This window comes from Marivirga aurantiaca (assembly GCF_016679925.1).
GTDB lineage: Bacteria > Bacteroidota > Bacteroidia > Cytophagales > Cyclobacteriaceae > Marivirga > Marivirga aurantiaca.
Genome location: NZ_JAEQBW010000001.1, coordinates 57,672 through 173,014 on the forward strand (window position 1 = coordinate 57,672; position 115,343 = coordinate 173,014).

At 37.2% G+C, this 115,343-nt stretch carries 91 protein-coding genes (2 of these 91 cut by a window edge); 54 read left to right on the forward strand and 37 right to left on the reverse strand.

Translation table 11 applies throughout. The features are described from left to right. Window positions 1–265, forward strand: partial view of a hypothetical protein gene (locus tag JKA74_RS00245; RefSeq protein ID WP_201429134.1) — the final stretch only. It extends 2,105 nt beyond the left edge of the window; only the last 265 of its 2,370 coding nucleotides appear in the window; its start codon lies beyond the left edge, outside the window; it ends in the stop codon at window positions 263–265. Between the two features lie 4 nt (window positions 266–269). On the opposite strand, the gene dtd is transcribed toward JKA74_RS00245, so the two are convergent. Genes dtd through JKA74_RS00270 form a run of 5 tightly spaced genes read right to left on the reverse strand, consistent with a single transcriptional unit; the run spans window position 270 to window position 2,612 of the window. After that, entirely contained in the window at window positions 270–722 is a 453-nt protein-coding gene (dtd, locus tag JKA74_RS00250) for a D-aminoacyl-tRNA deacylase (RefSeq protein WP_201429135.1), read from the reverse strand. Continuing rightward, a complete protein-coding gene (locus JKA74_RS00255) occupies window positions 719–1,378 on the reverse strand; it encodes an NAD-dependent epimerase/dehydratase family protein (protein WP_201429136.1) in 660 nt (219 codons plus the stop codon). The genes dtd and JKA74_RS00255 overlap by 4 nt, the downstream gene beginning before the upstream one ends. Then, on the reverse strand, window positions 1,371–1,988 hold the full coding sequence (locus JKA74_RS00260; RefSeq protein ID WP_201429138.1) for a thioredoxin family protein: 618 nt from the start codon (window positions 1,986–1,988) through the stop codon (window positions 1,371–1,373). The genes JKA74_RS00255 and JKA74_RS00260 overlap by 8 nt, the downstream gene beginning before the upstream one ends. Window positions 1,989–1,996: 8 nt before the next feature. After that, window positions 1,997–2,398: a YkvA family protein gene (locus tag JKA74_RS00265; RefSeq protein WP_201429139.1), complete on the reverse strand. Its 402-nt coding sequence runs from the start codon at window positions 2,396–2,398 to the stop codon at window positions 1,997–1,999. Then, a complete protein-coding gene (locus JKA74_RS00270; protein WP_201429140.1) occupies window positions 2,391–2,612 on the reverse strand; it encodes a hypothetical protein in 222 nt (73 codons plus the stop codon). Before JKA74_RS00270 ends, JKA74_RS00265 begins: the two co-directional genes overlap by 8 nt. Window positions 2,613–2,689: 77 nt before the next feature. On the opposite strand from JKA74_RS00270, the gene JKA74_RS00275 reads away from it, so the two are divergent. The 3 genes from JKA74_RS00275 to JKA74_RS00285 all read left to right on the forward strand — a co-directional run bounded on the left by JKA74_RS00275 (window position 2,690) and on the right by JKA74_RS00285 (window position 6,390). Beyond that, complete coding sequence (locus JKA74_RS00275; RefSeq protein ID WP_201429141.1) at window positions 2,690–3,592, forward strand: hypothetical protein; 903 nt, start codon at window positions 2,690–2,692, stop codon at window positions 3,590–3,592. A gap of 87 nt (window positions 3,593–3,679) precedes the next feature. After that, window positions 3,680–5,920 carry a TonB-dependent receptor gene (locus JKA74_RS00280; protein WP_201429142.1) on the forward strand — a complete coding sequence of 747 codons (2,241 nt, stop codon included), beginning with the start codon at window positions 3,680–3,682 and terminating at the stop codon, window positions 5,918–5,920. Window positions 5,921–5,931: 11 nt separating this feature from the next. Continuing rightward, a complete protein-coding gene (locus JKA74_RS00285; RefSeq protein ID WP_201429143.1) occupies window positions 5,932–6,390 on the forward strand; it encodes a nuclear transport factor 2 family protein in 459 nt (152 codons plus the stop codon). A gap of 48 nt (window positions 6,391–6,438) precedes the next feature. Here the strand turns inward: JKA74_RS00285 and JKA74_RS00290 are convergent, their stop codons facing one another. Beyond that, window positions 6,439–6,960, reverse strand: a complete 522-nt coding sequence (locus tag JKA74_RS00290) for a DUF7935 family protein (protein WP_201429144.1) — start codon at window positions 6,958–6,960, stop codon at window positions 6,439–6,441. A 125-nt stretch (window positions 6,961–7,085) separates the two neighbouring features. Between JKA74_RS00290 and JKA74_RS00295 the strand changes: the two genes are divergently transcribed. The 13 genes from JKA74_RS00295 (at window position 7,086) to JKA74_RS00355 (ending at window position 30,696) form a co-directional block, all read left to right on the forward strand. Then, window positions 7,086–7,409 (forward strand): HesB/IscA family protein, encoded by a 324-nt coding sequence (locus JKA74_RS00295; protein ID WP_201429146.1) that lies wholly within the window; start codon window positions 7,086–7,088, stop codon window positions 7,407–7,409. A 445-nt stretch (window positions 7,410–7,854) separates the two neighbouring features. Then, a complete protein-coding gene (locus tag JKA74_RS00300) occupies window positions 7,855–10,674 on the forward strand; it encodes a TonB-dependent receptor domain-containing protein (protein ID WP_201429148.1) in 2,820 nt (939 codons plus the stop codon). Window positions 10,675–10,692: 18 nt separating this feature from the next. Beyond that, window positions 10,693–12,144: a hypothetical protein gene (locus tag JKA74_RS00305; RefSeq protein ID WP_201429150.1), complete on the forward strand. Its 1,452-nt coding sequence runs from the start codon at window positions 10,693–10,695 to the stop codon at window positions 12,142–12,144. Window positions 12,145–12,782: 638 nt separating this feature from the next. Further along, on the forward strand, window positions 12,783–15,923 hold the full coding sequence (locus JKA74_RS00310; protein WP_201429152.1) for a SusC/RagA family TonB-linked outer membrane protein: 3,141 nt from the start codon (window positions 12,783–12,785) through the stop codon (window positions 15,921–15,923). A gap of 25 nt (window positions 15,924–15,948) precedes the next feature. Further along, window positions 15,949–17,418 (forward strand): SusD/RagB family nutrient-binding outer membrane lipoprotein, encoded by a 1,470-nt coding sequence (locus tag JKA74_RS00315; RefSeq protein WP_201429154.1) that lies wholly within the window; start codon window positions 15,949–15,951, stop codon window positions 17,416–17,418. 8 nt (window positions 17,419–17,426) lie between these two features. Further along, complete coding sequence (locus JKA74_RS00320) at window positions 17,427–18,518, forward strand: Calx-beta domain-containing protein (RefSeq protein WP_201429155.1); 1,092 nt, start codon at window positions 17,427–17,429, stop codon at window positions 18,516–18,518. Between the two features lie 581 nt (window positions 18,519–19,099). Then, complete coding sequence (locus tag JKA74_RS00325; RefSeq protein ID WP_201429156.1) at window positions 19,100–22,231, forward strand: SusC/RagA family TonB-linked outer membrane protein; 3,132 nt, start codon at window positions 19,100–19,102, stop codon at window positions 22,229–22,231. A gap of 21 nt (window positions 22,232–22,252) precedes the next feature. Continuing rightward, window positions 22,253–23,704, forward strand: coding sequence for a SusD/RagB family nutrient-binding outer membrane lipoprotein (locus JKA74_RS00330; protein ID WP_201429157.1), 1,452 nt, complete (start codon window positions 22,253–22,255; stop codon window positions 23,702–23,704). Window positions 23,705–23,720: 16 nt separating this feature from the next. Beyond that, window positions 23,721–24,557, forward strand: coding sequence for a hypothetical protein (locus tag JKA74_RS00335; RefSeq protein WP_201429158.1), 837 nt, complete (start codon window positions 23,721–23,723; stop codon window positions 24,555–24,557). A 24-nt stretch (window positions 24,558–24,581) separates the two neighbouring features. Next, the gene (locus JKA74_RS00340) at window positions 24,582–25,382 is read left to right on the forward strand and encodes a hypothetical protein (protein ID WP_201429159.1); all 801 of its coding nucleotides are present in this window, start codon (window positions 24,582–24,584) and stop codon (window positions 25,380–25,382) included. Between the two features lie 477 nt (window positions 25,383–25,859). Beyond that, complete coding sequence (locus tag JKA74_RS00345; RefSeq protein WP_201429160.1) at window positions 25,860–26,567, forward strand: hypothetical protein; 708 nt, start codon at window positions 25,860–25,862, stop codon at window positions 26,565–26,567. Between the two features lie 5 nt (window positions 26,568–26,572). Then, the gene (locus JKA74_RS00350; protein WP_201429161.1) at window positions 26,573–30,280 is read left to right on the forward strand and encodes a T9SS type A sorting domain-containing protein; all 3,708 of its coding nucleotides are present in this window, start codon (window positions 26,573–26,575) and stop codon (window positions 30,278–30,280) included. After that, entirely contained in the window at window positions 30,280–30,696 is a 417-nt protein-coding gene (locus JKA74_RS00355; protein ID WP_201429162.1) for a hypothetical protein, read from the forward strand. The genes JKA74_RS00350 and JKA74_RS00355 overlap by 1 nt, the downstream gene beginning before the upstream one ends. Here the strand turns inward: JKA74_RS00355 and rfaD are convergent. Next, window positions 30,693–31,643, reverse strand: a complete 951-nt coding sequence (gene rfaD / locus JKA74_RS00360; RefSeq protein WP_201429163.1) for an ADP-glyceromanno-heptose 6-epimerase — start codon at window positions 31,641–31,643, stop codon at window positions 30,693–30,695. The two genes, JKA74_RS00355 and rfaD, sit on opposite strands and share 4 nt — an antisense overlap. A 90-nt stretch (window positions 31,644–31,733) precedes the next feature. On the opposite strand from rfaD, the gene JKA74_RS00365 reads away from it, so the two are divergent. From JKA74_RS00365 to JKA74_RS00375, 3 genes are all read left to right on the forward strand, one after another. Then, the gene (locus JKA74_RS00365; protein ID WP_201429164.1) at window positions 31,734–32,162 is read left to right on the forward strand and encodes a 6-pyruvoyl trahydropterin synthase family protein; all 429 of its coding nucleotides are present in this window, start codon (window positions 31,734–31,736) and stop codon (window positions 32,160–32,162) included. Window positions 32,163–32,209: 47 nt separating this feature from the next. Beyond that, the gene (gene dnaX, locus JKA74_RS00370; RefSeq protein ID WP_201429165.1) at window positions 32,210–33,319 is read left to right on the forward strand and encodes a DNA polymerase III subunit gamma/tau; all 1,110 of its coding nucleotides are present in this window, start codon (window positions 32,210–32,212) and stop codon (window positions 33,317–33,319) included. A gap of 245 nt (window positions 33,320–33,564) precedes the next feature. Continuing rightward, window positions 33,565–33,927 (forward strand): hypothetical protein, encoded by a 363-nt coding sequence (locus tag JKA74_RS00375; RefSeq protein WP_201429166.1) that lies wholly within the window; start codon window positions 33,565–33,567, stop codon window positions 33,925–33,927. Window positions 33,928–33,929: 2 nt separating this feature from the next. Here JKA74_RS00375 and JKA74_RS00380 read toward each other — a convergent pair whose 3' ends face one another. The 5 genes from JKA74_RS00380 to JKA74_RS00400 form a co-directional block, all read right to left on the reverse strand. Further along, a complete protein-coding gene (locus JKA74_RS00380; protein ID WP_201429167.1) occupies window positions 33,930–34,868 on the reverse strand; it encodes a DUF3078 domain-containing protein in 939 nt (312 codons plus the stop codon). A gap of 50 nt (window positions 34,869–34,918) precedes the next feature. Then, window positions 34,919–35,335: a response regulator gene (locus JKA74_RS00385; protein ID WP_201429168.1), complete on the reverse strand. Its 417-nt coding sequence runs from the start codon at window positions 35,333–35,335 to the stop codon at window positions 34,919–34,921. Window positions 35,336–35,503: 168 nt separating this feature from the next. Beyond that, window positions 35,504–37,474, reverse strand: a complete 1,971-nt coding sequence (locus tag JKA74_RS00390) for a LysM peptidoglycan-binding domain-containing protein (RefSeq protein ID WP_201429169.1) — start codon at window positions 37,472–37,474, stop codon at window positions 35,504–35,506. Further along, window positions 37,471–38,115: an O-methyltransferase gene (locus JKA74_RS00395; protein WP_201429170.1), complete on the reverse strand. Its 645-nt coding sequence runs from the start codon at window positions 38,113–38,115 to the stop codon at window positions 37,471–37,473. Before JKA74_RS00395 ends, JKA74_RS00390 begins: the two co-directional genes overlap by 4 nt. Before the next feature lie 59 nt (window positions 38,116–38,174). Next, the gene (locus JKA74_RS00400; RefSeq protein WP_201429171.1) at window positions 38,175–39,404 is read right to left on the reverse strand and encodes a M16 family metallopeptidase; all 1,230 of its coding nucleotides are present in this window, start codon (window positions 39,402–39,404) and stop codon (window positions 38,175–38,177) included. Between the two features lie 105 nt (window positions 39,405–39,509). Here JKA74_RS00400 and JKA74_RS00405 point away from each other — a divergent pair, with 105 nt between their 5' ends. Continuing rightward, entirely contained in the window at window positions 39,510–40,646 is a 1,137-nt protein-coding gene (locus tag JKA74_RS00405; RefSeq protein WP_201429172.1) for a glycosyltransferase family 4 protein, read from the forward strand. A 25-nt stretch (window positions 40,647–40,671) separates the two neighbouring features. On the opposite strand, the gene JKA74_RS00410 is transcribed toward JKA74_RS00405, so the two are convergent. Further along, window positions 40,672–42,078, reverse strand: coding sequence for a S8 family serine peptidase (locus tag JKA74_RS00410; protein WP_201429173.1), 1,407 nt, complete (start codon window positions 42,076–42,078; stop codon window positions 40,672–40,674). 165 nt (window positions 42,079–42,243) lie between these two features. Between JKA74_RS00410 and JKA74_RS00415 the strand changes: the two genes are divergently transcribed. The 4 genes from JKA74_RS00415 to JKA74_RS00430 all read left to right on the forward strand — a co-directional run bounded on the left by JKA74_RS00415 (window position 42,244) and on the right by JKA74_RS00430 (window position 47,182). Next, window positions 42,244–43,533 carry an aminopeptidase P family protein gene (locus JKA74_RS00415; protein ID WP_201429174.1) on the forward strand — a complete coding sequence of 430 codons (1,290 nt, stop codon included), beginning with the start codon at window positions 42,244–42,246 and terminating at the stop codon, window positions 43,531–43,533. A 151-nt stretch (window positions 43,534–43,684) separates the two neighbouring features. Next, window positions 43,685–44,245, forward strand: coding sequence for a DinB family protein (locus JKA74_RS00420; protein ID WP_201429175.1), 561 nt, complete (start codon window positions 43,685–43,687; stop codon window positions 44,243–44,245). A 1-nt stretch (window position 44,246) separates the two neighbouring features. Further along, complete coding sequence (locus tag JKA74_RS00425) at window positions 44,247–44,672, forward strand: RidA family protein (RefSeq protein WP_201429176.1); 426 nt, start codon at window positions 44,247–44,249, stop codon at window positions 44,670–44,672. Between the two features lie 74 nt (window positions 44,673–44,746). Continuing rightward, on the forward strand, window positions 44,747–47,182 hold the full coding sequence (locus JKA74_RS00430) for a TonB-dependent receptor domain-containing protein (RefSeq protein WP_317193533.1): 2,436 nt from the start codon (window positions 44,747–44,749) through the stop codon (window positions 47,180–47,182). A 3-nt stretch (window positions 47,183–47,185) separates the two neighbouring features. Here JKA74_RS00430 and JKA74_RS00435 read toward each other — a convergent pair whose 3' ends face one another. The 6 genes from JKA74_RS00435 to JKA74_RS00460 form a co-directional block, all read right to left on the reverse strand. Further along, window positions 47,186–47,563: a hypothetical protein gene (locus JKA74_RS00435; RefSeq protein WP_201429177.1), complete on the reverse strand. Its 378-nt coding sequence runs from the start codon at window positions 47,561–47,563 to the stop codon at window positions 47,186–47,188. A 208-nt stretch (window positions 47,564–47,771) separates the two neighbouring features. Next, window positions 47,772–52,898 carry a T9SS type A sorting domain-containing protein gene (locus tag JKA74_RS00440; RefSeq protein WP_201429178.1) on the reverse strand — a complete coding sequence of 1,709 codons (5,127 nt, stop codon included), beginning with the start codon at window positions 52,896–52,898 and terminating at the stop codon, window positions 47,772–47,774. 371 nt (window positions 52,899–53,269) lie between these two features. Then, window positions 53,270–54,184: a ribosome small subunit-dependent GTPase A gene (rsgA, locus tag JKA74_RS00445; RefSeq protein WP_201429179.1), complete on the reverse strand. Its 915-nt coding sequence runs from the start codon at window positions 54,182–54,184 to the stop codon at window positions 53,270–53,272. Then, window positions 54,181–55,437: a 3-deoxy-D-manno-octulosonic acid transferase gene (locus JKA74_RS00450; protein ID WP_201429180.1), complete on the reverse strand. Its 1,257-nt coding sequence runs from the start codon at window positions 55,435–55,437 to the stop codon at window positions 54,181–54,183. Before JKA74_RS00450 ends, rsgA begins: the two co-directional genes overlap by 4 nt. A gap of 125 nt (window positions 55,438–55,562) precedes the next feature. Next, a complete protein-coding gene (locus JKA74_RS00455; protein WP_201429181.1) occupies window positions 55,563–56,198 on the reverse strand; it encodes a peroxiredoxin in 636 nt (211 codons plus the stop codon). Window positions 56,199–56,225: 27 nt separating this feature from the next. After that, on the reverse strand, window positions 56,226–56,669 hold the full coding sequence (locus JKA74_RS00460) for a Fur family transcriptional regulator (RefSeq protein ID WP_201429182.1): 444 nt from the start codon (window positions 56,667–56,669) through the stop codon (window positions 56,226–56,228). A gap of 409 nt (window positions 56,670–57,078) precedes the next feature. On the opposite strand from JKA74_RS00460, the gene JKA74_RS00465 reads away from it, so the two are divergent. From JKA74_RS00465 to JKA74_RS00485, 5 genes are all read left to right on the forward strand, one after another. Continuing rightward, the gene (locus tag JKA74_RS00465) at window positions 57,079–58,059 is read left to right on the forward strand and encodes a polyprenyl synthetase family protein (protein WP_201429183.1); all 981 of its coding nucleotides are present in this window, start codon (window positions 57,079–57,081) and stop codon (window positions 58,057–58,059) included. A 1-nt stretch (window position 58,060) separates the two neighbouring features. After that, window positions 58,061–58,678, forward strand: a complete 618-nt coding sequence (locus JKA74_RS00470) for a rhomboid family intramembrane serine protease (RefSeq protein WP_201429184.1) — start codon at window positions 58,061–58,063, stop codon at window positions 58,676–58,678. Between the two features lie 165 nt (window positions 58,679–58,843). Then, on the forward strand, window positions 58,844–59,425 hold the full coding sequence (locus JKA74_RS00475) for a Crp/Fnr family transcriptional regulator (RefSeq protein WP_201429185.1): 582 nt from the start codon (window positions 58,844–58,846) through the stop codon (window positions 59,423–59,425). A gap of 60 nt (window positions 59,426–59,485) precedes the next feature. Continuing rightward, window positions 59,486–60,343 carry an SDR family oxidoreductase gene (locus JKA74_RS00480; RefSeq protein WP_236587467.1) on the forward strand — a complete coding sequence of 286 codons (858 nt, stop codon included), beginning with the start codon at window positions 59,486–59,488 and terminating at the stop codon, window positions 60,341–60,343. Between the two features lie 237 nt (window positions 60,344–60,580). Then, window positions 60,581–62,794 (forward strand): S9 family peptidase, encoded by a 2,214-nt coding sequence (locus tag JKA74_RS00485; RefSeq protein WP_201429187.1) that lies wholly within the window; start codon window positions 60,581–60,583, stop codon window positions 62,792–62,794. A gap of 96 nt (window positions 62,795–62,890) precedes the next feature. On the opposite strand, the gene JKA74_RS00490 is transcribed toward JKA74_RS00485, so the two are convergent. The 3 genes from JKA74_RS00490 to rplU form a co-directional block, all read right to left on the reverse strand. Beyond that, entirely contained in the window at window positions 62,891–63,148 is a 258-nt protein-coding gene (locus tag JKA74_RS00490; protein ID WP_201429188.1) for a hypothetical protein, read from the reverse strand. A 209-nt stretch (window positions 63,149–63,357) separates the two neighbouring features. Further along, entirely contained in the window at window positions 63,358–63,615 is a 258-nt protein-coding gene (gene rpmA / locus JKA74_RS00495; protein WP_201429189.1) for a 50S ribosomal protein L27, read from the reverse strand. 8 nt (window positions 63,616–63,623) lie between these two features. Next, window positions 63,624–63,935, reverse strand: coding sequence for a 50S ribosomal protein L21 (gene rplU / locus JKA74_RS00500; RefSeq protein ID WP_201429190.1), 312 nt, complete (start codon window positions 63,933–63,935; stop codon window positions 63,624–63,626). Between the two features lie 288 nt (window positions 63,936–64,223). Between rplU and JKA74_RS00505 the strand changes: the two genes are divergently transcribed. From JKA74_RS00505 to JKA74_RS00520, 4 genes are all read left to right on the forward strand, one after another. After that, entirely contained in the window at window positions 64,224–64,730 is a 507-nt protein-coding gene (locus tag JKA74_RS00505) for a hypothetical protein (RefSeq protein ID WP_201429191.1), read from the forward strand. Between the two features lie 367 nt (window positions 64,731–65,097). After that, window positions 65,098–66,090, forward strand: coding sequence for a ribonucleoside-diphosphate reductase small subunit (locus JKA74_RS00510; protein ID WP_201429192.1), 993 nt, complete (start codon window positions 65,098–65,100; stop codon window positions 66,088–66,090). 129 nt (window positions 66,091–66,219) lie between these two features. Next, window positions 66,220–68,682 carry a ribonucleoside-diphosphate reductase subunit alpha gene (locus JKA74_RS00515; protein ID WP_201429193.1) on the forward strand — a complete coding sequence of 821 codons (2,463 nt, stop codon included), beginning with the start codon at window positions 66,220–66,222 and terminating at the stop codon, window positions 68,680–68,682. A gap of 508 nt (window positions 68,683–69,190) precedes the next feature. Next, window positions 69,191–69,925, forward strand: a complete 735-nt coding sequence (locus JKA74_RS00520) for a hypothetical protein (protein WP_201429194.1) — start codon at window positions 69,191–69,193, stop codon at window positions 69,923–69,925. A 61-nt stretch (window positions 69,926–69,986) separates the two neighbouring features. Here the strand turns inward: JKA74_RS00520 and JKA74_RS00525 are convergent, their stop codons facing one another. The 3 genes from JKA74_RS00525 to JKA74_RS00535 form a co-directional block, all read right to left on the reverse strand. Next, window positions 69,987–73,166: a CheR family methyltransferase gene (locus JKA74_RS00525; RefSeq protein WP_201429195.1), complete on the reverse strand. Its 3,180-nt coding sequence runs from the start codon at window positions 73,164–73,166 to the stop codon at window positions 69,987–69,989. A 695-nt stretch (window positions 73,167–73,861) separates the two neighbouring features. After that, window positions 73,862–74,338 (reverse strand): DUF4199 domain-containing protein, encoded by a 477-nt coding sequence (locus JKA74_RS00530; RefSeq protein WP_201429196.1) that lies wholly within the window; start codon window positions 74,336–74,338, stop codon window positions 73,862–73,864. Beyond that, complete coding sequence (locus tag JKA74_RS00535; RefSeq protein WP_201429197.1) at window positions 74,335–75,222, reverse strand: DMT family transporter; 888 nt, start codon at window positions 75,220–75,222, stop codon at window positions 74,335–74,337. The genes JKA74_RS00530 and JKA74_RS00535 overlap by 4 nt, the downstream gene beginning before the upstream one ends. 59 nt (window positions 75,223–75,281) lie before the next feature. Here JKA74_RS00535 and JKA74_RS00540 point away from each other — a divergent pair, with 59 nt between their 5' ends. Together JKA74_RS00540 and JKA74_RS00545 are read left to right on the forward strand one after the other, a co-directional pair. Continuing rightward, a complete protein-coding gene (locus tag JKA74_RS00540; protein ID WP_201429198.1) occupies window positions 75,282–76,556 on the forward strand; it encodes a replication-associated recombination protein A in 1,275 nt (424 codons plus the stop codon). A gap of 73 nt (window positions 76,557–76,629) precedes the next feature. Beyond that, on the forward strand, window positions 76,630–77,166 hold the full coding sequence (locus tag JKA74_RS00545; RefSeq protein ID WP_201429199.1) for an HNH endonuclease: 537 nt from the start codon (window positions 76,630–76,632) through the stop codon (window positions 77,164–77,166). 726 nt (window positions 77,167–77,892) lie between these two features. On the opposite strand, the gene JKA74_RS00550 is transcribed toward JKA74_RS00545, so the two are convergent. Next, window positions 77,893–83,049 carry a PKD domain-containing protein gene (locus JKA74_RS00550; protein ID WP_201429200.1) on the reverse strand — a complete coding sequence of 1,719 codons (5,157 nt, stop codon included), beginning with the start codon at window positions 83,047–83,049 and terminating at the stop codon, window positions 77,893–77,895. A gap of 246 nt (window positions 83,050–83,295) precedes the next feature. Between JKA74_RS00550 and JKA74_RS00555 the strand changes: the two genes are divergently transcribed. From JKA74_RS00555 to JKA74_RS00570, 4 genes are all read left to right on the forward strand, one after another. After that, entirely contained in the window at window positions 83,296–84,348 is a 1,053-nt protein-coding gene (locus JKA74_RS00555; protein WP_201429201.1) for a PorP/SprF family type IX secretion system membrane protein, read from the forward strand. Between the two features lie 5 nt (window positions 84,349–84,353). Next, entirely contained in the window at window positions 84,354–85,598 is a 1,245-nt protein-coding gene (locus JKA74_RS00560; RefSeq protein WP_201429202.1) for a M48 family metallopeptidase, read from the forward strand. Window positions 85,599–85,795: 197 nt separating this feature from the next. Beyond that, complete coding sequence (locus tag JKA74_RS00565) at window positions 85,796–88,108, forward strand: OmpA family protein (RefSeq protein ID WP_201429203.1); 2,313 nt, start codon at window positions 85,796–85,798, stop codon at window positions 88,106–88,108. 298 nt (window positions 88,109–88,406) lie between these two features. Continuing rightward, window positions 88,407–89,942 carry an FAD-dependent oxidoreductase gene (locus JKA74_RS00570; protein WP_201429204.1) on the forward strand — a complete coding sequence of 512 codons (1,536 nt, stop codon included), beginning with the start codon at window positions 88,407–88,409 and terminating at the stop codon, window positions 89,940–89,942. A gap of 19 nt (window positions 89,943–89,961) precedes the next feature. Here JKA74_RS00570 and JKA74_RS00575 read toward each other — a convergent pair whose 3' ends face one another. Continuing rightward, window positions 89,962–90,456 (reverse strand): hypothetical protein, encoded by a 495-nt coding sequence (locus JKA74_RS00575; RefSeq protein WP_201429205.1) that lies wholly within the window; start codon window positions 90,454–90,456, stop codon window positions 89,962–89,964. A 181-nt stretch (window positions 90,457–90,637) separates the two neighbouring features. On the opposite strand from JKA74_RS00575, the gene JKA74_RS00580 reads away from it, so the two are divergent. Both JKA74_RS00580 and JKA74_RS00585 read left to right on the forward strand, forming a co-directional pair. Next, the gene (locus JKA74_RS00580; protein ID WP_201429206.1) at window positions 90,638–91,750 is read left to right on the forward strand and encodes a ferredoxin--NADP reductase; all 1,113 of its coding nucleotides are present in this window, start codon (window positions 90,638–90,640) and stop codon (window positions 91,748–91,750) included. Window positions 91,751–91,834: 84 nt separating this feature from the next. Continuing rightward, complete coding sequence (locus tag JKA74_RS00585; protein WP_201429207.1) at window positions 91,835–93,544, forward strand: M3 family oligoendopeptidase; 1,710 nt, start codon at window positions 91,835–91,837, stop codon at window positions 93,542–93,544. A gap of 451 nt (window positions 93,545–93,995) precedes the next feature. Here JKA74_RS00585 and JKA74_RS00590 read toward each other — a convergent pair whose 3' ends face one another. Together JKA74_RS00590 and JKA74_RS00595 are read right to left on the reverse strand one after the other, a co-directional pair. Then, window positions 93,996–96,014: a tetratricopeptide repeat-containing sensor histidine kinase gene (locus JKA74_RS00590; RefSeq protein WP_201429208.1), complete on the reverse strand. Its 2,019-nt coding sequence runs from the start codon at window positions 96,012–96,014 to the stop codon at window positions 93,996–93,998. 279 nt (window positions 96,015–96,293) lie between these two features. Beyond that, window positions 96,294–98,381, reverse strand: coding sequence for an alpha-ketoacid dehydrogenase subunit alpha/beta (locus JKA74_RS00595; RefSeq protein WP_201429209.1), 2,088 nt, complete (start codon window positions 98,379–98,381; stop codon window positions 96,294–96,296). Window positions 98,382–98,487: 106 nt separating this feature from the next. Here JKA74_RS00595 and hemF point away from each other — a divergent pair, with 106 nt between their 5' ends. Both hemF and JKA74_RS00605 read left to right on the forward strand, forming a co-directional pair. Further along, window positions 98,488–99,402, forward strand: a complete 915-nt coding sequence (gene hemF, locus JKA74_RS00600; RefSeq protein WP_201429210.1) for an oxygen-dependent coproporphyrinogen oxidase — start codon at window positions 98,488–98,490, stop codon at window positions 99,400–99,402. Between the two features lie 5 nt (window positions 99,403–99,407). Beyond that, window positions 99,408–99,983 carry a phosphatase PAP2 family protein gene (locus JKA74_RS00605; protein WP_201429211.1) on the forward strand — a complete coding sequence of 192 codons (576 nt, stop codon included), beginning with the start codon at window positions 99,408–99,410 and terminating at the stop codon, window positions 99,981–99,983. Here the strand turns inward: JKA74_RS00605 and JKA74_RS00610 are convergent. The 4 genes from JKA74_RS00610 to JKA74_RS00625 all read right to left on the reverse strand — a co-directional run bounded on the left by JKA74_RS00610 (window position 99,957) and on the right by JKA74_RS00625 (window position 103,094). After that, window positions 99,957–100,655, reverse strand: coding sequence for a LytR/AlgR family response regulator transcription factor (locus tag JKA74_RS00610; protein WP_201429212.1), 699 nt, complete (start codon window positions 100,653–100,655; stop codon window positions 99,957–99,959). The genes JKA74_RS00605 and JKA74_RS00610 overlap by 27 nt on opposite strands. A 15-nt stretch (window positions 100,656–100,670) precedes the next feature. Beyond that, window positions 100,671–101,255 carry a riboflavin synthase gene (locus JKA74_RS00615; protein WP_201429213.1) on the reverse strand — a complete coding sequence of 195 codons (585 nt, stop codon included), beginning with the start codon at window positions 101,253–101,255 and terminating at the stop codon, window positions 100,671–100,673. Between the two features lie 165 nt (window positions 101,256–101,420). Beyond that, window positions 101,421–102,227 carry a sulfite exporter TauE/SafE family protein gene (locus JKA74_RS00620; protein WP_201429214.1) on the reverse strand — a complete coding sequence of 269 codons (807 nt, stop codon included), beginning with the start codon at window positions 102,225–102,227 and terminating at the stop codon, window positions 101,421–101,423. A 78-nt stretch (window positions 102,228–102,305) separates the two neighbouring features. Continuing rightward, on the reverse strand, window positions 102,306–103,094 hold the full coding sequence (locus tag JKA74_RS00625; protein ID WP_201429215.1) for a S24 family peptidase: 789 nt from the start codon (window positions 103,092–103,094) through the stop codon (window positions 102,306–102,308). 179 nt (window positions 103,095–103,273) lie between these two features. Between JKA74_RS00625 and JKA74_RS00630 the strand changes: the two genes are divergently transcribed. Next, complete coding sequence (locus tag JKA74_RS00630; protein ID WP_201429216.1) at window positions 103,274–103,483, forward strand: hypothetical protein; 210 nt, start codon at window positions 103,274–103,276, stop codon at window positions 103,481–103,483. A 79-nt stretch (window positions 103,484–103,562) separates the two neighbouring features. Here the strand turns inward: JKA74_RS00630 and yjjX are convergent, their stop codons facing one another. The 3 genes from yjjX to JKA74_RS00645 form a co-directional block, all read right to left on the reverse strand. Next, a complete protein-coding gene (yjjX, locus tag JKA74_RS00635; RefSeq protein ID WP_201429217.1) occupies window positions 103,563–104,108 on the reverse strand; it encodes an inosine/xanthosine triphosphatase in 546 nt (181 codons plus the stop codon). Window positions 104,109–104,119: 11 nt separating this feature from the next. Further along, complete coding sequence (locus JKA74_RS00640) at window positions 104,120–104,476, reverse strand: MmcQ/YjbR family DNA-binding protein (protein ID WP_201429218.1); 357 nt, start codon at window positions 104,474–104,476, stop codon at window positions 104,120–104,122. A gap of 63 nt (window positions 104,477–104,539) precedes the next feature. Beyond that, a complete protein-coding gene (locus JKA74_RS00645) occupies window positions 104,540–104,935 on the reverse strand; it encodes a VOC family protein (RefSeq protein ID WP_201429219.1) in 396 nt (131 codons plus the stop codon). 569 nt (window positions 104,936–105,504) lie between these two features. Between JKA74_RS00645 and JKA74_RS00650 the strand changes: the two genes are divergently transcribed. The 7 genes from JKA74_RS00650 (at window position 105,505) to JKA74_RS00680 (ending at window position 110,503) form a co-directional block, all read left to right on the forward strand. Then, a complete protein-coding gene (locus JKA74_RS00650; RefSeq protein WP_201429220.1) occupies window positions 105,505–105,891 on the forward strand; it encodes a VOC family protein in 387 nt (128 codons plus the stop codon). A gap of 65 nt (window positions 105,892–105,956) precedes the next feature. Then, window positions 105,957–106,121, forward strand: a complete 165-nt coding sequence (locus JKA74_RS00655) for a hypothetical protein (RefSeq protein WP_201429221.1) — start codon at window positions 105,957–105,959, stop codon at window positions 106,119–106,121. Between the two features lie 170 nt (window positions 106,122–106,291). Then, window positions 106,292–106,897, forward strand: coding sequence for a hypothetical protein (locus JKA74_RS00660; RefSeq protein WP_201429222.1), 606 nt, complete (start codon window positions 106,292–106,294; stop codon window positions 106,895–106,897). Window positions 106,898–107,009: 112 nt separating this feature from the next. Further along, entirely contained in the window at window positions 107,010–107,771 is a 762-nt protein-coding gene (locus JKA74_RS00665; protein ID WP_201429223.1) for an NADase-type glycan-binding domain-containing protein, read from the forward strand. 152 nt (window positions 107,772–107,923) lie between these two features. Further along, window positions 107,924–108,214, forward strand: a complete 291-nt coding sequence (locus tag JKA74_RS00670; protein ID WP_201429224.1) for a helix-turn-helix domain-containing protein — start codon at window positions 107,924–107,926, stop codon at window positions 108,212–108,214. Window positions 108,215–108,696: 482 nt separating this feature from the next. Next, window positions 108,697–109,470 carry a hypothetical protein gene (locus JKA74_RS00675; RefSeq protein ID WP_201429225.1) on the forward strand — a complete coding sequence of 258 codons (774 nt, stop codon included), beginning with the start codon at window positions 108,697–108,699 and terminating at the stop codon, window positions 109,468–109,470. 184 nt (window positions 109,471–109,654) lie between these two features. Continuing rightward, window positions 109,655–110,503 (forward strand): hypothetical protein, encoded by an 849-nt coding sequence (locus JKA74_RS00680; RefSeq protein ID WP_201429226.1) that lies wholly within the window; start codon window positions 109,655–109,657, stop codon window positions 110,501–110,503. A 64-nt stretch (window positions 110,504–110,567) separates the two neighbouring features. Here JKA74_RS00680 and JKA74_RS00685 read toward each other — a convergent pair whose 3' ends face one another. Then, window positions 110,568–112,055 carry a helix-turn-helix domain-containing protein gene (locus tag JKA74_RS00685; RefSeq protein ID WP_201429227.1) on the reverse strand — a complete coding sequence of 496 codons (1,488 nt, stop codon included), beginning with the start codon at window positions 112,053–112,055 and terminating at the stop codon, window positions 110,568–110,570. 361 nt (window positions 112,056–112,416) lie between these two features. On the opposite strand from JKA74_RS00685, the gene aceB reads away from it, so the two are divergent. Together aceB and aceA are read left to right on the forward strand one after the other, a co-directional pair. Beyond that, window positions 112,417–114,006, forward strand: a complete 1,590-nt coding sequence (gene aceB / locus JKA74_RS00690; RefSeq protein ID WP_201429228.1) for a malate synthase A — start codon at window positions 112,417–112,419, stop codon at window positions 114,004–114,006. 134 nt (window positions 114,007–114,140) lie between these two features. Then, on the forward strand, window positions 114,141–115,343 hold the 5' portion of the coding sequence (gene aceA, locus JKA74_RS00695; protein ID WP_201429229.1) for an isocitrate lyase. The gene runs 72 nt beyond the window's last position; 1,203 of the gene's 1,275 nt are visible here — the first part of the coding sequence; the start codon lies at window positions 114,141–114,143; the stop codon falls past the right edge of the window.

Sequence of the window (115,343 nt, forward strand, 5' to 3'; positions counted from 1 at the left end):
TTTTGAAAATTATCAGGTGCCAGTATTTAATCAAAACACATTTAATTTTTCAAATGAGGTAACTGAAAACAAGAGAGTTCCTAGTTTCAATCCTCTGATGTATTGGAACCCTACATTTATCCTTTCCAATAAAACCAAATATATTAAATTAAATTCAGGAGATGATATTGGTGATTTTCTTATTGAAATAAATGGTGTTGATAAGAAGGGAAATACGGTTTCATTTTTAGGCGAAATTCAAATTACCCAAAAATCAACTCAATAAGCTTTTACTTCTTATCCTTCGAATCAATAATAATGGTAACAGGCCCGTCATTTATCAGGCTTACCTGCATATCGCCACCAAACTGACCACTTTGAATTTCAGTAGGAATTACGGCATTTAGGGATTGGAGCATTTTTTCATAAAGTGGCATAGCTACTTCCGGCTTGGCTGCTTTAATATAAGAGGGTCTGTTGCCTTTTTTAGTACTGGCGTGAAGCGTAAATTGGCTAATGAGTAAGATTTCCCCATGAATCTCTATAAGGCTTTTGTTCATCACTCCATCTTCATCATTGAAAATCCTTAAATTGCTGATCTTACGGGTGAGCCATTCAATATCTTCATCAGTATCTGCTTCTTCTATTCCTAACAGAATCATCAAACCATACCCAATTTTCCCTTTAACTGCATTGTTTATTGTAACTGAGGCTTCAGTTACGCGTTGAATGACTACAATCATGCTATCTTTTGAATTTCGTCAGATTCCAATATTTTGAGAGAGGCGGATTCGTTTTTAGCAGTTTCAAGAATGGCTTTTGCTATCTGACGGGCATGTATCTTTTCATATTTTTTTAAAGGCCCTTTAAAAATAAAGTCTAATTTATCCACAGCCCACAAAGCAACTTTCTCTCCTTTTCTCTGGTCATTTCTTTCTCCTTCAATAATGGAAGGCCTGAAAATGAATGTTTTTTTCAATTTCATTGCCTGAATAGCATTTTCTGTTTCTCCTTTCACTTTGTTATAAAAAACAAATGATTTGGCATTTGCCCCCATGGCAGAGATTAAACTAAATGAATTGGCTTCATTTTCCCTGGCAATGGCTGCCAAAGTGGTAGGGTACTGGAAATCTACTTTTTTGAATGCTTCTTTTGAACCAGCTTTTTTCATCGTTGTTCCTAAACAGCAGAAATAGTCATCCGCTTTAAGTTCCTTTACGTATGATTCCAGATTATCAAAATCCTCAATAATTATTTCTTTTAGTTTGCCATCATTACCTCCAATGTTTCTACGGGTGAGTACTTTTATGTGAGAGTAATAAGGATCTTCCATTAATAAGTCCAGCAAATGACCACCTACTAATCCGGTAGCCCCTGCAATAAGTGCTGTTTTAGCCATCAGTGTTTAGTTTTTTAAGTAAGCTGGAAAATTCATTTTGCAAAGTTTGCATTTTATCATCTGCATACCATTTATGGATGCTTTCTATAAAAGCTAAATTATCCAATGTAGGAATTGTTTTAGAGGCCATTACCATTTTTTGAACGGGTTCGGGACGTGGTCCCCATTTGGCCTGTTCATTAAGACTTTCGTCCATCATTATCAGGATAGGAATAGAACGGGACCCATTGGTTAAATAGGCATCCATTACTTCCGGATGTTCATCCCTTAGAATTAGCCTTAAATTTATATTTTCATTTAGATCAGCTAATTTTGCAATAAAAGGGATGTTTTGAGCAGCATCGCCACACCACGCTTCTGTAATAATCAGCCATTGCATTAGTGGCAAAGCTTTTACCAGGTTGGTTACTTCTTCATTGATTTGAAGTGTTTTATCCCAGCGGTTCATCCTTTGATCATTCATTTTAGTGTAAGCCACCATCTCATCTGAATGATTATTGCCAGTGGTTTTTCTTTCTTGCAGGAGTAGTTTTATCATATTTCGGTAGGCTGCATAATCCAATGCTCCATTCATTAAATCCTGGGTAACCACTTTCTTTACTTTCTTCATTGTATATTTTAATCTATCTGCTTATGCTTACTCTCCCATTCAAGGAATTGTTGCATTTCATCACCCAAATATTGGTAAAGCCAAAGGATCAATGAAGCATCATCCAGAAAGCCTCCAACAGGGATAAAGTCAGGAATAATATCCATAGGCGTAACAAAATAGAGAAGCACTGCTACTGTATAAAGCATGCTTTTGAATGAGACGTTTCTGTAATAGCCTTTAATATAGGCTTTTACCAGCCGGATGAAAGCATACAATTGACCTTTTACAGCCTGGATTTTCTCAGAAGCTTTGGCCCTGCTGCCCAAAGTCTCTTTTGCATCTTTTACTAAATTTAAAGCTAAATTTTTATCCTTCAATATTCTTGAGGCACGCTTAATCGCATTTTTGTAGGATAATTTTTTACCCATTTTGTTCGTCTTTAAGTTTCTTATTCTTTCTTATGGGTACCAAAATGTATACAAATAAGGTGTATAAAGAAAATGATACAATCAGTATAAGGTATAAATCTGTCAATAAGTTCTTATAAATGAATAACGACCAGGCCAGAATTAAGCTAACGGCACCTACCCAGATTCTGATATTATTTGCTTTTATTTGACTACTCTTGTAAGGATTTTCCATAATTGATTTAAATTTGAACAACTCTAGTGTAAATTTAACAATTTTGTGCCAATTTTATTTCGTAATTGTTCTAATGAATGAAAAAGCTCCTTGTCATTTTATGTTTTTTATTGAGTTGCCCGGTATTGATTTTTGCCCAAATTGAAAATCCTAAATTGGAGGAAAGGCCATCTGAAAATTTAAGGTCTATGGTCACTGTCTATTTAAAAACCGGAGAAATTTATAAAGGCTACTTTATCAGCCAAAACAAAGAATTTCTGGAGATAGAATCTGAGACACTTGGTAGAATTACCATTCAAACAGCACGTATAAAAAAAATTGATGCCGGGAAATCTAACAAGCCGATTGTAGTAGATGCTGAAAAAAATCAGTTGGAAGACTTAAATGCAATGAGATATTTTTTTGGGACAAGTGGCTTCAATTTTAAGAAAGGTGAATCATACATAAGAAACAATCCAATGACCTATCATAAAGGGATTACGGATAACTTTTCTATTGGAGTAGGTACCAGCTTCTTTTTTGGAATATTGGGAGTGCCGATATTGTTTGTCAATCCTCATTATACCAAATCAATTAATAAAAATTTACATTTTAAAGCCGGACTAGGTGCGGCAATAGGTGTAAGTATAGGAGACGCAGAAGGCGGGGCCGGGGCTCTATTGAATACTGGCTTAACTTTAGGGAATCCTGATATAAACCTTACAGGTACTTTTTATTATGGGGTAGTTTCTGATTTCGGTTCTTCCAGTTTTGTATCCCTTGCAGGAAAGGCAAGGATAGGTAGAAAACTGGCAATAATCTCAGAGAATGCATTTTTTTATAATGAATTCAATGGTAATAGTGGTAATATTATGTTGAGCTATGGGTTAAGATATATAACTGAAAGTGGAAGCTTTGATCTTGGTTTCATTAACAATAGAGACTTTGGCGAGTTCTATTATATTGGCATCCCCTTTATTGCCCTGACTCTGGGGCTTTAATTTCCGCTCATATAATTAATGATATAAAATCCTGCAAATTGAAAACCGTTCTGTTATTTTTGGTTTTCACGTGACCTTTTTACCCAAATGAGAATAACATTCTTTATCCTTTTATGTTTGGTTTTTAACCTCCGGGCTTTTTCACACCTCAATATCAAAGGAAAAATTATAAGTAATCAAACGAATCAGGCTTTGGTGGGTGCCACAATTACTTATGGTACATCCGGTAAAGGCACAGTGACGGATCAATTTGGGAATTTTCAATTGGAAGTGGATGCGGATAGTGTCGGGTTGCTTATTCAGTACGTAGGTTTTGAGAGTCAAATTATTTCTGTTACCTCGCCTGAAAATGAACTTATTATCAAAATGAAATCCGGGGTGGTCATGCTAAAAGAAGTAGCCGCCACTTCCAATACTGCTGGAAGACTTAACCAATTAGCTAAGATAGATGTGCAACTCAAACCGGTTAATTCTTCGCAGGAAATATTAAGATACGTACCTGGTTTGTTCATTGCGCAACATGCCGGGGGAGGAAAAGCAGAACAGATTTTTCTGCGGGGTTTTGATATTGACCATGGAACTGATATTGCTATAAATGTAGATGGCAGGCCGGTAAATATGGTTTCGCATGCTCATGGCCAGGGTTATGCTGATCTGCATTTTGTTATCCCTGAGCTCATCGAGTCGATTGATTTTGACAAAGGCCCCTATTATGCCGATCAAGGTAATTTTAATACGGCAGGTTACGTGGATTTCAGAACTAAGAACAAGTTGGATAAAAGTCTGGTGAAAATTGAAGGAGGACAATTTAACACCATCAGGTCTTTAGTGGCCATGGACGTGTTGGAAAAAAAAGGTGAGGATAAAAATCAAAATGCTTACGTTGCAGGTGATTTTATGTTAACAGATGGGCCTTTTGAGAGCCCTCAAAATTTTTACAGATACAACCTTTTTGGTAAGTTCAATCAAATGATCAATTCACAAAAAATGCTTACCCTGCAAGCCTCTAGTTTTAGAAGTGAATGGGATCATTCCGGGCAAATCCCTTTGAGGGCAGTTGAACAAGGTTTGATTACGCGCTTTGGAGCCATTGATGATACGGAAGGCGGAAATACAGGAAGAACAGATATTAGTGCCAGGTTAGATGAAAAAATTGGAGAGAATAGCTATCTCGAGAATATGCTCTATTTTACTAAATACGATTTTGAACTTTATTCTAATTTTACCTTCTTTTTGGAAGATCCTGTGAATGGTGATCAGATTAGGCAGAAGGAGGAAAGAAATATCTTTGGTTACCAATCCATTTATACAAATGAAGCTAGATTAGGAAGCCGCCAACTCGCCAGTAGAGCAGGCGTAGGCTTCCGTCATGATAAAATTACAGGTAATGAACTGTCCCATTCTTTAAATCGTCAAACTACCTTGAACAGACTCGCATTGGGCGATGTAACGGAATCAAATGTGTATGCTTTTGTGGATGAGTCTACAACTATTGGCAAATTGACGATTAACGCAGGCTTAAGGCTGGACTACTTTAAGTTTAATTATATAGACCAGCTCCTAGCTACTTTTGCCAGACAGACAGAAGATGAAATGGTACTTAGTCCTAAATTGAATTTTAATTACCAGTTAAATCGGGAAGTAAATATTTTCCTTAAATCAGGAGTTGGTTTTCATTCCAATGATACCCGGGTAGTAGTGGTACAAGGTGGGGAATCAACTTTGCCTAAGGCTTATGGGTTTGATTTTGGATCAAAATTCAAACCCTTGCCCAACCTTTATATGGATGTAGCTCTCTGGTATTTGTTTCTGGAACAAGAATTTGTATACGTGGGTGATGCAGGTATTGTGGAACCTGGTGGCAAAACTGAACGCAAAGGAGTTGATGTGTCCGCACGATATCAAATATTGCCGTGGCTTTACATGGATGTAGATTTCAACTGGACAGATCCGAAAAGTATAGACGAGGCTGAAGGTGAGAATTATATTCCTTTGGCACCTGTTTACTCTGCTGTAGGAGGGTTCACTTTTAAGCATGCCTCAGGAATAAATGGTGGGTTTAGGTTCAGGTATTTGGGTGACAGACCTGCAAATGAAGATTATTCCGAAACGGCTGTCGGCTATACAGTGGCAGATGCTAACATCAATTACACACAGCAAAAATGGGAGATAGGACTAATGGTGGATAATATTTTCGATGCTGATTGGAGAGAAGCACAATTTGACACAGAGTCCAGATTATACAACGAAGCTCAGCCAGTAAGTGAAGTACACTTTACTCCCGGCATGCCCTTTTTTCTAAGAGCTAAATTTTCACTTTTCTTTTAAATAACACAATTATGAAACATGTATTGATATTGGTCATCACTTTACTATTAGCTACTTATTCCTTTGCTCAAAATGATAAGGATAAAATCGATATTGTGATGGATGCCTGGCACAAGGCGGCAGCTACAGCCAATGAAGAAGTTTTTTTCGGTTCTATGACAGCTGATGGAATATATCTGGGGACTGATAAAACGGAAAAATGGACACGTGATGAAATGAAAGAGTGGTCAAAAAAATATTTCGAGAGGGAAAGTGCATGGGCATTTACAGCCATCAGCAGGGATGTTTACTTTTCAGAAAATGGCAACACTGCATGGTTCAATGAAAAACTGGATACGTGGATGGGTATTTGCAAAGGTACAGGTATTTTAGTCAATCAGAATGGCGAATGGAAAATTGCACTCTATGATTTATCAGTAACAGTTGATAATGATAAAATCCAGGAGTTTATCGAATTAACTAAAGAATAAGTGGGTAGCTTTTTCAGGGGTTAAACTTTGGAAAATTCTAACTATCTATTAAAATTCCTGTTGAATCTCATTTTTCAGAAAAGTAAGGCCATATTCTATGCTGTCTATCCTTTTGTCTAATGATTGGGAATAAATAATTTTCACCAGTTCAATGCTTTTGGCTTCAGGATCTAATTCTTTAGCAGATTGGTTGATGAGCATTATCAATTCTTCCTTGGCATTTTTTATGATTTTCCAGGACTCATCACTCATATATACCTGCTGTGATAGGTTATGATTAAATTCCTCACGGATATCGTTTAGAAGTACAAACTGTAGTTCTGCCACATTCATTTCGCCTTTACTGACACGTTTAATGATTTGATCCGGGGAAATGCGTTCAAGGAAAAGTGTCATTCTTTCATACGCCTGGAGTCTAATCGGTAAAACGATTTCTTTGTTTTTGGATTTCATCTCTATGATTTTAGCTTCATTTTGCTTTTGCATCATGGTTTTTACTACTAAAAACATTGCGTAAAGGACTATTCCTGCCGGAATAATTATTTTTGATAAATCCCAAATTGGTTCCATATAGATAAAGTGTTAATTAATGATTTTCAAAATTAGTTAATTTCCCTCCAAATAAAAGTAGTAGTTTTCCTTAAACTTTTGGAATTTCACAAACGTTACCTTTTCAAATCAAAAAAAACATATTTATGATTCCTGTTACTATTACTGAAAATGCTATCAAAGAGATCAAGAATATTATGGACAATAAAAGCATTCCTGCGGAATACGGGCTACGCATAGGAGTACGTGGAGGTGGGGGATGTAGTGCTGCCGGAATGAATTATATGTTGGGTTTTGACAAACAGAAAAGCACTGACAAAACTTTTGAAATTGAAGGAATTCCTGTTTACATAGAAAAAAGCCATGTGATGTACATTATCGGAATGGAAATCCACTTCCATGACAGCAATGAAGCAAGAGGGTTCATGTTTGTAAATCCGGAGACTAAAGAAGAGAAGGCGGTTGGTTAAAAAGGGCTATGTATCGATTAGTTTTCTTATTCTTTTAATTGGTAAATACAAATCAATATTAATTATAAAATCACATTGTAATTTTGCAATTAAAATCTAAAATCATGTTAATGTAATGGAGCTTTTTTTCTATGGTTCCTTTCTTCCTCTTAAGGATTTCTTTTCATTGGATGAAATGGAATTTTAGCAAAAAAATACATTTATTTAATTTTAGAGCATATTTTAATTGAATTCTTTTCTCTTTTGCTGATAATTTTCTTAGTTTATATAAGGGTTTTAAAGATCGGATCTGCGGACGTTCTAAATTATCTCTGATGCTAAAAGTTTTATTTTTCAATAAAATTAGTTAAAACTTACATGAAAATATTGTATTAAATCCTTTCGTATATATTTATTCTTCTCTAAATTTGTTAGGAACTCATTTTTTAACCTAAAAGAATAATATATGAAGAAGATTCTATTAACTTTTTTAATGTGGGTATTCGTGCTTTGTGTATGGGCTCAGGATCGCATTGTAAGGGGCACTGTGACTGATGCTAGTACAGGTGAAAATTTACCGGGCGTGAATGTATTGTTGAAGGGATCCAATACAGGAGTGAATACCGATTTGGATGGTAACTATCAGATTTCAGTCCCATCTGATGGAGGTACTTTAATTTTCTCTTTCATTGGAATGGAAAGAAGAGAAATTTCGGTTGGAGCCAGATCTGTAATAGATGTGGAAATGGTTACTGATGTTCAGCAGTTAAGCGAAGTAGTTGTAACTGGGCAAGGTTCTGGTATTGAAAAACGAAGACTTTCAACTACAGTGGATAGAATTTCTACAGAGCAACTTGAGTCTACACCAATAGTGCAGTTGGATCAGGTTTTAAGGTCACAACTCCCAAATGCTCAGATAAGGCTTGCTTCAGGACAGCCTGGAACGGCTTCTTTCATCCGGTCAAGAGGGCCTGTCTCTGCGGCTGTGGGTACCACGCCTATAATTTATATAGACGGTGTGAGAGTTGATAATTTAAATAGCCAGGCTGAATTAGGGCTTGCCACCGGTGGAGCTGTAAGTAGTGCTATTGCGGATATTCCTATTGAGAATATTGAGAGTATTGAATTTGTAAAAGGTGGTGCGGCTACTACTTTATTTGGAGCAGACGCGGCCAACGGTGTGTTGCAAATATTTACTAAAAAAGGGACTGCAGGGAAAGCCAGAGTTACTTTTGAGACTCAATTGGGTGCTCAGGTAGGCACCGAGGATTATCTGTTTTTTGAAGAAACAGCGGATATCATATTTAGGCCTGGCTTACAGCAAAGCTATCGCATAGGTGTTGATGGTGGATCGAATGATGTTACTTATAGCTTTTCGGGCAATTTGTATGGTGATGATGGCTTTAGGTATGGTAATAGTCAGATCAGGAGAAATTTTAGGGCAGGCTTGAAAGCTAAAGTAAATGATGTAGTTACTTATACGACTTCAGCAGGTTTCTCCAGTAATGAATTTACCAGGGACTATAATGCCAACTCATCCTTTGGAGAATTCGGTAATTTAGAAACCGTTGCCCGGTGGGGGGATTTAACTGAAAAAACAGATGAAGAATTGGAAGACATCAAAGAGCAAGTTCGTAACATTATAGAGCTCACTGATATAACTGAAAGGGTAAGAAGGTTCCAAAATTCCCATCAGTTTGATTTTAATTTTACGGAAGCTTTTTCTGTCAGGGCTTTAATGGGACTTGACTTTAGGTCCAGTGAACAAAAGAATATTACTACAAATGAACAACTGATTGTAAGGGGTAGTGCGCCAGAGGGTAGTACGGACAGAGGTACAATAGATGTTGCAAAAAGGGATTTTTTCACTGTAACAGGCGAAATTAATGCTGCCTATAGAAAAGATTTTGACAATATGTCTACAGTGACCATTGTAGGAGGTCAGTTTTTTAGAAATCAGGATGAGCAAATCCAGATAAATGCATCAGAAGTAACTGAAGGCTCTATTTCTATTAATAACGCTGGTGAGACAACTGCGGAGGATTTTTTAAGTGCAGTTACTAATTATGGGTTTTTTGCAAAAGAAAATCTAGGGTTTAAAGACAGGTATTTTATTGAAGCAGGAATAAGATTCGATGGGAACACAGCCTTTGGTGAGGATATTGGCCTTGTTGCTTTTCCAAGTGTAGGAGTTTCTTACATGTTGTCAGATGAGCCTTTTCTTCGTGATAATATATCAATTGAAACTTTGTCAAGCATAAAGATAAGAGCCAATTATGGAGTAGCAGGTAATTTCCCCAGGCCTTTTGCAAATGACAAACTTATAGCGGTTAATAATTACCTAGGTGAGCCTAGTTATACGTTTGGAAACCCCGGTGATCCTACTTTAAAGCCGGAAAGAACTGCTACAACCGAACTGGGTTTAGATGTAGGTTTGTTTACTAATAGAGTTAATTTTCAATTCACCTATTATAATGCCACAACGAGAGATGCTCTTTTTAATGCCCCTTTTGCTTCCTCTGTCGGACAGATTAATCAATTAAGGAATATAGGAGAAATAAACAATGAGGGTATAGAGTTAGGGCTTAACCTAATTCTTGTAGATAATGCGGATTTCACTTTGACAATTGGTGGTTCATTTAATACTGTGGAAAATATTGTGGTAAGTTCTGGCGGTGCGCCTGAATTTGTGGTAGGCGGGTTTACTTTCTTAGGTTCTTTTGTGAAAGAAGGGGAACCTTTGGGTTATCTAAGGGGGAACAAGCCAATATATGATGAGGAGAATAATCTAGTGGAGGTTGAGCCTAACGCCTATCTGGGCAATCCAATAGCGCCTATATTTGGCTCTGTAAATCTTAGTGCCAGGTACAAAAACCTGAGTCTGTACATAACGTCCGATTATCAGTCTGGGGGTAGTACAGTTGCGGTAGATGATGTGCTAAGGTACTTTGCCGGTGCCTCCACATTAGTACCTGAATATGCGGATGAGTCTGCTGCAAGCTTTTTTGATCTTACGCCTTTCTGGGTCCAGGAATCAGATTTTTATAAGGTTAGAAATATTTCGTTAATGTACAGCTTCGCGGATGGTTTCTTTAATAATACGATTAAAAATCTCACAATCGGTGCTAATGTCCTAAACCCTTTAAATTTCTATAAAGCTGATGTTGATCCTGAAGTAAGTGGTTCTGGTTTTGGCACGCAAAACAGTTTTGCCGGTGGAGGATTCGGTTATGGTACTGAATCAGCACCACGGGTTTATTTAGGAACTGTAAGGTTTAGTTTTTAATCTTTAAAATTAGCTAATATGAAATTCATAAATATAAAATACTTACTATTTGGGATACTGGCAATTTCAGCTTTTGGCTGTGATCTTTTAGACCCTACTGAGGTTGTAAATCCTAATTTAACAGAAGAAACAGTTTTAAATACACCTAATCCAACTTCGCCATTAGTTAATGGGGTAAGGAGGCAGGCTGCTATTTTAACTAATGCACATGTGCCAATTTCTGAGATTGCATCAGATAATTATGACAATACGCAAACTTTTTATAATCAGAATATGGATGACCTTGTCATAAGGCCAACTGATGCGGATATGAACACGCTTAATCAGCAGGTGGCAAGGTTAAGGGAATTGGCAATGTATGGCTTGCAAACTGTTGTTCCGCAAGATCCGGATGCGACTGCTGAGCAAATTGCTGAACTGCACTTTTGGAAAGGTTATGCATTTATGTTGTCATCTGAATTGTTCTCTTCTTTACCTATTGAGCCAGAAGGAGAGGCTGTGTCTTCGTCTGTAATTGCTGATTCAGCTTTAAAAGAAATGAATATAGTAATATCGCAAGGAGGAAGTCAAACTGATTTAATGGCCAGTGCTCAATTGGCTTCAGCAAGAATTCATAGGGCGCAAGGTAATAAGATGGAAGCTGTTGATTTTGCTCAAAGTGCAATAAATACTTCGCCTGATTTAATCCTTTATATAGAGTTTGATCAGCAAAATGGCCCTTTAAATACAATGCAAACCGCTTTGGTTGACAGGGGTACTTTTGATGATTTTCAGGTTTTGCCAAGAATGGATTTTTTGGATCCGAAATATTATTTTAGGGGAGCTAATCAGGCAAGTCCTGTGGCTGTACTAAAAATAGAAGAAGCGCATCTCATAATCGCAGAAGCCCTACTTTCGGATCAGGATTTAACAGCAGGAATAAGTAAATTAAGAGACGTGATTAATGTAGTTGACTCAAGACCTGTGGAAAGTTTTTCTAATCAACAACAAGACCGGACTCAGCGCTCCCCGGGTTCACGGCCGGATAGTACAGATATAGAAGTAGCAGCTTCTCCGACTGATTCATTAAGAAGTGGGCTGGTTTTATACAGAAAAGGTGATCCCATCAGTGTGCCAACAGTTTCCGGCACTTCAGTTGATAATGATTATTTGGATAATGTTACAACTTTGGATGGAGCACTTGAAACACTTTACTTAATACGACAGGAGGTATTTATTGGAGAAGGAAGACGAATTATGGATATGGGGGTTAAGTTTGTAATAGGTGAAATCGAATATTTATCAAACCCAAATATTGATCCTTCTGATCCCGGAGTTTCTCCCGTTATCCCTTCATTTATTGATAATGTCCGGACAGAACTAGATGATTTTACTTATGATCCTGAGGCAAGAGAAGCGGTAATCTTGCATGATCTTAATCGGATTTTAGTTGAGAATAAAACAAGTCCCTATGTTTTGCCCTTTGAATAATTAATTTTTAAAGTTGAAAGGTTAAAATAAAGCTTATTTTATTTATTAAAAGAGTCCAAAATTACTGTTTTGGGCTCTTTTTATTTGTCAGAAATGCAAAAACCTGAGTTCATTTGCTATAGAATGCCGCCCTTGTAACTGATCAATTCCTGTATGTGTAGCCTATACGCCCAAACTTCAATTCTGAAGAAAACTGGCTTTTCTGGTTGAATTTATGTATTTGTATTATTTAAATAATTGGAATAAAAAAATTACTTATTATTTATTTATTACTCCAATATTTTATAAAAAATAATTGTAATTCTGTAAATATATACCAGATGTATTTCTTATTTCTCCCCCGTGCTTTATGGTGGTGTTTGGGGGATGGTGATGTTTATTGATTTAGTATTTTGTGTCTAAAAACGCATTTTTACACCTTTTTAAGGTGGTTATTCCTTTTTCAGAATTGGTGTGATTAATCCTTTTATGGAAAAGAATTGATACTTTGTGTTCTAATTGTACTATAGTAATAGTTTTTATTATTGTTAAAATTAATGATAAAACTTACATCAATATATTGTATTAAATCCTTTTGTATGTGTTATTTCTTCTTTAAATTTGCTTTGAACTCAATTTTTTAACCTTAAAAAGCGAATATGAAGAAGATTCTATTAACATTTTTTGTGTTGGTGCTCGTGCTGGATGCATGGGCACAGGATCGCACCGTAAGAGGTACTGTCACCGATGCCGAGACTGGCGAAGGACTACCAGGTGTGAATGTGGTATTAGAGGGGACAAACACCGGGGTAAATACAGACCTGGAAGGAAACTACCAAATTTCGGTTCCTTCTGATGGAGGTGTATTGGTGTTTAGTTTTATTGGTATGGCAAATCAGGAAATTTCCATTGGCCAGAGATCAGTTGTGGATGTAGAGATGGCTGCGGACATAAAACAGCTTTCGGAAGTGGTGGTAACTGCCTTGGGTATAGAACGTGAGCAAAGATCACTGGGATATTCTGTTCAGGAAATCAGTGGTGACGATATGGTAAATGCCGGTGAAACTAATATGATTAATTCCATGCAAGGGAAAGTAGCCGGAGTCCAAATTAGTGGAAATGGTGCAATGGGCGGCTCTTCCAATATCTTAATAAGAGGAGCTAATTCTATTGCAGGAAACAACCAGCCACTATTTGTAGTGGATGGGGTGCCTATTGACAATTCCAATTTTAATGATCCTAATCAACAAAGAGGAGCAAGTGGTTATGATTATGGTAATGCAGCTCAGGATATTAATCCGGATGACATTCAAAGCATGTCAGTACTGAAAGGTGCCAGTGCTGCAGCACTTTATGGTAACAGAGCTTCTAATGGGGTTATAATTATTACCACCAAAAAAGGTAGAAGAAATCAGGCACTAGGTTTAACAGTTAATTCAAGCGTTACTTTTTCAGATCCTTTAGTATTGCCGGAATACCAGAATGAATTTGGTGGTGGATTTGGGCCTTTTACCGTTGAAAATGGACAGCATGTTGCGGCCTTTGCAGTGGACCAAAGCTGGGGCCCGCGCTTAGATGGCAGGCCAGTAAGGCAATGGTATAGCTATTATGAGGATCATCCCAGTTACGGGGAAGAAACTCCATGGGTGGCGCATCCTGATAACATCAGAAATTTTTATGAAACAGGAGTAATGTTCAATAATAACATTTCATTATCGGGTGGAAATGACCAAGGCTCTTTCAGGTTATCATATACTAATATGGACCAAAGCCATGTGGTTCCTAATGCTGATATGCAAAGAAATACAATAAACTTTAACAGTTCTTATTCTCTATCTGAGAAATTGACAGCTAGTGCTGGTGTAAATTATGTTCATTCGGACTTTAATGGAAGGCCTTCCCAAGGTTATGGGGATATTATTGTTCAGTTTAATCATTTTGGCCAAAGGCAGCTGGATATGGAGCAACTGGAAAACTACTATATTGTTGAAGCAACTGGCGAGCAAAGGTCATGGAACAGAATAAGTTCTGGGAATCCAACCCCTTTGTATGCAGATAACCCTTACTGGATCAGAAATAAAAACCTACAAAATGATAGCAGGTCGAGGGTGTTTGGTAATGCTACTTTATCCTATGATTTTACTGAAAACCTATCATTGACCGGAAGAGCTTTGATAGATTTTTATACTGATAGGCGTCAAGAAAGAGTGGCAGAAGGTTCAGTTGCTCAATCAAGCTACATGGAATCAGTTCTACAGCAATCAGAATTAAATACAGATTTAATTCTGAAATATGATGGCAATATCAATGAGGATTTCTCCCTAACCGCACTTTTAGGAGGGAACATCAGAATTGACGATTTCAGGGAAAACACCGGGACAACAGTAGGAGGATTAAGCGTTGGTGGATTCTATAGTTTAGAAAATTCCAACGATCGACCGAATTTACTTGACAGAACAAGGGAAAGAGAGATATACAGCTGGTTTGCATCCGCTACTGTTGGATTTAGGGATTTATTGTACATTGATGCAACTCTCAGGAACGATGTTTCTTCCACCTTGCCTGAAGGTGATAATTCCTATTTCTACCCATCTCTAAGCGGAACCTTTATTTTCACCGAATTAGATCCCTTAAATGATAATGACATACTTTCTTTCGGGAAATTAAGGGCCAGTGTTGCGCAGGTAGGAAACGATACAGATCCATATAGAATCAGTTCTGTTTATGCACCTCTTGTTAATTTTGGGGATAATCCTGCTTATTCATTGCCTAATGCACTGAATAACCAAAACCTGAGACCGGAACAAACAGTGTCATATGAGGTGGGTGCTGAATTAAGGTTTCTTTCTGATAGAATATATTTAGATGGTACTTACTACCATAACACATCTACTGATCAAATTTTCGAAGTTGATGTGTCAGGATCATCAGGATACAGATCACAAATTATTAATGCAGGAGAGATAATTAATAGAGGTATTGAATTTTCGTTAGGGGCAGCAATTATTAATACTACTGACTTTAACTGGAATTTGGATATTAATTGGGCCAGGAACAGAAATGAGGTAGTTGAATTGGCTCCTGGTATAGACAATTACAGAATTGCCAACGGGGTTTTTGAGGCAACTCTTGATGCCCGTATAGGACAACCTTATGGGTCTATTTATGGGGCCAATTTTGTCTTGGATGAGGATGGTAATAGAGTAATTGGTGAAGGAGGTAATTACTTGCAAACCAGTGGCACACAGCCTTTAGGTACTTATCTCGCTGATTGGACCGGTGGAGTTAGAAATAGCTTTTCCTATAGAGGGCTCAATTTCAGCTTTTTAATTGATACCCAGATGGGAGGATCATTGCACTCTGTAACAAATCTCTTCGCCAAATATTCCGGAATGGTAGAAGAAACGGTTGATGGAAATATCAGACAGGTAGGAATTGTTGCCGAAGGTGTAGTGCAGAATGAAGATGGTGAAACAGTAGGGCCTAACACAACTGCAATTGATGCAGCTTCCTATTTCTCAGGTCATTTTGGACTGGCAGCGGCTCATGTGTATGATGCCACTTATGTAAAGTTGAGGGAAATGACCTTAGGTTACTCTTTGCCACAATCTATTATTGAAAACACACCGTTTACTTCAGTGAATTTCGGACTTCAAGGAAGAAACCTGGCTATTCTGTTTAAAAAGGTGCCACATATAGATCCGGAAGCTTCCGCTAATTCAGGTAATGTTCAAGGACTTGAAGGTGGTGCTTTACCTACTTTAAGATCTTATGGTTTTAAAGTGAATTTTGGATTTTAATATCAACTTCTAAAATAAAATAATTATGAAATATATAATAAAAACATCTTTACTCCTGACCATGATATTTGTAATGGTCACAGGATGCGAGGATTTAACTGATATAAATGAGGATCCTAACAGACCGGCAGAGGTATCCGTTGATTACCTGCTTACAGCTGCCCAGAGGCAGTTAGGACTCAGGTATTATGGAGTATTTGACAACATTGCGTTTGGTATGACAATCGCTCAATATTGGGCACAAAATGAATATTCAGATGAAGTGAGGTATCAGTATCGACCAGCAACCAATAATACTTTTTGGTTGCAATTTTATACTGCTATCAACGATTTGGAGGAAATCATCAGGATCAATGATGAGCTGGATTTAGAAGATCCAACAGTGAATGCAGCTCAGGTAAACAACCAAAATGCCATAGCTACCATTATGAAAGCCTGGGCTTATCATAATATGGTAGATATTTATGGTAATATACCTTACTCAGAAGCACTTCGGGGTTCAGAAATTCCCAATCCTGCCTATGATGATCAGGAAGAGATTTATAACAGCTTAATCACTAACGTGCAAAACGCAGTAGCTGATATAGATGAAGATGAACCGGGCTTTGCTGGTGGAGACGTGGTATATGGAGGTGACATGAGTAAATGGGCTAAGTTTGGAAATTCTTTACTCTTAAGAATGGGAATACGTATTTCAGATGTTAACTCAACACTTGCTCAGGACGTAATTTCCGGAGCGGCTGACAATGCTATTTCAAGCAATGCAGATAATGCTGCTTTCCAATTCATAACAGAACAACCGAGTGTCAATCCATTATATGTTTCGTACATAGTAGATGGAAGGCAGGATTATGCAGCTACTGCAAACTTTATCAATTTATTAAATAGCCTTAATGATCCCAGGGTAGCGGAGTATTTTTCTCCTGCGGATGAATCGGGCGAGTTTGTAGGACTTACTTATGGGTTGGAAAGTGCTGAAGCGGCAGCTATACCAAGAAGCGAAGTATCTCAATTGAACCCTCAACTTCTGGAACCGGATTTTGAAGGTATGATGATGGATTATGCTGAAACAAGTTTTATTTTGGCAGAAGCTGCATCCAAAGGATGGGTTAGCGGATCTCCTGAGCAATTCTATAACCAAGGTATTGCAGCGAGTATGGAATATTGGGAAGCGGCCAGCTCTGCTCAGATATCCAATTACATTGCCTCCAATCCATATAGTGAGGATAATTTAGCTATACAAAAATATATAGCATTTTATATGCAAGGCTGGCAAGCATGGGCGGAAATCAGAAGATTGGATTTAGAAAATATTCCTGAAGCTAACCTGGTGGTTTATGAGCCGAGTGAAAATTTCATTGACATTCAGGGGATACCAAAAAGAAGGATTTATCCATTGGATGAACAATCATTGAACAGTAGCAATTATGCAGAAGCCGCAAATGATATAGGTGGTGATGAATATGATACGAATTTATTTTGGGACGTTGACTAAATATAACTATGAAGAATTATAAATCATTTTTTAAAATAACTTTTAGCCTGCTAGCGGCAATAATATTTGTGGCTTGTGAGGGTGAAGAAGAGTCTATAAGTTTAACTCCCGGTTCGGGTCTAATGATTTCCGGGCCAGATGATATTTTAACTTATAGTAGTAACAGATACTTTGTGCGAGGGCATGATATTAATGAAGAATATACATGGTCTATTTCCGGGGATGGAGTAGCAACAGTTACAGAAGAAGAAGGTAGATCCGGGGAATATGTCAGGGTTTTTGTAGAAGACGAAGGTTCCTATACACTTACTGTTGAAAATAATGAAGGGCTTGTTGGGTCGTATGAAATTAATGTGAGAGATGTTGATGAATTCATAGGAGTGGGACAGGACACTTTATATATTTCGGAGGAAGAATACCAGGCCGGCTCAGACACCTTACTGGTTCCTGTAACTATTTCTGAGAGAAATATTGATTCAACCGCAATAGAATTCGAAATCATTGATGGTACAGCTGTTCAGGGAATCGATTACGAGGTATTAAATACTGACAATGTATTAAGGTTCTCTCCCGGGCAAACCGAAGCTTATGTTAGAATTTTAACAAATGACAATATGACTATAGATGGGGTGCGGGATTTTCGAATTGTTTTGGGAGAAATATTGACTACGGGTGAGAAATCATCAGCTGTTGAACATGCTCCTGATTCATTGGAAATAGGGCAGTCAGTTATATATATTCAGGATGATACTAAAACAGTAAATCTTTCTGTTGAATTTGAAGAAGTTGAAGTGAACGAAGCTGGAAACTATTTTATTGAGGTTGCCCTTAACAGAGCTGTTTCTGAAGATGTAACAATAGAATACACTATTGATGGCTTGCCACTTTTATCTGATGCAGATAAAACAGATGGTTCAGTTACTATTTATGCTGGTAACACCTCTGAGGAAATCGTACTGGATATTGATCCTGATTGGTTAGAGGAAGGAGAAGAGCCGACCGTGTTGGAAATCCAACTAGAAGAGGTAATTTCCAATGATGAGGAAGTGACACTGGGATCGGTAACTGAATTTACTATTGTTGCAGGACCAGCAGAGTAGGAAATAAAAAAATCATTTAATGATCAGGTTTATTTTTTGATCACAAATAGGGCGGTCATAATAATCGATTTTTAACACCAGTCATAAATTCAATGGCTGGTGTTATTTTTTTGTTATTTGTTAGTTATTTATAATAAAAGGCTTGTTAGCTGTAAGAGTGATAATTATTAATGATAAGTTGAAAGCACTTTCTATAGAAATAAATGTATTATTCTTCATTATCCATATAAGTCAAAATAAATACTTGATATTTTGCTTTTGAGAAACTTTTACCTTATTCACTTTTTGTTCATTATAAGTGCTTTTAGGGGAATGAGACGGTATTTGAGAGGATAATTATTAGATCTCACATTAACCCCATGAAGAAGCTGTTCCACATGAGTGAAATACTCCCAGTCTCTATTAAATTAATGAATATAATTAAACAGTTAATTAATTAAACAATAGTAATATTTTGCTGTAAAAGCATGAAATAGCTATCTAAATCAACTCGAAATTAATTTTATATAAATGTTTTGTTACGGTGAATTCTTTGTTAAGTTTGTCAATAGATAATTAATTTTAAACCTAAACAAATAAAAATGAAGAAGATTCTACTAACATGTCTCATGTTGGTGTTCGTGCTACATGCATGGGCACAGGATCGCACCGTAAGTGGTAAAGTGACCGATGCTGATACAGGCGAAGGCTTACCGGGTGTGAATGTGTTATTGAAAGGAACAAGTACAGGGGTTAATACTGACTTAGATGGAAATTACAAGATTTCCGTTCCTTCCGATGGTGGTACTTTGGTTTTTACCTTCATAGGAATGGCGAAAAGCGAAGTTTCAGTTGGCTCCAGATCTGTAATTGATGTACAGATGGAAACAGATGTTCAGCAATTGAGCGAAGTTGTTGTAACTGCTTTTGGATTAGAAAGGGAGAAGAAATCATTAGGGTATGCTGTTCAGGATGTGTCTGGAAGTGAAATTACTACTGCTCGAGAGACCAATGTGGTTAATTCCTTATCTGGAAAAATTGCAGGTGTGCAAATTACCAATGGATCAGGTGCTCCTGGATCATCATCAAGGGTTGTACTTAGAGGAGCTACGTCTTTGACAGGTAACAACCAACCATTATTTGTGGTGGATGGTATTCCAATCAACAATACTAATTATGGAAATGCAGGGCCATTTGGCGGTGCAGATGCACCAAATGGAGCGGCTGATATTAATCCGGATGATATTGAAACTATTTCAGTATTGAAAGGAGCTAACGCTGCTGCTTTGTATGGCTCAAGAGCTGCTAATGGTGTTATTTTAATCACTACTAAATCTGGAAAAAACACAAAAGGAATTGGTGTTGAAATCAATTCGAACATTACTTTCCAAAATCCATTAAGGTTACCTTCATACCAGAATTCTTATGGTGGAGGTTATGATAACACATATTATGAGTGGATTGATGGAACCAATGGAAGTGGTGGAGAAGATGAAAGTTGGGGGCCTGCATTGGATGCTGGTTTGAAGTTCAGACAATTCCAGGATTATCAAGGTGATGGCCAGTTTGGTGAACCAAGTGATTGGGTTTCAAGACCAAATAATGTTAGAGACTTTTTTGAAACAGGTGTAACTGCAACAAATAACGTTTCTTTAACAGGCGGAAATGAAACATCTAATTTTAGACTTTCAATGACCAACTTGAATCAAGATGGTATGGTTTATAACACGGATTTAGTAAGAAATACTATTGCAGGTAATGCGGGCGTTCAGTTAACTGATAAATTTAGAGCTGACTTCTCTGTGAATTACATTAAATCAGGAAGTGATAACCTTTCTGGTGGAGGATATGATAATAATAACCCAATGCAACAATTCACTTGGTTTCAAAGACAGGTTGATATTTCTGCACTGAAAGATTACAAAAATCTTCCAACGAATTCAGCAGCAACTTCTGCAAGATTTACTCCATTAAACTGGAATACAAACTTTAACAATAACCCGTACTGGGTATTGGATAATAATACGCAAAGCTTTGAGAAAAACAGATTGATTGGTAACATAAAATTACAATATGATTTTACTGATTGGTTGAGCTTGACAGCTAGAACAGGTACAGATTTCTTTACTGATTTACAGGAATCAAAAAGAGCTGTAAATTCAAATGATTTCCCGAATGGTTTTTATCAAGAGGTTGATAGAACCTGGTCTGAAACAAATTCTGACATAGTGTTGACATTTGACAAAAATATCATCGAGGATTTTGGCGTTTCGGTTAGTGTAGGAGGTAATTTACGTCAGGAGCAATATGATAGGAATACCCTAGAGGCTGGAGAATTGGAGATTCCTGAAGTGTATACAATTAGTAACTCTGCAATACCTGTTGTTGGAAATAATTATGAAGAGCAAAGGGAAATGCAAAGTGTTTACGGAACAGCTCAATTTCGTTTCAGAAACTACCTTTTCTTGGATTTAACAGCAAGAAATGACTGGTCAAGTACATTACCTGAAGGAAATAACTCTTACTTCTATCCCTCTGCTTCTTTAAGTGCAGTGATTTCTGATATGATAGAAATAGACAGAAATATATTAACTTTTGCTAAGGTAAGAGGTAGTTGGGCACAAGTAGGTTCCGATACTGACCCTTACAGATTGCAAGATGTTTTTGCCTTTAGAGATAGATGGGATGGTAGTATTAATCAAGCAACAGTAAGCAATACTCTATTAAATCCAAACTTACGTCCGGAATTAACTACTTCAATTGAGTTTGGAACTGATGTTAGATTCTTTAACGATAGATTAGGTTTGGATTTCACTTATTACGATACTAAAAGTGAAGATTTAATTGTTCAGGTTGATGTTTCAGGTGCTTCTGGTTGGACTTCTCAATTTGCCAATGTAGGTGAAATGACAACGAAAGGTATAGAGATTCAGTTGAATGCTACGCCTGTTCAAATTGGAGATTTCAGATGGGATATGAACCTTAATTATTCTACTTATGAAAATAAAGTAGTGAGCTTAGGTGGAGTTGATAATTTAAGATTAGGTGGACAATGGAACGTAGATGTTATGGCTATACCAGGTCAGCCATATCCAGCCTTATTTGGCCCTGATTACCAAAGAGACCCTAATGGAAATATTATTCACGGAGAGAATGGCTTACCTCAAAAAGATCAGACTAACAAAGTACTCGGTGATGCTGTTCCTGATTGGACAGGAGGATGGAATAACTCTTTTACCTACAAAGGAATCAACTTAAATGTTTTAGTTGACGCTAAAATTGGAGGAGAAATATATTCTATGACTAATGCATGGGGTAGATACGCAGGTATTTTAGAGGAAACTTTAAAAGGTAGAGAAAACGGAATTGTTGGTGAGGGTGTAATTGAAGTTTCAGAAGGTGTTTATGAAGAAAATAATGTTGTAGTACCTGCTTTGAATTATAATCATGCCGCCTTTGGTAACAATATTGCTGCAGGATCTGTTTTTGATGCTAGTTATGTGAAATTGCGTCAGATTACATTAGGTTATTCTTTACCTAAAGCATGGATACAAAATACGCCATTCAGAGGTGTGCAAGTTTCTGCTGTAGGTAGAAATCTTGCATTATTATATGCTAAAGCTCCACATATTGATCCTGAAACAGCATTTAATAATGGAAATGCCCAAGGGATTGAACATGCACAATTGCCTTCAGCAAGAAGTATAGGATTTAACGTAAATCTTAAATTTTAATTTACTCTAAAGATTTTAAAGATGAAGACAAATAAATATTTAAACATCGGTTTAAGCTTGGTGGCTTTAGTTTTTACAGCCACCTCTTGTACAGATGATTTTGAGGAAATAAACACAAATCCAAATGGTCCTATTTCAGTCCCATCTGATTTGTTGTTGACAAGTATACAGGAATCTACTGCAGATATACTTTATAACGCCCAAATTGGAGGCGATATGGGAGCATGCATCATACAACACTGGGGTAAGGTACAATATAATGATGAAGAGAGGTATGCTTTCAGGTCAGGTGTTATTAATAACATTTGGAATGGTTTTTATGCCGGAGGAATCAATGATGCTAAAGCTATGATTAGGTTGGCGGAAGAAGAAGAGAATGAAGTAAATCAAGGGGTTGGTAAAATTATGCAAGCCTATATCTATTCTTTATTAGTAGAAATGTACGGGCCAATCCCATTCTCTGAAGCACTTTTAGCAGATGAGGGAAATACAACCCCTGCTTATGATGATGAAGCTACAGTTTATAGTGGAATCATTGATTTGTATGATGAAGGTATAGCACTTTTAGACGGTTCAGGGTCAATTAATGAGACTCAGGATTTGATGTATGATGGAGATGTTGACCAATGGAAAAAGGCTGCTAATTCTTTGAAATTCAGAACGTTAATGAGAATTTCTGATGCATCTGTTGCAGGTGTTGATGTGGCTGCGGGTTTACAAAGTATTGTAAATAGTGGTGTTCATTTCACAAGCAATGCGGACAATGCTATATTGCCTTATACTGGTGTTAACCCTAATGCCAATCCTATTTGGAATACAATTGTATTTACAACTAGAAGTGAATATAAAATCAATCAAACAACTGTTCAATTATTAGAGGGATTGAATGATCCTAGATTAGCTGTTTATGCCCAACCTAATGATGGAGGTATTATCAGAGGTGTTGCTCCTGGTATTTTGAATCCTGTTCAAAATGGTTTTAGCTATGCGAATGTAAGTGCGTTAGGAACACAATTTCTTGCGGCTGACTTTCCTGCTACTTTTATGTCTTATTCTGAATTAAATTTTCTTTTAGCTGAGGCAGCAAAAAGAGGATTGATTAATGGAGGAGATGCAGCAGCTGAACAATTTTATAATGCAGGAATAACAGCTTCATTTGATACTTATGGTGTAGCTGGGGCTTCAAATTATATTAGCAATGAGGTAGCTTATGAAGCAGCCAATGCCTTAGAGCAAATTGGAACGCAAAACTATATCGCATTATATAGTCAGGGTGTAGAAGCTTGGACAGAATGGAGAAGAACAAAATTCCCTGCTTTATCTCCTGCAATTGATCCAATTGTAGGCACACAAATTCCTTCTCGATACACATATCCAACTGATGAGCAATCATTGAATTCAACTAATTATTCAGCTGGATCAAGTATGTTGGGAGGAGATGATTTGAGTACTAAGCTTATTTTTGTTAAATAATACTAAATAAATTATTATGAAAAATATATTATATGTTTTTTTACTTTCTGCAATTGTTTTTGCAGGATGTACCGAACCTGAGAATTTAGTTACAGGAACTGCTCAAGAAGGAGCATTCCTTAGCTTGAGTGGTTCTGGCTCATTAGCTGGTGCTCCGGCACCTGGTGTGGAACTGGAGGATGCTACTATTAGTTTTCAAGCAACTATACTTGATTACAATGTAAAAGTTTCTAGCGATGCTAGTGTAGTTGATGAATTAGTGGCTTATAAGTCCTTTGGGGGAGAGGTTGTAGAAATTTCTAGAACTTCTGCATCATCTGATGAAGGACTAAGTGTTAATTATGAAACTATAGGAGATTTTCTTTCTGGATTCAGTGGTGTGGCATCTAGTGACCTTCGTGTAGGTGATCAAATCAGTTTTTATACAGAAATAGTGATGAAAGATGGTAGAGTTTTGGTTGATAAAGAGGCAACTTTAAATATAAATGTTTCTTGTTTAGCTGATTTAACAGGTACCTATTTGGTAACCAATACTTGGTGTGCTCCTTCCTTTACGGTAGAAATTACCCAAAATGCAGATGGTTCTTATTATTTACCTGTTGCTGATGGTGGTGGGCTTTCAAAATGTACTGCTAATACAACGCTTCCTAATTACGGTTCAATAATTGAGCAATGTGGTGAAATCTTGCCAACTGATGAACTTCAATATGGTACTGGTGGATCTGGTAACGCAATTGGTGATATCACCGGTGGATCTTGGGATGCAGAGAATGGTATTATTACCTTGCAACATACTCAAGGCTTTACTGCTAACTGGCCATCAGAATGGGAATCTACCTACACCAGACAATAATCTTTAATTTTTAATTAAATGAACATGAAGTTAATAAATAAATTTAAATATGCATTATCAATATTAGGGGCAAGTTCCCTGATATTGATGTCTTGCGAACAGGATGAATTAACTGGTCTTTCTCCACTTAAAGCGACTAATCCAGGAGTATCAATATCTCCTGATCCGGGAAGTTTTTCGATGATTGAACAGGATACAACTATTGAAGTAACAATTACTTTAAGTGAAGCTCAAATAGTAGATGTTCCTTTTTACTTTACTCATACTTCAGAAGAAGGTGTTGACGGTGAGGATTTTGAAGTTCAAAGCGTTGTTGTTGAAAAGGGATCAACTGAAGGAGTAGGCTATATTACACTTATTGGTAGCGCAACCCCTCAAGGTAAGCGATCAATTTCTATAGCAATTGGAGATAATCAAGTTGCAAATACTAATTATACCCCCCAAACCTTTACCTGGGATGTGATTGATTATGATGCAAGTATCACTTGGGCTGATTGCGATACTGATATTGATTTATATTTAGTAACTTCGGGCACTGCAATTGATGGTTCTTTTACAGTTGATTGTGTTGAACCGGTTAATCTTGAAGGTTTACCAAATGGAGAATATGAATTATATGCGGAATATTGGGCTGGAGATGATTCAAAAGTTCATCCGGTAACAGTTGAGTTCTCTAATAATAATGGAGAAAATTACCTATATACTCAATCTGAGGATGATGCAATAAGTGTTGATAATCCATTTGCACTAATTGGAAGCGTTGTTGTAAATAATGGTTCTTATACAGCTTTTGATGGTGATGGTAATTCTTTAGGAGCAATGTAATTTAGTAATACAATAATATACATAATGTGATAAAAGGTGCAACCATTGGTTGCACCTTTTATTTGTTTAACCAACAATTACTTAATCAGCTGTAAGCTTTTTTATTGGATATAATTCCTCAGAATTAATTTTTTTAATTCCTCTCACGGTAATGAATCTGAGAGTAAAATCTACTACTTCTTATGAGCTTTTTCTTTTAATGATTAGAATATAAATTAATTAAAAACGCTTTTCGATTCACTACTTTTTAAGTCTGAATAATTTATTAATTTAGAAGAGGTTGTATGTGTTGGTTTTTATTAGTCTAAATAGTAGCTTAAGGGCTTATTATTTAATGACAACTTTTCAATTAGTTGGCATTATGTAAGTAGTTATTAAGTTTATATCTGTTCCCCTATATTGGGAAATTGTATTTATTTATGTACATTCGGAGCGTGCAATTGTTGTTTTAATTATTATTAAATTGTTAAACATTTTATGAAGAACTTATTGGTAGTTTTATTGATACTTATAATAGTAGTATCAAAATCCTATGCTCAATCTACAGTAGGCGGTATAGCTGGTAAAGGAATGGACATGCAAACGGTACCTGCGGGTTTCGTTTCTCAAATTGATTTGGCTGATTATTCTACTGAAGGCTCAGTTTATTTATTTGATGATTGGAAATATGGAGTGCTATATTTCACTAATAATCAAGAGTTTAAGTGTAACTTAAATGTGAATTTAGAAACAAGTAGTGTTGAAGTGCTTGTTGATAAATCGATTAAAGTTGCCTCTCCTAAATATTTAACTAAGATAGTTGTGTTTAATCATTTAGATACTTCAGATTATGTGTATGAAACACTGATGATTGATGAAAAAAAGATTGAAACTTATATATCCCCCCTTTTTGAGGGAGAGAATTTTTCAGTCTATAAGCAATTTGGTGTTCAACTTAAAGAATCAAATTATGTACCAGCTTTAGATATGGGAAGTAAGAAGGATAAATATATCTCAGACAACCATTTATTAATTAAAGGTGGTGACAACTTCTTTTATGTAAGAGGAGGTAAAAGAAAGTTTGCTTCTAATTTTCAACATTCAGATAAAATATTGAGTTTTATTAAGGAAACTGCCTTAAACCATAAAAACGAAAAAGATCTTGTGAAAATAGTAGAATATATAGATAATATTACCAATCAATAATAATTATGAAAATAAATTTTATCAAATCTTTAATAATAGCTTGCCTGGTTATTACAACAGGCACCTATTTATATACTAATTACTCTACTTCTACAGATGAAAGCATAAGAGTAGAAAAAGTATGGTCGTCAAAAAAGACCAAAGTGAAATCCGGAGAAGAGGCATTCATGAAACCCGATGGTTTTATTGAGTACTTTAATTCAATTTCAAAGGAAATTAACCAAACTGAGTCTGGCTATCAAAAGGGGTATCGTTTTAATGAGCTTTCAAAGTCATTAAAGAAGCAAGCGCAAGCAAGGACTAATGCTAATGTTCCAGCCGAATTTATTTCCCGTGGACCGGGGAACGTAGGTGGTAGAACAAGGGCAATAGCCGTTGATCCTGATGATAATACAAGCTGCACCTGGCTGGCCGGTGCTTCAAGTGGTGGGATCTGGAAAACTACTGATTGTGGTGAAACCTGGATCAATATTTCACCTGATTTACCAAACCTTTCTACTAATTCAATTGCACAGGCCTCTTCTAATCCTGATGTAATCTATGTGGGTACAGGAGAAGTGTTTGCAGGAAATACAACATTTGTAAGAGGTGATGGTATTTATAAAAGTACGGACAGAGGAGCTACATGGAGTTTGCTTTCTTCAACAGTAGATAATGCTGATTATATTTCTGTAAACAGAATTGCTGTTGATCCTACAGATGAAAATACTGTAGTGATTGCTACTAACAGTGGTATTTATAAGTCAACAGATGGAGGTGCAACATGGTCAGAAACTTATAGTGCTTCTTCAATTGGTTCAGTTCAGGATTTGCAAGTAGACCCATCGGATTACAATATTCAATATGCAGGTGTAAATAGCAATGGTATTTATAAATCTATCGATGCAGGTGACACCTGGACAAGATCTTCTGACGGAATTGCTGAAGGTGTAAGATTTGAAATTGCAGTGGCTCCAAGTGATCCTAATATTGTTTACACTTCAACTTTTTCAGGTGAAGAAACTGTTTTATACTATTCAGAGGATAAAGGAGAAAGTTGGATACTCGTTGGAGACCCTGATTATGATACTAATTTCTTAGGGGCACAAGGTTGGTATGACAATACTATTGCAGTAAACCCTTATAACCCTTATGAGGCATATGTGGGTGGTGTAAGCATCGGCAAGTATTTAGTTGACCCTAATAATATTGGTGAAACGGAAAGACAATTTATTGGAGTAGATATTGAAGGAACTAACTTTATAGAGTTTGTGAATTTTGGTGCAACTTACAACGCAGGTTCACTTAATATATCAGATGGAAGTAATAATCCTTCGGAAAATCCTGTTACAGTTGAAATTCGTTTTGGGGCAGATAATGTACAAAAAGCTCATAGGTTTACTGTACCCGAAGGTGCTACTTCCGGAGTGGCCATTGCAGATTATACTTATCAGGATTACATTGATGTGCCTTTTGAAGTGTGGGACATTGAAAATGATCGCCAATTAATGGTTTCTTTTCGTGACCAGGAAAATGATGGAGAGTTTAATCTTAATTCACGTAGTTCAACGGATGAAGATTTATCCGCAGCAAGAGAATACTTTTATGTTCATGATGTGGATTATGATGCATCAACTCCTAATAGTGATATTGCAATAGATGGTGGTGTTGAATTCGCAAATATGTATTACTTCTGGCCTGTATTGGCTGAAGAGGCTACATGGGATCCTGCTTCATTTGAAAATGCCATAATGAGAATTAATTATGGCTCGCAATTTCTGGCTCAAGCTACAGCAGTTGCTATTTATGATGCCTACGGTAATTATGAGGGACAAAATCAAAATACTGTTCACCCGGATCATCATCATTTGACTTTTGTTAAAATTGATGATGACAATGAAACTTTTATGATTATCAATGGTAATGATGGTGGTTTTAGTCTTTCAATGAATAACGGAGAAACAATGGATCAAATCACTGATGGTTATGTAACTTCTCAATTTTATGGTGCTGATAAAAAGCCGGGAGAAGACAAATATATTGGTGGTACACAGGATAATGGAACCTGGGTTTCCACCGGCACATCGGTTGATGAAACCAATGCTTATAATTTCGTGATAGGTGGAGATGGTTTTGAAGTGCTTTGGCATGCTACTGACACTGAGAAAGTGTTGGGAAGTATTTATAATAACAGAATCCAAAAGTCAACCAATGGAGGACAATCATTTTCAGCATCTGCAAATGGTATAACTTCCGGTGATGGTCCTTTTATTACAAGGCTTGCTGGTTCTGTTAGTTCTCCTGATGTGGTTTATGCTATTGGTGAAACTGGTGTTTATAAAAGTACCAATTTTGGAGGTAGCTGGACAATGAAGACCATTGATAATGAAACCTGGGGCGGAAATGCAAGTGCAAGCGATGTAGAGGTTTCTTTAGCTAATGACCAGATAGTGTGGGCAGGTGCCGGGATGGCAAGTAGCTTAAACTTTTTCGTTTCAACTGATGCAGGAGAGACCTATGAAGCGGTTAATAATTATACTTCAGATCCTAATGCTTATTCCACTGGGATATATACCCATCCAACGGAAGAAAATACAGCTTATGCATTGTTTTCCAGAGCTAACTTTCCTAAAATCTTAAAAACTACTGATTTAGGACAAACGTGGACGGACATCTCAGGCTTTGCTGAAGGAGGGAATGAAAGTACCAAAGGATTTCCTGATGTATTCGTTCATAGCCTTTTGGTAATGCCATTTGATACAGATATTATATGGGTAGGTACGGAAATTGGTTTGTACGAATCTTTAGATGGTGGTGAATCATGGAATATTAGAAATGATCTCCCTGCTGTGTCTATTTGGTCAATGAAAATTGTAGATGATCAGGTGGTACTGGGAACACATGGTAGAGGTATCTGGACAGCAACAATTGGAGAGTTAGCCATTGCTGGTTTAAAGGCTCAAACTTTCAACTATGTGGGTTATGGAGAGGCAGAATTGACGCTTGATTTACCAGTGGATTATTCTCAGGTAAAAGTATTGGTGAATGATGTTGAAGTTGAAACAATTGATAATCCGGTTGCAGGCAATTCTACTGTTATGTTAGAGAATTTTATTGAATTTGAGGGTGCTGACATCAAAATAGTAGGTACTTATGAAGGTGTGGATTATCAATCTAGTGTATTGAAAACAGAAGCTATAGATGCTACTCCTGAAATATTGGATTTCTCAGCAGCTAATGAAGGTGATAATTTCCCTGTGTCAATAGAATTGGAAAACAATGAGCCATTTGAAAAAGTTGAAGTGATTTTTGGTGATGAAGTTGTTTATACTGATACGCAATCACTTACCAAGTCTGATGTGTCAAGAGTAATTAATTTTGATTATGCTGAAGCAAACAGTAATAACGTACAGCTGAAAGCATATATTAATGATTTCGTATTCACGACTAATACAGTAAATATTGTTACTTCCAACAAACAGAAAAAATTGAATGCAGGCTTAAAGTTATACCCCAATCCTGCTGTTGATTTTGTGAACGTAACTGTTGAAGGAATGAATATTGTTGAACTCTCTGTTTACACTGCTAATGGACAGTTTGTGAAAAACCAAAGAGTGAAGCAGACAGAAAAACAAGCGCAGTTGAACATTGCAGACCTGAAACAAGGAATGTACCTGCTTCAGGTAAAAGATGCTAAAGGTGCTTTAAGAACAAAAAGGTTTATTAAGCAATAATGAGAAATATTATTTTAATTTTTTCATTGATAGTTGTTATCGGATGCAATAAAAAAGTTGCATCCGGCAATAGCTCCTCCGGTTATAGAGAGGTTGCTTATGAAGCCCTGGATATTCCGCAAATGCAGTTTACTGAGAATATTAGTAAGGATTATGTGCTAGGAACATTCCAAAATAGAGCGGATGTCCCAGGTTCTGAGCCATTAAAGTATATAGTAATTAAAATTGCTGATAACTCAGTAATTAAAAAAGGCTCTATACCCAATGGCTCGGTGAAATGGGCGGATGATTACCAGTTGGAGATTGTTGCTCCACCAGGTATGCCTGAAGGTAATGACAAAACCATTGCTGATTATACTTACAGGTTCGATGTAAAAAGTGGTAAGAAAATTCAACAAGCCACAATTTCAAATTAGAGTTTAATCTTTTTAATATAATCCTTAACCCCTTCCTCTAATGGAGTGAAGGGGTTTTTATATCCAATCCCTTTCAATTTCCTCATATCAGCTTCAGTAAAATATTGATATTTATCCCTAATATCGGCTGGGGTATCAATAAAGGAGATTTTTTCAGGCATATCCATTGATTTGAATACAGCTTTTACTAAATCAACGAAAGTACGCGCTGTACCACTTCCTAAATTATATATTCCTGAATTCTTTCTGTGGTGCATTAACCAAATCATCACATCCACTACGTCTTTTACATACACGAAATCTCGCATTTGCTCTCCATCCTTAAAATTCGGGTTGTGGGAACGGAAAAGTTTCATGGCTCCTGTTTCCTTAATTTGTTTATAAGCATGCATGATTACGCTTGCCATTCTACCTTTATGATATTCCCCAGGGCCGTATACATTAAAGAATTTTAAGCCAGCCCAGAAGAAAGGCTTCTCTTTTTGTTGTAAAGCCCATATATCAAATTCATTTTTAGAATCTCCATAAGCATTCAATGGCTTTAGTTGAGGAATTAAAGCTTCATCATCTTTGTAGCCCATTTCACCTAGTCCATAAGTGGCAGCAGAACTGGCATACACTAAAGGGATTTGCTTTCTGATACACAACTCCCATATTTTTTTGGTGTAATCTGTATTCAACTGATAAAGCAATTCGCGGTCAAACTCCGCTGTGTCTGTTCTGGCTCCAATATGAAATATAAATTCAATTTCTTCTTTTTGCTCTTCTATCCATTCAAAGAAATTATTTCTATCAACTTTTTGCGTAATCTTTAAACCCTCAATATTTTTATTTTTTAGGGAATTGTCGAACTTATCAACAGCAATGAGATGTTTAAAACCGTCTTCGTTGAGTCTTTTAATCAAGTTACTGGCTATAAATCCTGCTGCTCCGGTGACTATAATCATGGGTTATTTTTTTATGGTTAAGCTATTAGCACAAAACTATTTATATTAAATGAATAAACGTATATTTGCACCCTAAAAATTAAGGTTGACATGGTTTACGTTAATCGTAAAGAACATTTTAATGCAGCTCATAAACTTTTTAATCCGAACTGGACTAAAGAGAAAAATGAAGAAGTATTTGGCCCTTGTGCCAATGAAAACTGGCATGGGCATAACTTTGAGCTAATAGTTACAGTAAAAGGAACTCCGGATCCTGATACAGGATTTGTTGTGGACTTAAAAAAATTAAGCACTCTTATAAAGGAGGATGTTATTAATTTAGTGGACCATAAGAATCTAAACATAGATGTGCCTTTTCTGAAAGGAAAAATGGTGAGCTGTGAGATTATTATTTCCGAATTCTGGAAGATATTGGAGCCTAAAGTAGCTCAACTGCAAAAAGGAGCAAGCTTATACAAGCTTACCCTTTATGAAACGCCCAGAAATTATGTAGAGTATTTTGGAGAACAGGGGATTTAATTCATCTCTTTCTACTAAAATTATCCAGAGATTTTTAACTTGCAGTAATGGAAAACTTTGTAGTATCAGCCAGAAAATACAGACCAAAGGGTTTTGATGAAGTAGTGGGTCAAAAGCATATTACCACTACTCTTAAAAATGCTATTGATAACAATCATCTGGCTCAAGCTTTATTATTTTGTGGCCCAAGGGGAGTAGGTAAAACCACTTGTGCCAGGATACTTGCCCGTCTCATCAACAACTTTGATATAGATAATATGGAAGGTTCCTCTTCTATGAATATCTATGAATTGGATGCTGCTTCCAATAATTCGGTAGATGATGTAAGGAATTTAATTGACCAGGTGCGTGTACCTCCCCAGCATGGGAAATACAAAGTGTATATTATTGATGAGGTTCATATGCTTTCAAACCAGGCATTTAATGCTTTCTTGAAAACTTTGGAAGAGCCACCTTCTTATGCCATATTTATTTTGGCCACTACAGAAAAACACAAAGTTATTCCGACTATTCTCTCAAGATGTCAGATTTATGATTTTAACAGGATCCAGGTAGCTGATATTGCCAACCATTTGCTGGATATAGCCAATAGGGAGAAGATTGAAGCAGAAGATGCTGCTTTGCATCTGATAGCTCAGAAGGCTGATGGTGCTTTGCGTGATGCACTTTCAATCTTTGACTTAATTGTCACCTTCTCCCCGGATAATAAGATTACCTACCAAGCTACAATTGATAATCTGCATATTCTTGATTACGATTACTATTTTAAGGTAACGGCAGCATTAGTGGAAGAAAAAATTCCCCAGGCTTTACTATTATTTGATGAAATTTTAAAGAAAGGATTTGATGGACATAATTTCATTATTGGTTTGGCTGCTCATTTCCGCGATTTATTAGTTTGTAAAGATGAAGCAACCCTTGTGCTGTTGGAAGTTTCTGAACAAGTGAAACAACAGTACAAGGAGCAGGCTGGTATTGTTTCCACATCTTTTCTGCTGTCCGGATTGCACATCATTAACCAGTGCGATCAAAATTATAAAACAAGCAAGAATCCTCGTTTACATGTGGAACTGACTTTAATGAAGCTTGCCAAAATTAATAGCGCAGTGGATTTAGCACGCTCTAATGAAGAGTTTCTAAAAAAAAAAGTGAGTTAAATACAGAATCACAAGAGGAAGTAAAGAAGAAAGAAACCACGTCCCTGGCTGAAAGCCTCGGTCATAAAGCAACACAACCCAAACCATTAAGGCCAACTATTGAAATTCCCAAAGCTTCAGATGTAAAACCTTCTAAAACCATTATTAAGGAAGAGAAGCCTGTTGAGATTATCAGCACTAAAGAGGAAAGTAAAGTCGGTAAAGAGCAAGAAGAAAACAACTCTTCATTTGAAGAGCATGTTAATTTGCCTTTAAACGAGGATACTATTAAGGTAGAATTAAAGAACTTTCTGGCTAGAGAAAAAGGTAAAATAGGAGCCTTGGGTGCTAATGCTTTAACCAATAGTTTTGTCATTCAAGAAAACTTAATTACCCTGCAACTGACCAATCCGGTAGAAGTTGATGCAATTGAAACCATAAAAGCCGATCTGGTGACTTACTTGAGGGGTGTTTTTAAGAGAGAGTTACTGCAAATCAATTATGAAGTGAATGCTCAGAATGCCATAGAAAGACCATATACTCCTAAAGAGAAGTTCGATTCAATGGTTAAGAAAAATCCTATTCTAGGGAAGTTGAAAGATAAATTAGGACTGGATACAGATTTCTAATACTAAAATGAAAAAGCAAGGCCGATATTAATCACGCTTTTAAATTGTACTCCGGGAGCAAGTCTGCTTTCACCCGTCACTTCATTCACCACTATTTCTTTCGATTTGATATCCTCATCATAGATTAATTGGGTAGAGAAACTTGAAGTAAAGAATTTATTAATCTTGAAAGTAAAGGCAGTCTCCCAGTTTACATCTATTTCAGTGAGTTCTCCATAAGCAGAAAAGAGATTGAGGTTAGTGGTGAAGTCGATGTTTTCCATGACTTTAGTTTCTAAAGAAGAGGTAAAGTTCAGACCTCCTTGAAATCTGTAGGTTTCTCCCGGCTCAACCCCATAGGAACCAGCTGCAGAAAGTGAATCGTCTTGTACAAAGGTTGTTTTGGAAGAGAGTGGGGAGAAAGTAGCGGAGAACATTTTTTTGTAGCGGTAAGTAACACCTATATTGGCCAATAAAAAACCTGGGGCCATAAATCGGGAAATAACTACCTCCTCATCTTCTATTGTGTCTACACCTTTATAGAACTGTGTTCTGAAATCTACTAGTCCGGACACAAACATGTTATTTTTGATTTTCCTGCTGTACTTGGTTGTGAAAATGATGTTATCATCAGTCTTAACAAATGGCTGGTCTTCTTCTCCTTGTCTTAAAACACCGTAGGCCAAATCCAGCCTATTATCCCATACATCTTTGTTTTTTTGATAATTAGCCTTAAAGTTAGTTAATGCACCAATTGATATTGAGCTTTTACCACCACCGGACCAATTAGTTAAACTAACTTGTGAAAAGTTGATATTCAATTGAGCTCCTTTATTCCAATAAGTTGTATCAGTAGATATTGAGTCTACTGGTATTGTATTAACTACTATAGTGCTATCATTTTGGGCAGAAGTATTAAATGCCACAAAAAATATGGAAATGATAGATATGAATATTTTCATATTTACTCAATTTAGTTGAAATGTGAAATAATGGAGGAAACTGCTACGGTTTAATGCAAATCCAATGACCGGATTTCATTTAAGGCATTCTCAGTTAATGGCTTTGTAATGAATTTAATCACGTGATCATTATTAACAATTTTGTCAATATCCCTCTTATTGTCAGAACTCGAAAGGATAATTACTTTGCACTTGTCTCTAACTGTATCGGAAAATTTTTCAAATTCATACAGAAACACAAAGCCATCTACTATAGGCATATTGATATCCAGGAATATTATATTAGGCAGTTTATCCGGATTTTCCTTATTTTCTTCTAAGTAATCCAGGGCACTTTTACCCGAGTTTTTTATTTCAACGTATTTCGCGAATTCAGTTATTTCGATGATACGCTTGCTGATAAAATTATCAGTATCGTTGTCATCAACAAGCATCACTAAATCAACAGTTTTTGCAGCTGTTACCATGTAATTTCCACTTGATTCAATATTAAATACTTATTGTCTTGAGATATCTCTAAACATAAGTAAACTTTCTTTTATTTAAAACTAATTCTATATCAAAAATGAGATATTTTTGACTAGCAGGTACAAATGTAAGATAATGTAGCCAAGAATAAACGGTTTACTAACTAATTATTTCTTTTTTATCAGGATTACATCCCCCTCGCTCAACGAATAATCAGACTTCCCGTTCCACTCCATAATTTCTTTTAATGATGTCCCGTATTTCTTGGCCAACCCATACATTGTTTCTCCTGCCTGCACCCGGTGTTCAATTTGATTTAAGCTGTCATTGATATCTGTGTCTGTACTTAAATCATTTGTAGCCATGGGCTCTTCATCTTTGTTATTAGAAGTATTTTCAGTGATTTGATCATTGTATTTGTTTACACTTATCTTTTGACCAATGGAAAGTGTATCCCTGATGTTTAATTCATTAAATTCCAAAAGATCAGATATACGCATATTAAAGCGATTAGCAATAGAGAAAAATGTGTCTCCTTTTTTGATTTCATAGATCATTAATTCTTGCCGAACGGGTTTTTCTTCCTCTGATTCTAATTCATCATCAATAACTTCTTCGTTTTTTTCTTCTACATATGCAGCCTCGGGCAATTCTTCCACATCCATATTTTCATCAGGCAAGGCAATATTTTGCTCCGGGATATTTTGGGCAATAGGAGTTGAAATCTTTGAAGTGTCTTTTAATTCAGGTTTTAAGGTTTTTTCAGTCTCAATAATCTTTTCTGATATGGGTTGTTCTGCGGAAACCTGGTTTTTAGGCTCCGTTACTTCTTCCTTTGGAACTTGCTGGTATTCAACTGCTATTTTTTCAGGTCTGTTCAACCTCAGCCATAGAACCCTTCCTGGCTTAGGTTGGGCAGGGCTTTCCATTCTGTTTTTTCTGTAAAGTTTGTGGAGTTTTAATCCGTACTTTTGGCTTATTTCCCACATGTTTTCCCCAGCCATTACAGTATGATAATAGAATTTAGCGCGGTTCCTTTTTCTTTGCAGATAATAAATGCTCCCTGTATTTACATTTTGCCCGGGCGCCATATCATTGAATTTTCTGAATTTACTTTCGGAAATCCCCCCTGCTTCTGCTAAAGAGGAAACAGTATACCCCTGAGCTGCCAATATTCCCTTTCTTCCGTTTATTTTAACCTCATGAGGTGCGGTGGCTCTCGATTGATTAATGTCCCCCTCTACTAAAGGGAATTTTTTCTGCGCGGCAGTATTTACTTCTCCCGGAAGGGCTTTGTTTGGATTTCTACTCTCTTTTCTGCCTCTGTTTTCTGCAATTCCTGCATCCTCTAATGGAACAATTACGGCATAGGTTTTATCATCAGGAACAGCGCCTCTTTTAATCCATTTATTGTATTCCTGAATAAGATCTAAAGGGATGTCATATTCCTTTGCGATATCTTTTAGATGCATACCAGCTGCATCTGTTTTTTCAAAAAGAAAATAGGGGACTGTGGAAGAACCTAAAGCGTTTTCATATGCAATTTTATGTGCTAAAAATTTCTTTAGGTACCAGTATGTATTCTTAGTGATGGTAAGTTTCTTTTTACCGGAGTCTTTTTTGTCAATTAGCTTTTCAGCGCCATATCTTCCTGACTGATACGCTATTAATGAATGAGCCCAATTGTCAAAATAGGAATTGTGGCTCTTCAGGTAAGTGGCTGCAGCACGTGTTGATGCCACTATGTTGATTCGTTCATCAATGTGACGGTCAATTCTGAGGTCATTTTCCAAACCTGAAATTTCCTTGAATTGCCAGAATCCTACAGCATTGCTGCTGGAAACAGCATCCGAAACCAAGGCGCTTTCCTGTATTACCAGGTATTTGAAATCGTCAGGTAAGCCCTCTTCGGCAAAAATTCGCTCTATGATGGGCATATACATGTCCACTCTTTCCAGGTTTTTCTGAAAATACTTCTCACTACGGGTCATAGCATCCACATCGGATTGGATGTCCTTGATGGCATCATTTGTGAGCCGAAGGTCCAGGTCAGCAAACTGCATACGAGAGGGCACTTGCTGGGCATTGGCTACAAAACCAATCAGTACCAAAATCAATACAAAACTATGTCTTATCATTTTTTTCTTAATATCATGAGACCATCCCTGATAGGGAAAAGTACATTTTGAACACGATGATCTTCACTAACGAATTGATTAAATTCTAGTATGGCCTCAGTATCTTTATCTAATTTTTTTCTGTTTTTTTCCAATACCTTTCCACTCCACAACACATTGTCAATCAAAATATAAGCTCCTTTTCTGACTTGATCAATACAAAGTTTGTAATAGTTCAAATAATTGGATTTATCGGCATCAATAAATACCATATCCCATTCCAACTTTAAAGTGGGAATTACCTCTAGTGCATTGCCTTTTTTAAATTCAATGTTATGGGCGAAATCCGATTCCTTGAAATAACCCTCAACTCTTTCGGTCAATTCCTCATTTTTATCAATAGTAATTAATTTTCCATCACTTTGCATCCCTTCAGCCATACATAATGCCGAATAGCCTGTATAAGTGCCAATTTCCAGTATGTTTTTAGGTTGGATCATGTGGGAGATGATAGATAGTACCCGTCCTTGCAAATGACCACTGAGCATTCGTGGCTTTAAAACCTGGGTATGGGTTTCCCTGTTGATTTTTTGCAATAAGGGAATTTCTTCTTCTGTATGCTGCTCAATATATTTTTCTAATTCCGGATCGAGAAATTCCATAAAGGGTTCAATTTTTCTGTTAAAATATAATTCTCAGGATACCTTAAAACATTCTGATTCTATGACTGGTAAGTAAGAATACTTAATCGTTCTTCTGGCCAGATTTCATTGGCTACTTCCTGCAAGTCCCCGGCTTGAATGTTTTTGATCTGATCGAATAATTCATCTAAAGATTCTATTTTGTCCTTGTCAAGCAGGCTTCTGCCTAACATTAACATAAAACTCATATTGTTTTCCTCGGCCATGGCCAGCTGTCCCATCAATTGTTCTTTGGCCACGTGAAGTTGTAATGTGCCCAACCTTACTTCCTGTAATTTCTTCAGTTCTTTTTTTACAAGTCTGATGCTTTTATTAAGTTGACCGGAGTCTGTCCCGAAAAATATACTGAAAAGTGCTGTATCAGAGAAAGGGTGATAACCCGCATCAATCGCATAGACAAATCCATATTTTTCTCTTAATGCCATATTAAGCCTGGTGTTCATTCCAGGTCCACCAAGAATATTCACCATCATGAAAAATGGCAATCTTTGAGGGTGGTGAATAGGATAGGCTGTAGTGCCTATAGCACACTGTGCCTGGGTAACTTCCCGTTTCACATGTATTTCCTTAGGACTATAGGCTGTAAAAGGAAGTCTTTCCCTGTTTCTTTTTTGTCTGGGAATATTGCTTAAATATTTCTTTACCAAACGGTTTAGCTTGTTTGGTGCAATATCTCCCACAATGGAAAATACGATTCGCTCTGTATCCAGGTTTTCTTGTAAAAACTCAATAAAATCCGATCTCTTAAATCGTTTAAGGCTTTCCTGATTGCCTAAAATATTATTCCCCAATGGGTGTCCCTGAAAGATTAGCTCATCAAATTGATCCTGAATAGCATCTTCCGGGGAGTCATAATACATGGACATCTCTTCCAATATTACTTGCCTTTCTTTTTCTATTTGTTTTTCAGGAAATATGGATTCAAAAGTAATGTCTACTAAAAGATCAAAAGCTTTTTCCACATAACTATCCAAAACAGAAGCATGAAAAAATATTTTCTCTTTGGTGGTGTAGGCATTTAATTCTCCGCCAACAGAATCAAGGCGATTCAGTATGTGGAAAGATTTTCTTTTTTTGGTGCCTTTAAAGGCCATGTGTTCCCAAAAATGCGCTATTCCCACCTGGTGGGCCTTTTCATCTCTGCTGCCAATGTCCAAAACAAAGCCACAGTGTATGATTTTTGAATTATTGACTGGTTGATGTATGACCCTTATGCCGTTATCTAAAGTCTGAATTTGGTATGCTTTCATTCAATCCCCTCTTGTGTTGCAAAAGTACAAATTATCTTTGTTTTTACCCCAATGTTGAACGATGTATCAATAATTAATTAGTTTTGTTTTTTTAATGAGTAAAATATGAAGATTGCATTTGATGCCAAACGTGCTTTTAATAATTTCACTGGCCTTGGAAACTATAGCCGCTTCGTGATTGAAGCATTAGCGGAAAATTTCCCGGAAGACGAACAATTACTATTTACCCCAAAAGTAGCAGATCACCCGGAAGCAGAAGCGTTTTATAAAAAAAGAAAGGATAATGTATTCTTACCGAAAGCTTTGTGGAAGAATTCTTTGATGCAGAGCGCATGGAGATCGAAGCACATAGGTAAACTTGCTTCCAAACAAAAAATCGATATTTTTCATGGATTAAGTAATGAATTGCCTTCAGGTTTAAATGCTGAAATAAAGAAAGTAGTTACCATTCATGACCTGATATTCTTACGCTATCCCGCATTTTATCCATGGATTGACAGGCAGGTTTATAAGAAAAAATTTAAATCAGCCTGTGAAAAAGCAGATCAGATAATTGCGGTAAGTGAGCAGACAAAAGGAGATATTATTGAATTCTTTGGGACAGATCCGCAGAAAATTCATGTAGTATATCAGGGTGTACATCCTATTTATCAGCAGGAAATAAAGCCCAACAGGATGATATATATGATTGAACAATACCAGTTGATGCAACCCTATTTTTTATATGTCGGCTCTATTGAAGAAAGAAAAAATGCAGAAAGCCTGGTAAGGGCTTTCAAGTTAGTGTTGGATAAAGTTGAAGATGATTTGTTATTACTGATTGTGGGGAAAAAGACGGATTATCAGAAAAGAGTAGAAAAGACTATTGAGGAGTTGGGTTTGATCCATAATGTAAGGATATTAAACCAGGTGCCTTTCAATAATTTACCGTTTTTGTATAAAGGAGCCCTGGCTTCAGTGTATCCCTCTACATTTGAAGGATTTGGTATTCCTGTGTTGGAATCCTTAATGATGCGTACCCCTGTAGTGGCTGGAACAGGATCCAGTCTTCAAGAGGCAGGAGGGAAGCATGCGTTATATGCTGATCCTAAAAATAATGAGGAACTGGCAGCTCAAATGTTAAGAATGGCTACTGAAAGTAATATTGGTGATGAATTATTGAAAGGCATTGAAGGTCATCTTTCCCGTTTTACCTCTACTGCAATTGCAGAAAAGATAAGAGCTGTTTATAATATTTTATAAAACAATTATCGAATATAACCACTATTCAATCTATCCATTCCACTTCAATCAATAATTTATTCCTGCTTACAATAGTGGTATATGCTGCTTTTTCTTTTCTTTCAATGGATATGCTCTTAGTATCTGTAGAAACTTCCAAAGATTCCTGAAGCAACACATTTCTCTCATCTTTTTTGTGAAAAAGTATTAATTCCGGGATTTCATCATCCAGTGCGAATTGAAAATTATCACCCTTTTGGAGTTTCTTTTTAATGATACTCGTTGTGAAATTGCCCATTAATATCGATCTAATTCTTTCTCCATCAGGGATGCCGTAGCCTAAAAAGTTATTGGGCACATCCGCTATATGACCGGATTTTTTGATGATGTCCATCACTTCATAGTTAGTTAAAGTGCTGTCGTATTGCCAGATGCAGGCGGCCAGGCCAGTGATAACAGGAGCTGAAAAAGAGGTGCCATTTGAAGCAAAACATACTACATCAGGTTTTACATAATCTATTTTTTCAGGGCCGGTAGAGCTATAGTATACCTTTGTCCATTCGTCAAAAAGTACTGAGCCAACAGTAAGTACATCTTTGGCGTCAGCCGGTAATGAAAGAGTTTCCCACTTTTTATTGGCGCCATCATTGCCGGCAGAAATCACTAAAAGCATCCCTTTCTCTGCAGCTTTTTGTGCGGCCCGGGTAATGATGCTGCTTTTTCCATCTACCTCTTTTACATGATGATTTTCCTTTTTCTTGTCAAATCCATCAGTATACCCCAAAGAAGAATTAACAAGCTTTACACCCATCTCATAAAATGATTCCACTGCCATAAGCCAATAATCTTCTTCTAACCGGTTTTCCCTGATACCGTGATCTGTTCTTGCCAGGTAATAATTTGCATCAGTAGCCATTCCATATTGTATATTTATACCTGCATCAAACCCTGCTATCATTTTCAAAACATCTGTACCATGATCGTCATGGGCAATTCTTCTTCCGTAAAATGCGTCTTCATTTTTATCCAACAAATAATCTTTAAAATAAATGACCTGACCATTCTTTATCATGTTCTGAAGGGCCGGATCCTGATCAGCTTTCATAAAACCGCCATCAATTACACCAATTTTCACTCCTTTCCCACTCAACTTCATACTGTCGGTCAAATAGCTGGCCTTCATTTGCTCCAATGCGAAAGCATATTCTTTGCTGAAATCTGCTTTGTTGGTTTGCGGATACAGTGCTCCGACAGCCCGGATAGATGTTGTGAATGGCAAAGATTCAGCTGTCGCAAGTAATTCATTAGGAAGGGTAATACTCACGATATTGAACCATTTGGATTGGTAGTTAATTTGAATATCTTTATTATTTTTCAGGAAATACTTCCATTCTTCCGGCCATCCACAGTTGCTGTAGTCGAGTGATTGGCACCATTCATCAGAAAATTGCACCCAATATTTATTTTGACCGAAACAGGCACATGAAAATAGTATTAGAAATAGTATATTGAGGCCAATTTTAAGAATAATAGAATTTCGCACGTGAATAAATTATTTTTACCCAATTTATAAGGTAAAGCGAGAAAAACACAATTTATCATCTAAAAGAATACATTTATGAGGTATAATCCATTAGACAAATCATTGTACATTAACAACAGGAAGAATTTCAATAAGCAATTACCTGCCAAATCCCTGGCCATTTTCAATTCGAATGATGTAATGCCCACTAATGCCGATGGCACCATGACTTTCAGACAAAACAGTGACTTGTTTTATTTGTCGGGTATCGATCAGGAGGACAGTATACTTGTAATGTTTCCTGATTTTCCGAATGATGGTTGGAGGGAGATTCTGTTTGTGAAGGAAACTAATGAACATATAGCTATATGGGAAGGGCATAAATACACCAAAGAAGAAGCTACAGATGCTTCCGGCATTCAGAATATTATGTGGTTATCTGAATTTCCTGTAGTTTTCCGCACGCTTATGGCTGAAGCGGAAAATGTTTTTATCAATACGAATGAGCATATCAGGGCTGCTTCTGAGGTGCAAACCAGGGACGAAAGATTTATTAAGTGGTGCAAGGAAACCTATCCTGCACACCAATACCGAAAAGCGGCTCCTATTATGCATAATTTAAGGGCTATAAAATCGGCTGAGGAAATCAAGCAAATGCAAATTGCATGCAATATAACCAATGAAGCCTTCAGGAGAGTGCTGAAATTTACCAAGCCTGGAAAAATGGAGTATGAAATTGAAGCTGAATTCCTACATGAATTTGTTCGCAGAGGTTCTAAAGGTTTTGCTTATACACCTATTGTTGCTTCCGGTGCCAATGCCTGTGTTTTACATTATATTGAAAATAGTAAAGCTTGTAAAGATGGCGACCTCATTTTAATGGATGTGGGTGCTGAATACGGTAACTATAATGCAGATATGACACGTACAATTCCAGTAAATGGGCGATATACACAGAGGCAGAAGGATGTTTATAATGCTGTTTTGCGGGTGAAACGAGAAGCCATGAAAATGCTAAAGCCGGGCAATGTGATTGCCGAATATCATAAGGAAGTAGGTAAAATTATGGAAAGTGAATTGGTTGGTCTTGGATTGTTAGATAAAACAGACATCAAGAATCAGGATGCTAAAAATCCGGCCTATAAAAAATATTTCATGCATGGTACCTCGCACCATATTGGACTGGATGTACATGATGTGGGAAATGTGTATCGTAAAATGGAAGAAGGTATGGTATTCACCGTTGAACCGGGTATTTATATTCTAGAAGAAGGTCTGGGGATAAGGCTTGAGAATGATCTGGTAATCACAAAAAGTGGATTGAACGATTTGATGGGTGATATTCCAATTGAATTAGAGGAAATTGAGGATTTGATGAATAGTTAAAGGTGTGGTGTGTTGAGGTATTATAAAGACTGAAGTAGATTGTTTGGTCCTTTCAGTATATCTACCATCTGTTCAGGTAATTGATCCGGGCTATTTCATTTAGCCCGGATTATTTATTTGATTTCCTGAATAACAATTTAATATTAGAATTATGATCTGGCTTAAAGATGTCATCAAAGATTTAAAGGCTATCCAGCTAGTAACAAAGGAAGAGTTTCTTTCTCTTTCTGAGGAGGAATTAATTTGGAAACCTCAGCCTGACAAATGGTCGGTAGCCGAGTGTCTTAAACACATTCTTATAGCCAATGAAATTTACCTGAAAGACATTGAGAATAAATTAAAAAAAGCAGAGGTGCGTACCATTGAACATCCTGTAAAATTTTCATTAACAGGCAAGATTTTTCTTTTTTTTGTGGATCCCAAATATAAATGGAAAGTGCCTTCTCCTAAAATTTTCAAACCTGTTCAAAAAAATAAAGTTGAAGAAGGTAAAGCTACAATAATGGAGTTTCTGGATTTGCAGGGACGTATCATTGAAGCAGCTGAAAAAGCTTATGGGTATGATCATACCAATATTTACACCTTTAGCCCAATCAGTAAATTCCTACGGTTTAATATTGGCGAACAATTTTATATCATGATGCGCCATACAAAAAGGCACTTGAACCAGGCCAGGAGAGTAAAGAACTTACAAGAAAAACAATCAGTATAAAATGAATAATTCCAAGGATATCAGAAATTCCAATAATGCTCCACGTCCTGTAGGGCTTTATCCCCATGCCCGAAAAGCAGGCAATTTATTGTTTTTATCAGGAGTTGGTCCACGCAAAAAAGACAGCAAGGAAATCCCGGGTGTTACTTTGGATACTGATGGGAATATTATCAATTATGATATTGAAAAGCAGTGCCATGCTGTTTTTGAAAATGTACGTATGATATTGGAGGATACAGGGAGTGATTGGTCCCAGCTTCTGGATGTTACAGTTTTTCTCACCAATATGAAAGCAGATTTTGCAGCCTTTAATAAAATATATGCCGAATATTTTAAAGATAACCAACCATGCAGAACAACAGTGGAAGTGAATGCACTGCCGACTCCTATTGCCATTGAGTTAAAGTGTATTGCTTTAATTTCCTGAATTACATAGAGTCTGTGAGGCAATTATACAACAGGAGGTAATCTGTTGACTTTCAACAGCAACCTGAAAGCTTTGTGAATTTAAATCAGACTTTATATAAATTATTTTCAACAGCAAACATTTTAGCATATAGAACAGTTAAAATAAGTGTATCCATTTTATTTGAAATGAAATATGCTTTTCTTTTTTCTATTGTATTATTTACCAACCTGCAAGCTTTCACCCAATCTTTTACAGTAAAAGGAACTGTAATTAGTGAGGAGTCAGAAAAACCATTGCCCTACGCACAAGTGGCTTTTTATCCTTCCGGTTCAGATGATATTTCGGCAGGCAGTACTACTGATGGCCAAGGTGAGTTTTCGGTTCAATTAGCTCCGGGCAAATATCGTTTTATGGTCAGTTTTGTAGGCTATGAAGATTTCACAAGAGACATAGAGGTAGCCAGTGAGGATGCTAATCTGGGGAAAATAGCAATTTCCAAAAATGTGGAGGTGATGGAGGAAGTAACAGTGGAGGGAGATGAGGTGGTACGTAAACCAATATTGACCACTATGGAGGGAATGGAAATTCGTCCTGATCAAACCATAGCAAATATAGGAGGTACTTTACTGGATATTTTACGTAACACCCCCTCAGTAAATGTTTCTGATGATGGAGCCGTTTCTTTGCGTGGCAGTGGAAGCACGAATGTTCTGATTGATGGAAGAAATTCGGCTTTAGCCACAGACCTGGAACAAATTCCAGCCAGTGCTATTGAAAAAGTGCAAATTATTAACAACCCCAACGCCCGCTACGATGCAGAATCTGATGGAGGGGTGATTAATATTATACTCAAACAAGGAGAAGACCTGGGGACAAAAGCCAGAGCTGAGGTGACAACGGGAACACGATGGAGAACCAACGCAAATTTTAATGTCAGCAGAAAAACAGAAATTTTTTCTATTTACGGAGGTTATAGCTACAGGAATTGGCCTCGGGTAGGTAGAGGGGAAACTGTTAGGGAGACCTATGATAATATGGAGCGGTTAAAACAGTTTACCGCTGACGAAAGACATGATAAAGAACATACTGTAAATTACGGAACAGACTATTACTGGGGACAAAATAAGATCAGTTTTGAAGGTGTGTTTAACACAGAAAAGGAAAATGATCTGGAAGCTATTTCCACTACTTTAACCGACATGCAAACAAGCGAGAATCTTTTGAGTTATGTTAGAAATAATAATGAATCTGAAAATAATTACACTACTGACAATGCACTAATTTATGAACGCTCTTTTGATGACAAAGAGCAAAGCTTACGCGCATTGACAAGTGTTTCTATTAGAGGGCAAGAAGAAGATCAGGCTATAGATGTTTATAACAATGCCTTAATTCCTGAAAACCGAAATCCTGACCGGCTCGAAAGATCCCACACCAATGAATTTAGAAACACTTCCATTGTTCAGATAGATTATGTACAACCTCTGTCTATTGGAAAAATTGAAACAGGTTACAAATCTACTTTCAGGAATTTCCTGAATGATTATACTTATGAAATTTATGATGAGGAGTTAGAGGATTTCCGAAATCAGGATAGCATTTCCAACCAATTTGATTATTCAGACCAAATTCATGCCTTGTATGGTATTTTTTCAGGGGAAGTAGGTGAATTTAACTACGCTTTAGGAGTAAGGGCTGAACAAACTTTTGTAAGGAGTGAGTTGATAAATACCAATGAAGTGAATACGCAACAATATTTGGATTTTTTCCCGAGTGTGCAGGCGGATTATGCGCTTAATGAAGAAAATACCCTTAAAGCAACTTATTCCCGTAGAATAGACAGACCAAATGCCTGGATGTTAAACCCTTTTCCGGATTTTGCCGATTCCCTGAATGTGCGTATCGGAGATCCTAATTTACAACCTGAATACATCAATTCATTTGAATTAGGACATATGCTTGATTTAGGTCGTTTCAATTTAACCTCAAATGCATTTTATAGAAGAATAGATGGTCAGGTGGATTGGATAGTAAGAGTATTGGATGGAATATCTTATCGTGGGCCACAAAATCTCAATGTCAGTAATTTATATGGTGTAGAATTAATCAATACCACTGAAATTACTGATTGGTGGGTAGTAAATGCCAGTTATTCTATTTTTGAGGTACAGGTAGACGGAACTAACCTCGATAATAGCTTCACTAACAGAGGGCTTTCATGGTATGCGAAACTGACTACTGATGTAAGCTTGCCATGGGGAATTAATTTACAGCTCACCGGGAATTATTTTGCTCCTGAGATAGAAGCTCAAGGGAGGGATTTGGCCAGATACTACCTGGATGCGAGTTTACAGAAGCATTTTTGGGACAAGCAATTATCATTAAGTGCCAGTTTTAGGGATGTTTTTGATACCAGAAACTTTGCAGGTGAAAATTACGGGCCGGATTTTTTTCAATCTTTTGAATGGAAACGTGAAACGCAAATACTTCTTCTCACAGCCTCCTATACTTTCCGTAAAGAACTATAAAATTCAGTTTTTGTTTTGTTGCCTTTCTTTCTTTTTTACAATCAGGTACCAATCATTGTCCAGTGCCAGATAGCCAAAATCAAAGCAGTAATTGTATATATCGCCCCGCTTATTGGTATAGGTATGTGTATGATATTTAAATATAAAACCAGATGCCAACAACCTTTCTCTGGGTACCCGGATGGTTTCTTCCGACTCTATTAAAAGAGACTCCAGGATATTTCTGTTTTTACGGAGTGCATTACTGATGTTTCTGATCAGATTGTTGCTTCCTCTCTTGAAGTGATTGTTGTATGCATTACGGCAATAGTCATCGCAAAATTTTTTGTCCGCCCGCCCATGTATGGGTTTTTCGCATTGGATACAAATTTTGTTTTCCATCAGTTAATGAATTGTAGTTTTGCTGGAATAATGAACTCTTAAATTTAGAAAAAAAATATTAAACAGAAATTATCATCAATTGATGGACATTAAGCCTATAGCTGGAAGAAATAAATATTGCTTCCGTTAATTCACTTTTGTGATTTTTTTGTCAGTAGGCCTTTCTACGAAATGGGTCATTTCCAGCTAAGTATTTCATGTCATAGGCTTACTTTTTTATAATTTTAGATTGGTTCACCAATGGGCCAATAGCAGACCCTGAAATGGTTTGTAGCTGATAAAACCCTGAAGGTAAACTACTTAAATCAATGGTGATTTTCTGTTCGTTTTCTCCTTTTAATACATATCGTTTTTCTAACATTAATGCCCCCATACTGTTGTATATTGAAACAGTACAGCTTAATAGGTCATTATCATCAAAATGGATATTGAGGTCATCTTTTACTGGATTGGGGTAAAGGGAAATTATTCCGGCTTTCATTTTAAAGTCAATGGAAACTATAGGTGAATAGGCAAATTCTCCATTATAATCTACTTGTTTGAATCTGTAATAGGTAGTGCCGGAATTTTCACTCTTGTCCACAAAAGTATATTGGCTGAAAGCGTCTGTAGTCCCATTTCCTTTTACAAGCCCAATCTTTTTGAATGATCTTCCATCTTCTGATTTCTGGATTTCAAAAAAGTCATTATTGAGTTCACTGCTTGTCTTCCAATTTAATTCAGCTCCTTTATGAGTTAATTTACCCTTAAAATAATTCAAACTGATAGGTAGCGGCCCTTCAGAAGAAGCGCCAATTGAGAAATCACTGAATGCCGCTAAATTGGCTCTTGATACGGTAATAGGATCAGAGAAACTTCCTCCTTCGTTTAGCGATGAATAATCACCCTGAATACCCCAGTCAACACCACTATTGGCTCTTTTTAACAATACATGATGTAGTGGGTCCACTCCATTGGTATGGCCAATGGAAGTAATTGAAATGTCATAATTTATATTGGCAGCTACATTGGTTGGACTTATTGTCCAATATCCATAATTTAAGATGCCATCTACAGCATTCGAGCCGACATATAGATCTGCTGGAGGAGTCCCGGGGGAGCCTGTTACAAACTCCGCATCAAGGCTGGTAGCCTCGCTAATGGAATTGAATCTTAAGTTGACTAATTCGGAAAAATCGGCAGAACCAACAGGAAAATCATAATTTTGACCTGCTAACACACTTCTTCTTAATTTTCCATCTACAAATGATGTACTGCTGAATGATGAGATTGCATTGGAATTGGAGTTCTCTATTTCAAAAATTCCATTATCCATTACGATGATACCTCCTGATAATGTAAGAGTTCCGCTAATCTTCAGGTTATTTCTTAACGTAATTGAACCACCTGACCTATTGATGAGGAAATTATTTAGGGAATTATTGGTGCTGTTGATGGGTAAAATCCCTGCATCCCCACTTCCGGTGATGGTAATGTTGGAGAGTATATTCCCACTCACATCACCTGTAGAGTTGGTGACATTGCCATTAAGCGTAAGATCATGTGAATTTAACATCAGGCTTCCGGCATCAAGTGACAATTCTCCATCTACAATTAAGTTAGCTGTAAGTGTTAATCCGTTTCCATTATCTAAGGAAAGGTTATTAAGATGGTTTATCTGACCAGGAACCTCAATTCCAGATACACTTCCTTCAACTATCAGGGAAGAGGTGCTGTTGGTGATGAGATTGGAACTTGTTCCACTAATAATGTTTCTAATAGTGATCGTATTATTGCCTACAGTTAGATTTCCAGAGATTAGATCTAACACGCCTTTAATATTGGTTTCACCATTCATAGTTACGCCATTTACATTATTGATGGCTAAACCACCAACTAAACCTTTGAAATCCTGGCTGCTGCTTCCCACCATATTGATGTTTCCGTTTCCGGTTGTTTCAACGCCATCATTATAGAAATCCCCATATACATCCAGGTTCCTTGTGGCATTGATAGTTAAAACTGCTCCATTGGCAATACCTATATTATTAACTGAAGCATCGGAATTGATGACCGGAAAATTACCTCCAATCGGACTAGATGGAATAAAAACACTGTAGTTGGATGCAGGAACGAATGCAGACCAGTTTTCCACCGTATTCCATTCATTGGAATAGCCCAGCCATACATTTCCTACAAAAACATCAAAATATAGGTCAGTACTGCAAAAACCGTCATCTACTGTGAGGGTAATTCTTACAGTACCGAATTGATCATTGGCGGGAGTTAATGTGATAGTCCTGTTTTCGCCCGTCCCACTAATTGATATGTTGGCATTCGGGACAATAGTTATGTTGGAAGATTGAGCGGAAATATTCAGGTCGGAAGCTAAAGTTTCCGCATCTGTTATCGTAAAAGGTATAGCATCAGTAGCTGTGTTGTAGTCAGTAATTACATCATCTATCTCTGAAATGACAGGGGCTACATTGTCTGCAACTGTAATTACCACATTACCTGAATTATTGCTATAGTCTGTATCTGATTGGTCATAAGATCTTACGCTTGCATAAGCTGTAATAGTATTGAGGTTTTGACCTGTATTCACCTTTCCGCTTAATTCCAAACTTACGGTTTCACCATTTCCTATAAAGGGAATAGACCAATAGCCGCTCTCCTCATTATAATCTCCGGTGCTGGCTGTGGATTCCTCAAGGGTAAATCCTACTGGCAAGGCAGCAGAAATGGTAACATTCGTAGCATTACTGGGGCCATTGTTGATGATGTTGACGGTATAAGAAACCAGGCTTTGAACACATGGAGTAGCATTGTTGGTGCTAAAGGTGAGCGCCAATTCAGATTCCTGATCCGGAGTTTCACCAAAAACCATCATTCGGTGCATTCCTCTTCCGTTTACAAAAAGTCTTTCATTTAAGTCAAAGTTAATCCCATAGGGTTCGCTCATATTCTTATCTGTTGGTGTTCCGCTTACACCTGCCCCATCATTAAAAGCTACATTTTGGGTGAAATCCGGCTGTCCCAATACAATATCTGCACTTGCACCATTTACTGAGGGGATTTCGTTAAAAACAGATACTCTATGATTGAAGTAATCGGCTACAGCAACTACTCCCGATGGGGAAACTGTAACGCCCGGACTATTAAATTTATCAGCAGTAGATCCACTTGTTGCACTGGTGAAATTTGTTTGACCAATTACTACATCAGCATTTGCTCCATTTGAAGTGGGAATACTATTGAAGATCAATATTCTGTTATTACCATCATCCGCAATAATCAATTTCCCATTCCTGGCAAGGGATGTATTCCATGGTGCCCTTAATCTGTTTTGCAAAGTTTCGCCAGTATTGGATGTAAAATCGCTTTGACCAATTACTAAATCGGCACTGACAAAATCAGTAGTAGGTATGCTGTTGAAAATGAGTACCCTGTTATTGTTCCTGTCTGTGACAATCATTTTTCCATTCGGTGTAACTTGCACATCTGTTGGTCTGTTAAACCTATTGTCAGCTAAACCGGTGGTATTATTAGTAAAGTTGGATTGACCAATAACCACGTCCGCTGGCTGATTATTGGTAGTGGGAATGGTATTCCATATTAAAATCCTGTTATTTCCTGCATCGGCCACAATGAGTTTATTGCCATCAGGGCTAAATGCCACACCGTCAGGGTTTCTTAAGCCTGAAGTGCTTGTTGAAGCAATTTCATCTGTGAAATTACTTTGACCAATTACAATATTGGCAGCTGTGCCATTTGCTGTAGGCACGCTATTCCAAATCAATACCCTGTTTTTTGTTTGTGATCCAACTGCTAACACTCCTTTTGCACTTACTGCTGAGCTATTGGAACCTGGTGCGACTATCTGGCTTGCAGTGGTATTGGTTGTATTGAAATCCATTTGACCTACTACAATCTGGGCACTTTCGAAATCGGAATATGTTTGCTTGAATACTACTACAGAAAAGGAGATAGAGGAGGAGCAAATCCCATCTGATACTTCAATGGTAATAGTGGAAGTGCCAAATTGGTTTAATCCCGGAGTAATAACCAATGATTTATTTCCTCCTGTACCTTGTATTTCAAGGCCTGAAAGAGGGATAGTTGTAGTATTGGAAGAGGTTAAGTTGAAAATCAAATCATCCGCAGCAGTTTCCAGGTCACTAATCGTGAAAGGGATAGGAGAAGAGCTTTGATTGTAGCCAACTGTCTGGTCGCTTATTGAAGAAATTTCCGGCAGGGCATTGTTTTTAACTGTGATGCTTAGATTGGAAGTGTTGTTCGCGGAAAAAGGATCCCAAATACTGGAATTGGAAATACTTGCTTCTGTAAAAAGGCTACTACCACCCTGATCAGCATTAATGGAGGCCCTGATCAGCAAAATAGCTTCTTCATCATCAGCCATAGTTCCCACATCCCATATACCTGTTCCGGAATCGTAACTTCCTTTTACTGTTTCAGCATCGATAAATGTTAAGCCTGCCGGCAACTGACATAAAACAGAAACGGCTCCTGTACTTGTGGTGGCAGATGAAGATAAATCAATCTGGTAAATTATCTCTTCACCTACACAGGGGTTACTGGAGTTTACTGAAAGATCGACTGATAAATCAGCTCTTTCTTCATAAAAGGAAAACGAAAGACCATCCTCAGGATAGGCCGCATTTCTTAAGGGTAAGCCGTAATTATTGTCAGTGGCATTAATGGTATTGGCAGGAGTCCATATTACTGCGGAGGCTATCGTTCTATGGTTTGAATCAGTATTGGTGTTTCCGTTTAACCCCACCTGCACTGTTTGGTCGTTGCCACTATGAGACATGCTTCCGTAATGGAATTCTACCTCATTGATGGTTTCATATAATCGGATTTGGAAGTTGTAGTTTCCGGCTTCCCCGTAGTTTCTGTAGCCGGACCATTGAATTACGCATATTCTGTTAGGGGCACTTCCTAAAGTTTCGATACGTAATTCAGCATCCGTCTGGGAAGTTAAATCACCAGAAAGGCCACATATTGCAGAGTATAAATTTTCGGAAATGGGAAAAAAGTGACCATCTCCATTAGTCCCCAAAGTGATGAAGCCATTAGTAGAAACACCCACTTGGGTGAAATTGCTCCCCAGATAACCGAAATCAAAACCAATGGATTGGCTGGCAAAATACTCATCGTCATGTGAAGGGTTATTGCTGATAATAGTTCCACCTGTGATAGGGGAGTAACTTTTATTTTCTGCGGAAAATGTATAGTCTGCTGCATTTTGCCCTTTGGCAACATGGCAGAATATTAAAGAAAAAGTAATTACAATCCATAAATTAATTCTAATTGATTGCGTTTTAAATAACATACTTTTTTAATTTTAAAAAAAAATAATACAATTAAATATAAACTATAATTAGTTTATTCAAAGTTCTCCCAATAAAAAAACGGCACAAAAGGAAGTAAGCAATCAGCTCATAAACAATAATAAATTCAATTGTTGGATAGATATAGGGGAATATCTCCTTTATGTAAATCAAAGATAAGGCTTTAATGTTATTATATTACTGTTTGATGTAGATGTACTTAATATAATTCATATGTACTCTTTGTATTGTTATAAATGAATTATTAGTGGGAACATCAATTGAATTAAGGTTTTTCCACAGTATTTCCTTTCTTATAAGCTCGGTTGGCTAATAATTTCTTGAGAAGATAAACATTGAAAGAGAAATTTCCTTACCGCCTGTTGTCATCATCAGCAAGCATGCTCAAATAATTTTCATAACGGAAAGGTGCAATTTTTCCTTGTTCCATTGCATCGCGAAATGCACAGCCCGGTTCATGAATATGTGTGCAATTGTGGAAGCGGCAAGCCCCAATATATTTTCTCATCTCCGGGAAATAATGGCATAACTCCTCATCCCCAATGTTCCATAACCCCAGCTCTTTAATGCCGGGGGTGTCAATTACATAGGTATTGTTCCATACTTCAAACATTTCTGCAAAAGTGGTTGTGTGTACCCCTTTTCCCACAGATTCGGATATTTCACTTACCCTTTGAGTAATTTTTGGAGAAAGTAAATTCAACAAAGTAGATTTTCCTACTCCTGAATGGCCGGCAAAAAGACTTGTTTTACCAGTTAACTTTTCTTTCAGCAGTTCAATTCCCTGATTGGTTTCAGCTGATATTAAGAGCGTTTGATAACCCAATTCCTCATAATCGAACTTCAATTCTTTGTAAGAATTCAGTCCGGCCTCATCCAGTAAGTCTGCTTTATTGAAAGCCAGAATAGCAGGTATCCTGAAAGATTCACAAGTGACTAAAAAGCGGTCAATAAAACCTAAACTTGTACGAGGGGCAACAAGGGTAACAATTAAAATGGCCTGATCAATATTGGCGGCTAATCTATGACTATGTTTTTTCTTGCGGGTGGATTTACGAATAATATAGTTTTCTCGCGGCAACACCTCGTAAATAATGCCTTCTTTTTCATTGTCCATGGTAATACCTACCCAATCACCCACCGTAACAGGGTTGGTTACTTTCTCATCATCCAAACGCATTTTGCCTCTTAACCTGCATTCAATATATTTCCCATCCACTTTTACTGTGTACCACGATCCGGTTGATTTAAAAACTCTTCCTTTCATGACTTTTCTATTTGGTGAACGAGAGGTGTAACATGTTGAATAATTTTATCTGTGGCCCCCAAATTAGCGTTAACAAAAATGCGAGCTTTTTCTGACATAAGGCTTAACTTTTTTTCCTGTAGTTGGGATTCAAGTTGGAGGTTGAAATCATTTCCTTCACTGACAGTATGGGCGGCACCGATCTTCAGCAACTGCCTGGCTTCCTGAAATTTCTGGTAGTTTTTATTACCGAAGAAGATTGGAAGTCCGAAACAGGCGGCTTCCAACGTATTGTGCAAGCCGGCACCAAAGGCCCCTCCAATAAAAGCTACAGTTCCGTATTGGTATAACTGGGAAAGCATTCCAATATTGTCAATCAAAATCACTTTTACATCTGCAGGAATTTCATTAGGAATCTTGCTTAATCGGATGGTTTTAATTTTCAATTGGCTTTCATGAATTTTCAGGTTTTGTTCACTAATGTCATGAGGAGCAATAATAGCTTTCCAATTTTCATGTTGTTGCAAAAATGGAGCAATGGCTTTTATGTCCGGCTCCCAGGTGCTCCCGCCAATTAATAACTGATGACCATCTGCAAATTTTAAAAATTTCTGGTTAGGTTGTATTGTCTGAACAATCTCATTCACCCTGTCAAAGCGTGTATCACCTGTTATGCTCACATTATAAATATGAAGGCCTTTTAAAAGGGCTTCCGAGCTTTCATTTTGCACAAAAAAATGATCAATTTCTTTCAATAAACTTCGGTAGAATTTGCCGTAGGGTTTAAAAAAAACCTGCTCACTCCGGAAAATTGCTGATACTGAGAATATCCAACAGTTAATAGCTGATAATGCTTTTAAATGAAAATACCAGAATTCGTACTTAATAAAGAAGGCCATTTTAGGTTCTGCAATCTTCACAAAACGCTTTGCATTTCCTGAACTATCTAAAGGCATATAACTGATATAATCAGCGTGCTCATAACTTTTTTTTACTTCATAACCAGAGGGGGAAAAGAAGGTAAGAAGAATGAAGTACTCAGGGAAGTTAGCCTTAAATGCTTCTATCAATGGTCTTCCTTGTTCAAACTCTCCCAGGGAAGCGCAGTGGAACCATACCAACGGACGTTTATTTCCATTTAGTGTGGTTTCTAATTCAGAGAAAAGGTTCTTACGCCCCTGAACAGATAGTTTAGATTTTTGATTGAACAGGGCATGGGTATGCAAGAATGTTTTGAGCAGAAAAATACCTAATTGATAAACCAATTTCCCCATCGGGTAAAATTACGCTGAATTTTATTGCGCTGAAAATATAGCGAGCAAATTTCTCTTAATATTAAAGAGTAAAAAAAAATCCTGCTAACTCTCGCTAGCAGGATTTCAATGAAATTGAATTTCAATTATTTTTTATTGCTGGCAAGGTAAGAAGATACACCTTCTTTAGTGGCTTGCATTGCACTTTTACCTTCTTCCCAGTTGGCAGGACATACTTCACCGAATTTTTCAACATGTTGCCATGCATCAACAATCCTTAACATCTCGTCAATATTTCTGCCTAATGGTAGATCATTGATGGTTTCATGACGTACAACTCCTTCTTTATCAATAAAGAAAGTTCCTCTGTATGCTACCGGCTGACCTTCAAATATCAAATCACCTTCTTCATTGTAATTCCAGTCACCGGCCAAAACACCAAAGTTGTTAGCTACAGTTTTAGAAGAATCAGCAACTAAAGGATAGTTAACACCTTCGATTCCACCTTTTTCCTGAGGAGTACTTAACCACGCAAGGTGAGTTTCTTCAGTATCGCAAGAAGCACCAACAACAGCGACTCCTCTTTTTTCGAATTCAGCTAACTTTTCCTGAAATGCAATAATCTCAGTAGGGCAAACAAAAGTAAAATCCTTAGGATAGAAAAAGAAAATCACGTCTTTTTTTCCTAAGTATTGATCTAATGAAAAGTTCTCTACAATTTCTTCACCATTAATGACGGCTGGTGTATTAATTACCGGGGCTTTTTTTCCTACTAGTGACATTTGTTTTATTGTTTTAAGTTATAAGATTTACTTTATTGAAACGGACAATTTCTTATCGATTTTGTCTGCATTTATTTGTAATTGAACGTCTTTTATTTTGATGTTGTTCAATTTTTTCTTCTTCAGATAATCGAGGATTATTTGTTGTAATTCCTCATCATGATAGTCTATTATTTCCTTTGAATTCTCTAAATAAATATGGTTATGCTTGCTAATATTGGCATCAAACCTTTTTAAATGATCGGTTGATAATACTTTCTTGGCCAAATCCACTTCCACGAACTTGTCAAGTGTTTTATGAACAGTTCCCAGTGATACAGAGGGATTGTCCTCTTTGATTTTATCGTAGATGTACTCAGCTGTCGGGTGGTTCATACATTTTAACAAAGCCTCATAAATCACCAACCTTTGATGTGTGATTTTTAAATTGGCTTCTGTTAATTTGTCTTTTATGTCTGTTAATGTGACCACCTATATTATTTACTAATCAGTAATAATTCTTATTTAGGAATTATTATGCAAAACTAATCAGATCAACGACTCTGAGCAAGTCTTGTTTCATCTTTTTTAAAGAAAATCAGGCAGATAAGAACAAGAAGTGTTTTATTAAATAGAGTTTAATTTTGCATTTCGCAGGGGCATCCTAATTATAGTTTAGGGTAGTTGTTAAGTAGCAAATATATTGGTGAATTTAAGATGTTATACGGAATGATATTTTATTAAAAAAAAAGTGGAAGGTAATTAATATGATCTGGTTTTTTTAAACAAAAAAGAGTAGTAATGCTTTAAATATGATAGTGGGGTTATTGAAATTTAAAACCCACCAATACTTTTCCTCTCTATTTTAAAAGCATGTATATTTGGGCGTGAAATTGAAAGTATGAATAAAAATATCCAACAGATAATACAAAACATTAACTTGCGTATAGACCAACTTTCTTATGGTGAAAGTCCTGCTGAATTATATGATCCCATCGCATACATTATGGCTTTAGGAGGAAAAAGAATGAGGCCATTGCTATCTGTATTAGCTTATCAATTATATAAATCAGCCGATGATCAAACCATAGATGCTTCTTTGGCGGTTGAAATATTCCATAATTTCACCTTAATGCATGATGACATTATGGATGAAGCCCCGCTTCGAAGAGGGCAGGTAACAGTGCATGAAAAGTGGAATGCTCCGGTAGCCATTCTTTCCGGTGATGTGATGTTGGTACGTGCTTATGAGCAAATATTAAATTTTTGTCCGCCTGAAAAACTGCCAGTGGTATTAAGGAAATTTAATCGTTGTGCTGCAGAAGTTTGTGAGGGTCAGCAGCATGATATGAATTTTGAAAAGCGGGACATAGTTAGCGAAGAAGAGTATATCAGTATGATTTCGCAAAAAACTGCTGTTCTGTTGGGCTTCAGCCTGGAATTTGGTGCTATCTTAGCCGATGCTGATAAAGAGGATGTGGAGAAGCTCTATCAAATGGGAGTGAATATAGGCATTGGCTTTCAATTGATGGATGATTTATTGGATGTATATGCTGACCAGTCCAAATTTGGCAAACAAGTTGGAGGGGATATTATTTCCAATAAAAAAACCTACTTGTTGATAAAAGCTAAAGAACTGGCAAAAGGTGAGGATAAAGAATTACTTGATCAATGGCTTTCAAAAACTGAATTCGATAAATCAGAAAAAGTAGAAGCTGTAAAATGTATTTATCAAAATTTGAAAATAAAAGAATTATCAGAAGCGAAAATGGATGAATATTTTCAAAAAGGCTTTGCCAATCTGGAATCCATAAAAGGCAATGAAAAGCAGAAGCAATTATTGTCTGATTTTTTTCACTATCTGATCAAAAGAGAACATTAAAATGAGTACTACATTAATAATTATAATCGTCACTTCCATTATATCTATTTGGGCCTGGAGCAATCCTGAAAAACAAAAGGCACTGCTGATGAACCCCTATCAGATAGTACATAATAACCAATATTACCGTTTAGTGACTTCCGGCTTTCTTCATGCGGACTATGTTCACTTAATTTTTAATATGCTCACACTGTTTTTCTTTGGGGGAATTGTGGAGGCGTATTTTAATAACCTATCAGAATATGGTACACTGCTTTATATTATAATGTATATAGTAGGAATTGTAGTTTCTGATCTTTCAACTGTGGTGAAATACAAACACAGTCCACACTACAATGCTTTAGGGGCTTCAGGAGCTGTTTCGGCCGTTGTTTTCAGCAGTATTTTATTCAATCCTTTGAATGAGTTGTGTTTATATGGATTATTGTGCCTGCCGGGCTTTATATTCGGAGCTATTTATATCCTTTATTCTTATTATCAGGGAAAGAGAATGTCGGATAATATCAATCATGATGCCCATTTATATGGAGCTGCATTTGGCATTGTATTTACTATAGCAGTATGGCCGGGTGTAATTCCCCACTTTATCGATCAACTGTCACAGTTTTCATTGTTCTGATTAAATCCGTCAGCAGAGGTTCTTAAGTGCTAAAGTGATTAGGTGGTAATGTGTCGTAGTTTATTCTGAAATAGGTTTGCATAAATGAGTGTAAAATAGGAAAAGAATGTAACACACTAAGCTGTTGTAGCTAATGCAAATATAGTTAGGTGCAAAATTCCAAGCATGGATAGATTAATAGAAAATATAAAAGTGTATTCACCACTTAGTGAACATGAAATTCTATTGCTTCAAAATGCTGTAGAAAAAATTACCTATCAAAAGAATGAGATAATTTTCACTGAAGGAAAAATATCTACCGAAATCTATTTTGTGACAAAAGGGTGTGTAAGGCTTTTTTATAATGTGGATGGTAGCGATAAAACAGCTTTCTTTTACACGGAAGGACAATTTATATGTGCTGGAGAGAGCTATACTTTCAATATCCCGGCAATTGAAAATTATCAGGCAGTTGAACAAACAGAAATCTTTGTTTTTAGAAAATCAAAAATCGAAACTTTATTAAAAGAAGTTCCCAAATTTGAAGTAATTGCCAGAATCGCAACAGAAAATGAATTAATAACTAGTCAAAAGGTAATTGCCTCGTTTGTGACAAAATCAGCAGAAGAACGTTATATTGATTTATTAAATACGCAAGGAGAACTATTCCAGCGTGTTCCACAGCAATATATTGCATCGTTTTTAGGTGTCTCTCCTGAAACTTTGAGTAGAATAAAAACTCGAGTATTCAATAAAAAAAAATCTTGACGATCGTCAAGGGAAATGTAGATACAGAACCTCTAAGTTTGTATTAAAAAGATGAATACAATGAGAGTTTTAGTAGCAGGAGCAACTGGATATCTAGGGCAATACCTGGTAAGGGAACTAAAAAGCAGAGGTTTCTGGGTAAGAGTTTTGATTAGGAAAAAAACTCAAAAAGATAAATTTAAAAATATTGACGATGTTTTCATAGGTCAAATAACAGAACCAAATTCTATAAAGGGTATAACAAATAATATTGATTGGGTTTTTTCTTCTATTGGTATTACCAGGCAAAAGGATGGAATGACTTATATGGATGTTGACTACCAAGGAAATTCAAATTTATTAAAAGAGGCGTTAAAAGATAGAGTTGAAGCATTTCAATATATTTCTGCAATAAACGGAGATAAACTGAGGCACCTCAAAATATTTCAAGCAAAAGAAAAATTTGTTGATGAATTGAAAAATTCAGGGATTCATTATTGTGTTTTACGTCCAAATGGATTCTTTTCTGATATGAAAGATTTTCTAAATATGGCAAAAACTGGTCGGGTGTTTTTGTTCGGAGATGGAAAATTAAAATTAAACCCAATTCACGGTGAGGATTTGGCAAAAGTATGCGTTGATAAGATAATTATGGGCGTTAAAGAAGAATCAGTAGGAGGAGTTGATATTTTAACTCAAAATGAATTGGCCAAACTAGCACTGAAGGCATGGCAAAAACCTGAAAAAATTATTCATCTTCCCGATTGGACAAGGAGATTTACGATTTGGTTTTTGAGAACATTTACATCTTCAAAAACTTATGGACCGATTGAATTCTTTTTAACAGCAATGGCATTGGATAATATTGCAAACCCATACGGAACTAATCGACTTGAAGACTTTTTTAATTTTGAGGTAAAAAGAATGAAAGGAAAATAAGCACTAATACAGCATTTTGTTTAAAAAATTGCAGGGTGAAGTCATAAATATAAAGGTTTGTGGCCCACTCAGACTGTGTAGTGGTTGAAAGGGAACTACCACACAATCTGCCAACTTCTACACCTCTTCACCCAAACACATCAACACCTGGCACCATTTATCAATAAATCAGATAGAAATTTCCAATCTTTTCTTAACTTCCCTCTCAATTTATCAAATCATATAAATCTCAAAAATATGCAAAATATCCGTAGATGGCAGATTCTATTCTTGCTATTATTAATAAGTTATTCTGGCTTTGCTCAGGAGAAACAAACTTTTTCTTCTTTTCAGGAAGCCATGGTCGGCTTGAGGCCATTGAATGGTGACAGCGGGCCCGGTAATGTGAACTGGATCAATGATGGGCAGGCTTATTCATTTACCGAACGAAATGAAGAGGGAGCCCAATTAATAAAAACTTTTAATCCTAAAACAAATGAGGAGAAACTGGTTTTTAGTACTGAAGGTTTAACAATTCCCAATTCTGAGGAGGCTTTTAACTATGTGTCTTTTCAGTGGTCAGATGATTCCCAGTATTTATTGTTTCAGGTCAACTTTCGTCCGGTGTGGCGCAGGTCCGGAATCTCAGATTATTACTATTACTCCATCGCAGACAAAACTTTGGATTTAGTAGCTAAAGATGCACAAACGGCTGAATTATCTCCTAATGGAAAAAAAGTAGGCTATGAAAGAGGAGGTAACCTTTTCATTTTTGATTTGGCCGATAGAAAGGAAACTCAATTGACTGATGATGCGGAAGATGGTTTTTATAATGGTCGATTTGGCTGGGCGTATGAAGAGGAATTTGGTTTGGCTCAAGCCTGGGAGTGGTCTCATGACAGCGAATACATTGCTTTCTGGCAATCAGATGAGCGTGAGGTACCAATCTTTCAAATGACAGATTATGAGGGCACTCATAAGGAATGGGTGAAATTACCTTATCCACAAGTGGGAGATAAAAATCCTACCGTAAAAATTGGGGTAATTAATGTAGCGAAAAATTCTAAGGAGTGGATGAATGTGCCTCTGAATGATGGCTATATCCCTAGAATTTACTGGACTGCTGAGAAAGCAAAGTTGGCAGTAATGCAAATGAACAGGGCACAAACAGAAATGAGGATTTATATGACAGATGCCAATTCAGGTAAAGCCGATATGATCTTTGAGGAAACTTCCGATGCATGGATTGATGTATTCGATTTCTTTGCTGGTATTATGCATTATGCTTTCTTCCCTAAAGACACCAAAGAGTTTTTCTGGATAACAGACAAGGGGGGCTATGCACATTTATATCGTTACGATTACAATGGCAAATTACTTAACCAGGTAACAAGTGGAGACTACGAAGTAGTATTTGTTCATGCAGTCGATAGCAAGAAAAAGAAGATATATTACAGTTCTACAGAGGACTCTCCTTTGGAAAGACAGTTATATGTAGTGAATTTCAATGGTAAGGGCAAGAAGAAACTGACTGAATTGGAAGGTAGACATAATATTGATATGTCCCCTGAAGCAACCTATTATATTGATAGATTTTCTAATGTAAATACGCCTCCAAAAGTGGAGTTAAGAAATGCTCCCGGTAAATTAGTAAAAACTCTGGAAGAGAATCAATCAGTGAACGAAGCTTTGTCCGGTGTTCATTTTGTAAAGCCTGAGTTGTCACAATTCACTAACAGAAGTGGTGATAAAATTGATATCTCCATTTATAAACCTGTTGGTTTTGATGCTAAAGAGAAGTATCCTATGGTAATTGATGTATATGGCGGGCCTGGTGCACAATCTGTCTATAACCAATGGAGTGTGAGTGCATGGCACCAGTATTTAGCACATAATGGTTATGTAGTAATTCAAGTGAACAACAGGGGTGGAGGAGGCTACGGCCGTGAATTCGAAAAGATAGTCTATAAGAACCTTGGACATGCCGAAGGAGAGGATTTTGCTGACGCAGCCAAACATATGGCCGAATTAGGTTATGTAGATGCTGATAAGATTGGTATAAGAGGCCACAGTTATGGAGGGTATATGTCCAGCTTTGCTATTCTGAATCATCCTGATGTGTTTGAAGTGGCATTAGTTGGCGCACCTGTTACCGATTGGAGATTGTATGATAGTATTTATGCAGAACGCTATATGGGTTTGAATGAGGATAATGAGGAAGGTTATATCAATTCTTCATCTACTACCTATGCTAAAAACCTGGAAGGGCATATATTCATTGCACATAGTACAATGGATGAAAATGTGCATGTTCAAAATACTTTTCAATTAGTGAAAGCTTTAATAGATAACGGGAAAGACCATGATTTAAAGATATTCCCTCCGGGTGCGCATGGTGTGGCTTATAACTACCCAAGCTATTTGCTTTTGATGAATAACTATATTAATTATTTGGATAGATATTTGAAATAAAGAAACTTATTCCAATCAACAATTTGGATTTTTGATAAAGAAAAGCCGTGGTATTTGATTTGCCACGGCTTTTTTATTAGTTTAAGCAGGCGCTATTTAATTAACATTTCCATTTAATAAAGCGAACATTCCTACTCCGAATACCAGGCTAAACAGTATACCTAGAACGAAGAAAATAACCATTAGTAATAAAGCGGCTTTTGCCCAATTAGCTTTATTAACATTGGTATCTGAGCTGAATGCCCAAACAAGTAGCATGATGAATCCTATTAAAGGAATAGCTGTAATAATCAGCGTGATTAACCAATCCTTTGTAGATAATGGTGTGGTGTTTTTCTGAATTTGAGTTTCCATAGTTTCAGTTTTTTTAGATTGTAGATAGAGTAAAATTCAATCTATTATAAGGAATATTCTATTAAATATAAAACTTTCTATTGTTTATTTGTTTTATACAAAACCCTTTCTTTAAATGAAAACCTCCAAAGAAGAGGAGAGAGGTGCAAAAAAAAAGGCCTGTAGCAATTGAATGCTACAGGCCTTTTCACAAGTAATTACTACCTGAATTAATTAACTGGCTCAACAGATACGTAAGATCTGTCTTTTCTTCCTTTTTTGAAAGTTACTACACCATTTGTTAAAGCAAATAGTGTATGGTCTTTGCCAATACCTACATTCTCTCCCGGGTGATGAGCGGTTCCGCGCTGACGAACAATGATATTGCCCGCTATAGCAGCTTGTCCACCATATATTTTCACACCTAATCTCTTACTTTCCGACTCTCTTCCGTTCTTGGAACTACCGGCTCCTTTTTTATGTGCCATGGTTTATCTTAGTTTGAAATTTTTTCGATTAATACTTTTGTGAAATCCTGACGATGTCCGTTTCTCTTCTTGTAACCTTTTCTTCTTTTCTTTTTGAAAACGATTACTTTATCGCCTTTTACATGTCCAAGGATTTTCCCTGATACTTTGGCTCCTTTTACTAAAGGTGCACCTACTTCGACTTTCCCGTCATTGTCTAATAACAATACTTTGTCGAACTCTACGGAAGCGCCATCTTCACCCTCCATTAATGGAGCGTAAACGAACTGGTCTTGTGTTACTTTGAACTGCTTTCCGGCTATGTCTACTATTGCGTACATGAAATAATGATTAATTATTTATAAAATTCCCCAAAAGGAATGCAAAGATAGGAATTAAATTAATAGTTGCAAAACTAATTGGTTTTATACAGTGTAAATTCCTGTTTTGTACTTCTGCACATTGCAACAGCGATTCTATTCTTGCTTCATTTTTATTAAAAGTAAAGCGGATAAAGCATATATCTGGTTTTATCAGGCTTTTTGAGATGATATTCGCTTGATCTGCTTGCTTGTCTTGCTTCTTTTACTTTACTTTGCTTATATTTCATTCCATTGAATCCATTGCTTATGAAACTGAATATACCTGAAAAATACACCGATCTGTATGTGAAAGCTTTAAAAGAGAAAAAGCAGACTTTACAGCTGAAAATTAATCAATTTAAAGCAGAGATCAATGAGATTGATGTGCATTTGGATTCGCTCCTTAATTTACCACTTTTTCAGGAAAATGAAGAACAAAACCTTATGCACCAAAAGACTAATACTTACCATGATCAATGGCCATGGACCAAAAAAATCGCCTATTTTATTGATTTTAGGCGGAAATTGGTCAAAACGATGGAAGTAGTGGAATTTATAATGGAAAAGGAACCGGAACTGAATAAGTCAAAGGTAAGGAGCTCTGTTTCAGCTGCCTTGTCCAACAAAATGAAGAAAGGAATCTACAGGAAATTTGAAGATCCCGTAACAGGCAATACTTACTATGGACCTGTGAACTTTTTCCTTAATCAACATGAACCCCACATAGAATACATGCCGGAAGATCTGAAAGAGAGGCTTTTATATAATAAATAAGCGTGTAATATTTCTCTGTTTTACTCATTTTAAGCTAATATTTTCGCTTGTACTTGTGGAAAACTTTTTAATATTTTTACTATCCTCTCATAGCTACTAAATAGGCATAAGTATAATTGAAATAAATGAACTTAAATATCAGTAATACAGTTATTTAAGGACTTATCCACATGCTTGTGTCTGTAACTTTTTACCCTTTGATTTATCAACTTCATTGCCAATATTTGTAGAGACGAAAGACAAAATAAGGGGAAAATTTTTGGCTTTACAGTTCGTAACTTTTTGTATCTACTTTATACAGAAATAATTAACACCATTTACTCCTTATTTTCTCGTGATATTTTTTCAAAACATAAATTATTAGAAAATGAGTGATGTAATAGAACATTTGGACGAACCTATCTTAAAGGAAAACAAAGACCGCTTTGTATTATTTCCTATACAACATGCCGACATTTGGGAATATTACAAAAAGGCCGAAGCTAGTTTTTGGACTGCCGAGGAAATTGACTTAAGCCAGGACCAGAAGGACTGGGATAACTTAAGCGACAATGAAAGATACTTTATTAAGCATGTGTTGGCTTTCTTCGCAGCCAGTGATGGTATAGTAAATGAAAACCTGGCAGAAAACTTTGTAGCAGAGGTACAATATACTGAAGCTAAATTTTTCTACGGTTTCCAGATAGCCATGGAAAATGTACACTCTGAAACTTATTCTCTTTTAATAGACACTTACGTAAAAGACAATAAAGAAAAGAGTATGCTTTTCAATGCCATTGATACAATGGATTGCGTAAAGAAAAAAGCAGATTGGGCTTTGCGTTGGATTGACGAAGGGTCTTATGCAGAAAGACTAATTGCCTTTGCAGCGGTTGAAGGTATTTTCTTCTCAGGAAGTTTCTGCTCCATCTTCTGGTTAAAGAAAAGAGGATTGATGCCTGGCTTGACTTTCTCTAACGAATTAATTTCAAGAGATGAAGGATTACATTGTGATTTCGCTTGTCTTTTATATAACAGTCACCTTAAAAACCAGCTCCCTAAACAAACTGTGATAGACATTATTGCTGATGCAGTAAGAATTGAGCAGGAATTTGTAACCGATTCATTGCCTGTCAACCTAATTGGCATGAATGCTGATTTAATGCGTCAATACATTGAGTTTGTGGCAGACAGATTATTGACTGAATTAGATTGTCCTAAATTATATAATGCCACCAATCCATTTGATTTTATGGAGATGATATCCCTGCAAGGTAAAACGAACTTCTTTGAGAAAAGAGTAGGAGATTACCAGAAAGCAGGAGTGATGAAAAAAGACGATGATAACCAGGCGAGGTTCTCATTGGATGAGGACTTTTAGATTCCGGCACGTCATCCCTGTGGAAGCAGGGATCTCCTCATGAGTATACGAGGGGTTTTGTTTTCGCTGGAAACCCGGTGAAAAAAGTCTATTGAAAATATTAAAGAACCTTAAATCCTACAATTAAAAATGCTAGTAGTAAAAAGAGACGGACGCAGGGAATCCGTCAAATTTGATAAAATAACCGCACGTATTGAGAAATTATGCTACGGACTGGATCTGAACTATATCCAGCCGATTGATGTGGCTCGTAAAGTGATTAATGGTATTTATGATGGTGTAAGCACTCAGGAATTAGATAACCTGGCGGCAGAAACTTCTGCTTCCATGACTGTGAAGCACCCTGATTATGCTAAACTGGCAGCAAGGATTGCCATTTCCAATTTGCACAAAAACACCAGTAAGTCTTTTTCAAGCACTATGAAAAGACTTTACACTTATGTGGATGCCAAAACAGGACAAAATGCACCATTGCTTTCAACAGAAACTTATGGTATCATAAAAAAGCATGCTGCTCAACTGGATTCTGCCATTATTTATGACCGTGACTTTGGCTATGACTATTTCGGTTTTAAAACACTGGAAAGATCATACCTGATGAAAGTAGATGCCAAAATTGTGGAACGCCCTCAGCATATGTTGATGCGTGTATCTATTGGTATCCATGGTGAGGATATTGATGCAGCCATCAAAACATACAATTTGATGTCTGAAAAATGGTTTACACATGCTACACCTACACTTTTCAATGCAGGTACGCCTAAACCACAACTGTCCTCTTGCTTCCTTTTAACCATTCAGGATGATAGTATCGATGGTATTTATGATACCTTGAAACAAACTGCCAAGATTTCCCAGTCTGCAGGCGGTATCGGTCTAAGCATTCATGATGTAAGAGCTACAGGTTCATACATTAAAGGTACCGGTGGTGTTTCCAATGGTATTGTGCCAATGTTGAGAAACTTTGACATGACGGCCCGTTACGTGGATCAGGGTGGTGGAAAAAGAAAAGGTAGTTTCGCTATCTATCTTGAGCCATGGCATGCGGATATCTTTGCTTTCCTTGATTTGAAAAAGAACCATGGTAAGGAAGAAATGCGCGCAAGAGATTTATTCTACGCCTTGTGGATTTCTGATTTATTCATGAAAAGGGTAGAAGCTGATGCGGACTGGACATTGTTCTGCCCGAATGAAGCTCCCGGCCTGGCAGATTGCTATGGTGAGGAATTCGAGAAGCTTTACGAAAAATATGAGCGTGAAGGAAAAGGTAGAAAAACTGTTAAAGCACAGGATTTATGGTTTGAAGTACTGGAGTCGCAAATAGAGACAGGTACTCCGTACATGTTGTACAAAGATGCAGCGAACAAGAAGTCTAACCAGAAGAATTTAGGCACGATCAAATCTTCCAATCTGTGTACTGAAATCATGGAGTATACTTCCAAAGATGAGGTAGCGGTTTGTAACCTGGCTTCTTTGGCTTTGCCTATGTTTGTTACTCAGGATGAAAAAGGTCATCCGGTTTTCGATCATGATAAATTATATGACATCACTTACACAGCTACTAAAAACCTGAATAAAGTAATTGATGTTAATTATTACCCGGTAAAAGAAGCGGAAACTTCCAACATGCGACACAGACCAATTGGTCTGGGAGTGCAAGGATTAGCAGATGCATTCATTTTAATGCGCTATCCTTTCGATTCCCCTGAAGCACGTAAGCTGAACAAGGATATTTTTGAAACCATGTATTTTGCGGCTATGACTGCTTCAAAAGATTTGGCAGCAGTGGATGGCCCTTACCAGACTTATAAGGGATCTCCTGTTTCCAAAGGAATCTTCCAGTTTGACATGTGGGGTGTATCTCCAAGTGACAGATGGGACTGGACTGCTTTAAAGCAGGAAGTGAAAAAACATGGTGTACGTAACTCCTTGTTGTTGGCACCAATGCCAACGGCTTCTACTTCTCAAATTCTTGGGAATAACGAATGCTTTGAACCTTATACTTCCAATATCTACACAAGAAGAACACTTTCAGGTGAGTTTGTGATAGTGAACAAGCATTTAATGCGTGACTTGATTGAACTAGGTATCTGGAATGACAATATGAAGAACAAATTGATCGGTGCAAATGGATCAGTTCAGAATATTGAGGGTATTCCTGCCCATATCAAAGAGCTTTACAAAACGGTTTGGGAGATTTCTCAAAAAGCAGTGATTGATATGGCAGCCGACAGAGGAGCATTCATCTGCCAGTCGCAGAGTATGAATGTATTCTTGCAGGATCCTAATTTTGCCAAGCTGACATCATTGCATTTCTATGCATGGAAAAAAGGTTTGAAAACAGGTATGTATTACCTAAGATCGAAAGCGGCCACAAGTGCTATTCAGTTTACGGTTGATAAATCCCAGTTAGGTGAGCCAAAGCCGGAAACAGAGGTAAAGCCGGAGCCAAGGAATACAACACCTGCACCCAAGCCCAATACTAACAGCAATATGGATTCCTCAGCGGATGATGATTTGAGAGCTTTGAAAGAAGCCCAAATGGCCTGTTCATTGGATGATCCTGATAACTGTGAGATGTGCGGGAGTTAAGAGGATAAATTTTAGATAGATATAAGAATTGAAATGAAAGCTACTTGGGAAACCGGGTAGCTTTTTTGTTTAAAATATATTTACTCCATCAGATCCTTCAATAATGAAATTCCATTTCATTTGTCAGATTCCCACCTACTGATGCTTCGATCCGTACAGGTGCGTGGGAATGACGGTATCTGCAGGCTTTGTAGGTAGTAGGGCTATCATTTGAGCTATTGATGTCTCTTTTTAAAATAATCGGTTTTTTGGTTTTTTTATCATTCCCAATTTTATTAGAACTTCATTCCCATGCAGATGGGGATCTATTGATTTAAGCCGTTGGCTTAAATCCCTTTTATAGATAAAATCCTCCTTTAATCTTATGATGATAAACCCTGTATTGAAAAACTTATGAAGAGAAAACTTATGATACAGGGGTGTAATATGTTTTCTCCATCCATAGTTACAATTTTATCTGTGAATGAAAGTTTAATTATACAATTATCTAAACCTAACCAACTTTAGAATGAAACTGATTTTACCATTAATTATCTTTTTAAGTATGGCATCTGTGGCCGTTAAGGCCCAATCAAAATTTTATGTAGCTGCAGAAGCTAATTTTATCCAGAATTTGTATCTCATTTCTGACGAAGGAGATGCCTTAGGACCTCCTGATTTTCGTACGATAGATGTTCCTGGTACAAGTTTGTTAGTAGGTTATCAACTGAGCCCCATTTTCAGTTTAGAGACAGGTGTGGCAACCAGACCAGTAAAAAATGGCTATAGCCTTACTTTGAGTGGTAGCTATCAATCTGACTTGTTTTACCAGGTTCCTATACGCTCCAGAGCGAGGATCAACATATTAGGAGATTGGTTATATGTAACCGGAAACATGGGTATACAACTGGGGGTAACAGATCCTGGCAATGTAGGAGTAAGCATGGATTCGGGAGTAGGATTGGGAGGGAGTAGTAATAATGGACAGGTGATTTACTCAACAGAAACTCATTACAGCTCTGTTGGGAAATATTATACAGTGGCAGAAGGTGGAGCAGGTTTTGATTTTCAAATTAATGGCCGGTTTAAGATGTACACCAATGTTTCTTATGTAAGGGGCTTTTCCAAATTATGTCAGGTGGATGTTACTTACCAATACGCAAACGAGCCTGAGTATAAAGGCAGTGTTGTACACGAAGGCTCCTATCTCAGTTTTAGCTATGGTTTAAGATATCATTTTAAGTCAAGTAAAGAGCAGGGGTAACATTTACCTGATGGCTTTTCTGATGAATTTCCTCAGGTATTGGTGTAGCGTAAAATGTACATCAATTTTTGAAATACACTTTAAAAGTTGAACCTTTACCTAATTCGCTCTCTACTAAAATGTCGCCTTCAGCATTTGAAATGATTTTTTTCACTAAATACAATCCTACTCCTGTTCCTTCAATATGATTGTGCTTACGTTTAAAAATCGTAAATATTTCTTCAATTTTATAAGGTTCCATTCCAATGCCATTGTCTTCAACTAAAAGTACCACAAAGTTATTTTCCCTCACTGTACTAATTCTTATTTCAGGTACTCTTTCCGGTGATTTATACTTGACAGCATTACTTAAAAGATTTAATAGTATACTTCTTAAATTTTTCTTTGAAAATGATACCATTGGCTCCTTAAAATCGCAGGTTATTATAGCCTTTGATTTAGTCAATTCCTCTTGAATACTAAATCTGACTTCTTCAAACAGTTCTTTTAAGTTAACCGGTTCACTTTTTTCAATTTCACTTTCAATTTTAGCAATATCAGATAACTCATCTATCGTTTCTGTAAGATTGGTAATTGAAATTTGAAGCATATTCAGCACTTCCTCAGGGCTGATATTTCCGGCTTTCCGGGGATCTGTTAAATAAGAGACCAGCCCTTTTACATTAGCTACCGGCCCTTTCAGATCGTGAGAAGCTGAGTAAATAAAATTATTATGATCTGCATTGATTCGAGCTAACCTATGCTGTACTTTTTTTAATTCAGTTATATCATTAAAAGTAACAATAACACCGTCATTGATGTTTTCTTGTTCTTTAAAGTAAGGTGTAATGACCATTTGATACCAACGACCATCAAGCGTTTGTATTTCTTTTTCTATTGAAATGGATGAGCGAAGGACCATATGTATGTTGTCAATAAGTGTTGGCAACTTAATTTTTGTAGAAATATCACTTAATGGTCTGCCAATATCACTATTCAGAAGATTTATTTGCTTGGTAGCAGGAGGTGTGAATTTGCGCAATATCAAACCCTTGTCAATATAAAGTTGCCCGTTAATTGTACCTTTAAAAAAGTTGGTTAAGTCATCATTAAGCTCTGCTAATTCTTTGATTTTTAACTGATATTCATTGTTTACTGTCTGCAACTCTTCATTGACAGATTGTAGCTCTTCATTGGTGCTTTGCAATTCCTCATTGCTCGATATTAATTCCTCGTTGTAAGAGGTTATGTTGTCATTAGACTCATCCAAGGCTTTATAGGAATTTTTCAATTTTTCCTGGGCAGTGGCTAGCTCATGCTTTAAATCATCGATGTGGTGAAGCGAATGTAAATCCAATTCGAAATATTCTTTATTCTCTTTGGCTTTTTTCGCTTGATGATGGTCGCTATATAATACCAGCATAATAGCCTGTTTTTCATTTGCCTTTTTGATGGGTATAACTACTAAATCAATTACCTGCTTGCCTTGATCTTTTGTAAATACCACTTCATCCATACTGGTTTTCTTTTGATCCTTGATGGCTTTTTTGAGCGCAATAGAAGTGGCAATAGAAAGTTCTTCAGGTAACATTTCAAATAAATTGAAATTGAAAAGTTTAGGCAATAGATACTTCTCGTAATTTCCAAAAGTTTGTAAAATCGAGTAATCCGAATTTACATATATACCTGCCTCAAATCCCAATTCTTCCAGAATGGAATGATTGTTTATTTCTGTAAGATTACTTTCGGGAATATTTTTTTTAGGGACAAAATTATTGGACTGCGCAACACTTGGTAAATTTAATCCGGGTGTACTGTAAGTAGTATCTCTGTTATGGCGAGGAACTTCTATGCTTTTATAAATTTTCCATTTCTTATCTACAGTGGTGAAGGATTTATTTAAATCCCCTAAACTTTCACTTGACCCTAAAAATAAGTATCCTTCCGGATTGAGGCAAAAATGCAAAGAGGAGAGAATTTTTTTCTGTAAAATGGGATTAATATAAATCAAAAGATTTCTACAACTTATTAAGTCAATTTTACCATAAGGAGGTTGTTTTACAATATCATGATCAGCAAAAATGATCATTTTTCTAATATTGTCCCTTACTCTATACTTATTGTCTTCTCTAATAAAATACTTTCCCAATAATTTTTCAGAAACCTCATTTTTAATGTTAGCATTGTAAACACCTTTTGAAGCAATAGCGAGGGCTCCTTTATCAATATCGCTGGCAAAAATTTTAACTTCCAGGTTTTTTTTCAACTTTGTAAGGTGCTCCATTATTAAAATTGCGATCGAGTAAGCTTCTTCACCGGTGGCACATCCTACTACCCATATTTTGAGGGTATCTACCATGAGTTTGTTTTTGATGATTTCAGGAATTACTTTTTCTTTTAAAACCTCAAAAGCTTCTTTGTCCCTGAAAAATTTTGTTACACTAATAAGGAAATCATTAGCCAAAATCTCGAGTTCCGCTGTGTTTTCTTGAATATAATCAATGTAGTCCTTAAGGCTACTGATTTTATTAATAGTCATCCTAATGACTATTCGTCTTATAATAGTAGGCCGCTTATAATTAGTGAAGTCTAAAGGTGTATGTTGCTTAATTAAATGAAGAATTTCGGAAAGTTGATCTTCATTGTCTTGAGAAATTTCATCCGAAAAATTAGATTTAAGTTCCTCTCGCTTTAAATAGGAAATTATTTCTTCGGGGATTAAATTAGGCGGTAGAATGGCATCGGCATTTCCTGATTCAATTGCGCTCAAAGGCATATCAGGAAACTTAGCACTAGATGGTTCCTGTACTATGACCATTCCTCCATTTTGTTTAATAGCAGCTATTCCTCTGGTTCCATCATTGCCCATACCGGATAAGATTATAGCTATACTTTTATCTGTTTGATCTTCGGCCAGGGAGTTTAAAAAAATATCAATAGCCGTATTAGTTGGCCTGGCTTTGCTGTCTGTTAAGTACAAAGTTTTATTTCTAATGGTCATGTTTTTCCCTTTAGGCATCAGATATACCTGATTAGGTTTTACATACATTTCGTTTTCTACCTCACATATTTTTAATTTACTGTGTTTTTCCAGTAATTCCGCCATAAAACTTTTATGGGTTGGGGAAAGATGCTGTATGATTATATAGGACACGCCATCGAGCGGGGTATTATCAAAAAGGGAATGGATGGCCTCCATTCCTCCGGAAGATGCTCCAATGGCAATAATGTAACAGCTTTTATTTAAATCAGATTCATTCATATCTTTTGGATTGAATTATAAAACCCTGTTCTTTCTGAGTATATGATAAGCCGGGGCAGGGGAGAAGCTTACCAATAACATTCGTTGTATAGAAAACAGAAAAATGATATTTTTAGTGCAATGAAATAATTTCCCAAGAATAACCTTTCCATTTTTGGAGAAATTTTATTTGGTGGGTTTACTGCTTTTAATTATTTCACATTTCTCGTTTTCAAATGTTATTTATGTAAGATAGGTAATAAGTTATATACATTGCTATATAATTCTTTTATTTCCTGTATTTTATCCGATTAATGAGTGTGTTTGTACTATGGATTTAAATTATAGAAGTATTTGCATGCTTTTTTTGTTTCCTCATTCATTCTTTTGTGAGGTTTTTGTAGAATTTTATTGCTGAAATAGTGCTTTGATAAGCTATACAGAAATTCCGAGTCAATGACTCTCAATTATTGAAAATCCGTAGAGCCCTGCGGAACTCTACGGATAGGTGAGTAGTTCTAATCAGGCGTCTGACGGTTCAAAACCGTCTGACGCCTCCCGTAACATCTGGCGTCAGAAGGCTATAAGCCGTCAGACGCCTGATGGTTGACCCCAAGCTAGGATGGAAGCTAACTACCGCCTCGTTTTGTGTCCCCACAATCTTTTTTAATAGCATTGGCAAGACATTTAGCGGGCTCCAAAATGTAGTGAATGATCTACTTTTTTCTCAAAAATATAGAGACTATGGCAGAGGTGACTGCTCCATACAGCAGGGCCACAATGGCTCCTTGAAGTATGTAGTTTTGCAAAGAAAAGTAACTTTCAGCTTCTTCACGGGTCATTTGTTCAGAGACGACAGCATAATCACTTACTGTCTCAAAATAATCAGGTGTAATGAACTGATGGGTGATAAGCGTAGTCAGGGGAGTGAAAATTGCAATGATCACACTAATAATTAACCCACTGATAAAACCTTGTTTCCAGGTCATTTTTCCGGATAAATCATTTTTACGTTTATCCCAAAGGGCAAATACATATACCAATGTGGCGGGAATGGCATATAAGTTGGTGTAGGTTGCATGTTGCTCGATATTCTCATCATGCCACCCCATTAATTTCTCAAAAAGCATCCATAAAAAGGTTACTAACATAAAAATGAAAGCCCACTTAATTTCTGTAGTATATTTTTTCATCGTTCTTTAGGTTTTTGACTTACTAAATATACACCATAAAATATCATGAGTGCAAACAAAGCTTTTACCCATTGAAATTTTTCAAGACCAAGTGCCAAGGTGATAGCGGTAGCAAAAAGAGGTTGTAGATAAATATAATATCCAACAATGGTTGAACTCACATGTTTGAGTGCCATAGCATTTAACAAGTAAGCCAGAAATGTTGTCCCAATAACTACATATACCACACTCCACCAGATCCCGGAACTGAAACTCTCGAAACTTGTTGTTGCAAGCGGAACAATCCCAAATGGAATAATCATAATAGTTCCAAATAAAAACACCCACTTCACTACTGTAATGGGTTCATATCTTTGCATCAATGGCCTTACCATCACCAAATAAATAGCGTAGAAGGTAGCATTCAGGAATATAAATACATCTCCCAGGAAAGAATCATTGTCGAGGCTTACCTCCTTATTAAGTATCAACAGAATTACTCCGACAGCTCCGAGAAGAATACCTATAATCTTTTTAGAGGTAATCTTATCCTTTAAGAACCATGCAGAAATCAGTAATACTATTACAGGATTGACTGTCATAATAATACTGGCGTTTACCGGGCTACCAAGGTTCAGTCCATTGAAGAAAATCAGTTGATTGGCCGTCACTCCAAATACGGCACATTGGGCAAATTTCCAGTAGTCTCTTTTACTCTGCACCTTTTCTTTGGAGGTGAAAAAATGGAATAGCCAGAATAGCAGGGTGGCAGAAGAAGCCCGGAATAAGATAAAGGCATTTGGGCTCATATATTCCGGCATCACTCCCTTTGCAATGATATAATTGGCTCCATAAATAAGGCTGACCAATGCAAGGGCGCCATGGATTTGCCACGTTTTTCTCATGTGGCAAAAGTAATAGATTATCCTCATATTGCATTTCAAATTGATACGTTAACTAGAATATGTTTGGAGAAGATCAACCACTGGCAGAAAGAATGCGCCCCACTTCCTTAAGTGAATTGGTAGGGCAGCAACATTTAATTGGTGAGAAAGGTGTTTTGCGATTAAGCATTGCGCAAGGCAAGGTTCCCTCTATGATATTTTGGGGACCTCCGGGAGTTGGGAAAACCACCATTGCAAATATTATCGCCAATCAGGTGAAGGCTCCTTTTCAAACGCTAAGCGCCATCAGTGCCGGGGTAAAAGATGTTCGGGAAGTAATTCAACGAGCTTCCAGAACAGGCAGGATTATTTTGTTTATTGATGAGATCCATCGTTTTAATAAATCCCAGCAGGATGCTTTGTTGGGTGCTGTTGAAAAAGGGGTAATCACTTTAATAGGAGCCACCACAGAAAATCCTTCTTTTGAAGTGAATTCTGCCTTATTGTCCCGTTGCCAGGTATACACCTTAAAAGCATTGGAGATTGATGAACTCAAGGGCTTGCTGGAAGCGGCTATGCAGAAAGATGAAAAGCTAAAAAAACTATCTATTGAAATCAAGGAATACGAAGCTTTGCTCAACCTTTCAGGAGGTGATGCCAGAAAACTTCTCAATCTGTTTGAGTTGGTAACAGATGCCCATGATAAAAGTGATAAAATAAGTATTACCAATGACGAGGTGTGGGCAATTGCCCAGCAGAGGATGGCCATGTATGATAAAGGAGGGGAGCAGCATTATGATATCATCTCAGCTTTTATAAAATCCATCCGTGGCAGTGACCCGAATGCGGCAGTATACTGGTTGTCCCGAATGATTGCGGGGGGAGAAGATGTAAAGTTTATTGCACGAAGATTGTTGATTGCAGCTTCGGAAGATATAGGCAATGCCAACCCCACTGCTCTGGTCATTGCCACCAATACCTTTCAGGCAGTTACCATGATTGGCTATCCGGAATCGGAAATTGTACTCTCTCAATGTGCAGTGTATTTGGCCTGTTCCCCTAAAAGCAATGCTTCTTACAAAGCCATTAAGTCTGCTAACCAACTGGTTCGTGATACAGGTGATTTGTCTGTGCCTCTACATTTACGAAATGCACCTACTAAATTGATGAAGGATTCAGGATATAGCAAAGGATATAAATATGCACATGATTTTCCGGGAAATTTTGTACAACAGGAATTTTTGCCTGATAAAATTTCAGGCCGTAAACTCTATGAGCCTCAAGGAAATGCACGGGAATTGGAATTCAAAAAAAGGCTTCAGGCGTTATGGTCGAAAAAATATAACTATGAATAATCTAAGAATCATGGTATTTTTTTTATTATCTTTGTTTACCTTTAACCTTAATCACTAACTAAACAAGAATAACATGGATCCAAAATTGGAAAAGTGGAAGCAAATAGAATTTAATGTCGATTTACCTCATGCCAAATATGAGATTTCAAATTATGGCAGGGTAAAAAGCTATTCTACGCGCGAAACTGGAAAAATTATCAAAGGTTCTAACGTAAATGGCTACCAAGCTATTATGGTTAGATTTGATAAACGAATCACACAGAGTTACTATGTACACAGATTGGTAGCCGAGGCTTACATCCCAAAGGAACATGATGGTCAACATTATGTTACTCACCTGGATTATGATAAAGCAAATAACCACATTAGTAACCTTAAATGGGTTTCTGAAAGGGAATTGGCTGATCATAATAACAAAAATCCGAGGGTAATCAAGAAACGGATTACGGGTTATAAGTTAACGGAATCCGATGTAAGAGTCATCAAAAAGATGCTTAAAAATGAGAAAACCCGATACAGCCAGATAGCAAGGCAATTTGGGATTACTCATACTCAACTGAACAGAATTAGAAAAGGTCAGAACTGGAGTCAAGTGACTATTGATGATTAATTTTTACTTTATCTAAATTTTGTTGAATTACAAAAGCACAACAATTTTCAATCAGAAATCTGTTGTGCTTTTTTCTCTAAAAGCGGCCCATCATTAAAATAATTTCGATATACCCTTAATAAACCTATAGTACATTTTTTTAAGTTCTGGCAATATGAAAATCTCGGAATTAAAGTTTTTGCATTAAATTGAGGTTAACTTTTGACTTGCCAAGTTTTATCCTTAATCTTCTTTCTACTATAACTAGCTCTATTGGTCACTTGCTTGAGCCTATGAAGCTGTCTTTCCAAGTGACACCCCTATAATCCCCTCGAAGGGGATAGTCTCACAGATTTAAATCAGTAGAAATAAGCACGATTTCCGAAGACATTAACCGAAGAGGAATATTCGGATTTGCGAATTCTCCCGAAGGGATCCTTTGAGGCATAAAGCTAAGACGGTACAAGTTGTGGCAATTAAGAAACAAATAATTTACAAATGAAAATAATAAACTTTAACACTGCTTTCTCAATCTAAAGGCAAAAAAATTGAAGAAGGGGTAATCAATCAAATTACTAAATAAAAAGTTAAATCAAGGCGATTCCCATTGAGGGGGACTCAATGCTATTAAGTTAAGACAAGCTTCCTTCTCCCATCGGAGAAGGATAAAAGGTTGAGGTTTGAATAAAGCTTAACTTAATAGCATTGGAGGTAGGCTTAGGGGGATGTCCAAATTGCTTTACCCCATTACCTCAACACATTTACCCCGCCTCTTCTTTCGTACCTTCTTTCATCATTGGTTTCTGTACTTCTGAAATTGATAATGTATGCATAGAGACCTTGTGGCACAGGAGTTCCGCTAAGATCTGTTGCATCCCACTCAAAATCTTTGCTGCCTGATTGGTAAACAATAGTTCCCCATCTATTAAAAATAATAATCTGGAATTCTCCCACATATTCATTGGCAAACACGCTAAATGTTCTGTTAGCAGCTATGTTGCCATTAGGCCTGATGGCGTTTGGGGCAAATACTTTAGGTTTACAATCTTCCAGCACTCTGGTGGAAATATTATATTCACAACCTGCTCCGGTAAGTATTACCTCGTAAATGCCTGGTTGAGTGGCCAACACAGTCCTATTGGTGGAAGTACTTCCATCCGGCAATGTCCATCTGTATGAACCGAAAGAACCGGGATCCAATAATACAGATCTTTCACTTTCTAAACCTGTAGAGCAAATGAAGTAAGTATCTTCAATCGTAGGGGCAAAAGTTTCCTGTACATTAAGATCTCTGCTTATTATTACAGGATCACATCCCCCAGGCCCCTGATTGGTTACTGTGAGAGTGTAAGTGTCTGATTCTACAATGTTCCATTCCAGATTGGTTTGTGAGGCGTCCACTGTAGGAATATTAGTTCCTTCGCTATTTGTTAAACTAATGGAGTAATTTCCGCTGGCGCCACTGACTGAACCAATTAATAGAATAGAGCCATCTTCACAATTAGTTTCCGAATTTAAACTGGCCTGCAGGGGTTCGAAAATTTCATTCACATCGATTGACAAGGAATCTGCACAACTGATATTTCCTATCGGGTAGGCAGTCACTCTGTAATTCCCTGCTTGATTGACTGTAATTGTTTGTCCTTGTGCCCCATTACTCCATGTAAAACTATAGTCAGCCGGATTGCCTGAATCTAAAATGGCAGTTAGTTCATTCCCTCCATTACAATTGATGTTATTTTCAATGTCACTAAGTTCCGCAGCCTGGCTTAATTCTACTACTATATCAGCATTGGAAGGACAAAAGCCGGCTTCGGTTGCTTCTACGGTATAAGTGCCTGCTGCAACAGCACTCCGATCAGCCGGGTTGGGAGTGATGGTAAATGTAGCATTGGAATTTAAACTTTGAAGGTAAGCTTCCAGATCATAGCTAGTACCACAGCCCGCTACTTGATCATCAGGATTGAAGTTTGTTGAATCGGGTAATTCTATTTCAAAATCGTCTACTCCCAGGCAGCCCGCACCGTCAGAATCGATCACTTCAATGCTGTAGCTGCCTTCCTCCAAGCCCGGAACATCAAATGGCTGTGAAGGCGAATTGCCACTAGTTATGGAGGTGCCAGCCTGATCAAAAATCTCCCAGTCAAACCCGGCCGAAAATGTACCTGAATTATTGGCAAGTTCTACTCTTACAGCATTTAACCCACAGTCGAAAGGAGTAACCTGCGTGGCTGTAACTGTAAAGTCTTCATTCGAGAGTGCTATCGTTTCTGTACTTGTACAATTGGTCAGGTTATCGGTAATAGTGATATTATAGCTGCCTGCCGATAAATTTGTGGCAGTAGTTTCATTATCTGCAACCGTGGTTGGACCGTTCCAGCTGATCACATAGTCACCCGATCCACCATTGGCTTCAATTGTAATGCTTCCATCTGTATTTCCGCATGAGGCATTGGTTGTATTTAACACATTAATGGTAGGTGTTTCATTTATAGTAATTTCAACTTCATCTTCTGCAAAACAGTCAGGGTCTAATGGATCCGGAACTTCTACTCTCACCATAAAAACCCCCGGAGTGGCAGTGTTTACATCAAAATTTTGTCCTGTCGCACTTTGTTGTACATCATCCACGAACCATCGGTAGTTGTTGGCATTCACGCCTGCATCCAATCTTAAAGTTTCATCCTGACATACAGTTTGATCACCTCCAATATTTATTTCATAAGGAGGACCCACAAATATTTCTGCATTGGCCGTACAGCCGGCAGTACTGGTTACAGTCACAGAATAAATTCCTTCTTCCGTAACATCAATGGTTCTTGTAGTTTCTCCTGTACTCCATAAATAGGTATGGCCGGCCTCATCCACAATCTCTTCTCCTAAAGTGAGAGAAGACCCACAAAAGGTGCGTGGACTTATCACATTGCTTACATCAGGGCTTTCAAATAATTCAATATTTTCCACCAACAGTTCATCATAGCCACATTCATTGGTAATTCTAAGTGCCACTTCATATTGGCCGGGATCCAACTCTACATCTACCGTGTCATTTTGTTGGTTGGAGGTATAAACGCTTGAGGTACTTCCAACAGGAGTAATGGTCCAATTAAATACATCAAAATTGGTTTTGCCACTTCCTTCAAGAATAATTGGATCGGATGTACAATTGGCTATTACATTAATAGAAGGTTCTTGTGATGGAGTAGCCAAATTTTGTACGAAGTTGGGTAATCCTAATCTACTGTTTCTGCCAGCGAGGTTAAATGGCTGTAATGTACCTGCCAGATTATTACCATTGGCGGGTAAAAATCGTTGATCGGGGGAGCCGATGGTATACACATCGCCACTATTGTTGGCAGCGATATACAGCTGACCATTAGGAGCTGTTTGTATGGCCCCGGCCTCAAAATCCAAATCAGCTACTGTTACGCTGTCAGGGTTTTGGATATCCTCTATGCTATATTCATCATTGACCGGAATTTGAATAAGCTGTGAACTGCTTCCATTTCTCAAGGTAGCATACAGTAGGTTGGTGCTGGGGGAAAATTCAATTCCGTAAACTTCCCCACCAAAGTTAATATCTATCAAAGCTGCTTCCCAATCCTGATCTACACTATCGGACCTGAGGAAATCTATAAAAGCCCCACCTGAATTATACGCTTGTGCTACCTTTTCACCACCAGCAGCATATTTCAAATATCCTGTTGCGGATTCATTGGATAAATAGGTGCTGCCTTTTGATATAAATTCCGCGGCATTGATTCCTCTATCATTTACCGGGAAGGAACGATAGGTGTTGCTACCTAGTTCATGAGTAAGCACATTGGTATTCTGTACTCCCTGAGCACTTATTTTTTCAGTATTTTTGGTATAAATTCTTCTGTTTTTTAAGACAACATCTCCTAAGCCATTGTTCAGTTTCATATCCACCAGGGCATAGGAAAATGCACTGCTTCCACTGGATACATCTTCACTTACAAAAATATAGTACAAGGATGGGTCTGCTCCGTGGGCAACAGCTATTACGCCCTGAGAAGCCAATGGATCACCACCTAAGCCGGTGCCATTAGCCATTACATTATGCTCTGAATCCCAAATTACATCACCATTGGTATAGAATAATAACTCTCCATTATCATCAGATACTGTAGCACAACCCTCTTCGGCTTCTATATTCCCGTCAGTTACAGGCTGTGGCCCGGCATCACCATTGAAATCTATACCTGCACCATCACCAAAATACCAGAAGTTGGCCACTTGTTTTTCTTCTTCAAAAAGGGTTAAAACGAAAGTGGCAGTCACTGTACAGCCCCCAACAGTTACAGCTGCAGAATATGTGCCTGATTCCAGGAAAGTGGCTGTTCCATCTGCATTGACGGTAAATTTTTCCGGATCAGGATTGATCCATGTTATATCATCCGGTTCCGAACCATCGCTAAGTGTGGGGCCATAATTTTCCAGGGGCAATTGACAAACAGTAGTATCCTGCAATTGTACCTCTGCAGTAAAAGCCTGAATTTGAATTTGGGAAGAGTCTATAAAAATATTTCCTCCTGAATTAATAGTCATTATCACGTTGAATGTACCTTCTTCTTCAAAAACCACATTTGGGCTTATGGCATCTGAAGTTTGGCCATTGCCAAAATCCCAGCTAATGGAAGTTATATCCTCCATATCATTATAATCCGCAAAAAAGGAAACGGGATTGTTCTGACAAATTGGATTATTGAGACGCGTATCATACCAGTCAAAACTTACCACTCCATCGATAACTGCCGGAGGCGCTATGCTGGGAAAATTATTAGCTTGCCCGAAAGAGGCTCCATTAAATAGATCCCATTCTACTCGTAAAGAATCTGGTATTGAGTCAGCCCTGCTGATTCTGCTCAGGAAATCCTCTGCACCATTATTGTATAGAAAATAGAGAAAGCCGTCAGGACCATTTTGTAATGCATTGGCACTTGTAACTTCTCTATTCAATATAGAAGTTGTGGTTACACTGTCAGGATTATACTGGAAAATCCTGCCTGTATTATCAGTGGAATTATTTCTACTGTAATATAGGTTTTGACCTCCTACAGACCATTCCAAATCAGTAATTTCCTGGTTGATGGCTCCTGAATTGGAAATGACTTGTTCGTTTTGAAAAATTGGATTTCCCGGATCTACTGTATTTAATTCCAGTAAAAGAATATTTTTTGGGCTACCTGCAATGTTTTCTGAGCTTAAAGCTAGCTGTAAAGTATCACTTGCAGTGTTCCTGATGGAGAGGTTTTTTGTAGCAAATGACTGAGAGAAAGTGTGATCAGCAACGGATGTTAAAGTGCCATCATTTTCCACTTGAACCAATTGTAATGAATTGGAAGTAGTGCTTTGAAAAAGCAGGAAATAATTTTCACCAGCTTTATAGCTCTTAACCATGGGTGAGAGGCTATTAAACCCAGTGCCAATAGCGGAGGAAGTAACTTCCCCAAATTCACCAAGTGACAAATCTACTGCTACATAGGAAAGGTTTCTTCCTGCCGTGATAAAATATACATAATATAAATCATCGTTGGTATTGTTAGAGGGCACTATGGCTACAGGATGCCTGAGCGAATTATCTCCTCCTATATTGCCTCCTCCGGGAATTACTGTATGATTTTTACCGTAAATGATGGAGCCATCTGTATAAAAGAGTAATTGTCCATCTACGGCATTGGCTGCTACTGCGGATCCGTTAGATCCAAATGGTGTTGCCTGATTATCAATGGATATTGCATTTCTATTGGCATTTCTGCTAAACTGAATGGACTGGGAATTATTTCCAAAATACCAGAACGACTCGGAGTAATCCTGAGCTGCAACGTTCAGAGACAGGAAACAAAATAGTACAGCAAATATTTTATAAGTAAAATGGTTCATACAGTGCGCAATTGGATTAGATAAAGATTAAACGATTTAAGTCCGTGTTTAATTTTTTAATCGAACAAAAATATATTATTCTGGTTTTTAAATCGTTTATTCGCAGTATCGAAATTAATAAATAAAAATGTAAACTTTCCAGAAACCTGATTTCATTTCTAAATTTTCATGTTTTAGATTGATTTATCATTATGCTTTCTGAGTTATTTTATATCTTTCGGGAATTATCAGGATAATAGGTGTAACGTGCGTCAAATTTTAAAAAAGAAATTTCTTATCGTATTTAAAGTAAGCGTTGTGTGCTTTGGTATGTTGGTTCATACAGAATTAAATGCCCAGGATCCGCAATTTTCGCAGTTTTATGCTGCGCCACTTTATTTAAATCCGGCTTTTGCAGGCAATACCCAAATGAGCCGGTTTGGTATCAATTACAGAAATCAATGGCCTAGTATTGATGCTAATTTTACCACTTATTCAGCTTATTTTGATCATTTCTTTGACAGAATCAGCAGTGGAGTAGGGATGATCATTACCCGTGACCAGGAAGGCCTTGTGGGTTTACGTTCTACTTCAGTTGGCTTACAATACGCTTATCAGTTACGTTTAACAGATAAGCTTACCTTCAGACCTGGTACCCAGGTGGCAGTATATAACAGAAATTTAAACTTTGACCGACTGACTTTCGGTGATCAGTGGGATCCGGAGACTCAGAGTTTTCAGAATCCTACTGGCGAAGGTGCCACAGGGGAAAGCAAGAATTTTATAGATCTCTCCTTCGGTGGGGTGCTTTATTCCAGTAATTTTTGGGTTGGTTATTCTGTTTTTCACCTTAACCAACCCAACCAGTCTATTTTAGGCGATGAAAGTCGTTTGCCTATGAAACACTCTTTCCATGCCGGCTATAAATTACCTTTGAGTACCGGCTATGGCAGAAAAGGCTATACCAAAGATGGCGATGAAAGAAGTATTACCCCAACAGCCCAATATAAAATGCAAGGCGGTTTTGATCAATTGGATTTAGGGGTTTATACCACCTTGGAACCCATGGTGGTAGGTTTATGGTACAGAGGTATTCCTTTTAATGCACCGAATGGCTTTTCCGGTTCTGAATCAATTGTGCTTTTAGTTGGCTATGCTTACGAGAAGCTTTCAGTAGGTTACAGCTTTGATTATACTATTTCCGATCTGGGCATCAGGAGTGGCGGAGCCCATGAAATTTCTATTTCTTATGTACTTTCCTTAACTGACCCACGTAGGCCACCTGCCGACAAACTTCGAATACCCTGTCCTAAATTCTAGCATTTATGCAATTAACTTCGGATCAATTTTTTACAATCATTTTATCGATTGTAATTATTGAATATGTATTAACTACTATAGTTGATTATCTTAATCTCAGAAAGAAAAGTGGGGAACTGCCGGATGATCTTAAGGATGTTTATGATGAGCAACAGTATGTGAAAGCTTTGAACTATCAAAAAGATAACACCTATTTTGGACTCATTAGCGGTGCCTTTAGTTTCCTTGTCATTATTGTGATCATTGTTTTTGGTTTGTTTGGTATACTTGATGAATTTGTGCGATTGCATTTCGATACACTGGTAGGTCAAACTTTGGCATTTTTCGGGATTATATTTTTAGCCAATGACCTGATCAACATTCCCTTTCAATGGTATGCCAATTTTAAAATTGAAGAAAAATATGGTTTCAATAAATCCACACCTGCTACTTTTTGGAAAGATAAGTTGAAAGGGTACCTATTGACTGCTTTGATTGGAGGGATTTTATTAAGTATACTCGTTTTTCTGATCAGCTACTTAGGCCAATCCTATTGGTGGATTTTTTGGCTGGTAATTGCAGTATTTATGGTGGGAGCCAATTTCTTTTACACCAGCTTGATACTGCCCATATTCAATAAATTGACCCCTTTGGAAGAAGGAGAATTGCGAGATGATATTATGGATTATGGTGCAAAAGTAGATTTTCCTATTGATAATATTTATGTAATTGATGGTTCCAAAAGATCAACCAAAGCCAATGCTTTTTTCTCAGGTTTTGGCAAGCGGAAGAAAATTGTGCTTTATGATACTTTAATTGAGAAACAAACTAATGAAGAACTAGTGGCTATTTTGGCTCATGAAGTGGGGCATTATAAAAAGAAGCACACGATTTCAGGAATGATTAGTGGAGTGGCTCAAATGGGGCTTATGCTTTGGATCATGTCCTTCATGATTTTCAGCCCGGAATTGAGTAAAGCTTTAGGAGCTAATCATTTAAGTTTTGCTGTTAATTTCATTGCTTTTGGGATCATTTATACCCCTATTAGTTTAGCCATAGGTGTGTTTTCAAATTATATTAGTCGAAAACATGAATATCAGGCAGATCAATTTGCTACAAATACTTACAAGGGAGAAGCGCTTCAATCAGCTTTAAAAAAGCTTTCTGCGGATAGTTTGAGCAATTTAAAACCTCATAAATTGTATGTATTTATTCATTACTCACATCCCCCATTATTAAAAAGACTCAAGGCTATCGAAAGAAGCAAATGATATTTCCTTTTTTTTAAAGAAATGCCATATATTTAAGACTTATTTTATTGCTAATGCTACTGTGAAACAGTATATTTTATTTATATTGATTTCATATGTATAACTTTATTTTTCGACAGTTACAGGCTCATTTTCATATGTTCTTTGTAAAAGGTGGGAAATACAGCTATTTAATCTTTGTTAAATTTTAAAAAATTATGAGAAATACATTTCTTGTTTCAATTCTTTTATTGGTTTCCACATTGTCATTTGCCCAAACTGCAAATGTGGATGACCTGCTTTATAGAGGTGAGAACCTTTATAATATTAAGAATTATAAAGGGGCAATTGAATCCCTGAACCAGGCCGTTGCTTTAGGTGCGTCAGATCCTCAAATTCATTATATGCTGGGGGTAAGTTATATGCAACAACCAGATGCTTCAGAACAAATGAAATCTCTTAAAAGCTTTGAAGAAATAGAGAAAGCCAAGTTTCCGGATAACTTACCAAAGGATGTGTATTATTTCGCAGCACAAGCTTTTCATAAAAACCTGGAGCTTGAAAAAGCATTAAAATATTATGATAAATACCTGGGCACTTTGAGTAAATCGGATACTAAGTCCATAGCAGAAGCGAGCTTTCAAAAGCAGAAAGCTGAAAATGCTTTCCAACTGATAAGGAATAAAAAAGAAATTGATATCGTTAAAATGGCACCTCCTATTAATTCGGAATTTACAGAATACAATCCTGTGGTTTCTGCTGATCAGGGTGTTATGGCTTTTACCTCATTACGACCAAACAGTAGAACAGGAAAGGCAATAGAAGAAATATATATTACTTACAGGAAAGATGGCACTTGGGGAAGCCCTTCGAAAATCGAATTGAATACAAGTGATAACGTGGGTACTGCCGGTATTTCTCCTGATGGCCAGCAAATGTTAGTTTTCATTGGCTCAGGCAATAAAGGAAGTATTTACCTGATGATTAAAGAAGGGGATAAGTGGGGATCACCTGCACCTATTAAAGGACTCAATTCCAACAATCTTGAGAGCACGGCCTCCATTACACCAGATGGAAAGAAAATATATTTTGCCAGCAACAGGCCTGGAGGCTATGGTGGCATGGATATATATGTCACAGAAAAATTACCAAACGGTGATTGGGGAAATATTGAAAACATAGGGCCTGAAGTCAATACAAAATATGATGAGGATGCTCCTTTTATTCATCCTGATATGAAAACCCTGTATTATACCTCCAATGGTATTAGCTCAATGGGCGGCAGGGATATATTCAGGGCTGTGAGGAAAGCGGGTAAATGGGAAAGCCCGGAAAATATGGGGTATCCTATCAATACACCTTTTGATGATAATTACTTCACTATTACGGCAGATGGAAGCAAAGGCTTCTTTTCATCCGACAGGCAAGGTGGTTATGGTGGGCAGGATATTTATACTTTTGACATGCCGGAACAGTATGCCAATATTCCTCTTACCATGTTGAAAGGAAAAATAACTGCAGGTCCTGACAAACAGCCGGTTTCTACTAAAATAAAATTAGTGGACAATGATAATAATACCAAAGTGGATTATGTGTACGACCCTGATCCTAATACAGGTAATTACCTGATTATTTTACCTCCAGGTAAAAATTATGACCTCATTATTGAATCAGAAGGGTATTTGCCTTATACTTTGAATATAAACATTCCCAATCAAACTTACTTTTATGAACTGTATCAGAAAATCAATTTAAATCTCATTAAGCAATTTGATGTAGTTGTGGGACAGGAAGTGTCGGTGAACAATGCTTTCTTCGATACAGGCCAGGGAGGCCAGTATTCACCAAGACAAACAAACGAGGCGATGTTGATTGAAAATGATAGCATTGATGTGTATGATATGCTGGATGCTATGATAGCAACTGAAGACACCACGGCTTTTAACTACCTGATGGAACTCATGTATTCAGTCAATCCAATTGATGATGTGGATTTTTCTGAAAATACTGATGATATGGAAATTGCCAGTCGCACGTATTATTATGATGAAAGTGATACAACAACCTTAAAAAGCAGGGTGGTTGAGGGAGAAACAATTTATTCTTTGCCTACTATGTATGTGACGGAAGAAGCCAGGAGGCAAAAGGAAGAGAAAGAAAAGCAAGTGATTGCCAATTATGATAAATCTTTATTAGAGCCTGTCTATAAAATTTATTTTGATGTAGGAAAGGCGAAATATAATGATAAATATACTCAGGTGCTTCAGGAGATCAATGACCATCTGAAAGCAAATGATCAATTGGGTATACAAATTTCAGGTTATGCTTCGGCAGAAGGAGATCCTGATTTCAATAGAAAACTATCTAACGAAAGAGCCATTGAGGTAGTGAACTTCTTTAATTTTAAAGGAATAGTGAGAAGGCGGATCATTGCCAAAGGCTTTGGTGCCACCCAATCAGATTCCAAGAACCCTGAAGAAAACAGAAGGGTAGAAGTGCAAATTGTTGATTTAAATAAGGTGGAAAAATAAGAGATAAAAACTCTAAAAAGAGGAAAGCCGATAACTAATAAGAGTTATCGGCTTTTTTTATGAACTTTTGTATATTCTTTCATCGCCACCTATTCTATTTTCGTATAAATAAACATGCGTTTTATTCATCTCTGATTTACTCTGATTGAACTTTAATTAAATAGAGCCTATTGGACAATTGCACGAGAATCATTTGTAACTACTTTAAAATAAGCCCCCCGATAGCTATCGGGGAAATGACGAACAAGTGTGATTTATTTTTAGAATCCATATAAAAAATCAACGAAAATCAATTGATATGGCAACCAAACATTTTTCTTCACAAGCTGTATGGAGTCCCCATGCTGATAGTTTATACTTTCCTCAATTATCTGAGGATATTCAGGCAGATGTAGCAATAGTGGGGGCTGGAATAACAGGTATCACCACTGCCTACCATCTGGCGAAAGAAGGACAAAGAGTGGTTGTAATAGAATCAATGAAAGTGGGCATGGGGACTACCGGCTCATCAACAGGTAATTTATATGCCCCTATTGATGAGCAACTTTTTACTATAGCCTCCAAACATGATGAAAGTACTTTGAAAGAAGTGGTTAGCTCAAGGCAGTCTGCCATTGATTTTATAGAAAGACGTGTACACGAATTCAATATTGATTGTGAATTTGAAAGAGTTCCCTTTTATCTTTTTACCACGCCCGGCACCCAATCCGAAAGCTCCAAAATAAAAAATGAACAGGAAGCTGCTAAGATTGCAGGTTTGAAAATAAGTACTGATGCACCGGAAAATTTCCCTTTTAAGTTAGATGAAATAATTGAAATAGCAGATCAGGCACAGTTTAACCCTTTGCAATATGTGCGAAAATTTGCATCGGCCATTAAAAGTGATAATTGTCAAATTTTCGAGGATACAAAAGTGACCAATGTGAAGGATGGAAGGCCATGTATTGTAAAAACTGAATACGCTACTGTAAAGGCAAATAAGGTAATTATGGCTACACATTCTCCCAAAGGTATATATGCAGTTCATACAGCTATGGAGCCTATGCGGGAACATGCACTGGCCGTGAAATTAAATAGTAAATTACCGGCTCCCGGAATCTATTGGCATATGTTCAAGGATCAACATTATTCTATACGTCCTTACAAGCGTGGTAAAGAGGAATTTTTGCTTGTTTTAGGAGAGCCATACAAGGTGGGGCATGAAAACAATACTGAGGATAGTTTCATGAAAGTTGAAGAATATCTGAGAGACAATTTTGATGTAGCTAAGATAGAATATAGTTGGGCTGCACAAAATTATAAACCGGCAGATGCCCTGCCTTATATAGGCAGAAGTCCTATGGAGGAAAATATTTTTATTGCTACAGGTTTTGCAGCCGATGGATTGATTTATGGTACCATGGCGGGCAAAATTTTCAGCGATGCCATCTTGGGAATGAAAAACCAATGGTCAAAACTCTACAGCCCTACTCGTTTCACCCCTGTTGCCTCGGCCGCTAAATTTATGAAAGCCAATGCAGATGTGAGTTTTCAGCTGATGAAGGATTATTTGTTTTATGGAGATGCAGATGAGCTTAAGGAAGTTCGGGCAGGAGAGGGGAAAACTATTAAGCTCAACAATGAAAGATTGGCCGTATACCGTGATACAGAGGAAAAGCTACATATTGTTTCAGGCATTTGTCCGCATATGGGTTGTGTGGTGCATTGGAACAATGGAGAAAAAAGCTGGGATTGCCCATGCCACGGAAGCAGGTTTTCTACGGATGGAGAAGTGTTGGAGGGACCAGCTTATCGTGGATTGGCAAAACCGGAAAAATTACCTGAGACAAAGTGATGAGGCTTTATCATTCCCTTTACAGGAAAACGTGTGCTTGATGGGTAGATGTTGATTTATCTGGTTTCAACAGATGCTTTGGTAATGTAACTCTTTCAATTAATTCATTTTCCAACAAATCTGCCCAGGCCAACATATAACTAACAACATCTTCCTTTTTGTTATGCGATAAATTTTGTCCCTTAAGGCCCATGAAACGCCTGACTTCTTTGTTCTTCAACCTTTCCAACTCTACCATATCCTTACGCTCCAGCCCTGCTTCCATCATTGAAGAAATGATTAAATCCATTGGCATTTCACTGCTACTGCAATAAGCCTGGACCTGATCAGTCCAGTCGCCAGACTTTCTCATGGCATATTCATGAATTTCCCTTTTGGAAAAAGTGGTGAGTTCCTGTGCCAGATGACCACAGTTACAGCTTCCCATATGGCCCCACTGGTATTCAGTACCGTTTTTAATTGTTTCTGCTGATTTTCTAATTGCGCGGATTAACTTAAAACTTGCTTTTGCCATCTTTGAAATATTTTTATTATAACCTTTTTGAACTAAAGAAAGTTTTTCATTAAATAGACTCTTTCAAATATCATTGAAAGCAAATTGACATAAGGTAGGCGAAATTGCATAAACCTTCTTATTTTTGTGATAACTTTTCAATTAAGACTTAGTTAATTACATCAACAATAGAATAAAAATTATGGCATTTAATTTTTTTAAAAAGAAAGATAAATCAACAGAACCTACCCAGAAAAAGGATCGGTACAAGCAGTTAACTGTACGTGAAGTAATTCGTGAAGCAAAAGACGCTATAGTGATTGTGTTTGAGCAGCCGGATTGGGATTTTAAATATACGGCTGGCCAGTTCCTTACGCTTATTACCGATATTGAAGGTGAGAGTGTAAGACGTGCCTACTCTTTATGTACCTCTCCTTTAGTGGATAAATATCCTGCTGTGGCGGTAAAAAGAGTAGAAAATGGTAGAATGTCCAATCACCTGAATGATCATTTAAAAGCGGGTGATACTATGAAAGTGCTGGAACCGATGGGTAATTTCACTACTGAAGTGGATGCTAAAAAGAAAAGGCATTTGATTATGTTTGCCGGTGGGAGTGGGATTACTCCAATGATGGGGATTTCCAAAAGTATCCTGCATGCTGAACCGGAAAGTATTATCTCTCTCATTTATGCCAATAGAAACCTGGAATCTATAATTTTCAAGAAATCTTTTGATGAGCTGGAAGATAAATATGAGGGGAGAATGCATGTGATCCATATTTTGGATGATGCTCCTTTGAACTGGCAAGGGGAATCAGGTTTGTTGAATGAGGAGATGTTGCGAAAAATACTTGATAGAATTCCTAATTGGGGAATTGATAGCACGCAATATTTAATGTGTGGGCCTGAGGGAATGATGAAGAACGTGGAAAGCTATCTTGATACTTTCGGTATTGATAAAGCCAATATTTTCAAAGAAAGTTTTGTACAGGGTACAATTGATAAGGCGGAAAAAGGAACTGCCGGAAAAGAACAGGGACAGGATTATGAAGTAACTGTTTTGTTTGATGGTGAAGAGTATAAATTTGAAGTGCCAAAAGATAAAACCATATTAGAAACTGCACTGGATTTAGACATTGATTTACCATTTTCTTGTCAGAGCGGACTATGCACTGCTTGTAGAGGGAAATTACTTTCCGGAAGTGTACATATGGACGAAGATGAAGGGCTTTCTGATGCTGAAAAAGAAGAAGGTTATATTTTAAACTGTGTAGGACATCCTACATCCCCCGATGTGAAAATTAAAATCGGATAACTTTAATGAAAGAATTGTGTAAGAAAGAAGGGGCATTCGCCTCTTTTTTTATGATACTGAAAATATAATAACTACTAAATATTAATGGAATTAACAGCAAAGCAAAGAACTTTCCTTCCTGAGGATTTTAAAGTAGAGGATTGGGAGAGCCTGAAACCATATTTCGAAAAATTATTAAATACTGAAATCAGCTCGGAGGAAGAACTCAGGAAATGGTTTCACCAAATGAGCGAATTGGAATCAGTAGTTTCCGAGGACATGGCTTGGCGCTATATTAAAATGACCTGTGATACCACTGATCAAACGCTATCGGATGCTTTTGAATATTTTGTGAGGGAAATTCAACCACATATTGCTCCGTTTTCCGACAAGTTGAACAAAAAGGCATTAGCTTCTCCATATATAGATGCTTTAAGAAAGCAGGAAGGATTTGATATTATGATCCGCGAAATGGAAAAAGATGTCAAAATATTCAGGGAGGAAAACATTCCACTGGATACTGAAATACAAAGCTTATCCCAAAAGTTTGGTGCAATATCGGGCACCATGTCTGTGGAGCATGAGGGACAGGAACTTACTCTGCAACAAGCGGCAGTAAAGTTACAATCTACCGATAGGAAATTAAGAGAGCAAATCTACCATAAAATTGCTTCCAGAAGGTTGGAGGATAAAGATAAACTGGATGAATTATTTAATCAGCTGATCAAATTACGCACAGAGGTAGCGCAAAATGCCGGCTTTAAGAATTTCAGGGATTATATGTTCACAGCCATGGGAAGATTTGATTACGATCCTACTGATTGTTTTGAATTTCACCATTCTGTCAAGTCAGAAGTAGTACCATTGCTTAATGATATAGCAAAGGAAAGAAAGGAAAAGCTTCAATTGGAAGCACTCAGGCCATGGGATAAAGCAGTGGATATTTCCGGCTTGGAAGCATTAACCCCTTTTGAGGGCGCTAAAGATTTAACAGATAAGACAATTGAATGCTTCTCAAAATTAGATCCGTTTTTGGGTGATTGCCTTAAGAAAATGGATGAAATAGGGCATTTGGATTTGGAATCCCGCAGGGGAAAGTCACCGGGTGGGTATAATTACCCGCTGTCGGAAACAGGTGTTCCTTTCATATTTATGAATGCCACATCTACTTTAAGGGATATGGTTACCTTACTGCACGAAGGTGGTCATGCTGTGCATTCCTTTCTTATGAATGATCTGGAACTTAATGACTTTAGAAATACGCCTTCTGAAGTAGCTGAGTTAGCTTCCATGAGCATGGAACTAATTACTATGGACCATTGGAATATCTTTTTTGAGAATGAAGCTGACCTGAAACGTGCTAAGAAGGAGCATTTGGAGCAAATAATTGAGACTTTGCCCTGGGTAGCAACTATAGATAAATTCCAACACTGGATTTACGAAAATCCTGAACATACGGTAGAGGAAAGAACGGAAAACTGGAACAAGATATTCGATGACTTTTCTGATACTATTACTGATTGGAGTGGACTTGAATTGAATAAAAGTAAAATGTGGCAGAAACAACTGCACCTTTATGAAGTGCCTTTTTATTATATAGAATATGGAATGGCACAATTAGGAGCCATTGCGGTGTGGAGAAACTTTAAGCAAGACCCTAAGTCAGGTCTGCAATCATATATGAATGCCTTGAAATTGGGTTACACTCATTCAATTCCTGAGATATATGAAGCAGCTAACATTAAGTTTGATTTCAGTATTGATAACATCAGGACTTTGATGCAGTTTGTAAAAGGGGAGTTGGAAAAGATTTAACTTACAGCAAGGAACCTATCCGCTTTCATTTCGGTAGGTTCCTTGATTATTCCGGGAACTCTTGATAAATACTATCATATCAGAAAATCAAATAAAATCCCGACTTACCGGGACAAGTTTTGCTCGGAGAGAGCGGGAGGGGAGGACAAAACAGCGGGCCAGCGTTGGGATAAGCGTAGAAGCATTGTTTTGTCTTGAATTTTTGTTTCTTTTTGTTCAAGCAAAAAGAAAGTGAAATAAAATTTGGAAATGAAATGTTAGAAACTCATTGTAACGCCCCGCTTTTTGATGAAAAGCCTAATTTTTGAAGTTTTAACTATTAAAATGCTTTTATAAAGGGCTTTATAAAGTCCATAGAGATGAATTTTATTTCAACATCAATTTTCATGAGAGGCCTAGGTAAAATTTACTTTTCATGAGGATTCTATTCCATTCAGGAGTTGTTGAAAATTTAAGCAGCAAGGTCAAACTTCACGAAAAAGCTTGCTCCGTTTCCTGCTTCACTTTCACACCAGATTTGCCCTTTCATAGCTTCTACAAATTTCTTCACTATTGATAATCCGAGCCCTGTTGAGGTTTCATCAGCTGTAGGGGAAGCACTTAATTTTTGGTATTTCCGGAACAGTTTCTTCTTATCGTCTTCACTTAAGCCAGGCCCTTCATCTCTTATTTCACAAAGAGCACTCGTTTCATTGAGATGGATATTAATGAAAATATTTTTTCCAGGAGGGGAAAATTTGATAGCATTGGAAAGCAGGTTTTCAATTACCTGATCAATATAACTTTTATCAACATTCACCATTGCATTGTCAGCGATGGAGGAATGTAATGTAATTTGTTTTCGCTGGGATTCAATCTCAAACCGACTTACTACATTTTGCACCACTTCAGAAAAATTCATCTTCTCTAGCTCCATGTTAAGTTTACGGGATTCAATTGCCTCTATATCCAGAATTTTGTCAATCATATCCGTAAGACGAGTGGTGCTGAGCTTAATCATTTCAATATACTCTGTGGCTTTTTCCTCCTGGGAAATTGATGAAACAATACTTATCAATCCTTTGATGTTGTTGAGTGGACTCTTAAGGTCGTGAGCTACAATACTGATCAGATTGTTTTTTTCAATGTTTAAAATGTTCAATTCTTTATTTTTGCGAACAATTTCATCCTTTTGATTACTAATTTTTAAATTTTTTATAGTCAAATTCCTTCCCAATCGCTTCTGCATTCTATAGTACCAGTAAAGAACTAAGGCAATGACAAGGATAAGAATGGCAATGGCTACAAAAAAATTGGCCTGAAGTGACTTACGCTGAAGTTGTATGTCTTTGATGGCTAATTGTTTTAAATTTTCTTCTTCCTTGAGCTTCAAATGAATTCCTGCAATACTTCTGATTGAGTTCTCATCAAACTGTTTTTCTCGCAAGCCTGTATATAAGGACTGAAAGTATAAGGCACTGTCATACTGGTTTTGTTGTATGTAAAGGTTTTTATACAGTTTGAAATTCTCAATCAGACGTTCTTGTGATTGTACTTTCTTCGCCATACTCTGGCTAATGTTAATGTAATAAAAAGCAGAATCGAGCTGAGAGTTAGCAGCGTGCATTTTACTTAAGTAGTAATAGACTTCAGAAACACCTCTTAAGTCGCCTATTTTATTACGAATGGAAAGCGCTGAAGCAAATTGTTTTCTTGAAAGATCTGTTAGTCCCTGGTTGTAATATGATTGACCGAGGCCACTATAAGCCGTAGCCTGCCAATTCTTATTGTCAAAGGTTCTGGATATTTCTATCGACTTTTTAAAATGTTTCTCAGCTTCTGAAAAATCACCCTGCTGTAGATACGTTTGTCCTAAATTGTTAATAGAATATATTCTTATATTATTGTCTTTGATATCTTCAGAAAGAACCAATGCTTCGCTAAAATATTTTTTGGCAGTGGTAAAGTCTTTTAAATTTAAGTAAACTAATCCAATATTGTTGAGTGTATTGCCCAATGCGTAATCTTGTTGTAGAGTACGCTTTATTTGTATAGCCCTGAGGAAATTTTCAAGCGCTTCTGAATAACTCCCTAGATTATAATAAGCATAGCCAATATTATTTAAAGTTTTTGCAATGAGCTGTACGTCATTAATTTTAGTGGCCAGTTTAAGTGCCTCCTTACTGTATAATATACTTAAATCGTATTCGCCCAGATAAACTTCAACACCTCCCATTAAACGTAATGATATAGATTGAAGACGAGGGTCTTTCAATGAAGCAGAAAGACTCATCGCTTTTTTAGCATATTGCTTGGCTTCATTAGGGGAATTCAGCCAAAGGTCAAGAATAAGTGCATGAAGTATTTCAACCCTTTCCGCATCCTTTGAATTGGGAAGTAAAGACTGAAGACTGTCAACTTTTGAATTCTGGCAGAAGCCCGGGCTGACACCCCATAAAAACAATAACATGAAGTATATCAATCTTTCCATTTGTTTAACCCAGCTTTAATTCTCTTAATGTAACTAAAAAAATAACTCCCATAAGGATAAAATCGAGCAGGAAGGTACATTGGAAGCTGTATAGCTAATTAAGCCGGATTAAACTTATTAGTTCAAGCCTGCATAAAGGACTAAAAACGTAGTTAACCCTTTTTTCTAATCTACAATAGTCTGGAATGATCCTGAAATGTTAGGGAGGTAATGCGAATGGTCTGTCTATCAGGTAAAGTAAAGGGAAGAGCTACCTCCCTTTACTTAATGATCGTTGCTTTAGTAATTCAAAAGTTTTCCAATTTCATTTCCTACTTTTTCCGCATTCGGTAACATGGCTTTTTCCCAAAGTACATTTAAACCGATTGCCGGTAAATTGAGTGCTCCATAGGCAGTTACCGGAGCATCTAGTTTTTGAAAACAATGTTGGTTTAGCCTGCCGGCAAGGGATTCGGCAAAAGAATTCAATAAAGGTTCTTCAGTAAGCACTAATGCCTTACCATGTTTTTCTACTCGCTCTTTCACGGTTTCCCAATCCAATGGGTTCAGGGTGCGAAGATCAACAACTTCAACCTGTCCCTTGTATTGTTTGGAAGCTTCTTTTGCCCAATAAACTCCCATTCCATAGGTGATAATTACCATGGATTCACCGGAATCTATTTTGGCAATTTCTGCCTCCTGAGTAATCAATGCTTTTCCTAAAGGAATAATGTATTCTGAATCGGGTTCCCAGGTTTTGGCTTCATCCGTTCCCGGCACTTTAGACCAATACAAACCTTTGTGCTCCAGGAATACCACAGGGTTAGGATCCAGAAAAGCTGCTTTCATTAAACCTTTCATATCAGCTGCATTGGAAGGGTAAACCACTTTGATCCCTCTAATTGTCAGTAAGGTTGATTCTATACTTCCGGAGTGATAGGGGCCACCGCCACCATAAGCACCTATTGGCACACGAATTAATGATTGTATAGGAAATTGTCCATTGGATAGGTAGCAAGATTTTGATAATTCTTCTACTAACTGATTCATTCCGGGCCAGATATAATCTGCAAATTGAATTTCCACAATTGGTTTGGCACCTACAGCAGACATACCGGCTGTACTGCCTACAATATAAGCTTCCTGGATAGGTGTGTTAAATACACGGCCATCCCCATATTTTTTAGCAAGATTGGCTGCTTCCCTAAAAACACCACCAAGCGTACCGCCCACATCTTGTCCGTAGAACAAAGCTTCAGGGTATTCCTGCATAATATCATCTACAGCATGCAGTGCAGCATCCACCATCACTACTTTTTCGGCTCCTTTTGGCTTTCTTTCCCCTTTTTCTTCTGTAACAGTTGTGGGGGCAAATTCATGTTTTTCAACATCAGCAGGATCAGGATCTTCAGCCTGCAAAGCTTTTTCGTAGGCATTGTTGGCAATTTCCACTGCTTCTTTTTCCAAACCGGTCAAAGCAGATTCTTCTATCCCGATGTCTAATAAATATTGATGAAATTTAGGTATAGGATCACCAATTGCATGCAATTCCAGGTCATCCTCTGTCCTGTACCATTCTTTCCTTACTCCGGAAGTATGATGTCCCAGGAGTGGGCAATTGGCATGAAGCAGCACAGGTCCTTTTCTGTTTCGTACATGAGTGATTGCCTGTTCTACTTTTTGGTAGGAGTCAACGAAATCAGTGCCATTGGCTCTGATCCTTTTGAGTCCTTTAAAGCCCCCGGCAAACTCATAGGCATCCATGGCGCGCATTTCCTTTCCAGTGGCAGAAATTCCCCAGTCGTTATCCTGAATGAGGTAGATGATAGGTAGATTCTTTAAGACAGCCATTTGAAAGGCTTCAGATACTTCACCTTCTGTTACTGAGCCATCTCCTAATGAACAGATAACAACAGGTTTTTCTCCATCAGTACCCAAACCATGGGCTTCTTTGAATTTTAATCCATGAGCCATACCTGTGGCAGGAATAGCCTGCATACCAGTAGCAGAACTTTGATGTGGAATGATGGGAAAGCCCTCTCTTTTAAGTGAGGGATGGTTGTAATAGGTTCTGCCCCCGGAAAACGGATCATCTTTTTTGGCCATTAACTGAAGCATGAGTTCATACGGTTCCAGGCCTAGTCCCAATAAAAAAGATTCATCCCTGTAGTACAGGGCAGCATAATCAATAGGCTTTAATTGAAGGGCAGTGGCTAACTGAATAGCCTCATGCCCACGAGATGTGCTGTGAACATATTTAGAGCAGATAGCTTTGTTTTCATCATAGATTTCAGCCATTCTTTTGGCTGTAAACATTAAACGATATGCCTTTAATAAAATCCTTTCTGCTATTTTTTCCTGACTTTTATTGCTGGTTTTCGTACTCATTCTTTTTTTTATTTTCTACCTTCGTTGCACCCAAAAATAGTTATTTTTAGGCGAAGGATAAGGGAATAATTTACATATTTGATGAGCATAAAATTTCAAAGGATCAATGGCGCTTACTAAAGAAACAATAAGTAAATGGTTTGAGTCACTTCAGGCAAATATTTGTAAGGAGATAGAACTGGAGGATGAAAAAGGTAAGTTTACAATAGATGTTTGGAGCCATGCGTCCGGAGGAGGAGGCAGGTCCAATGTGATGCTGAACGGTAAAGTATTAGAGAAGGCAGGTGTGAATTTTTCAGCGGTAGAAGGAGATGCTCCTGAAGCACTGCTAAAAACTCTTGAGGTTGATAGATCTTCTGCTGATCCATTGAAGTTTTTTGCAACAGGGGTTTCTATTGTAATGCATCCCAAAAGTCCGATGGTGCCAATTATTCATATGAATGTTCGCTATTTTGAACTAAGCAATGGCACTTATTGGTTTGGGGGAGGAATTGACCTCACTCCACATATTATTGATAAAGAACAAGCGAGCTATTTTCATCAGCAATTAAAAAGCGTATGTGATGCACATGATGCTTCCTACTATCCTAAATTTAAAGAATGGGCCGATAATTATTTCTTTTTACCTCACAGAAATGAAACCCGAGGTGTTGGAGGAATATTTTTTGACAGGCTGTCTGAAACTGATACCAGGAGTAAAGAAGATATTTTTGATTTTGTTAAAGCTGTGGGGGAGGTATTTGCTCCTACCTATACTCATCTCATGCATATTAATAAAAATAAAGATTTTAAGGAACTACATACTAAATGGCAGCAACTCAGGAGAGGACGTTATGTAGAGTTTAATTTGGTTTGGGACAGAGGCACTAAGTTTGGACTGCAAACAGGGGGGAGAACGGAATCTATTTTAATGAGTATGCCGCCTTTAGCCCGTTGGGATTATGACTATCAATTGACGGAATCTTTTGAAAAAGAAACCTCCGATTATTTAAAAAAAGGAATTAACTGGATAAAGCACTAGGTAATATGTTAGATAAATTGATTGAATGGGATCAGCAATTGTTTTTATGGTTGAATAGCCTGCATGTTGATTGGCTGGATCCTGTAATGCTGTCTATAACGGGCAGGAATATCTGGTTCCCATTATATGCTTTAATAATATTTATTATAGTTCGGCAACTTAAATGGCGCAGCGTGTATTTATTACTTGGCTTTGCTTTGCTGATTACATTGGCAGATCAATCTGCTTCAGGCTTTTTTAAACCCTTTTTCGAAAGGTTAAGACCTTGCCACGAACCGGCTTTGCAGGATATGATCCACATGATAAAAGGATGTGGAGGCAAGTACGGTTTTGCCTCCAGTCATGCTTCCAATACCTTTGCCCTGGCTATATTCCTTTGGTTAGTGTATAGAAATATGTATGCGAAAATCATGATAGTGTGGGCCATCGTAGTTTCCTATTCCAGAATATATGCCGGGGTTCATTATCCGGGCGATATAATTATGGGAGCTATTCTGGGATGGATCTCCGCACTAATTGTTTATCATTTGTATAAGAGGTTCTTCCCTACTGATCTAGAGAAAATTCATCGTTTTGTATAACACATCTTTATAGGAAGCCCCAATTGGGATGGATTTCACTTTAATGTGAACACTCAAATCCTCAATGAAATCTATTTTCTCCAGGTTCACAATAAAAGAGCGGTGTACCCTGACAAATCTGTGATCAGGTAATTTCTTCTCAACGCCTTTCATGGTGTGATGCACAATGTATTTTTTGGCTTCTGTATTAATTACAACATAATCTGCCAAAGCCTCTACAAATAAAATATCTGTAAGTCTTAAATGGATGATCTTTCCATCACTCTTAATAAATATATGTTCTATGAGGTTTTTCTTCTTGCGGAAGGCCTCAATATTTATTCTGGCTTTGTTGATTGCCTGGCTAAACCTGTCATACTCGAATGGCTTTATCAAATAATCCGTTACTTTCTGATCGAAAGCATCAACGGCATAGCTATCATTGGCTGTTACTAAAATTACCTCGTAACCATTATTCAGCCTGGCCACCAATTCAATACCTGACATTTCGGGCATTTGAACGTCCAGAAAAATAATGTCAACTTCGTGTTCTTCTAACAGGTCTATTGCTTTTGGAGCGCTATCTGCTTCAACCACAAGCTTTAAACCTGATGTCTCTTTTATCTGTTTGCTGATGTATTGTCTGAAAATCGGATCATCATCCACCACCATGCAATTTAATTCTCCGGCCATAATAAAGGTCAATTATTAGTTTCTGCTGATAAGTTTATGTACATATTTCCCAATTATATCGAATTCTAAGTTCACTTCATCATATTTTTCGATTTTTTTAAAGTTTGTATGCATAAATGTGTATGGAATGATGGCAACACTGAAACGATCATCCGTAACATTGAAGCAAGTAAGGCTTACCCCATTAATACAAATTGATCCTTTCTCTACCAAAACATTTTCCTTGCTGTCATATTCGAAATCGAATAACCAGCTGCCCCCGGTTTCTTCCACTTTCAGGCATTTGGCTTTCGCATCTACATGGCCCTGCACAATATGACCATCAAGACGGCCATTCATAATCATACAACGCTCCAGGTTTACATCATCTCCTTCCTTTAAACTTCCTAAGTTGGACTTCTGTAAAGTTTCATTGATGGCCACTACAGTATGCGCATCAGGATGTAATTCAGTCACGGTAAGGCAAACACCATTATGGGAAATACTTTGGTCAATTTTTAATTCATTGGAAATATCACTTTTGATAGTGAAGATAATATTTCCCCTATCTTTCTGAATGGATTTTACTTTCCCTAATGTTTCAATAATGCCTGTAAACATTCCGTAATATTACGTAATTGATGATGAACTTAAAAACTGAAAGGCCGGGAAATAGTTATTATCTACAGAATAAAATTTTACTCTTCGAAGAATTGAATTGTTCCGCCCACTTGATTTTAGGGGGTAAATTCTTGCCAAAAAAGGACTGAAGATGGGCAATGAAGCTTATATGAATAATTCTTTGTATATAACGAAGGATCCCATTACCAATACAAACCAGCCAAAAGCTTTTTTTAAGCGTGCTCCATCTATAAGGGTTGAGAGAAAAGTTCCTATGAAAATACCCATTCCAGCCACTGTTGAGAATATGAGCAGGAACTGCCAGTCTATCAATCCGCCAGCCTGGATATCGCCAATAAAACCCAGTAAAGATTTTGCAGCAATAATTAAGAGAGAAGTCCCTACGGCCATTTTCATTGGTAGTTTGGCAAATACTACCAGTGCAGGAATAATTAGGAAACCACCGCCTGCGCCCACCAGGCCTGTTAAAACACCCACAATTATACCTTCTACAAGAATAAGTGGATAATTAAAACGAGGTGAAACATTTGCTTTTTCTTCTACTTCTTTTAGTTTTTGCTTTCGTATCATTGAATAAGAAGCCAGAATCATTAAAATAGCGAAAATCAGCATAATACCAATTGATTTGGTAATTTCCAGGGTATTTATCTCGAACCAAATCTCCGGCAAAGCAGGGATTAAAAGAAGTCTTGTTAAATAGACTGCTGTGAATGCCGGTATGGCAAAAACAATACCTGTTTTATAGCTTACCAATCCTTTTCTAGCATAGCTGACGCCTCCTATCAGTGAGCTGAAGCCAACTATAAAGAGAGAATAGGCAGTAGCCATTACGGGGTCGATTCCTAAAATATAGACAAGTACCGGAACAGTAAGAATAGAACCACCACCTCCAATGAGTCCTAAAGAGATTCCAATAATTGCTGCTCCTACAAATCCTAAAATTTCTGCCATTGACCTTTATAATTAAATTTTACACAAAAGTAGGGAAAGGGATGGAATTGAAAAGTAACAATTGTTACTACTCTAACTTTAAAATTCCTTATGGCCTTTTAAGCTTCTAATGGATTCTTCAAGTTCATTAATACGGTTCCAGATGCTATGTTGTGTGCCGAAATCTGAACTCAAATACATTTTAGCATGCCAGAGTTCCAAGATATCAGTTGTTGGGATGTTGATGTTTGGGTAATCCTGTTTGGTGGAGTTGTCTGATCTGGCAACTAGAATACCGGATTGTTCAATTTTATTAAAAATTCTTTTAATAATGATTCCGTAAGTTTTGGTAACAATCACATATACATGATCATTGGATACGTTCTCAAATTTTTCAACCCATTCAGCAAACACTGTATCTCCGTGGGTGAGGGTGGGTGCCATGCTATTGCCTTCTACTTCAAACGCCCGGAAAACACCATTTTTTAATTTGGCGATTTGAGAAATAGTTAATTTACTGATGTAATCTGGATTTCCATTGTTTCTAATATAATCCGTTCTAGCTTCAATGGGGACCATTGCAATGTTGCCAGCCTTACTGGATGCATACGTATCTGTAGGTTCGTTCATTTGACGAGACTCCGGAGGTGAGTCCGGGCTGTTGTAAGTGTTGCCCGTGATCAGCCATCTTAAATCTAAAATTTCAAACTTGTTTGAGATATCATGAATGATGTCGAAACTTGGTTTGGCACTAGGGGATCTTTTGAGCCTATAAAGCTTTTCTGCACTACTGTAACCGAGGAATTCAGCAAATTCATTGATATTTTTAAATCCCTGACTATCAGAGAATACCATTAATCTTTCAAAGAAGTTTGAATTTTCTTTCATATTCTTTTGCTTGAATACAAACTAGTTTGTATATTTGAGTTTATGGATTGAAATATTGAACAAAGATAAAATAAATTAAGCTTAATAGTGGAAAAACACTGAGTCTGTTGTGTAAAGGGGGCCTCTACGCTTAATTGTTCAGCTACAGAATCCAATGATGAATAATTAGAAGAGTAATCATGGGCCAAAAAAAGAACAAACATGTATGGGCAGAGAACTGGATTAATGGCATGCATTTAGCTATTCAAAATAACGATAAGCACCTTATCCAATCTTTGCTTAAGGAAAATAAAAAAGAGGGAATCAATTGGACTGATGATGTATCACCAGCTTTAGCTAAGGAATATATTAGGATAAGAGAAATGGCCAACAGTATACTTCAAAGTTGAAATATAATTGCCGTCTTTTGAGGGTTTTCTGATTCACTAATTTTTGTAAGTAATGAAATGTCTTTAGGGGAATCTTTTACTACCCCTGATCCAACTTATATAAATCTGCATTTTTGAAAGGTATTAAAGCCATGATTACTGCATGGGTATAATAGCTTGTTCTGTCGATGATGTTTCCGGTCAATATTCCTACAGCACCATTTTTCTGTTTGGAATTGGTATGCCCGAAAACTAGGTCATCCGCCTCTCCCAATTCTTTTCCTTCATTAATTAGTGCTACAACTGCTTGAGGGAGATATAAAGTGCCTGTCTTTGCCTTGCCGTACATTTCTTCGGATTGAATCACAACCCAGGCAAAAGCTTCCATTTCGTTTTCAATTTTGTCTATGCCTCCTTCTATCCCCACCCAGAAGTGGGCATCATGAACTTGCTTTTTTGCATTAACCGATCTGTTAAAAGCACCTCTTTTGGTTTCCTGATTATCCCTTGGTTGATCACGTACTCCGGAAGGAACTGAGATGCCTACAAACTCAAAATGCTCTGAGGGAAACATTTTTTCAAAACCATTTTTAACAGCATTTATTTTAACCGGGTTTTTTGAGGCAATGATTACTTTTTTATTCATGGGGAAACTGCTTAGCTTTTAATTTCTTCACGATCTTTTTTGGGGAGTTTAGCTAACACTAAATTATATGAAAGGTCAATCCATTCATGAAGAATGTGGTCAGGAATTGAACCATCCATTATAACTTTACACCAATGTTTTTTACTGAAATAGGAGGGGTCTTTCATAGCGGGGTATTGAGCCCTTAGTTCTTCAATAGTATTTGGGTCACATTTGAGACTAATACTGGCAAATGTATTGATATTGGTAGCGCTAAACATTTTATTTTTCACCTTAAATACCAAAGTATCCGGTAGTTTTGAAAAAGGAATAGATTCAGTTGTCCCCGGCTTGGCCAGGCAATAAGTTCTAAAATCTTCAATATTCATTTTTTGAGCATTTAGCAATTTTAAGATTTCTTAAGTTGCTCTTATCACATACGGGTTTTACCTCTATTCTGCCTTAATTGGGGTACATATTTCAATCAGGAAGCCATTCATGTCCCTTACATAACCTACAGTTTGTCCCCAGGGTTTCTCTTTTAAACTTTCATATTCATGAGCGCCTGCATTTATAGCTTTTTGAAAATCGACCTCAATATTTTCAGTGGTGAATACCAATTCCACTCCAAATGGTTTTGATGACTTACTGCTTTTTTCAAACCCATTCCGGAAATTAGATTCTCCTAATGCGGTGGAGGCAAAAGCAATAGTTGTTTCGCCCGAAATTAATTCTCCATAGTCTTTTTCAGGGATGATGAATTTTCGTTGGAAGCCAAAGGCTTTTTCGTAGAATTCGATGGTTTTGACAACATCTTCCACATATAATATAGTATAGGCAAATTTCATTTGTATAAGTTTATATTCAACGGTCACTCCAAATTAAGGGGAATATCTATGCTCTTTTCATGATCTTCTTTTTGCACTCAAAGGCCTTAAAAACTACCAGTTTTGGAGGTTTGAATGTAATGATTTTAGCCAAGCTTCACAAATCCTCAGCGGTTCGGAAACTGTATTCTTACGGGGGAAATAAGACCACTACAATTCAATTGAAAAGTATTTATGGTTTGGGGCAAATGGACAAGGAAATGCTTTAAAACCCTCAAGCCATATTCATAAAACGTTGTGCATGCTGTAGTCTCATTACACTTACATTCAAATTTGCCGCAAACACCCCTAACAAATGTCGTTTGTACCCTCCGGCAGTATGCTGTTTTCTTATTAATTTTGAGCATCAAAATGAATTTCATGGTCGCTAGACCTGCAATTCAACCAATATAGCTAATGTCGTTAAGTTAAGCTTTAAACTAAAACCTCAACCTTTTATCCTTCTCCAAAGGGAGAAGGAAGTTTGTCTTAACTTAACGACATTGCCAAATAGTATGGGTAATAAAAGGTATTAATGAAAGTTAAAAATTATGAGGACTAAGAAAATATGGGCAAACCTGGGTGTAGAGGATTTAGAACGCACTACTAAATTCTATACCGAATTAGGATTTAAATCTAACGGAGCATCTGAAGAACTAACAAGCTTCTTTGTTGGTGAGGATGAATTTGTGATTCATTTCTTTTTGAAAGAGATACTCCAATCCAGTATGAAAGGAGAAATAGCAGACCTGAAATATGGAAATGAAATTCTGTTCACCCTTTCAGCTGGCAGTAAAGAGGAGGTTGACCAATTGGAGAATGAGGTGAAGAATGCAGGCGGAACAATTGTTTCCGAGGCAGAGGAATTTGGGAAAGGCTATTATGGTTTTGTTTTTGCCGACCCGGATGGTCATAAGTTCAATGTGTTTTATATGTAGGTCTTATCTAAAGTGGACAAAAAAGAATTAATTTGTAATAATTCATCACACAATAGTTAGCAATAATGGCTTTTAACGACCCACATACCTCCAATAAGAAAGGCGAAAACACGCCAAAATCAGGTGATCCACGCACTAATTTTGAGTATCATGGATATTACTTAAATATCTGGCTTGGTGCTTTGGTGAGGTATTTGATCAACTGTGGAACAAGGGACGCTCCGCAATAGCATTTATGAATGCATAGGTTTCGAATTAATAACACTTCAAAAACCCACCACCTTTGTAAATTAAAATATATGTATCTTTGAATAGTTAGGAGAGGCAGTGGTTTCCTCTATTGGGATGCCTTTGGCATAGTCCCCTCATCATAGTCTAAGCGTTAGAAGGAAAAAGAATAATGAAGAAATTTCAACTATTAATTCCAATAATTCTCTTTTTTACAATAGAAGGATTTTCACAAATTAAGCAGAGTCAAAATGGATTTGAAATATTAAAGGAAGACGAATGGCTTGAATATAGGGACATGATGAATATCCTGAAAAAACAGAATAGAATAAATAAATCAGATGCAGCTATTCTCAAACAAACGAGCAGTAACAGTTTTGTTGCCTTTGAACAAACCACGGATTCTGTTGTAAATGAACATGGGAAAATTAGTGAAGAAAATATTCAACTTGCCTTTAGAATTTCAGCTTTAGATAACCCTTATTTAATACTCATAACCTCATATTTAGGTTTTTGTCATTCATTCAAATATGACCTATCAGAAGCTACGCTTAGCAGAATATTAAACAAAAATAATGTTATTCTGTCGGCTGCAGAGGTGATAAAATTCGATAAATTTGAAGGTTCTTTTTTAAGGTTTTACACAGACTCTCCTTTTTATGAAAAAGGAGATTGGAGAAAGTATTTCATACTTGATTTAAAAAATCAAACTTTTGCTCATAAAGAAAACTGTAGAATTATTAAGAACAAGCAGGATTGTAAGGTTTTTGGAGAGTAGGGAGAGTATTAAGAAGTATAATTAGGCAGCCCTAACACCAAAAAATCACAACGGCTGGTAAGCGTTGAAAAATATTCAAAACCTTGATCCACATTATATTAACAATTAAAAAATGAAAATATTAACCACTATAATATTAGTAGCAGCCAGCTTCAATCTTAGTGCACAAGAAATATTATCTCTTGAACCGACAAATATTTATGATTTGGATTTTGGCCCGCAGGCGCAAAAGGAATGGCAAATTAGAGATCAGGCATTAAAGGCAATCAGCAGTGGAGAATTGAAGTGGGATGATATGACTGAAGAACAAGAAAAATATGTCCTAAAATATGGAGAAATTTATAGAGACATGTGGGATATATTAGGTGATGGTTGCAGTTGGTACTGTGGTGGTGGTGTTAAAGATATTAAATCCTCTAGCTCTTTAGAACCATCAGGAAATATCACTTATAAAGGACAAAATGCCCATGACTTTAGCTATGAAACTGCCTGGGTTGAAGGAGTCCCTGGACATGGGATTGGTGAGTATCTAGAGTATTCTTTTTCAGCGACATCACCAAGAATAACGGAAGTGATTATTATCAATGGTTATGTGAAAAGTAAGGCTGTATGGCAAGCTAATTCAAGAGTAAAAAAACTTCAACTATATTATAACAACAAGCCTTATGCTATTTTGAACCTGGAAGATAAAGTGGCTGAGCAAACTTTTAAGTTAGACCAGGCTTTTGGTTATGCAAACCGAACTGATATGGAGGTTTTAAAATTGGAAAAAGACTGGAGTTTGAGATTTGAAATTCTTGAAGTATATGAAGGTGCTAAATATTCTGATACGGTTATTTCTGAAATTTACTTTAATGGGATTGATGTTCATTAAGGTGCGGTAAATTTGCAGAATACTTGAAGAGCTTTAAAAGTATTTGCTAGAACATGCTGAGGTGCAGATCGGTGAACCATTCCCATTAAAACTGACTGCTGAAATTTTGACTTTAGTAACTTAAAAATTACATTTGAATTGATAGGAAAGTCATGAACACGAAAAGTTGGAAAGATATAAAGGATGATGTGTACGGGAAAAAAGGCACATCACGAAGGGATGAACTTGAAAGGGACTTTGGGTCATTCAAGATAGGGCTATTGCTGAAGAAGGCCAGGGAAGAGAAGCATTTGACCCAAGAGCAACTGGCTACGCTTGTTGATAAAAAGAGGACTTATATTTCACGGGTGGAGAATAATGGAAGTAATTTAACATTAAAAACCCTATTTGACATTGTGGAAAAAGGGCTTGGGGGAAAGGTTACAATTTCGATTGATGTCTGAAGAGAGATAGGCACCTCAACTATATCCATTATCCAAAGGAGTGGTGGTTGGTTAAAATTAAATAAATGAAATCAGTAATTTTTATAATTCTTACCCTTATAAAAGCAGCAACCATAATTTATTTTGTAGCTCGAATCTTGAGGAATCTATTTAAAAGGGACGATCCAACATTTAAGAGAACTGTTTTTGTTCAGTTTTTGAGCATGTTTGGTATATTAATTGGCGTCACTATTCTCGAATTTGGAATCGCATTTTTAATTCCTTCAGATGACTAAAACAAATGAAATTGTAGGAGTGGAGATTAAAAAATCACATTAGGTTAGCCATTCACCTTTATTCAACCAAACTTATGCTTGAAAATTTTTGATAGAATAGTTCACGGAAGAGATACAAGCACGTTCGAATAGTTTTTAGCGAGTATAGGAAAAAAAGATAAGGGATAATAACAACATTATGTCACTTATAAAAATGTTGAAAGTAATATGAAAAAGCTAAATTTACCTGACCTCAACTTAGAGATCATCAGACAGGAAATGGAGAGAACTATCAGGAAACATATGAAAAATTTGGATAGCTATAACCAGTCAGACCATCAAAAGCAATTAGAAATATGTCAACTAGGTAAAATCCTTGTGACTTATTTCCCGAAATATTCAATTGAAGAAGTTAGAGAAAGACCTGATTTTATAATATCAGATGGGATAAAAAGAATTGGCATTGAGCACCAAACTGTTTTAGATGTGAAAACAAAAAAGAAACAAGGATTTTATGAAAATATATTTAACATTGCTGAAAGGGATTTACAAGGCGATAGCTTATTACCGAATTTTTTGGCAAATTGTTATTTGAAAAATAACCTTTCATTTAAAAGTTCTGATAAAACAGCATTGATTCAGCTTGTCAAAGAAATTGTTACTGAATTTATACTAAGCGACAACTTTTTGGAAAACCCTTTAATTAGAAGAATAAGAAAAATGCCACATTCTCAGAAAAGTCTAAGCGTTAATTTTGGTGGATATTGGGTAAAGAGTCTAGATTCGGAGACTCTCAGAGATTTCATTGTTAAGAAGGAAGGTAAAGTTGAATCTTATAGAAAAAACACTGGATTAGAACAATGGCTACTTCTAGTTACTGGTGGAACAGCAGAATACTCGTTTGATATTAAAAAACCAGTCGGAAATTTAGATTTTAAGAGCAGCTTTGATAAAATATTCTTAATGGCTGACTTTGATAATGAATTATACGAATTAAAATAGATAATAATAGCAACATTGGCTACTATCAAGCGGTTTACTGAAAAGTGAAGTTGTCATATTTCTGTTATAATGACCTTATTGGATGGTAGTGTGGGTGTTCATTGCCGTCTCACTGGTAGCTTGCCCATTGAAAAAGTTATATCATTATAAAACACTCAGAATAATTCATTTAGAAAAAACATAAATGAAACTCAAACTCATCATAAGCCTTTTACTACTTCTCTCAGCTTACCAATCTATGGCTTGTTCTTGCGCTTTAGGTACATTGGAAGAAAGGATTAAACGTTCCCCCGAAATATTTGTAGGCAAAGTAATTCGCGTAGAGCCATGTTGGCAAAAAGAAAGTGATTATAACTTCTTATATCACCGCACAATTTTTCAGGTGGAAAAGATATATAAAGGTCAAGTGTTTCCAACGGAAATAGTAGTACACGATCCTGATAGCGGATCATGCGGAATAAGTTTTGATCAGGATTCTGTTTACCTCATTTTTACAGAATATGCTCCTTGGTTAAATGAAACTTCACTAACAACAGGGGATTGTTCAGGAACCGCGAATGTCAATTCAACATTTGGTAAAGAAGCTATTCGCAAACTTGATAAATTGGCAGGGGAAATTGAGCTGATTACTACAATGAGTGCTGATCGCTTATATAATGTTATTTGGAAAGGGGAATCATTCTTTTTTACTGAAGAAAGAGAAAAGCTGTTAATGGATTATCTTGAAATTTCTAAATTGAAGAAAGAATTACTATCAAATTGTGTAACAAATTCAGATTATCCGAAATCTGATTCTGCAGGATTAAGCACCTGGAATTATGTGCCAGATAACGTTTATGCGAAATATGAAATTGATGAAAAAGGTCAACTTAGTGAAGTAGCAATAGAGCGTGAAATTGATAAAGATTGCCAAAAGAAAGCAGTTGATTTTGTGAAAAAATTACATCCCTGGAAACCTGCCACTATAAGAGGTATTGCTGTAAAATCATATGGATTCTATGATGTGCCATTTCCTGAAGTGAAAGAGCGTTAATAATAGAGTTTAAAAAAATCTGTTTGATGTGACACAATCTTATTTAAAATGCAAACCAATCTCCTCACTCCCCCTGCAACAGCTTCAAAGCCTTTTTCATTGTCTGCTCTTTTTGTCTGGCTTCATAAACTGTGGCGGGGGCGGCTCTTTCAGCGCAATCGCGAAGGGAGCACAGCTCACAGGTTTCATTCACCAAACGGATAGGGATGGCAGGATCATTCCAGAATTTTACCCGTCTTTTTAAGGCCGGGCTAATAAGCAAGCCAATGGAAACGCTGCTGCGATCAGTAGAGCTTTTGGAGGCAGGCTTGGCAAAAGTCATGATCAGGTACTCATTGTCGGAATCCACATACTTACTCCGCTGGGCTTTGCACAAAATCTGTCCCTCGCCTTTTTCCTGCATTTCTTTGATGTCATTCAAAATATCAATGGATATCCAACGCCTGCAATAATGCTGGTCCTGGGCAGTACCATGCGGGTTATGAAGTCCCGATAAATGCATCTCCTTGGTCAGCTTATAATGGTTATCAGCCACCGCATTAAAACGTAAAAAGAACAGCTCCCTGATGCCAAATTCCTTTGGTAATAAATTGGTCAGTCTGTGAAACAGGTTTTCCGGTGAACACTTATATTCTTCCAGGAGATTTAACAGCAATTGAGCATCAAATTTCTCTTGTTTCAAAAATGTGGCTAAAGCTGGTGTAATCCGTTGCTTCGGTATAGCCAGTGCACAGGAAAAATAAGAAGCTTTGTAATTATTGAGCACCTCTTCAAAAGAATCGACATCCAGCCAGGCAGTAGTTTTAGGCCTTGGTTTTAGTTTTAAATAAGAATAGGCTATCTCCTGACCCAGAACAAAAGCTTTTTGTCCTTTATTAAGATTTCCGTTCATCAATAGTTGCGGTTGTTTACCAGCTAGAAAAACAGAACGCAATTCACTTAACTCTTTTTGATGCTGGAGCACTTCATCAGTAATGCGGTAGTGAAATTGATCAGTTAATATCCTTTCCAGTGTTTCCAGCTCATAGGGGAAGTCTGCTGACTCCAGAAACTCAGCCCGAAAAGCCTCAACGGATTTTTCCAGCTCCGGGAAGTAGTTGTCGTACATTTCCTGATAGGAGCGGAGCATATTGAAATAAAGGTTTTCTACCCGCATGCCATAGTTTCTGCTTATTTCAATGATGGTACTGAGAAATGCACCCAGTTTATCTGGTGCATTGGACAGTAATTCCAGCAAAGTAGCCGGTTCCAGGCCAAAAAGCTCTAAAGGTAGCTCGGTTAAGAGGTTAGATTTCAAGAGCTCACTTACAGGAGCCAGGTTTTTACTCAACTGCAGGGAAATAAGCCAATCATATTGTACCTCCAAAGCTTCAGCCAGTATGCCTATTTTTTCCGCTTTGGGGTATTTCTTTCCTTTCTCAATTTCATTCAGGTAGGAAGGGGAGAGGCCAGTGGCTTGCGCCAGCTGCGCAAAGGACATCTTTCTTTCCTGCCTTAATTGCCTCACTTTTAATCCAAAAATGAGCCTTACATTATCTTCTGATACAGACATTTTTTTTTCTGTTTTATGTTTATTTATAACCAGTAGCACAATCAGGTTCGTGAGACACGAACCTTGGCTACAGGGTAACCCACTAGCCGTGGAGCGTGTCTCACGCTCCACTAATGAGTTATTATTGAATTTGACATATTCAACTTACCCATCCTCTTTTTCGTCAAAATTTATCAACCTCTCCCTTCATTCCAAAAGCGAAAAAAATAATTTCAATTTTTTTTCCAAAGCATTTCTTTCTCAGGTGCTTATTTAAACCATTCGCTAATATAGCGAATAAATTTGTATAGCGAATATTCGCTTGTTTTATATTTTTCGCTTTTCTACATTTGAAATATCAATCAACTAAAAAATAAAGCAAATGGAATCGAAAGCAACAATGAAAGAAAACGTGGAAATGATAAGCGAGCATCCTTTATTGACTGATGCGGCCAAAGCTTTCCTCTTTAAATTAGATGAACAATTCAATAGTCAAAGGGAAAAGCTTTTGGCTTTACGAAAAGAAAAATATGAAAGAATTGCAGCCGGGGAAAAATTGGATTTCCTGGAATCCACCAGGCGTGTCAGAGAATATAAAGAATGGTCGGTGGCGCCAATCCCGCAGGATCTTCAGGATAGAAGAGTGGAAATTACAGGGCCGGTTGATAGGAAAATGATCATCAATGCCCTGAATTCCGATGCCAAAGTGTTCATGGCAGACTTTGAAGATGCCACAAGTCCCATCTGGCAAAACATCCTGGACGGTCAGCAAAATCTATACGATGCCATCAGGAATCAAATTGATTTTACGGCACCCAATGGCAAATCCTATCAACTGAAAGAAGACAGAGCAGTATTAAAAGTGCGGCCGCGAGGTTGGCATTTGCCTGAGAAGCATTTCCTGGTGAATGATCGGCCAATATCCGCATCTTTATTTGATTTCGGCTTGTATTTCTATCACAATGCGCAGGAGCTTCTCCGAAATGGAAGCGGGCCTTATTTTTACCTGCCCAAGCTGGAAAGCCATGAAGAAGCCAGGCTTTGGAATGATGTATTCACTTTTGCACAGGAAGAGTTGGGAGTACCCCATGGTACTATTAAAGCCACTGTTTTAATAGAAACCATTACAGCGGCTTTCGAAATGGAAGAAATCATTTATGAGCTGAAAGACCACATGGCGGGGCTAAATGCCGGCAGATGGGATTATATTTTCAGTGCCATTAAGGTTTTCAGAAATGATCCTGAATTCATTTTGCCCGATAGAAGTGCCATCACCATGTCGGTACCTTTTATGAAAGCCTATGCCAATTTGCTGGTAAAAACCTGTCATAAAAGAGGGGCACATGCCATAGGAGGGATGTCAGCTTTTATTCCTTCTAAAGATGAAATGGCCAATCAAAAGGCTTTTGAGAAGGTGAAAAAAGATAAAACACTGGAAGCCGAAGCAGGCTATGATGGTACCTGGGTAGCGCATCCCGGCCTAATTCCTCCGGTATTGGAAGTGTTTAATCCTTACCTGGAGGGGCGTTCAGATCAGAAACATATCCTTAGAGAAGATTTTACTGTAACAGCCGAAGAGCTGACTGATCCTGATATTTTGTACGGATTGGTAACCGAAAAAGGAGTGAGGATGAATATCAATGTGGCACTTTTATACATAGAGTCCTGGCTTCAGGGAACAGGTGCAGCGGCCTTGTATAACCTGATGGAAGATGCCGCCACTGCGGAAATTAGCCGTGCACAATTATGGCAGTGGTACCACCATAATGTGGAATTTAAAAATGGCTGCATTCTGAATAAGGCACTCTTTTTAAGATTGCTGAATGAAGAATTAGCAGCTGTCAAAGAATACTTAGGTGAGAAAAGAGTGGATACTGCTAAAATTGATCTGGCAGCTATCCTTCTGGAAGATTTGGTAGTCAGTGAGGAGTTCGAAGACTTCCTGACACTAAAAGCTTATCCTTTTTTATAGAGCCCCTTATATCCCCCAAAGGGGGAATGGATGGCTAATCAATCTAAAATAAATAAAAACAATTGTTCCAGCGTCTCCATCCTTTGGGGGATTAAAGGGGGCTGGGGCTGGATTTAAACTTAAAATAAATTATCATGAACAAGCAAGATAGAATAAACGAATTAATCACAGACTGGACAACCAACCCAAGATGGAATGATGTAGAAAGAGCCTATTCCGCTGAGGAGGTGGTGAAATTATCAGGTTCCGTAAAAATAGAATATAGTCTGGCAAGACAAGGAGCTGAAAGGCTTTGGGATTTATTACAAACCGAAGATTACGTAGCCGGACTAGGTGCCTTAACTGGTAACCAGGCCATTCAGGAAGTACAGGCCGGCCTGAAAGCTATTTATTTAAGCGGATGGCAGGTAGCTGCAGATGCCAACCTTTCCGGACAAATGTACCCTGACCAAAGCTTATACCCGGCTGATAGTGTGCCAAGCGTGGTAAAAAGAATTAATAATGCACTTTTGCGTGCCGATCAAATCCAATCTGTAACAGGAGAAGGCGAGGTACATTGGATGGCTCCCATTGTAGCCGATGCCGAAGCAGGATTTGGCGGAAATTTAAATGCCTTTGAATTGATGAAAGGAATGATCGAAGCTGGTGCTGCGGGCGTGCATTTTGAAGATCAACTATCATCAGCTAAAAAATGCGGACACCTTGGAGGTAAAGTGTTAGTACCTACCCAGGAAGCTATTAATAAATTAGTGTCGGCCCGTCTGGCTACTGATGTAATGGGCGTACCCACTATTATCGTAGCAAGAACTGATGCCGATGCGGCCAACTTAATCACCAGTGATGTGGACGAAAGAGATCATCCATTCATTCAGGGCGGTCGTTCTTCTGAAGGTTTTTATTCAGTGAAGAATGGATTGGAGCAGGCCATTAGCAGAGGGTTGTCTTATGCGCCTTATGCCGATTTAGTATGGTGTGAAACTTCCCATCCGGATTTGGGAGAAGCAAGGGAATTTGCCCAGGCCATCAAAGAAAAATATCCTAATAAGATGTTGGCCTACAACTGTTCACCGTCATTTAACTGGGCAGCTAAACTGACAGAAAATGAAATGTTGGAATACCGTGAAAGGTTGGCTGAAATGGGCTACAAATTCCAGTTCATTACTTTGGCCGGATTCCACGCATTAAATACTGCTATGTTCGAATTGGCTACTGCTTACAAAGAAAGAGGCATGGCCGGATATTCTGAATTGCAGCAAAGAGAATTTGCTTTACAGTCAAAAGGATTTAAAGCAGTGAAGCACCAGGCATTTGTGGGAACTGCTTATTTTGATGCAGTG

Excerpts from the sequence above, each read along its gene's own strand:
- dtd (WP_201429135.1), bottom strand. The coding sequence starts at position 722 with ATGATTGTAGTCATTCAACGCGTAACTGAAGCCTCAGTTACAATAAAC.
- JKA74_RS00255 (WP_201429136.1), bottom strand. The coding sequence starts at position 1,378 with ATGGCTAAAACAGCACTTATTGCAGGGGCTACCGGATTAGTAGGTGGT.
- JKA74_RS00260 (WP_201429138.1), bottom strand. The coding sequence starts at position 1,988 with ATGAAGAAAGTAAAGAAAGTGGTTACCCAGGATTTAATGAATGGAGCA.
- JKA74_RS00265 (WP_201429139.1), bottom strand. The coding sequence starts at position 2,398 with ATGGGTAAAAAATTATCCTACAAAAATGCGATTAAGCGTGCCTCAAGA.
- JKA74_RS00270 (WP_201429140.1), bottom strand. The coding sequence starts at position 2,612 with ATGGAAAATCCTTACAAGAGTAGTCAAATAAAAGCAAATAATATCAGA.
- JKA74_RS00275 (WP_201429141.1), top strand. The coding sequence starts at position 2,690 with ATGAAAAAGCTCCTTGTCATTTTATGTTTTTTATTGAGTTGCCCGGTA.
- JKA74_RS00280 (WP_201429142.1), top strand. The coding sequence starts at position 3,680 with ATGAGAATAACATTCTTTATCCTTTTATGTTTGGTTTTTAACCTCCGG.
- JKA74_RS00285 (WP_201429143.1), top strand. The coding sequence starts at position 5,932 with ATGAAACATGTATTGATATTGGTCATCACTTTACTATTAGCTACTTAT.
- JKA74_RS00290 (WP_201429144.1), bottom strand. The coding sequence starts at position 6,960 with ATGGAACCAATTTGGGATTTATCAAAAATAATTATTCCGGCAGGAATA.
- JKA74_RS00295 (WP_201429146.1), top strand. The coding sequence starts at position 7,086 with ATGATTCCTGTTACTATTACTGAAAATGCTATCAAAGAGATCAAGAAT.
- JKA74_RS00300 (WP_201429148.1), top strand. The coding sequence starts at position 7,855 with ATGAAGAAGATTCTATTAACTTTTTTAATGTGGGTATTCGTGCTTTGT.
- JKA74_RS00305 (WP_201429150.1), top strand. The coding sequence starts at position 10,693 with ATGAAATTCATAAATATAAAATACTTACTATTTGGGATACTGGCAATT.
- JKA74_RS00310 (WP_201429152.1), top strand. The coding sequence starts at position 12,783 with ATGAAGAAGATTCTATTAACATTTTTTGTGTTGGTGCTCGTGCTGGAT.
- JKA74_RS00315 (WP_201429154.1), top strand. The coding sequence starts at position 15,949 with ATGAAATATATAATAAAAACATCTTTACTCCTGACCATGATATTTGTA.
- JKA74_RS00320 (WP_201429155.1), top strand. The coding sequence starts at position 17,427 with ATGAAGAATTATAAATCATTTTTTAAAATAACTTTTAGCCTGCTAGCG.
- JKA74_RS00325 (WP_201429156.1), top strand. The coding sequence starts at position 19,100 with ATGAAGAAGATTCTACTAACATGTCTCATGTTGGTGTTCGTGCTACAT.
- JKA74_RS00330 (WP_201429157.1), top strand. The coding sequence starts at position 22,253 with ATGAAGACAAATAAATATTTAAACATCGGTTTAAGCTTGGTGGCTTTA.
- JKA74_RS00335 (WP_201429158.1), top strand. The coding sequence starts at position 23,721 with ATGAAAAATATATTATATGTTTTTTTACTTTCTGCAATTGTTTTTGCA.
- JKA74_RS00340 (WP_201429159.1), top strand. The coding sequence starts at position 24,582 with ATGAAGTTAATAAATAAATTTAAATATGCATTATCAATATTAGGGGCA.
- JKA74_RS00345 (WP_201429160.1), top strand. The coding sequence starts at position 25,860 with ATGAAGAACTTATTGGTAGTTTTATTGATACTTATAATAGTAGTATCA.
- JKA74_RS00350 (WP_201429161.1), top strand. The coding sequence starts at position 26,573 with ATGAAAATAAATTTTATCAAATCTTTAATAATAGCTTGCCTGGTTATT.
- JKA74_RS00355 (WP_201429162.1), top strand. The coding sequence starts at position 30,280 with ATGAGAAATATTATTTTAATTTTTTCATTGATAGTTGTTATCGGATGC.
- rfaD (WP_201429163.1), bottom strand. The coding sequence starts at position 31,643 with ATGATTATAGTCACCGGAGCAGCAGGATTTATAGCCAGTAACTTGATT.
- JKA74_RS00365 (WP_201429164.1), top strand. The coding sequence starts at position 31,734 with ATGGTTTACGTTAATCGTAAAGAACATTTTAATGCAGCTCATAAACTT.
- dnaX (WP_201429165.1), top strand. The coding sequence starts at position 32,210 with ATGGAAAACTTTGTAGTATCAGCCAGAAAATACAGACCAAAGGGTTTT.
- JKA74_RS00380 (WP_201429167.1), bottom strand. The coding sequence starts at position 34,868 with ATGAAAATATTCATATCTATCATTTCCATATTTTTTGTGGCATTTAAT.
- JKA74_RS00385 (WP_201429168.1), bottom strand. The coding sequence starts at position 35,335 with ATGGTAACAGCTGCAAAAACTGTTGATTTAGTGATGCTTGTTGATGAC.
- JKA74_RS00390 (WP_201429169.1), bottom strand. The coding sequence starts at position 37,474 with ATGATAAGACATAGTTTTGTATTGATTTTGGTACTGATTGGTTTTGTA.
- JKA74_RS00395 (WP_201429170.1), bottom strand. The coding sequence starts at position 38,115 with ATGGAATTTCTCGATCCGGAATTAGAAAAATATATTGAGCAGCATACA.
- JKA74_RS00400 (WP_201429171.1), bottom strand. The coding sequence starts at position 39,404 with ATGAAAGCATACCAAATTCAGACTTTAGATAACGGCATAAGGGTCATA.
- JKA74_RS00405 (WP_201429172.1), top strand. The coding sequence starts at position 39,510 with ATGAAGATTGCATTTGATGCCAAACGTGCTTTTAATAATTTCACTGGC.
- JKA74_RS00415 (WP_201429174.1), top strand. The coding sequence starts at position 42,244 with ATGAGGTATAATCCATTAGACAAATCATTGTACATTAACAACAGGAAG.
- JKA74_RS00420 (WP_201429175.1), top strand. The coding sequence starts at position 43,685 with ATGATCTGGCTTAAAGATGTCATCAAAGATTTAAAGGCTATCCAGCTA.
- JKA74_RS00425 (WP_201429176.1), top strand. The coding sequence starts at position 44,247 with ATGAATAATTCCAAGGATATCAGAAATTCCAATAATGCTCCACGTCCT.
- JKA74_RS00435 (WP_201429177.1), bottom strand. The coding sequence starts at position 47,563 with ATGGAAAACAAAATTTGTATCCAATGCGAAAAACCCATACATGGGCGG.
- JKA74_RS00440 (WP_201429178.1), bottom strand. The coding sequence starts at position 52,898 with ATGTTATTTAAAACGCAATCAATTAGAATTAATTTATGGATTGTAATT.
- rsgA (WP_201429179.1), bottom strand. The coding sequence starts at position 54,184 with ATGAAAGGAAGAGTTTTTAAATCAACCGGATCGTGGTACACAGTAAAA.
- JKA74_RS00450 (WP_201429180.1), bottom strand. The coding sequence starts at position 55,437 with ATGGGGAAATTGGTTTATCAATTAGGTATTTTTCTGCTCAAAACATTC.
- JKA74_RS00455 (WP_201429181.1), bottom strand. The coding sequence starts at position 56,198 with ATGTCACTAGTAGGAAAAAAAGCCCCGGTAATTAATACACCAGCCGTC.
- JKA74_RS00465 (WP_201429183.1), top strand. The coding sequence starts at position 57,079 with ATGAATAAAAATATCCAACAGATAATACAAAACATTAACTTGCGTATA.
- JKA74_RS00470 (WP_201429184.1), top strand. The coding sequence starts at position 58,061 with ATGAGTACTACATTAATAATTATAATCGTCACTTCCATTATATCTATT.
- JKA74_RS00475 (WP_201429185.1), top strand. The coding sequence starts at position 58,844 with ATGGATAGATTAATAGAAAATATAAAAGTGTATTCACCACTTAGTGAA.
- JKA74_RS00480 (WP_236587467.1), top strand. The coding sequence starts at position 59,486 with ATGAGAGTTTTAGTAGCAGGAGCAACTGGATATCTAGGGCAATACCTG.
- JKA74_RS00485 (WP_201429187.1), top strand. The coding sequence starts at position 60,581 with ATGCAAAATATCCGTAGATGGCAGATTCTATTCTTGCTATTATTAATA.
- JKA74_RS00490 (WP_201429188.1), bottom strand. The coding sequence starts at position 63,148 with ATGGAAACTCAAATTCAGAAAAACACCACACCATTATCTACAAAGGAT.
- rpmA (WP_201429189.1), bottom strand. The coding sequence starts at position 63,615 with ATGGCACATAAAAAAGGAGCCGGTAGTTCCAAGAACGGAAGAGAGTCG.
- rplU (WP_201429190.1), bottom strand. The coding sequence starts at position 63,935 with ATGTACGCAATAGTAGACATAGCCGGAAAGCAGTTCAAAGTAACACAA.
- JKA74_RS00505 (WP_201429191.1), top strand. The coding sequence starts at position 64,224 with ATGAAACTGAATATACCTGAAAAATACACCGATCTGTATGTGAAAGCT.
- JKA74_RS00510 (WP_201429192.1), top strand. The coding sequence starts at position 65,098 with ATGAGTGATGTAATAGAACATTTGGACGAACCTATCTTAAAGGAAAAC.
- JKA74_RS00515 (WP_201429193.1), top strand. The coding sequence starts at position 66,220 with ATGCTAGTAGTAAAAAGAGACGGACGCAGGGAATCCGTCAAATTTGAT.
- JKA74_RS00520 (WP_201429194.1), top strand. The coding sequence starts at position 69,191 with ATGAAACTGATTTTACCATTAATTATCTTTTTAAGTATGGCATCTGTG.
- JKA74_RS00525 (WP_201429195.1), bottom strand. The coding sequence starts at position 73,166 with ATGAATGAATCTGATTTAAATAAAAGCTGTTACATTATTGCCATTGGA.
- JKA74_RS00530 (WP_201429196.1), bottom strand. The coding sequence starts at position 74,338 with ATGAAAAAATATACTACAGAAATTAAGTGGGCTTTCATTTTTATGTTA.
- JKA74_RS00535 (WP_201429197.1), bottom strand. The coding sequence starts at position 75,222 with ATGAGAAAAACGTGGCAAATCCATGGCGCCCTTGCATTGGTCAGCCTT.
- JKA74_RS00540 (WP_201429198.1), top strand. The coding sequence starts at position 75,282 with ATGTTTGGAGAAGATCAACCACTGGCAGAAAGAATGCGCCCCACTTCC.
- JKA74_RS00545 (WP_201429199.1), top strand. The coding sequence starts at position 76,630 with ATGGATCCAAAATTGGAAAAGTGGAAGCAAATAGAATTTAATGTCGAT.
- JKA74_RS00550 (WP_201429200.1), bottom strand. The coding sequence starts at position 83,049 with ATGAACCATTTTACTTATAAAATATTTGCTGTACTATTTTGTTTCCTG.
- JKA74_RS00560 (WP_201429202.1), top strand. The coding sequence starts at position 84,354 with ATGCAATTAACTTCGGATCAATTTTTTACAATCATTTTATCGATTGTA.
- JKA74_RS00565 (WP_201429203.1), top strand. The coding sequence starts at position 85,796 with ATGAGAAATACATTTCTTGTTTCAATTCTTTTATTGGTTTCCACATTG.
- JKA74_RS00570 (WP_201429204.1), top strand. The coding sequence starts at position 88,407 with ATGGCAACCAAACATTTTTCTTCACAAGCTGTATGGAGTCCCCATGCT.
- JKA74_RS00575 (WP_201429205.1), bottom strand. The coding sequence starts at position 90,456 with ATGGCAAAAGCAAGTTTTAAGTTAATCCGCGCAATTAGAAAATCAGCA.
- JKA74_RS00580 (WP_201429206.1), top strand. The coding sequence starts at position 90,638 with ATGGCATTTAATTTTTTTAAAAAGAAAGATAAATCAACAGAACCTACC.
- JKA74_RS00585 (WP_201429207.1), top strand. The coding sequence starts at position 91,835 with ATGGAATTAACAGCAAAGCAAAGAACTTTCCTTCCTGAGGATTTTAAA.
- JKA74_RS00590 (WP_201429208.1), bottom strand. The coding sequence starts at position 96,014 with ATGGAAAGATTGATATACTTCATGTTATTGTTTTTATGGGGTGTCAGC.
- JKA74_RS00595 (WP_201429209.1), bottom strand. The coding sequence starts at position 98,381 with ATGAGTACGAAAACCAGCAATAAAAGTCAGGAAAAAATAGCAGAAAGG.
- hemF (WP_201429210.1), top strand. The coding sequence starts at position 98,488 with ATGGCGCTTACTAAAGAAACAATAAGTAAATGGTTTGAGTCACTTCAG.
- JKA74_RS00605 (WP_201429211.1), top strand. The coding sequence starts at position 99,408 with ATGTTAGATAAATTGATTGAATGGGATCAGCAATTGTTTTTATGGTTG.
- JKA74_RS00610 (WP_201429212.1), bottom strand. The coding sequence starts at position 100,655 with ATGGCCGGAGAATTAAATTGCATGGTGGTGGATGATGATCCGATTTTC.
- JKA74_RS00615 (WP_201429213.1), bottom strand. The coding sequence starts at position 101,255 with ATGTTTACAGGCATTATTGAAACATTAGGGAAAGTAAAATCCATTCAG.
- JKA74_RS00620 (WP_201429214.1), bottom strand. The coding sequence starts at position 102,227 with ATGGCAGAAATTTTAGGATTTGTAGGAGCAGCAATTATTGGAATCTCT.
- JKA74_RS00625 (WP_201429215.1), bottom strand. The coding sequence starts at position 103,094 with ATGAAAGAAAATTCAAACTTCTTTGAAAGATTAATGGTATTCTCTGAT.
- JKA74_RS00630 (WP_201429216.1), top strand. The coding sequence starts at position 103,274 with ATGGGCCAAAAAAAGAACAAACATGTATGGGCAGAGAACTGGATTAAT.
- yjjX (WP_201429217.1), bottom strand. The coding sequence starts at position 104,108 with ATGAATAAAAAAGTAATCATTGCCTCAAAAAACCCGGTTAAAATAAAT.
- JKA74_RS00640 (WP_201429218.1), bottom strand. The coding sequence starts at position 104,476 with ATGAATATTGAAGATTTTAGAACTTATTGCCTGGCCAAGCCGGGGACA.
- JKA74_RS00645 (WP_201429219.1), bottom strand. The coding sequence starts at position 104,935 with ATGAAATTTGCCTATACTATATTATATGTGGAAGATGTTGTCAAAACC.
- JKA74_RS00650 (WP_201429220.1), top strand. The coding sequence starts at position 105,505 with ATGAGGACTAAGAAAATATGGGCAAACCTGGGTGTAGAGGATTTAGAA.
- JKA74_RS00655 (WP_201429221.1), top strand. The coding sequence starts at position 105,957 with ATGGCTTTTAACGACCCACATACCTCCAATAAGAAAGGCGAAAACACG.
- JKA74_RS00660 (WP_201429222.1), top strand. The coding sequence starts at position 106,292 with ATGAAGAAATTTCAACTATTAATTCCAATAATTCTCTTTTTTACAATA.
- JKA74_RS00665 (WP_201429223.1), top strand. The coding sequence starts at position 107,010 with ATGAAAATATTAACCACTATAATATTAGTAGCAGCCAGCTTCAATCTT.
- JKA74_RS00670 (WP_201429224.1), top strand. The coding sequence starts at position 107,924 with ATGAACACGAAAAGTTGGAAAGATATAAAGGATGATGTGTACGGGAAA.
- JKA74_RS00675 (WP_201429225.1), top strand. The coding sequence starts at position 108,697 with ATGAAAAAGCTAAATTTACCTGACCTCAACTTAGAGATCATCAGACAG.
- JKA74_RS00680 (WP_201429226.1), top strand. The coding sequence starts at position 109,655 with ATGAAACTCAAACTCATCATAAGCCTTTTACTACTTCTCTCAGCTTAC.
- JKA74_RS00685 (WP_201429227.1), bottom strand. The coding sequence starts at position 112,055 with ATGTCTGTATCAGAAGATAATGTAAGGCTCATTTTTGGATTAAAAGTG.
- aceB (WP_201429228.1), top strand. The coding sequence starts at position 112,417 with ATGGAATCGAAAGCAACAATGAAAGAAAACGTGGAAATGATAAGCGAG.